We start from the raw sequence: 112,360 nt of genomic DNA, 5'->3' as shown, positions 1-112,360 counted from the left end.
GGACCGACGGGTGGCCGGCCCGGCGGGATCAGCGCGGCGAGCGCCTTCTGGAGAAGGTCGGGCCGGACCGGCTTGTGAATCAGAGGGACCCCGCTGTCCAAGGCCTCCCGCATGCGGACGGGCGCGGTGTCGCCGGTGATGAGGATCGCCGGGATCGGCCGTCCCCAATGCTGCCGCAGCGTCGCGATGGCTTCGGCGCCGGTCTGGCCCCTGCGCAGGCGGTAGTCGCAGATCAGCGCGTCCGGCGGCGGCCCCTGCGGCGGCCGTTCGGTGACGTCAGTCGGGTCCTCGAAGGCCCAGCACAGGCAACCCCAGCCGGATAGGAGCGCCACCATCGCGTCGCGGACGATGGCATCGTCGTCGACGATCAGGATGCGGGCGCCGACCAGGCCGCCGCTCTCCGCGATGGCGGCCGCGGGCGCGTCGTCGAGCCTGGCGTCCCGCCCGGCATCGAGCGTCCGGGGGACGAGGATGCGGAAGACGCTGCCGCTCCCCACCTTCGACGAGAGGGAGAGCGGGTGATCGAGCGAGGCGGCGATCCCGCGCGCGATCGCGAGTCCCAGCCCCAGACCCTTGTGACGATCGCGCTCCGGATTCCCGAGCTGGTAGAACTCCCGGAAGATGTCCTCGCGCTTGTCGACCGGGATGCCGATCCCGGTGTCGTAGACTTCGATCGACACGCCCGCGCGCCGGCGCCGGCAGCCGATGAGGACGCCGCCGCGCTCGGTGTACCGGATGGCGTTGAGGACGAGATTGCGCAGGACCAGCTCCAGCAGGGCCGGGTCCGAGACGATCGCCAGGTCCGTCTGGGGCGTCCGATAGATCAGGCGCTTGGCGTCGGCCAGCGGCGCCAGCTCGTTCTCGATCTTGTCGAGGAGCGGCTGGAGCTCGAAGGCGTGGGGCCGCGGCGTGATGACTCCGGCCTCCAGGCGCGAGAAGTCCAGAAGCGTGTTGAGCATGTCGGTCGACGCGACGTTCGCGGTCTGGGCGTTCTGCAGGATCCGCCGCTGCGGCGCGGCGAGATCCGTCTGGCTCAGCGCCTGGAGGAAGAGGCCCTGGGCGTGGACCGGCTGGCGCAGGTCGTGGCTGGCCGCCGCGAGGAACTGCGACTTCGCGGTGTTGGCGTGCTCGGCGTCGCGGCGGGCCCGGTGCGCCGCGGCGGTCTCCGCGCGCAGCTGCTCCACGAGGGCCGCGTTCTCGAAGCGGAGCTCGATCGATTCCCGCACGCGGCGGCTGGCGAGCACGACCTGACCGTACTGCCCGACCACGAAGAGGATCGAGCAGATTGCCAGGGCGCGGTAGGGCGCGCCGCCGAGCGACCAGAGGGTTCCCGCGGCCAGGACGGCGACGGGCACGACGAGGGCGAGGTAGAGGTGCCGCCGCGGCGCCAGGAGCGAGACGCCGTTGCTGCAGGTCGCGCCCAGCAGCGACATGGTCAGGATGCTCACCGCCGGGACCTGGAGCGGCAGCGCGATCCAGATCAGCGATCCCAGGATCGCGCCCTCGACGATCTTGCTCAGGAAGATGACCCGTTCGACCCGGCGGGCGCGGTCGGGCTCGCCGATCGCGGCGCGGACACGACGCGCGTAGGCGGCCGCCCCGAACCGCTCGACGAGGAACGCGCCGTACCAGCTCAGCAGGACGACGTGGGGCACCAGGCTCCACAGCACGGCCAGCATGAGCGTCGAGACGAGGAAACCGACGGCGACCGACTGCGTGACGCCGTCCAGGACGAGGCGCAACTGCTCGGCCGCGATCCGCTCCTCCTGCGACGGGCTCATCGGATCAGGCCGAACTGCTGCGCCTTGAACACCGCCTCGGCGCGCCGGGTCACCCCCAGGACCGACAGCAGACCCTGCACGTGGCCGCGGACCGTGTGTTCCGACAGACCGAGATTGCGTCCGATCATCTTGTTGGACAATCCGCGCCCGACGAGGGTCAGCACCTCGGCCTGCCGCGGCGTGAGCGTCGGGCAGAGGGCGCCCCCGACCCGCGGGACCGCGGACGACCGGGCGAGCATCTCGCGCAGGACCGTCATCATCCGCTCGGGGCGGTCGGTCTTGGACAGGAACGCGCAGGCGCCCTGCGCCAGCGCCGTGCTGACGGTATCGGGCAGATCCAGGCCGGACACGACGACGATCCGGGCGGCCGGCCAGCGTTGCTGGAGCAGGCCCATCCCCTCGAGCCCGCCGATGCCCGGCAACTGGATGTCGAGGAGGACGATCGTCGGGACGACGGCCACGATGGCGAGCGCCTCGTGCAGCGATGGGCTGTCGAGAACCGGGATCTCATCGAACGCCGTCGACAGCATCGAGACGATGCCGGACCGGAACAGCGCGTGGTCATCGATGATGAGGATTGCTTCCTGCGCCATGCGGATCCTGTCTAGAGCAACCGCACAGGCGCCGTCACGGGTCATGGACCAGTCCATGTGGACTGGTCCACGAAGCCATCCCGATCGGCTAAGCCACGGGTCGAGGAATTCGATCGCGCGCGCCCGGACATGCAGCTGGAGACCACGCGGACGGGATCGGATGCTGGGCGAGGGCGTCCGCCATCCCGCGCGGCCCGCGCTTCACACCGCTGCCGTCGCGGCGACGGTCCGGTGATCGCGGGCGGTGACGTCCGTCGGACCGCGCGCGCGGCCCTCCCAAGTCGACTCGAGGGAAGTCCATGGTTCATCGCCGTCAGAGACGAGGCATCGGCCGGACCGCGTCCGATCCGACGTTCGACGCGAAGGGTCCCCTGATCGTGCGGTGGATCGGTGCCGCGGCCCGCAAGCGCGGCCGGGCGGCCGACCGGGAAGCTCCGCCCGCTCCGGCCCCGGACAACGTGACGAGGCTGTCCTGGGCCGACACCTTCGGACGGGCGATCAGCGCCGATCCTCAGCGGCCGGAGGGACCCGCGACCGTCCTCGCGATGCGTCCCCGCGCGAGCAGGCGCGCGTGCGGGCCGTTCGTCCGCGCGAGACAGACGGTGAGCGCCGCGATCCCGACCTCGCTGCCGTAGAGCGAGACGGATCGGCTGATCTCGGTCGCTCTACCGTCGGATCTCCGGGCCGGCCGGGAATCCGCGGCCGCCCGGCGGCGCGGTGTCCGGCGCGAGAAGGCCGGAGCCGGTCCTGAGCCAGAGCCCGTCCGGCGCCGCCTCAACCGCGGACAGGCGCAGGGCCCGGAACGACCAGCCCGGCGAGACGGCACCGTCCTGGAGGTCGAACGAGGCCTGGTGCCGGGGGCAGTGCAGCCGGCCCGCGACGCAGCGGCCGAGTGCGAGGTCGGCCCCCTCGTGCGGGCAGGCGCGCTCGGCGGCCACGATCCGCGCGCCGTCCCGGACGAGGAGCAGGCGGCGGCCGCCCGCGGTGACGGGGAGCAGGTCCCGGTCGCCGAGAAGGTCGACCGGGCCGAGGCGGATCCGGCCCGGCAGATCCCGCTCAGCCACCGAGATAGGCGTCCCGCACGTGGGGATCTGCGATGAGGTCCTGCCCGCGCCCCTCGAGGACGATGCGGCCGGTCTCGAGGAGGTAGGCGTAGTCGCAGAGTTCGAGGGCCGCGAAGGCGTTCTGCTCGACGAGGAGCACGGTCGTGCCGGCGTCGCGGATCGCGCCGATCACCGCGAACATCCGCTCGACGATGTTGGGGGCGAGCCCTAGGGACGGCTCGTCGAACAGCACGAGCTTCGGGCGCCCCATCAGCGCGCGGCCGATCGCCAGCATCTGCTGCTCGCCGCCCGACAGCGTGCCGGCCGCCTGGTCGCGGCGCTCCGCGAGGCGCGGGAACTCCCCGTAGATGCGCGCCAGGTCCGCCGCGACCGCCGCCCGGTCGCGGCGCAGGTAGGCGCCCATGGCGAGGTTCTCGGCGACCGTCATCTGCGGGAAGACGCGCCGGCCCTCCGGGCAATGGGCGATACCCGCCGCCAAAATCCGGCGGGGCTCCGCCCCCGCGATGTCCCGGCCGGCGAACCGGATCGCGCCGGAGCGCGGCGGGACGAGGCCGGAGATCGCCCGGAGCGTCGTGGACTTGCCGGCGCCGTTGGCGCCGACGAGGGCGACGAGCTGGCCCTCGCGCACGTCGATCGTGAGCCCCTTCAGAGCCGTGACGTGGCCGTAGCCGCAGACGAGGTCGCGGATCTCAAGCATGGACCGCCTCCTGCGCGGCAGCTGCGGCGGCCTGCCGGGCGGCGCTGCCCTGGCCGAGATAGGCCTCGATCACCGCCGGGTCGCTGCGGATCCGGTCCGGCGGCCCCTCGGCGATCAGGCGCCCGTAGTTGAGGACGACGATGCGGTCGGAGACCTCCATCACCATCGGCATGTCGTGCTCGACGAGCAGGATGGTGACGCCGCGCTCCCGGATTTGCCGGATCAGGCGCACGAAGACCCGCGTCTCGGAGGCGTTCATCCCCGAGACCGGCTCGTCGAGGAGCAGCATGGCGGGCTCGGTGGCGAGCGCCAGCGCCACGCCGACGAGGCGCTGCTCCCCGTAGGCGAGGGCGCCGGCCTTCTCCTGCGCCCGTCCGGCGAGCCCGACCCAGTCGAGGAGCGCCGCGGCCCGGGCGCGCAGCTGTATCTCGCCGGCCCCCGCGCGGCCGAGGAGCGCGTCCAGAACGGGCGCGCGGCCCGCCGCGGCGCCCATCTGGTGCAGGCCGATCATCACGTTGTCGAACACCGTGTCGTCCGGGAAGACGCTGGTGCGCTGGAAGGTGCGGGCGAGGCCGAGCCGCGTGATCGCGTGCGGCGGCAGGCCCTTCAGGGACGTGCCGCGGAAGCGGACCGCGCCCTGGCTGGGCTTGAGGAAGCCCGTCATCACGTTGAAGGCCGTCGTCTTGCCGGCCCCGTTCGGGCCGATCAGGCTGACGATCTCGCCGGCCCGGACGTCGAAATGCAGGTCCGCGATGGCGACGAGGCCCCCGAAGCGGACGCCGACATGCTCGACGGAGAGGATCGCGCTCATCGCTGCACCGCCGGATTGGCCTCGAGGACGGACGCGGCCGGGGCCGGGCGGCGGCCCAGCAGCGCCGCCAGTCCCGGCACGATGCCCCGCGGCATCACGAACAGGATCACGATCAGCACGAGGCCGTAGACGATCCACTGCGCCTCCGGCGCCATGACCGGGCGGAGCGCCACCGGCAGCAGGCCGAAGATCAGGCCGCCGACGACCGGGCCCAGCAGGGTGCCCTTGCCGCCCGCCACCACCATGATGACCATGGTGACCGTGGTGGCGAACAGGAACACGTCGGGATCGATGATCCGCAGGTAATGGGCGTAGAGGCTGCCGGCCGCGCCGGCCATGGCGGCCGAGATCACCGCCGCCACCGTCAGCGTGCGCGTGGCGTTGATGCCGACCGAGAGCGCCAGCGGCTCGTTCTCCTTGAGGCCCCGCATCGCCCGGCCGAAGCGCCCGCCGACCAAGCGGGCGATCACGGCGTAGCAGAGCGTCCCCACGGCCAGCACGAGGTAGTAGTTCTGGAGCTTGGTCTTGAGGGTCCACATCCCGAGGCCCGGCAGGCCGAGGGTGATGGCGGGGATGTTGGTGAGCGCCAGCGGCCCCTGCGTCAGCTCCACCCAGTTGAGCGCCACGAGCCGCACGACCTCGGCGAACGAGATCGTCACGATCACGAAGTAGGCGCCCCGCACCCGGAAGGAGAGCCGCCCGATCAGGTAGCCGCAAGCGCCCGCCGCCGCCGTCGCCAGCAGGAGGCCGACCACCGCCGGCCAGGGCTCGTGGACCGCCCGGATGCCGAAGCCGAGATCCACGTCGAAGCCGAGGCTGGTCAGCGCGCTGACGTAGGCGCCGATCCCGAAGAACGCGATGTGGCCGAGGCTGAGCTGCCCGGTGAAGCCGAGGAGCAGGTTCAGGCTCATGGCGCCGATCGTCAGGATGCCGGTCACGATCAGCGCGTTGAGGAGGTAGGGGTTGGCGCCGAGCCCCAGGGGCAGGGCGACGAGGCCGGCGAGCAGGGCGAGGGGGAGGAGCCGGTTCATCCGACGCGCTCCGCCTTCGCGAACAGCCCGGTGGGCCTGCAGAGCAGGACCGCGATGATGATCAGGAAGCCCATCGCGTCCCGGTAGCCGGAGGAGACGTAGCCGGCGCCCAGCTCCTCGGCGAGCGCCAGGATGAAGCCGCCGATCGCCGCGCCGGTGACGTTGCCGAGCCCGCCCAGGATGACGATGGCGAAGGCCTTGAGCTCGGCGAGGCCGCCCATCTGCGGGAACACCACGTAGACCGGGCCGAGGAGCGCGCCGGCGGCCGCGGCGAGCGACGAGCCGAGCGCGAAGGTCGCGGTGTAGATCCGGCGGACGTCGACGCCCATCAGCGCCGCCGTGTCGGAATCCTGGAACGCGGCGCGCATGGCGAGACCGAGCTTGGTCCGGTTGATCAGCGCGTAGGTGAGGGCGATCAGCGTCAGCGCCGCCCCGAGCACGAACAGCCGCAGCCACGACACCGAGACCGGGCCGACCTGGAGCGGCGCCTCGGGAAAGGGCGCGGGGATCGCCTTGGCGACGCCGCCGAAAGTCCAGAGCGTGCCCGATTGCAGGACGATGCCGGCGCCGATCATCACCAGCATGGTGGTGTCGATGTCCGAGCCTCGGAACGGGCGCAGCAGCAGCAACTCGATCGTGGCCCCGAGCAGGAGCCCGCCGAGGATTGCCACAGGAAGCGCCAGGAAGAAGTTCAGTCCCAGCGCGGCGACCGCGAGGTACATGACGTAGGCGCCGACCGTGTAGAGCGCGCCGTGGGTGAAGTTCACGACGTTCATGATCCCGAAGATCAGCGTCAGGCCGATCCCCAGCAGCGCGTAGGTGCCGCCGAGGATGAGGGCGTTGACGAGGTGCTGGATCAGTTCGTTCACGGGCGGCCTCCGAGGGTGCGCCCCGGCCCGGGGGCCGGCGGACGGGCGAGGGGGCCGGCATCAGAGCGCCGACCCAGGGGCGCTCACAGCGCCGGCACGATCACCGTCCCGTTCTTGATCTCGATGAGGTAGACGTCGGGCTTGCTCTGGCCGCTCTCCTTCCCGGCGGGGCCGGCCTTGGCGAAGCGGATCGGCCCGTTGAGCCCGACGAAGTCGACCGACCAGAAGGCCTTGGTGATCGCGGACGGATCGGCCGAACCCGCCTTCTCGATGGCGTGGGCGATCGCGCGGATGCCGTCGTAGCCGCGGAAGCTCTCGGTGACGCCGGCGAAGTCGAAGCCGCGCTTCTTCCACGCGGCGATGAAGGCCTCGGTAGCCTTCGGGTCCGGCGTCTTGTCGGGCGACCAGGGCAGGAAGGTCGTCAGGTGCATCGTGCCGTCGGCGGCCGCGCCGGCCTGGGCGATGATCTGGTCCGGGTTCTGGGATCCGCCGGTGGTGATGACCCGCTTCTTCAGGCCGAGCGCCGCCATCTGCTTGAACAGCAGCACGAGCTGATCGACCGAGCTCGTGATCATGATCGTGTCGGAATCCGACGCCTTCAGCTTGGCGAGCTGGGCGCTCATGTCCTGCGCGCCCTGGTCCATGGTCTCGACGAGGCCGACCGTCACGCCCTTGTCCTTGAGCATCTTGCCGAAATCGGTCGCGGCGCCGCGGCCGAAATCGTTGTTGAGGACGAGGAAGTCGACCTTCTTCAGCCCGAGGCGGCCGACCATGGGCGCGAAGGTCTCGGCCTCGAGCGACGAGGGCGGCGAGATCCGGAACACGTAGGGGTTGCCGGAGGTCGTGATCTTGCCGGACGAGGAGGTCTCGACCAGCATCGGCGTCTCGTAATCCGCGAGCTTGGGCATCACAGCCAGCGTCAGGCTGGAGCCCCAGGCGCCCATCATCACCGGGGTCTTATCGCTGGTGATCAGCTTCTCGGCGACCGCGGCGGCCTCGGTCGGGTTGCTCTTGTTGTCCTCGATCACGAGTTCGAGCTTCTTCCCGAGGACGCCGCCCTTGGCGTTGATCTCGTCGGCGGCGATCTTGGCGCCGTTGACCACGTAGGTGCCCGAGGCCGCGAACGGCCCGGTCAGCGGCTCGTTGACGCCGATGCGGATCGCCTCCGCCCGTGCGCCGGTGGCCGTCAGCGCCAGCAGGATCGCGGTCGTGAGGGTGAACCTGCCTAGCATTCGCGTGTCTCCGGTGCGTTGGGGCGGGATGGGATCAGGCGCGGCCGAACCACGCGGCGAGGCGCGCGCGGGCGAGGCCGAGGAGCAGGCGGAGCGGGTTGAGGCCGGCGGGCGCCGGCGCCGCGACGCCCGAGAGCCGGGCATCGAGGTTGCCGGTGAACTCCGCGGCGATGCGGCCGGCGAGGTCGCGCACGAGGCCGGGCCGGCCGAACTGCGCGAGCGGCCCGGTCAGGGTGTAGCCGACGTCGAGTTCGACCCGGGCGGTGCCGGGCGTCGGCCCGGCCTCGACCCGGTAGCGGATCCGGCCCTCGGTGGCCGAGCGACCGCCCGCGTCGGTGCCGGCCCCGTGGACCGCGCCGGTCCGCGCGGCCTCGTCGCGTTCGAGGTGGGCGCGGCCGCGGAACGTCGCGGCGATCGGCCCGATCCGCACCTGCAGGCCGCCCTCGACCGTGTCGGGGGTGGGCCGCGCCGTCAGCACCGCGCCCGGCAGGCAGGCGGCGACCGCCGCGAGGTCGCCCAGCAGGGCGAAGACGGCCTCCGGCGGGTGGGGGAGGTCGAGCACCTGCGTGAAGCCGTGGGCCGGGGTGAACGCGTCGGACAGGTCCGCGACGCCCGCGGGCGCTGCCGGGGCGATCCGATCCGCCGGCGGTTCCAGGGGCGCGAAAGCCGCGTCGCCGATCCGGGCGCCGACCGGGCCGAGCGGCCGCGCCGCACCGGTCTCCGGGGAAATGCCGCGCCCGCGCCTTTCCGCGATCACCGCCATCACGGCCCGGACGATGCCGGCATAGCCGGTGCAGCGGCACAGGTTGCCCGACAGGCCGACGCGGATCCGCCGCTCGTCGGCCTCGGGCAGCCGCAGGACCAGGTCGCGGGCGGCCACCAGCATCCCGGGCGTGCAGTAGCCGCACTGGAGCGCGTGCTCGCGGTTGAAGGCGGCCCGCAACTCGCCCGCGATCGCGTCCGCGTCGAGGCCCTCGATCGTCGTGACCGCGGCGCCCGCGCAGGCCCCCGCGTAGGTGAGGCAGGCGCGGGCCGGCTCGCCGTCGAGCAGGACCGTGCAGGCGCCGCAGACGCCGTGCTCGCAGCCGAGATGCGTGCCGGTGAGGTCGAGCCCGTCGCGCAGCACGTCGCCGAGGTGGCTGCGCGGCTCGGCCGCGACCCGCACGGCCCGGCCGTTCACCGTCAGCGCCAGGGCCATGCGGGACGGCCCGGGTTCGACCAGCGCGGCGCTCATGCGGCCTCCGGAAGGGTGTCGGATCGGGGATCGGGCGCAGCCGCCGCGGCCACCGCGCGGCTCAGGACGGTGACGTGGATGTGCCGCTCGACCGCGTCGGCCATCCCGGCCTCCCGCAGCGCGAGGTCGGCGGCCCGAAGGTCGAAGCGCGCGGCGAAGTCGGCGCCGATGCGGCCGCCGAAGAGCGGGCGGGCATCGGCCAGGAGCACGGGCGGCCCCTCGACCGCGCCGATCACGGCCCGGCCCCGGCCCGCGCCGGGCTCGAGGCGCACGGCCCCGATGGCGTGGGCGAACTCGCCGATCTTCGCGCAGTGCTTGACGTAGCCCCAGGCCGCGCCCGCCGGCAGCGCCGGGACGCGCACCGCGACCAGGATCTCGTCCGCGCCGAGCGCCACTTCGAGGGCGGCGGTGACGAAGCGCTCCACCGGCAGGGTGCGGCGGCCGTTGCGCCCCGCGATCTCGACCTCGGCGCCGAGGGCGGTCAGGGCGCTCACCCAGTCGGCGGCCGGGTCGGCGTGGACGAGGCTGCCGCCGATCGTGCCGCGGTTGCGCACCGGCCGGTAGGCTATGGCGGCCGCGACCCGCCGCAGCGCGCCGCCGGTGAGGTCCGGGACGCGCCCGTCCTCGATATCGGCGTGGGTCACGCAGGCCCCGAGGACGAGCGTGTCGCCCTCGACCCGCGCGTCCCGGAGTTCGGGGATGCCGGTGATGTCGAGGATCAGGGTGGGCTCGACGAGGCGCAGGTTCAGCATCGGCCCGAGGGACTGGCCGCCCGCGATCAGCTTCACGCCCGCGGGGGCTTCGGCGAGGCGTGCCAGCAGCGCGGGCAGGCTGTCGGGGCGCTCCCAGGCGAAGGCGGCGGGCTTCATGCGGCCTCCCGCGCGGTCTCGGCGGGATCACGGGCGGCGAGCACCGCCTCCACGATCCGCCGGGGGGTGAGGGGCGAGTGCAGCAGCTCGACGCCCAGCGGCGCGAGGGCGTCGTTAACGGCGTTGGCGAGCGCCGCCGGCGGCGCGATCGCGCCGCCCTCGCCGATGCCCTTCTGGCCGAAGCGCGTGTAGGGCGAGGGCGTCTCCATGTGGTCGATGCGCGCCATCGGCACGTCGGCGGCGCCGGGCAGGAGGTAGTCGGCCAACGTCGAGGCCAGGGGCTGGCCGCGGGCGTCGAAGCGCATCTCCTCGAACAGGGCCGTGCCGATCCCCTGGGCGAGGCCGCCGTAGATCTGGCCGTCGACCACCAGGGGGTTCACCAGCGTGCCGCCGTCCTCGACGATGACGTAATCGAGGATCTCGACCGCCCCGAGATCGGGATCGACCGCCACCACGGCCGCGTGCGCCGCGTACGAGAAGGTGCCGGAATCGCGCACCGGCTTGTAGCCGGCGGTGACCTCGAGCCCGCCGGGATCGGTGTCGGGCGCGAGGTCCTGCGGGCGGCGGTACCAGGTGCGGGCGATCGCCTCGAGCGGGACATCGCCCGTGGGGCCGACGACGTGGCCACCTTCGAACCGGCATTCCTCGGGTCGCGCCTGAAGCAGATGGGCGCCGATCCGCACGGCCCGGGCCCGCAGTTCCTCGCAGGCCGCCGCGACCGCGCCGCCGGCCATCACCATCACGCGGGAGCCCCAGGAGCCGGTGGAGTAGGGGGTCATGGCGGTGTCGCCGTGGACGAGGCGGGTGCGCGCCACCGGGACGCCCAGGATCTCGTGGGCGACCTGGGCCAGCGTCGTCTCCAGGCCCTGGCCGTGGGAATGGGCGCCGATCCGCAATTCCAGGCCGCCGTCCGGGGTCAGGCGGGCGCTCGCCTGCTCGTGGCCGGGGACCATCGGGATGCCCCAGCCGGAATAGACCGAGGTGCCGTGCGCGGCCTGCTCGCAGTAGATCGCGAGGCCGAGGCCGATGCGGCGCCCGTCCGCCTCGCCCTCACGCTGGCGGGCGCGGACCGCCGCCACGTCGACGGCCTTCAGCGCGCGGGCGAGCGCCTCCGGGTAGTCGCCGCTGTCGAAGTGCTTCTTCGTGATGTTCTCGAACGGCATCTGCCCGGGCCGCACGAGGTTCTTCTCGCGCACGGTCTCGGGCGCGACCCCCGCCGCGCGGGCGACGGCGTCGAGCACCAGTTCCAAGGCGAAGCAGACGCCGGTGCGCGCGACGCCCCGGTAGGGCAGGATCGGGCACTTGTTGGTCGCCACCGACCACGTGCGGCAGCGATAGGCCGGGAAGTCGTAGGGGCCGGGGAGGATGCTGGCGACCTGCGCGGCCTCCAGGCAGGCCGAGAACGGGTAGGCCGAGTAGGCGCCGGAATCGACAGTGGCCTCGCAGTCGATGCCGCGCAGCGTCCCGTCCCGCTCCGCGTAGGCCGTGATGCGGTAATGGTGCTCGCGGCAATTGGCGTTGGCGGTCAGGTGCTCGCGCCGGTCCTCCAGCCAGCGGACCGGGTGGCCGCAGCGGAGCGCGAGCCACGCCAGCGCCACGTCCTCGGCAAGCAGGATCGCCTTGTAGCCGAACCCGCCGCCGACATCCGGCGACACGATGCGGATGCGCCCCTGCTCGATCCCGAGGCACTCCGAGAGGCCGTTGCGCACGATGTGCGGCATCTGGCTCGCGGTGTGGACCACGAGCTGGTCGAGGCGGTGATCGAGCTGCACCACGGTGCCGCGGCCCTCGATCGGCGCCATGCACTGGCGCCCCGTCGAGATGGTACGGCTGACCTTGACCGGCGCGTCGAGGGCGCCCTCGATGCCGACGTCGACCAGGGTCTCCAGGAAGACGTTGTCGCCCCAGTGCTCGTGGACGAGGGCGGAGCCCGGCTCGCGCGCGGCCAGCATGTCGTGGACGGCCGGCAGCTCCTCCAGGTCGAGGACGACGGCGGCGGCGATGTCCTCGGCCTCCGCGCGGGTCGGGGCGACGCACATCGCCACCAATTCGCCGACCTGCCGGACCTTGCCGGTGGCGAGCACCGGCTGCTCGGACACCTTGAAGCCGGGCAGCCCCGAGACCGCCCGGATCGGCAGCACGCCGTCGAGGTCGGCGGCGGTGAAGACGCGGTCGCGGTAGGCCTCCGGCACGTGGATGGCGCGGATCCGGGCATGGGCGAGCGGGCTGCGCACGAAGGCGACGTCCTGCATCCCCGGCAGCCGGAGGTCGCCGACATACTGGCCGCGCCCGCGCATCAGGCGCTCGTCCTCCTTGCGGGGCAGCGGAGCCCCGACGCCCTCGCGGCTCATCGGGCGCCTCCGAGAACATCCTGGGCGGCGCGGACCAGCAGGCCGTCGGGCCGGCGGAATTCATTGAGGATCGAGAAGTGGTCGGCGCCCGGAACCGGCAGCAGGGCGCCCGGCGCGTGGGCGGCGCCGCGCAGAGCGTGGAGGTTGCGCGCGTCGCGGACGAGGGCGGGCAGCTCCCGGCTGCCGTAGGCGATCGTCATGCGCTTGGGCACGACGGGCAGGCGCAGGGGCGACAGCGTCCCGATCTCGTCCTCGGTCAGCCCGAGCTTCTCGTTCAGGTAGGTCTCGCGGATCGGCGCGAGGTCGTAGACGCCGGAGATCGCCAAACCCGCGGACACGGCGGGATGCCCGAGATGGAGCGCGGCGAGCTGCGCCCCCGCGGACCAGCCGGCGAGGACGATCGGGCCGCCGATCCCGCGCGCCGCCCCGTGCGCGGCGAGCCAGTCGAGGGCGGCCCCGATCTCGGCGACGATGCCGGTGAGGCTCGCCTCGGGCGCCAGGGTGTAGCCCGGCATCGCCACCGACCAGCCGGCGGCGTTCAGACCCTCCGCGAAGCAGGCGAAGTCGGCCCGGGCGTTGCGCTGCCAGTAGCCGCCGTGGACGAAGACGAGGCACGGGGCCCGCGCGTCCGCTGCCGGGTAGAGATCGAAGGCGGTGCGGTCCCCCGCGGCATACGGGATGTCGAGCCCGGCCGGGTGCGCCGCGCGGTAGGTCGCGGAGGCCGCGTTGCGGGCCGCGACCTGCGCGGCGCTGTCGGGCACGCCCGCGTTGTTGTCGTAGCAGGCACCCCGGGCCGCGAAGTCCAGGCTGTCCCAGCGGCGGCGCGGGTCCGGCGGGGTCGGGTCGTCGAGGACGAAGGCGGGCATCGGCGCCACCTCAGGCCGCGATCGCCTGGGGCAGGATCGGCGAGTCGGCCTCGAAGCGCTTCCCCGCGCGGAGGCAGAAGGCCGGGCGCAGCAGGCGGTCGGCGATCACCCGCGTGTCCTCGTTGTCGCGCAGCAGGAAGCGGCCGCGATCGTCGTGCAGCACCGAGACGTCGGCCGCGTAGCCGACCTTGAGGGCACCGATCCGGTCGCCCATGCGCAGCATCTCGGCCGGGTGCGACGTCACCATCGGCACCACCTCCTCCAGCGGGATGCCGAGCGCCATCATCGAGCTCATCGCCTGGGTGAGGCTGAACCGGGCCTGCCCGAGGAACGGGTGGTTCTCGTCGTCGTGGTGCTCGTCCGGGGTGCCGGCTGGCTTCTTCACCTCGGGGACCTCGGTGTTGTAGCCGTGCATGTCGGCGCCGAGCGTGTAGGGGATCACGCCGGCCGGCAGGGACGCGCGGGCCACGCGGTAGGAGAAGTGGCTGCCGTGGCCGACATCGACCTTCAGCCCGGCCTCCATGGCCCGGCGGATGATGTGGTGGACCTCGCCCTGCTCGTTGATGAAGCCGCCCGGGTGGCGGGTGAAGGGATGGGCCAGCACGTCGCCGGGCCTCAGCAGCGGGATGACCCGCTCGACGATGGTGTCGGCATCCTCGCCGTTGGCGCCGGATTCCGGCAGGCCCCAGAGCTGACCGAAATGCACGTAGAGCGGCAGGTCGGCGCGGCGGCTGATCTCGGCCGCCATCTCCATCACCTTGATGCCCCAGCGGGCGAAGCCGCCGATCTCGGCGTGGCCCTTGATGCCGCGCACGAGGTCGCGGTTCTCGGTGGCCGACTTCACGGTGGCGTCGATGTCGACGCCGTCCGGGCTGTAGAGGTTCGGGTAGAAATGCCCCTCCAGGCCGCCGACGAGATAGGCCGACAGGAAGGCGAGCACCTGCGTCTCCGAGCGCTCGGCGATGAAGTGGCGGAAGCCCGGCAGGGTCATGCAGGACGGCCCGCCCTGGTCCACCACCGTGGTCACGCCCGAGCGCACGCCGACCATGTCGGGGTTCAGGCCGAACCGGCCGGTGACGTACTGGTAGACGTGGGCGTGGGTGTCGATCATGCCGGGCAGGACGAGCTTGCCCGCGACGTCGACCACCTCGGCAGCGGCCGAGGGCAGGATCGTCTCCGCCACGGCGGCGATGCGCCCGTCCCGCACCGCCACGTCGCGGATGCCGTCGATGCCGGAGGCCGGGCAGATGACCCGCCCGCCCCGCAGAACCAGATCATAGCGGCGATTGTCCATGTCGACCTCGTGGTCCCGGCCGGCGCGCGCCGGCCTCGCCCTTGCCAAAAGCGAAGCATGCTTCGTATTCCGGCGTTGCACACCGCGTGCCAAGGCTGGAACCGTTCTGCGGAGGCGGACGATGGATGAGGTCCCGGATGCCGGCTGCGCGGCGGGATTGGCGGAAGCGGGGACCGCGTCAGGGGCGGCGGACGCCCGGCACTGGCCCCTGGCCGAGCGCCCGGGCTTCCTCGCCCGCCGCATGCACCAGATCCACGTCAGCCTCTTCGCCGAACGCTGTGCCGCGTTTCGCGTCACCCCGCTCCAGTACAGCCTGCTCTCGCTGCTGCGCGATCTGGGGGAGGCCGATCAGACGACGCTCGCGAGCGCGGTCGCCCTCGACCGGACGACGACGACCGGCGCCCTGAAGCGCCTCGCGGCCCGCGGTCTGGTGAGCCGCACGACCTCGCCCCTCGACCGCCGCGCGCAGGTCTGCCGGTTGACGGACGAGGGCGCCGCGCTCCACGGCGCGATGGAGCCGGCGGCGCGGGCGGCGCACGGCCTCACCGTCGAGGCCCTCACCCCGGCGGAGCAGGACACCCTGACCCGGCTCCTGCGCCGCGTCATCGCGGGGCACGAGCACCGGCGCGGCCAGCCCGACATCCTGTAGGGCGTCGCCGTCGCGGCCCGCAGCACGCCTCACTGCTCAAAGAAAACTCAGATCGTTCTGCCTTGGAGTGCCGCGAAAAGCTCTTTCTTCCAACATCTTCGCGAAAATTGGACCCGTATTCCATTTACAGAACGTGGAGCCGTTGCGCATAAATACGGCATGGAATGCCCACAGCGCGCGCTGAGCTGATCACGCGTCGCGTCTGAGCTTCCCACCGCGCGACGAATGCCGGCACCCGACCATCGTTCCGCCCGCCGATGCGCGCGCAGGCGGGCCGGCGCGGGGTTGGCACGTGTCCTGCGTGCGGTGGGCAGCTCACAGCATGCTGTGGGAGCCTCAATGCCCGAACAGCGAGGTGCGATGACGACCCGCGATGACAGGTCCCGGCCCGCTCGCCCGACCGCGACGGTGCTCGCCGTCCCCGACGCCACGCGCAAGGGCAACCAGGCCTACGACCTGATGCGCCGCGAGATCGTCGCCTGCCGCCTCCTGCCCGGCACGCGCTTCACCGAGGCCGAGGTGATGGAGCGGTTCGAGATCGGCAAGGCGAGCTGCCGGATCGCGCTCCAGCGCCTGGCCCAGGAAGGCTTCGTCAGCTCGATGCCGCGGCACGGCTACCGGGTCAGCCCGGTGACCGTGAAGGATGTCGACGAGGTCTTCGCCCTCCGGATGGAGCTTGAGCCCCTCGCGGCGCGGGGCGCCGCCGGCCGCGTGAACCGGGCGCATCTGGAGCGCCTGGAGCAGGCCTGCCGCCGCAAGATCACGGTAGAGATGGGCAACCAGATCGACTTCTTCCTGGAGGCCAACCGGGGCTTCCACCTCGCGATCGCCGCGGCTTCGGGGAACGGGCGCCTGTACCGGACGCTGTCGGGCCTCCTCGACGAGATGACCCGCCTCGTCGCCCTCGGCTTCGGCGTGCAGGGGGTGCGGCCGAACATCGAGAACGACCACACCGCGATGATCGAGCACCTCGTGGCGGGTGACGCCGACAGCGCCGCCCTGGTGGCCCGCCGCCACGTCGAGACGTTCCGCGACATGACCCTGGAGAAGGTCATCGCCAGCCTGCGCGACACCGCGGTGGTGGCGCCGGTGCGGCCGGCCCGGGCCGACGGGGGCGAGCCGTGAACGCCGTTGAGCTCGACCACGTCAGCAAGTGGTTCGACCGGCGCGAGGGCGGGCCGCTCCACGTCCTCGACACCGTCGACATCGCGATCCCGCAGCACGCGATCGTCGCGATCCTGGGCGCGTCGGGCTGCGGAAAGAGCACCCTCCTCAACATGATCGCCGGGCTGGTCGAGCCCGACCAGGGCGCCGTCCTCCTGAACGGCATCCCGTCGCACGCCTTCCGCGACTGGCGGGCCATGACCTACATGTTCCAGGAGGACCGGCTGCTGCCCTGGCGCACGGCCGCCCAGAACGTCGCCTTCGGCCTCGAGGCCGGACGCATGGGCCGGGCGGAGCGGGCGCGGCGGGTCGACGAGACCCTGCGGCTCGTCGGGCTGGAGGCCTTCCGCGACGCCTACCCGCACGAATTGTCGGGGGGCATGCGCAGCCGGGTGGCGCTCGCGCGCAGCCTCGTGACCGAGCCCAAGATCCTGCTCCTCGACGAGCCGTTCTCGAAGCTCGATCCCGAGATCCGCGCGCAGATGCACGCGGAGCTGCTGCGCATCGCCGGCCTGCGGGCGATGACCCTGGTCTTCGTCACGCACGACGTCGAGGAGGCGGTGGTGCTGGCGAGCCGGGTGGTCGTCCTGCACCCGCGGCCGGGCCGGATCGGCACCGTCCGGGCCATCGATCTGCCGTACCCCCGCGACCCGCTCTCGACGGAGGTCGCCGAGGAGATCCGGCGCCTGCGCATCAGCCTCTCCGCCGCGAGCGCGCGATGCTCGTGAAGACCCCGCCGCGCCTGATCCGGCGGACGCGGACGTCCGGTGCCGGACGCCGGGCGGGCGTGCTGCTCCAGCGGCTCGCCCTGCTCGCCCTGGCGCTGGCCGCGTGGCAGCTCGGATCGCTGCACGCGCCGAGCTTCGTCCTGCCGAGCCCCGCGCGGGTCTGGCACACGTGGCTCGGCCTCGTCGCCACGCCGAGCTTCGCCGCCGATCTCGGCATCACGCTGGGTCGGATCGGCGCCGGCCTCGCCTTCGCGGCCCTCGTGGGGCTGCCGCTCGGCCTGCTGCTCGGCGCGAGCCCGCGCCTCGGGCGCTTCTTCGAGCCGGTGCTGACGGTGACCAACACCGTCTCCTCCGCGATCTGGGCGATCTTCGCGCTGATCTGGTTCGGCCTCTCGAACTGGACCACGATCTTCGTGGTGTTCATGACCGCGATGCCGCTGATCCTGACCAACGTCTGGCAGGGCACGCGCACGGTCAGCGCCGAGCATCTCGAGCTCGCCCGCACCTTCCGGATGCCGCGCCGCAAGGTGCTGACCAAGATCTACCTGCCGACGATCCTGCCCGCCTTCTTCGCGGGCGCGCGCCTTGCCATCGGCTTCGGGGCGCGGGTCGTCCTCGTGGCGGAATCGCTCGGGGCGAGCAGCGGCATCGGCTACCGCCTGCGGCAGGCGGCCGACCTCGTCCAGACCGACCAGGTCTTCGCCTGGACCCTCACCCTCGTCGCCCTGATGATCGGGCTCGAGACGCTCGTCCTGAAGCCGGCCGAGCAGCGCCTGTTCGCCTGGAAGAAGGTGGCGCAGCCGTGACGGCCGGCGCCAGCCGGGGACACGCCCGCCGCACGTCCTCCCATCGCAGCTCCTGGAGAACGCCTTGAAACGAATCCGCGCCTTCGCCGTCGCCGCGCTCTGCGCGGTCGGCCTGCCCGGCCTCGCGCGCGCCGAGACGGTTCGCATCGGCTACTGGAGCTCGGGCATCAGCCTCGGCTTCGGCGCCGTGCTGGAGGCCGGCAAGTTCATGGAGAAGGAGGGCCTGACGGTCGAGTACGTCAAGTTCCCGGACGTGAACGCGCCGACCAAGGCCATGGCCGCCGGGGCGATCGATTTCGCGATCGCGGCGAGCGCCGGGACGGCGCTGAGCGTCACCGCCGACGGGCTGCCGATGAGCATCGTCCTGGCGACCCAGGTGGCCGACCTCGACTTCGTCGTCCCGGAGGACTCGCCGATCAAGGCGATGGCCGACCTCAAGGGCAGGAAGATCGGCACCTCGCCGGCCGGCAGCGGCACCGCTGCCATCGCGGCGGCGATCCTGGAGACCAATCACGGCCTCAAGCCCGCCGACTATCAGGCCGTCCCCGGCAACGATTCCCGGCTGGCGCAATTCCTCGTCCAGAAGGACATCGACGCCGCGGCCCTGCGCACCGTGACCCTCGCGCTCCTGCCGGACGTGAAGCTGCGCCGGCTCGGCACCTTCCGGGAGGAGTGGAGGCGCCTCACCCAACAGGACGCGCCGCCGGTCCTCGGCGTCGGCCTGATGCGCAATGCCTGGATGACGCAGAATCCGGATGCGCCCGCCAAGGTCGTGGCCGCGATGCGCAAGGCCTACGCTTTCGGCCAGGCCGACAAGCCCGGCGTGGCCAAGATCCTGAAGGCGGCCGCGAACCTGAGCGACGCCGACGCCGCGGCCTACGCGGGCCTGTGGGACGGCATCTACACGGTCAGCCTGGAGCCCGCCGACATCGCCTCGCTGAAGCGGGAATTCGACGTGTTCAAGGCGGTCGGCGCCGTCCAGGGCAGCCTGCCGGACACGGCCCTGGTCCCCGGCCCCTACGAGCGGTCGAAGTCGATCCCGTAGCCTTTCCGACCTGCAGAAGAGGGTTTCCACGATGGCTCAGACGATGAAGGCGCTCGTGCTGGAGGCGCACGGCGACATCGACACGCTGAAGGTGGTCGACGACTATCCGAGGCCGTCCCCCGGCCCGGGCGAGGTCCTGATCCGCGTCGGCGCGTCCTCGTTCAACTACCACGACGTGTTCACCGTGAAGGGCATGCCCGGCATCAAGGTGCCGATGCCGGTGGTGATCGGCCTCGACATGGCCGGGCAGATCGTCGAGCTCGGCGAAGGCGTCGCGGAGTGGCGCGTCGGCGACCGGGTGCTGGTCAACCCGCTCAACAAGGCCAAGGGCCTGATGGGCGAGATGCTCGACGGCGGCATGGCCGAGTATTGCCGGGTCTCGACGAGCCAGCTCATCGCGATGCCGCCGGACGTGAGCTACGCGGACGCGGCGTCCCTGCCGGTGGCCTACGGCACGGCCCACCGCATGCTGATCACCCACAACACCGTGAAGGCCGGCGACAAGGTCCTGATCCTGGGCGCCAGCGGCGGCGTCGGCACCGGCTGCGTGATGCTGGCCAAGCAGCTCGGCGCCGAGGTGATCGCCTGCGCGGGCAGCGCGGAGAAGATGGCGGCGCTGACGGCCCTCGGGGCCGACCACGTCGTCAACTACCGCGAGACCGACTTCTCCAAGTGGGCGATCCAGCAGTACGGCAAGCCGCAGCGCCGGACCTACGAGGGCGGGGTCGACGTGGTGATCAACTTCACCGGCGGCGACACCTGGGTGCCCTCGCTCAAGTGCCTGAAGCGCGGCGGCACGCTGCTGGTCTGCGGGGCCACCGCGGGGCACGATCCCAAGGAGGATCTCCGCTACATCTGGAGCTTCGAGCTCAAGGTGATCGGCTCCAACAGCTTCTACGACGACAATTTGTCGGCCCTGATGGACATGATCCAGGCCGGCACGCTGAAGCCGACCATCGACAAGCTCCTGCCCCTCGAGGAGGCCGCCGAGGGCCTGCGGATGATCCGCGACCGCGAGGTCATGGGCAAGATCGTCGTCACCCCCTGACACCGCCCGAGGAGATCCCCCAAGCCATGTCCGACACCCCCCTCACCAAGGAGCAGGTCGAGGCGCTGCTGCTGCGCGGCCCGTTCCACCAGTGGCTCGGCCTCTCCGTCGTCGCCGTCGGCGATGGGACGATCGAGCTGAAGGCGACGTGGCGGCCGGAATGGGTCGTCAACGCCGAGCGCGGCTACGTGCACGGCGGCATCCTGGCGACGCTCGTGGATCTCACCGCCGACTGGGCGCTGGTCTCCAAGACCGGCCGCGGCGTCCCCACCGTTGACCTGCGGGTCGATTATCACCGGGCCGCGATGCAGGGCGATCTCACCTGCCGCGGCACGGTGGTGAAGTTCGGCAACCAGCTCTCGGTGGCCGAGGCGCAGATCCTCGACCCGGAGGGGCGCCTGCTCGCGAGCGGCCGCGGCGTCTACATGACGGCGCCGCCGAAATGACCGGACCGGCCCCCGGCGCCCCGGCGGATGGGGCCCTCGACCACGTGGTGATCAACGTGCTGCGGCGGATGGACGAGGCGGCGGAGCTGTTCGCCGCCCTCGGCTTCCGCCTGACACCGCGCGGCCACCACTCGCTGGGCTCCATCAACCACCTGATGATGACGGCCGGACCCTACCTCGAACTCGTCGGCCTGCCCGAGACGGGTCCGCAGCGGCAGGACGTTCTGGACAGCCCGTTCGGCCTGAACGGGCTCGTCGTGGCGAGCCGGGACGCCGACGCGACGCATGCCCGCCTCGCCGCGGCGGGGCTCGCGGCCGGGCCGACCGTCGCCTTCACGCGCCCCGTGACCGTCGACGGCCGCGAGGACACGGCCCGGTTCCGCACGGTGCGGGTGCCGGTCGACCGGTTCCCGGCGGGGCGCCTCTACCATTGTGAGCACCTGACCCCGGATCTCGTCTGGCGCCCCGAATGGCTCGACCATCCGAACGGCTTCACGGGGATCGACGCGCTGAAGATCGAGAGCCCGGCACCGGATGCCGACGCCCGTCTCTACGCCGCCGCGAGCGGTGCGCCGGCCGAGGCCGTGGGTGACGGCTGGACCCTCCGGCTCGGGGAGACGCGGGTCGCGATCGCGCCGGGGCCGGCCGGCCGCTTCGCCACCCTGACCCTGCGCTTCCGCAGCCTCGACGCCCTCGAAGCCCGCGCGGGCGCGCTCCCGGAGGCGGGCTGGGTTCGGCACGGGCCGGGCGCGGCCACGCTGACGCTGCCGACCTTCGACCTCAACCTCCCGTGCAGGGCGGCCCCATGACGCGCGCGGCCACGGCTCCGACCAATCTCGGCGATCTCGTCGACCGGTCCGGGCCGCCGGACAGGCCGCTGATCATCGGCGTCGCCCCCGATGGCGAGCCCGCCGTGATGACCCGCGCCGGCCTCGACGCCCGGGCCGACGCCTTCGCGCGCGGCCTGCTGCGCGGCGGGATCGCCCGCGGCGCGCGGGTCGCGATCCTCGCGGCCAACCGGCCCGACACGATCGCGGCGCTGCTCGGGGCGATGCGCGCCGGCGTGGTCCCGGTCCCGGTCAATCACAAGTTCCCGCCGGCCACGATCGCCGCCGTGCTCGCCGATTGCGGGGCGCGGCTCGTGCTCTGCGACGGCCCGCGCCGGGCGCTGCTGGCCCATCTCGGCCCCGATATCCGGATCGCCGGGTTCGACGATGACGGGCCGGAGGGCTTCGCGGCCTGGCTCGACCCCGGTCCGTTCGTGCCGGTCGTGCCCGAGCCCGACGAGGCGGCCCTGTTCCTCTACACGTCCGGCTCGACGGGCCGGCCGAAGGGCGTGCGGCTGAGCCATGCCAGCCACCTCTGGGTGGCGCGGACCCGCGCCGCGGAGACGGACCTGCGCGACGACCGGCTGCTCGTGGCGGCGCCGCTCTACCACATGAACGCGCTCGCCCTGGCGCTCCTCGTCTGCGCGGCCGGCGCCACGATGGTGCTGCTGCCGCAATTCGAGGCGCGGGCCTACATCGCGGCGATCGACCGGTACCGCTGCACGTGGCTCACCGCCGTGCCGCCGATGATCGCCATGATGCTGCGGGAGCCGGATCTCCTCGCGGAAGCCGACCTCACCGGCGTGCGGACGGTCCGGATGGGCTCGGCGCCGGTCAACGACACCCTCGCCCGGCAGATCCGCGCCCTCCTGCCGAACGCCCGCATCCTCAACGCCTACGGGACCACCGAGGGCGGCCCGGTCGTGTTCGGCGACCATCCGGACGGCCTGCCGACGCCGGTCGCGTCGGTCGGCGTGCCGCATCCCCAGGTGGCGGTGCGCCTCGTCGGACCGGACGCCCCGGAGACCGGGATCCTGCAGATGCGCAGCCCCGCGATCATGCTCGGCTACCACAACCGGCCGGACGTGCCCGTCCCGATCACCGCGGACGGGTTCTACGACACCGGCGACGTCTTCCGCCGCGACGCGGACGGGTTCTTCTACTTCCTCGGGCGGACCGACGACATGTTCGTCTCCGGCGGCGAGAACATCTTTCCGGGCGAGGTCGAGCTGGTGCTGGAGCGCCACCCCGCGGTGCTCCAGGCCTGCGTGGTGCCGGTGGACGACGCCATCAAGGGCACCAAGCCGGTCGCCTTCGTGGTCCGCCGGCCCGGCGCCACCGTCGATGAGGCCGCTCTCAAGGATTACGCGCTCGAACACGCGCCGGCCTACCAGCACCCGCGTCGGGTCTGGTTCGTCGAGGCGCTGCCGCTCGCCTCGACCGGCAAGATCGACCGCGCGGCCCTGCGCCGGCGGGCCGAAGAGGCCGTCCGCACCCCGTGACCGGCCGGGGCGGAACGGCCCTTGCAGGTTGTGCTCCCGCGGACTGCGCCCGCAGAAATTGGCCTCGCACGGAAGGCCGACCGGCGCTCCCGTCCCCGTCCGCCTGACCCGGAACGCCAGGAGTGACCCCATGCTGCGACGAACCTTCCTGGGCGGTGCCGCCGCCGCGGCCGCCGCGCCCTTCCTGCCGGCCCGCCCGGCCCTCGCCCAGGGCGGCCGGGCGAGCGTCCTGCGCTTCGTGCCGCAATCCGACCTCACCATCGTCGATCCGGTGACGACCACGGCCTACGTCACGCGCAACCACGCGTTGATGGTGTTCGACCAGCTCTACGGCCTCGACGCGCAGCTCACGCCGCAGCCGCAGATGGTCGAGGGCCACACGGTCGAGGAGGACGGGCGGCGCTGGACCTTCCGGCTGCGCGAGGGGCTGCGATTCCACGACGGCGAGCCGGTGCGGGGCCGCGACTGCGTCGCGTCGATCCGGCGGTGGGCGCAACGCGACAGCCTCGGGCAGGCCCTGATGGCGCGCACGGACGCCCTGGAGGCGTCGGACGACCGCACCTTCGTCATCCGGTTGAAGCGGCCCTACGGGCTGATGCTCGAGACGCTGGCGAAGCTCGGTCCGCCGGTCCTCGTCATCATGCCCGAGCGCCTAGCCGCCACCGACCCGGCCCAGCAGATCCCCGAGCTGATCGGCTCCGGGCCGTTCCGGTTCAACACCAAGGAGCGGCTCGTCGGCGCCCGCGTGGTCTACGACCGCAACCCGGACTACCGGCCCCGGGAGAACGGCCCGGTCTCCTGGGTGGCGGGGCCGAAGCGTGTCCATTTCGAGCGGGTCGAGTGGCAGGTCATGCCGGATCCCGGCACCGCGGCCGCCGCCCTCCAGAACGGCGAGGTCGACTGGTGGGAGAACCCGATCAGCGATCTCGTGCCGACGCTTCAGGCGCACCCGCAGATCGCCACGCAGCTCGCCTCGCCGCTCGGCAATCTCGGCACCGGCGTGATGAATCATCTCCACCCGCCCTTCGACAAGCCGGCGGTCCGGCGCGTGGTCCTCGAGGCCCTGTCCCAGGCAGACTTCATGGCGGCGGCCGCCGGCGACGATCCCAAGCTGTGGCGCAAGGATGTCGGCCTGTTCACGCCGGGGACCGCGATGGCCACCGATGCCGGGCTCGACGTGCTCACCCGGCCGCGCGATCTCGCCAAGGCCAAGCGCGACCTCGTGGCGGCCGGCTACAAGGGCGAGCGCGTCGTGCTCATGTCGACGAGCGAGAACCCCGTGCTCGGCGCCCTCGGCGAGATCATGCACGACCTGCTCCAGCGCCTCGGGATGAATGTGCAGTACGTCGTCTCCGACTGGGGCACGCTGGTCACCCGCCGCGCCAGCAAGGCGCCCCCCGACCAGGGCGGCTGGAACATCTTCACCACGACCTGGACCGGCCTCGACATGGCCAACCCGGTCGTGGAGCAGGTCCTGCGCTGCGGCGGCGAGAAGGGTTTCTTCGGCTGGCCGGACCTGCCGGAGCTGGAGAGCCTGCGGGAGGCCTGGATCGAGGCGCCGGACCAGGCGGCCCGCAAGGCGATCGCGGCCCGGATGCAAACTCTCGCGATGCGCGACGTGCCGTACCTGCCGACCGGCCAGTACTTCTACCGGACGGCCTTCCGGCGCGACCTTCGGGACGTGGTCGACGGCCAGTTCGTCTTCTGGAACGCCCGCCGCGCCTGACGGACGTCGCGTCCTGGCCGCCCGTCGCCGCTCCGGCGACGGGCGGCTTCGCGGATACGCGCCTCAGTGCGCGAAGACGCCGGCCAGATCCCGGAAACCCTTGATCTCGATCGGATTGCCGCTCGGGTCGAAGAAGAACATCGTGCGCTGCTCGCCGGGCTCGCCGGCGAAGCGGACGACGGGCGGGATGTCGAAGGCGATGCCGGCCGCCTCGACACGGCCGGCGAGCGCCTCCCAGGCGTCGAGCGGCAGCACCACGCCCAGATGCGGCATCATCACCGTGTGGTCGCCGACCTTCCCGCTCCGGGTGGTGGCGAAGGGCTCGCCCAGGTGCAGCGACAGCTGATGGCCGAAGAAGTCGAAATCGACCCAGGTCTCGGTGCTGCGGCCCTCCTGGCAGCCGAGGACGCCCCCGTAGAAGCGGCGCGCCGCGTCGAGGTCGGTGACGTGGTAGGCGAGGTGGAACGGCGTGAGCATCGACGGTCTCTTGCTGGATGGAGGAGGTGCGGCGCCGTCAGGGCGCCGGATCGGGGGCACGCGCCGAGACGACGCCGCCGACGAGGTTGCAGGACAGCAGGAACGCGCTGTCGAGATCGCCGCCGCCGGCCGGCACCAGCGCCGTCAGCCGCGCGGCCAGAGCGCTTCGCGCGGCGCGGGCGATGACCTGGGCCTCCGCGACGGCGACGGCCGCGAACCGGATCGTCTCCCCCGGCCGCACCTGCGCGAGGCGGCCGAGATCCGCCGAGATCACGGTGGCGATCTTCGGGTAGCCGCCGGTGGTGTGGCGGTCGGCCAGCAGGATCAGCGGGCGCCCGTGTCCGGGCACCTGGATCGAGCCGTTCACGATCCCGTCCGAGACGATGTTGAAACCGTCCGCGTGGGCGATCGGCGGCCCGTCGAGGTGGCAGCCCATCCGGTCCGCCCGCGCCGTGAGGGTGTAGGGCTCGGAGAGGAACGTCCGCAGGCCGTCCTCGGTGAAGCCGTCGGCCTGCGGCCCGAGCACCACCCGGATCGGGCCACCGAAGGTCGGCCGGTGGGCCGGCGGCAGGGTCAGCGGACGGTCGCGGGGCGCGGGCGCCGCGAGGGGCAGCAGGTCGCCCGCGGCCAGGGGATGACCGTCGAGGCCGCCGAGGCGGGTGCGGGTGTGCGTCGCCACGCTGCCGAGCATCGGCGCGACGGCGAAGCCCCCGGCGACCGCGAGGCAGGCGCGCAGGCCCTGCCGCGGTCCGCCCAGGACGAGCCGGTCGCCCCGCCGCAGGTCGTGGGCCGTGAACGGGTCGAGGGCGCGGCCGTTCAGGCTCATCGCGAAGGGCGCGCCGGCGAGGGCGACGCGGCAGATATCCGTCTCGCAGGCGAGGGTCGGACCGACCATCGCCATCTCGATCACCGCGGCGTCGAGCGGGTTGCCGACGAGGCCGTTGGCCAGGGCCAGCAGGTCGGGATCCATCGCGCCGGACCCCGAGATGCCGTAGCGCAGGTAGCCCGGCCGCCCGGCATCCTGCAGGGTCGAGGCCACGCCGGGGGCGATGACGCGCAGGCCCTCAGGCATCGATCCGCTCCAGGGTCGCGACGGTCTCGCCGGCGCGGGCGGCCTCGCTGAGGCCGTCGAACGCGGCGCGGTCGATCGGCTCGAACCGGATCAGGTCGCCGGCCGCGAACAGGAACGGCTCGGCCCGGCCCGGATCGTAGGAGCGCGCGGGCGTGCGGCCGATGAGCTGCCAGCCGCTCGGCAGCTCCAGGGGCGGCGAGACGCCGGTCTGGTTCCCGCCGATCGAGACGCTGCCCGCCGGGGTCCTGGGTCGGGGATCGGTGCGCCGGCTCGCGTAGAGCCGGGGATCGAGGCCGCCCAGATAGGCGAAGCCGGGGGCGAAGCCGATCATGTAGACGCGGTAGTCGCGGCCGGAATGAAGGGCGATCACCGCCTCCGGGCTGAGCCCGGCCCCGGCGGCGAGGTCGTCGAGGTCGGCGCCGTGCGCGCCGCCGTAATGGACCGGCACCCGCCAGCGGCGCAGCGAGCCCGCCGCCCCGTCCGGCGGCGGCCAGTGCGCGGCGATCAGCGCGGCGAGGTCGGCCCGGGGCAGCAGGTCCGGATCGTAGAGGACGAGGAGCGAGCGGTAGGTCGGCACGGTCTCCAAGAGGCCCGGGCGCCCGGCGCCACGGAGCGCCGCGTCGAGGGCGATGACCCGCGCGTTGATCGCGGGATCGACCGCGCGGCCGAGCTCCACCGTGAGCGCCCGGTCGCCGCTATCGAGGAGGCGGTAGCCGGGCTCAGACACCGAGCACCTCGGCCATCGGGCGCAGGGCGATCCCCTTGGCGGCGCAGTCGTCGCGCAGGCGGCGCGCCATGGCGACCGCGCCGGGCGTGTCGCCGTGGACGCAGACCGTGTCGATCCGCGTCGGGATGCGCCGCCCGGACAGGCAGGTGATCGCCCCGTCCTCCAGCATCCGCGCCACGCGCTCCGAGACGGAATCGGGATCGTGCAGCACGGCGCCGGGGAGCTTGCGCGAGACCAGGGTGCCGTCATCCGCGTAGGCGCGGTCGGCGTAGATCTCGCGCGCGATCGGCAGCCCAAGCTTCTCGCCGGCCCGCTCGGTCTCCAGGCCGGGCATCACCACGAAGATCAGGTCGCGGTCGAGGGTGCGGATCGCCCGGGCCACCGCCAGAGCGAGGTCGGCATCCTCGTTGGCCATGTTGCCCATGGCCCCGTGGGTCTTCACGTGGCGCACCGGGCAGCCGGCATCCTGCGCCAGCGCCAGCAGCGCGCCGACCTGGTAGAGCACCGCCTTCTCGATGTCGGCGGGGCGCTCGCCGTGGATCGGCCGCCGGCCGAAGCCCCAGAGGTCGAGGAAGCTCGGGTGGGCGCCCGCTTGCACGCCGTTCGCGGCGGCGCGGCTCAGGGTCTCGTGCATCACCAGCGGGTCGCCTGCGTGGAAGCCGCAGGCGATGTTGGCCGAGGTCGCCACGGTCAGCATCTCGGCGTCGTCGCCCAGACGGTAGACGCCGAAGCCCTCGCCCATGTCGCAGTTCAGATCGACGATCATCGGTGCATCCCTTCTCTCGCGCGGGGTCAGGCTTCGGCGACCAGGTGGGCCACCAGGGTGGCGGCGGCGCACAGATCCGCGATCCGCATCGCCTCGTCCGGGTTGTGGCTGCCGTTCTGGTTGCGGATGAAGATCATCGTGCTCGGCACGCCCTGGCCGGCCAGCGTCGCGGTGTCGTGCCCCGCCCCGCTCGCCATCGTGCGGAACGGCGTCCCGAGCCGGCGCGCGTGGCCGGACAGGGCCTCGACCAGCGCGGCGCTCATCCGCGCCGGCGTGCTGCCGGTCCGCTCGCCCAGCACGAAGCGTACCGAGCGGACGGCCTCGATGGCGGCGATATGCTCGGCGAGCGCCGCCTCGACCCGGTCGAGAACGGCCGGCTCGGTGCTGCGCACGTCGAGGCAGAAGCGGACTTCGCCGGGGATCTTGGCGAAGGCGTGCTGAACCGGGTCGGTGGCGACCTCGCCCAGCGTGATCGTGGCCGGGCAGCCCTCCGCCTCCAGCCTGCCCCAGAGCGCGTCCAGGCCGGTGATCAGGTCGGCGAGGGCGAAGACGGCGTCGCTGCGGTCGCCCCGCGCCACGGCGCCGGAATGGCCGTAGCGGCCGAAGCAGGCCGCCTTGCGGTAGCGGAAGCTGCCGCTGATCGCCGTGACGAAGCCCACGGGGAGCCCGGCCGCCTCCAGCGCCGGGCCCTGCTCGATGTGCATCTCGACGAAGCCGTGGATCCGCGCCGGATCGAGGAGCCGCTCGCCCCGCGCCACCGCCCCCGGCCGCAGGCCGAGTTCGGCCATGTGGTCGCGCAGGCTCCGGCCGGTATCGGCGCGGGGCAGGTCGAGCACCTCCGGCGGCAGCAGGCCGAGCGCGGCCCGGCTGCCGACGTAGGAGGCCGGGAACCACACGCTCTCCTCGGCCCGGAACACCGCCACCGTCACGGGACGCGCCGGCACGATCCCAGCCCGGCGCAGGGCCTCCACGGCCGCGAGGCCGCCGATCACGCCCGCCGCCCCGTCGAAATTGCCCCCGTGGGGCACCGTGTCGACGTGAGAGCCGACCATCCAGGGCGCCAGTGCCGGGTCGCGGCCCGCCATCGTCAGGAACAGGTTGCCGGCCGCGTCGGTCTCGGCGGCGAGCCCGAGTGCCAGCCCGGTGGCTCGCATCAGGGCGTGGGCGCGCTCCTCGCCGACGCCGTAGGCCGCCCGCGTCACGCCCGGCGCGTCCTCGCTGAAGCTCAGGAGCTCGGCGAACAGGCCCGCGCAGAGATCCGGATCGATCGCGAGCCGGGTCATGCCGGCTGCCGCGCGGGTCCGACCCGGTCCATCGGCTGAACAATGAGGCACGCGCCCGGCGCAGTCGCGAAGGGAATACCGGGATCCGGAAGTTCGATGACCATGTCGGAGGCAGCCATGCTCAAAAATACCGCTTGAATGCCGGCGGTATACCGGTTCTGCTAAGGCATCCCATCCGATTTGGCAATGTAAAACGTCGGCGGATGGAAAATTAAATCTCTATATTGAGAGATTTTATGAACGATAAAACAGCAACATAATGCGATCTGCGTGCGGATCTAAGCATCGATCCGCGAAGCGGCTGCAAAACATCAGGTTTAACGATGGCTCAGACCGAGACGGCCGCGCCCCCGCTCCTGAAGATCAGGAAGCTGCACAAGAGCTACGGCACCAACGAGGTCCTGAAGGGCATCTCCCTCGACATCCGAGAGGGCGAGGTCGTGTCGATCATCGGTGCGAGCGGCTCGGGCAAGAGCACGTTCCTGCGCTGCCTGAACCTCATGGAGACGCCGACCTCCGGCTTCATGGATTTCGAGCGCTTCGCCTTCGACTACGAGCAGGGCGCCCGCCGCCAGCCGACGCCGCAGCAGCTCTGCGAGTTGCGGGCGCGGATCGGCATGGTCTTCCAGAGCTACAATCTCTGGCCGCACATGACCGTGCTGGAGAACGTCATCGAGGCGCCGATCCGGGTACGTCGGATGCCGCGCCGGCAGGCCGTCGCGGAGGCGGAGGCGCTGCTCCAGCGCATCGGCCTCTACGAGAAGCGGCACGCCTACCCGTCGAAGCTCTCGGGCGGGCAGCAGCAGCGCGTGGCGATCGTGCGCGCCCTGGCGATGGCGCCCAAGGTGATGCTGTTCGACGAGGTGACCTCGGCCCTCGATCCGGAGCTGGTCGGCGAGGTGCTGGCGCTGATGGGCTCCCTCGCGGCGGACGGGATGACGATGCTGCTCGTCACCCACGAGATGGCCTTCGCCCGGGATGTCGGCACCCGCACCCTGTTCTTCGACGGCGGCGTGATCGCCGAGGACGGGCCGCCCGACGCCATCATCGGCGCGCCCCGGAGCGAGCGGCTGCGCCAGTTCCTCCGGCGCGTCCTGCACCAGCCCGCCGCGCCGGGACAGACGGCGTGAGCCGCCGGCCCATCACCGGGGAGAAGGGACAGCGATGAGCGTCGCGGCGTTGCAGGAGTGGTGGCTCACCCTCTCGGACGAGGTCGTCACCTACGGCCCCGGCTTCCTCTCGGCGACCCTAGTGGTGCTCGGCGTCACGGTGGCGAGCATCCTGGTGAGCTGGGCCTGCGGCCTGCTCGGGGCGCTGGGCAAGCGCTCGTCCTTCGCGCCCTTCCGGGCGCTGGCGAGCTTCTACGTCTGGTTCATCCGCGGCACGCCGACCCTCGTGCAGGTCTTCATCGTGTATTTCGGCATGCCGCAGGTCGGGGTGAAGCTCTCGCCCGTGACCGCCGGCATCATCGCGCTGGGTGTCAGCAGCGGCGCCTACGTGGCCGAGACGATCCGGGCCGGCCTCGCGGCGATCCCCCGGGGTCAGGTCGAGTCGGCGCTGGCGCTCGGCATGAACCCGCGGATCATGATGGTGCGCATCGTCCTGCCGCAGGTCTTCCGCATGATCCTGCCGTCGCTGACCAACGAGGCGATCTCGGCGGTGAAGAATACCTCGCTGCTGTCGACGATCACGGTGGTGGAGCTGACGCTCTACGCGCAGCTCATGATCGCCACGACCTTCCGGCCGTTCGATTTCTACATCGCGGCGGCGCTGATCTACCTCGGCCTCACGTCGATCCTGTCGCAGCTCTCGGCCTATTTCGAGCGGCGCTACGCCCGCCTGTCCTGAGCCCCCCGCCGCGGGACGGGCCGCGGCCGATCCTTCCCGCCCCGTCCCGAGACCGGAGATCACCATGAACCGCCGCCACGTCCTCGCCCTCGCCGCCCTCTGCGCCAGCCTCGGCGCAGGGATCCTCGCCGCCCCCGCGACCCGCGCGGCCGAGGGCAAGCTGGAGCTGATCGAGCCCGGCAAGCTGATCGTGGCGACGGACAGCACCTTCGCGCCCTTCAGCATGCGCACGCCGAGCGGCGAGCTCGACGGGCTGGAGGTCCGGGTCATGCGCGAGGTCTGCCGCCGGCTCGGGCTCGAGTACAGCCCGGTCAACATCAAGTTCGACGCCCTGCTGGTGGGCCTGATGGCCGACCAGTACGACATCACCAGCGAGTCGATGGACATCACCCCCGCCCGGCAGAAGCAGGTCGCCTTCGCGGACGGGTGGCTCGAATCCGGCGCGCGGATCGTCACCCGCAAGGATACCGGCATCAAGGGGCCGGCGGATCTCAAGGGCCGCAACGTCGGCGCCCTCTCGGCCTCGACCTTCGGCAAGCTCGCCGAGGAGAACGGCGCCACCCTGAAGAGCTACAAGACGGCCGCGGACGCCATGCAGGACCTCGTCGGCGGCAACATCGACGCGGTGATCAACGACGCGGTGGCCGGCAACTACGCCATCAAGGCGCGCAAGCTGCCCCTGGTGATGATCGAGACCCCGCTGAGCACGGTCCAGAAGGGCTTCGCCATCAAGAAGGGCAAGCCGAACCTGCACGCCGCCGTCAACAAGGCGCTCGGCGAGATGGTCGCGGACGGTACCTACGCCAAGCTCGTTACCCCGCTGATCGGCTATGATCCGGCCCCGAAGGAGCCGATCCGCACGCCCGCCATGTGAGCGGGCACGGCGGACGCGCGAGAACAAGAATGGGGAGCGGCTGAGCCGGCCGCTCCGGGAGGACACCATGAAGACCCTCGACGCCGCGTCGTACACGACGGCGCTCAGTGCACGGCGCGAGCAGAGCCTCGGCCAGATGGCCTACGACCGCCTGCTCGACATGCTCGTCAGCCGCGACCTTCCGGCCGGCACCGTGCTGCACGAGCGCCGCCTCGCCGAGATGCTCGACATCTCCAGGACCCCGACCCGCGAGGCGATGTCGCGGCTGGAGACCGAGGGGTTGATCGAGCGGCAACCCGGCGGGATGCTCGTGGTCAAGGAATTCTCCCTGCGCGAGCTGATCGAGATCCTGCATGTCCGCCGCCTGCTGGAGCGGGAGAGCGTCGCGCTGGCCACCGGCCGCATCGCCGACGCGGTGCTGGCGGACCTGCAGCGTCAGATGGAGGCACTCTTGGCGGCGGGCGACCCGGACGCGCCGGGCAACTGGGAGGTCGACCGGCGCTTCCACGACCTGATCGCGGAGCACAGCCAGAACGCGACCCTCGCCAAGACGATCAAGGACCTGCGGCTCAAGACGCAGATGTTCAACCTAAGCCGGATGCCCGAGCGGTTCGAGGCGGTCCATCGCGAGCACCTCGCGGTGGTCGCCGCCCTGCGGGCCAAGGACGCGGCGGCGGCGGCGGACGCGATCGCGGCCCATCTCGAGAATTTCAAGCAGGGCATCATCCAGCGCCTGAGCGAAGTCTGAGCGAAGTCTGAGCGAAGTCTGAGCGAAGTCTGGGACGAGGGCGGCGCGATGCACGAGTTCACGGAGCTGCGCGGCCGCGAGGCGGCCTTCCCGGAGGCGGAGTTCGCCGCCCGGCAGGCGGCGGCCCGGGCCGCCATCGCGGGTGCCGGCCACGACGCCCTCGTGGTGACCGGCCCGGAGACGATCTACTGGCTGACCGGCCGCCAGACGGCGGGCTACTTCGCCTTCCAGGCACTCCTCGTGCCCGTGGACGGCGACCCGGCCCTCCTGGTCCGGCAGCTCGAACTACCGGGCGCGGCCGCCAACACGTGGCTCGACGACATCCGGGCCTACCCGGACGGCGCCGACCCGGCCGCGGCCCTGGCGGCCCTCGTGCGCGGGCGCGGGGTCGCCCGGCCGGCCCTGGAGCGGGACGGCTGGTTCGTCGCGCCGGCGCTCGCGGCGCGGATCGACGCCGCCCTCGGAAGCGGCCCGCTGCCCGACGGATCCGGCCTCCTCGCCCCCCTGCGGGCGGTGAAGTCGGCGGCCGAACTGGCGGCGATCCGGGCCGCCGCCCGGTACGCGCAGGCCGGTCTCGCCGCGGGGCTCGACGCCTGCGCGGCCGGCACCGACGAGAACGCCGTCGCCGCCGCCATGCTGGCGGCCGCAACGGCCGCCGGATCCGAGGCCATGGCGATGGAGCCGCTGGTCGCGTCGGGACCGCGCAGCGGTCTGCCGCACATGACGTGGCGGCGCCGCCGGCTGGAGCCGAGCGACGCGGTCTTCCTTGAGCTCGCCGGCAGCCACGCCCGCTACCACGCGGCGCTGATGCGCAGCGTCTGGATCGGCCCGCCGCCGGCCGAGGCGCAGCGGATGATGGACTGCGCCCTGCGCGCCCTCGACGCGGCGCTCGGCGCGATCCGCCCCGGCCATCCCTGCGCCGCCCCGCACGCGGCGGCGCAGGCCGTGATCGACGCGGCGGGCTACGGCCCGGCCTTCCGCAAGCGGATCGGCTACTCGATGGGCGTCGCCTTCGCGCCGGACTGGGGAGAGGGTGCCCTGCTCTCGCTGTTCACCGGACAGGACCGGCCGATCGAACCCGGCATGGTCTTCCACCTACCGGCCACCCTGCGCCGCTACGGCGCCTGGACGGTCGGCGCCTCGGAGACCGTCATCGTCACCGCAGACGGGGTCGAGCCCCTGTCCGACCTGCCGCGCACCCTGTCGGTGCGGTGAGGCGTTGCTTTCACAAGCGGAGCTTGAACTGACGGGCCGCCGTACCGCTCCCGCGGTCGCGGACTGGTCGGCGACGCCGAGCGGGAGCCGGCCCCATTCCTGCAAGCGATGCCGGGCCGGGCTTCCCGCGGGGACCCGGCCCACCGGTGCGTGGTGCCGGAGCGGAGCGGGAGGTCTCGGATGAAGCGACGCACGCTGTTGCAGGGAGCCGGCGCCCTCGTCGCCGGCGCCGTCGCGGCGCCGGCCCTCGTCCGCGCGGAGGCGGCCCGGACCCTGCGCTTCATCCCGCAGCAGGATCTCGTCACCCTCGATCCCGTGACGACCTTCGCGTACATCACCCGCAACCACGGCTACATGGTCTTCGACACGCTCTACGGCATGGACGCGGCCTATCGCGCCACGCCGCAGATGGTCGAGGGCCATCGGGTCGAGGCGGACGGGCGCCGCTGGGACTTGATCCTGCGGGCGGGCCTGCGCTTCCACGACGGGACGCCGGTGCTGGCCCGCGACTGCGTCGCGTCGCTGCGGCGCTGGGCGAAGCGCGACCCGTTCGGCGGCTCCCTCATGGAGGCGACCGACGAACTCTCCGCGCCCGACGACCGGACGATCCGGTTCCGCCTGAAACACCCGTTCCCGCTGCTGCCAATCGCGCTGGGCAAGGCGTCCGTCCCGGTCTGCGCCATGATGCCGGAGCGCCTCGCCGCCATCGACCCGTTCCAGCAGGTGCCGGAGCTCATCGGCTCGGGACCGTTCCGCTTCAAGCCCGACGAGCGGGTGCCCGGCGACCGCGTCGTCTACACCCGCTTCGAGGACTACGTGCCGCGCCCGGACGGCCCGCTGACCTGGACCTCGGGTCCGAAGGTCGTCCATTTCGACCGGGTCGAGTGGCGCGTCATCGGCGACACCTCCACGGCGACCTCCGCGCTGATCGCCGGCGAGGCGGACTGGCAGGAATACGCCTCGCACGACCAGATCGCGCTCCTGCAGGCGGCCAAGGGCGTGAGCACCCGCGTCCTCGACCCGACCGGCTTCGTGACCATGCTGCGGGTCAACCACCTGCAGCCGCCCTTCAACAACCCGGCGATCCGGCGGGCTCTCTGGGGCGGGATCGACCAGACCGCGTGCATGCAGGGGGTCGTCGGCGTCGAGGATCCCGGCCTGTTCCACGTGCCCCTCGGCTTCTTCTGCCCGGGCACGCCGATGGCCTCGACGGACGGGTTGCAGCCGCTCACGGATCCGCGCGATCCGGCGCGGGTGCGCGCCGATCTCAAGGCGGCCGGCTACGGCGGCGAGACCGTGCTGCTGATGGTGCCGTCGAACTCGGCGCCGCTGCTGGCGCTCGGCCAGGTCGCGGCCGACCTGCTGCAGCGGGTCGGCATGACGGTGGAGGTCTACGCGGTCGAGTTCAACGCGATGCTGCAGCGGCGCAACCGAAAGGGGCCGGTCTCGGAGGGCGGCTGGAGCGCCTTCGTCACCAACTGGTCCGGCATGGATTGGCTGAACCCCGCGGGCTACATCGCCCTGCGCGGCACCGGCGAGAGCGGCTACGCCGGCTGGGCCACGACCCCGCGGATCGAGTCCCTGCGCGACGCGTGGCTCACCGCCCCGGACGAGGCGGCGCGTGCCGCCCTGTGCCGGGACATCCAGCTCCAGGCGATGCAGGACGTGCCCTACTACCCGCTGGGCCAGTACCTGCAGCCGACCGCCTACCGCTCCCGCCTCACCGGGATCCTCGACGGGTTCCCGACGTTCTGGAACGTCCGGCCCGCCTGAGGGGGCGAGTTCCGGGGCCTCACAGCCTCGGGAAGGTCGGCGGCGCGATGGCGTCGGGGCCGCGCCCGGCCCAGTCGAGCTGCCGGACCTGCGCGAGCGCGCGGCCCTGCGCCTCCTCCAGCGCGGCCGCGGCGGCGGCGTAGTCGATCGTCAGGGCGCGCCCGTCGCGGACGATCTCGCGGCCGCCGACGAAGACCTGCCGAACCGCGCGGTCGCCGGCCGAGTAGATCAGCGACTGCACGGGATCGCGGCACGGGCGCATGGCCGGATGCCCGCAGTCCACGAGCACGAAGTCGGCCTTGCAGCCCGGTTCGAGCCGGCCGATGTCCTCGCGCCCTAGCGCCCTGGCGCCGCCCACCGTGGCGGCGTGGAACACGTCCGCCGCGCGGGTGTCGCGGGGATTCTCGGCGACGACCCGGGCGAGGTACGAGACGAGGCGCATCTCGTCGAGCATGTTGTGCGGGTAGACGTCGGTGCCGATCCCCATGTTGACTCCGGCCTGGAGGTAGCGCCCGAAATGGTGGAGCGCGATGCCGCGCCGGGCGAAGACCGTCGGGCAGTGGGCGACCGTGGCGCCGCGCTCGGCCAGGCGGCGCAGGTCCGAGCCCCGGCTGTGCCAGTGGGTCCAGGGATGGTCATCGAGGAAGATCCCGTGGCCCACGATGGTCCGCTCGGTGAGCACGCCGAGATCGTCGAGCCACTCGATCGGCGTCATCCCGGTGCGGCGGGTGATCTCGTGGAATTCCGACAGGGACTGCGCCGCGTGGGTGTGGAAGCGCAGGTCGCGCGCGACCGCCTCGGAATGGGCGTCCCGCAGCAGCTCCGCCGTGCAGGTGTCGACCTGCGCCGGGCAGAGCATGCCGGAGAGGCGCCCGCTAGGGTGCCCCTCCGCCGCCGCGATCTCGGCGAGGGCCTGCTCCAGGCCGCGCTGGCCCGCCGCCGCGTCCCACTCGTAGTCCACGCTGTGGCCGTTGCGGGTGAGCCAGCGCCCGGATCGGAACATCGGGGCGATGCAGACCCGCAGGCCCGAGGCGCCGAGGAGATCCAGCCAGCCCGCGCTCGGCAGAGCGAGGTCGCAGACGGTGGTGACGCCCGACAGGGCGAGCTCCGCGAGCGCGACCCCGTAGGCGGCCCGCGTCCCCTCAGCGTCGGGCCGCAGGATCGGCAGGTACTCGTAGAGCGAGGTGTTGTAGAGCCGCTGGCTGCCGACCTCGTCCCACATCCCCTTGTTCATCGGCTCCGAGAACAGGTGCGTGTGGATGTCGACGAGCCCGGGCATGATCATGCAGCCGGAGGCGTCGACGGTCCGGGCCGGCTCGGGACCCGCGTAGCCCGGCCCGACATGGATGAGGGCGCCGTCCGCGAAGGCGACGTCCGCGCCGGTGCGGTAGACGTGACCGCCGCTGTCCGGATCCCAGGCGACGACCCACCGGGCCCCCTTCACCAGCGTGATTTCGGCGGTGGCGTCCGGAGCTTCGTCCTGCATCGATAACCTCTCCCTTGCGTAAGCGGGCGGGCAAGAACGGTGCCTCCCGATCGGATCGGCGGCCATGCGGCCCGGGTTTCGCTTGAGGTCTTCCGCGGTCACGATGGGTCGGTCGACGTCGCGGCATCGCGGTCGATCCCGATCGACCGGTATTCAGAGGGAAGGCGCCATGCGGCCTCGCGACACCACCGAGCCCGCGCGCATCCTGATCATCAACCCGAACGCGTCCCGGGCGGTGACGGCCGCCATCGACGCCGCCCTGGCGCCGCTGCGGCTGCCGGGCGGCCCCATCCTCGCGGTGACCGACCTGCCGGAGGGCCCGGAGAGCATCGCGACCCAGCGGGACGCGGATTCGGTGGTGATGCCGCTCGTCCGGTGCGTGGCGGACGATCCGTCCGACGCCTTCGTGATCGCCTGCTTCAGCGATCCGGGCCTGCACGCGGTCCGGGAGGCGGCGAGCGGTCGCCCGGTGATGGGCATAGCCGAGTGGGGGATCCTGCGGGCCCTGACGCTCGGGGAGCGCTTCGGCATCGTGGCCCTGTCCGAGGGCAGCGTCCGGCGCCAGCGCCGCACGGTGCGCCAGATGGGCCTCGGGGATCGCTATGCCGGGAGCCGGCCGGTGGAGGCGCGGGCCTCCGAGACGGCGGACGCCGCGATGGGCCCGCGCCTGATCGCGGCCGGTCGGACCCTGGTCGAGCGCGACGGCGCCGACGTGGTCGTGCTCGGCTGCGCCGGCATGGCGCGCCACCGGGCCGCCGCGGAGGCCGCGATCGGGTGCCCCGTCATCGAGCCCTGCCAGCAGGCGGCCGCCGCGGCCCTCGGGGCCGTGCTGCTCCGGGCCGCCCCGTGAGAAGGAACCGGCGATGCAGTACGACCTCCTGATCCGCGGCGGTACCTGCGTGACGCCGTGGGGCACCGAGACGGCGGATGTCGGGATCCGCGACGGGCGCATCGCGGCCCTCGGGGTCCCGGCTGGAGCGACGGCGGAGGCGGTGATCGACGCCGCGGGCCTGCACGTCCTGCCCGGCCTGATCGACAGTCACGTTCACCTGCGCGATCCCGGCGACCCGGCGGTGGAAACGATCGAGACCGGCACGCGGGCCGCGATCCTCGGCGGCATCGCAACCCTTTTTGACATGCCCAACACCGTCCCGCCGATCGCCGACGCCGGGCGCCTCGCCTGGAAGCGCGACTACGTCGCGGGCCGCAGCTGGTGCGACATCGGCCTCTACGTGGCCGGCACCAAGACCAACATCGACGCGCTCGCCGCCCTGGAGCGCGAGGCGGGGGTCTGCGCCGTCAAAGTCTTCGCCGGCAGCTCCACGGCGGCGCTGATGATCGAGGACGACGCGCATCTCGAGCGGGCGATGCGCGCCGGCCACCGGCGCATGGCCTTCCACAGCGAGGACGAGTACCGGCTCCAGGCGCGCAGGCCGCTGTTCAGCCGGGGCCAGCCCTACCGGACTCACATGGAGTGGCGCGACGCGGAATGCGCCTTCCTGGGCACGCGGCGCCTCATGGCCCTCGCCCGCAGGACCGGCCGGGCGACCCACATCCTGCACGTCTCGACCGCCGAGGAACTCGCCTACCTGCGCGACTTCCGCGACCTCGCCACCGTCGAAGTGCTGGTCAACCATCTCACCCAGGTGGCACCCGAGTGCTACGACACGCTCGGCGGCCTCGGCGTGATGAACCCGCCGATCCGCGATGCGCGCCACCGGACGGCCGCCTGGGCGGCCCTGCACGACGGCACCGTCGACACGGTCGGCAGCGACCACGCGCCCCACGCGCGGGCGGCCAAGGCGCAGCCCTGGCCGGACTGCCCGGCCGGCCTCACCGGGGTCCAGACCCTGGTGCCGGTGATGCTCGACCACGTCGTTGCGGGGCGATTGTCCCTCGCCCGCCTCGTCGACCTGATGGCGGCCGGGCCGGCCCGCGTCTACGGGCTCCTCGGCAAGGGCCGCATCGCGGCCGGCTACGACGCGGACTTCACCCTGGTGGACCTGAAGGCCCGCCGCAGGATCGAGGATTCCTGGATCGTCTCGCCCTGCGGCTGGACGCCGTTCGCGGGACTGACGGTCACCGGCTGGCCGGTCGCCACGATCGTGCGCGGGATCCCCGTCATGCGCGACGACGCGGTGCTGGGCGAACCCGTCGGCCGCCTCGCGCGCTTCGCCGCCTGACCGGGCGCCCGTCAGCCGCCGCAGGTCTCCGCCACGAGCCACGCGGTGAGGATCGCCACGGCGTCGAGCAGGTCGTCGATCACCATGGCCTCGCGGGGATTGTGGCTGCCGTTGGCGTTGCGCACGAGCAGCATCGCCATCGGCACGCCGGCCTTCGCGAAGGCGGCGGCGTCGTGGGAGGCCGGGCTGCCGAGGGGCCGCGTCGCGATGCCGAGGGCGTCCGCGGCCGCCGCGAACCCGTCACGGATCCGCGGCGCGACGGCGCCGACGCCCGCCTCGGCGCGCGGACCCAGCGTCACCGTCACGCCGCGGCGGTCGGACACCTCCGCCACCGCTGCCAGGAACGCCGCCTCCAGTTCCGCCAGCACCGCGGCCGCGTAGGCCCGCATGTCGAGGCTGAACCGGAACTCGCCCGGGACCGTGGTCAGGCCGTGCGCCGCGGCGTCGGTGTGGAACCGGCCGAAGGTGACGGCCATCGCGCACCCGGCCGCCTCGCGCTCCGCCCAGACCCGGTCCAGCGCCAGGGCGATCTCGGCCCCGGCCATGGCCGCGTCGCGCCGGAAGCGGCGCGGCGTCCCGACATGGTCGTAGCGGCCGGCGATGCGGACGTCGGGATAGCGGACGTTGCCGGGGATCCCGGTGCAAAGCCCGACCGGGATCCCGGCCTCCTCGAGGCTCGGCGCCTGCTCGATATGCACCTCCAGGAAAGCGTGGATCGCGGCTGCGTCGAAGGCCGCCGGGCCGCGGGCGAGCGCGTCCGGGTCGCCACCCTCCCGGGCGATGTGGTCGGCGAGGCTGAGGCCCGTGTCGATCCGGGCCGCGTCGAGCGCCCCGTCCGGCAGGGCTCCGAGCGCCGCGCGGCTCCCGATATACGAGACCTGGAACCAGACGCTCTCCTCGGCGCGGATGCCCAGGACGGAGATGTCCCGCTCCGGCTCCAGGCCGAGTTGGCGGATGGCCGCGACGGCGGCGAGCCCGGCCACCACGCCGGCGGCACCGTCGAAGTTGCCGCCCTGGGCCACGGTGTCGAGGTGGGAGCCGATCAGGATCGGAGGCAGGGTTCGGTCCCGCCCCGGCAGCGTCATGGCGGTGTTGGCGGCGGCGTCCCGGGCGATCGCGAGGCCGAGATCGGAGGCGCAGCGCGCCACCGCCGCGTGCGCCGCGGTCTCCTCCGGGCTGTAGGAGGGCCGGGTAAACCCGGGCTCCGTCCGGCCGCACCGGGCCAGCTCCGCGAACAGGGCCTCGACCCGGGCGCGCTGCGCGCGCACGGCGGCCGTGATGGCGGACACGCGATCCATCGCTACGCCTCCCCGAGCGCCGGTCCCCAGGACGGGCCCGCCGGTGCCCCTGCCACTTTCGTGCCGGCCCGCCGGATCACCGGGACCGGTCACCGAGCCCGGTCACCGGGACCGAGTCTGCCGGATCGCCGGGCGCGCGGCCAGCCGCGCGGGTCAGCACCGCGGCGCGGGATCGTTGCCCGGCCGGATTCCGGCGGCTATCGCCGGTCCCGGCAGGCGGGCGGAGGTTCTGCAAATGAAGACGATCGGGTTCCTGTCCTTCGGGCACTGGTCGCCGACCGGCGGGTCGGCGACGCGCAGTGCGGCCGACACACTCCTCCAGTCGATCGACCTCGCGGTCGCCGCGGAGGAGCTCGGGGCGGACGGCGCCTATTTCCGGGTCCACCATTTCGCGCGCCAGCTCGCCTCGCCCTTCCCGCTGCTGGCGGCAGTCGGCGCCCGGACGAAGCGCATCGAGATCGGCACCGGCGTCATCGACATGCGCTACGAGAACCCGTTCTCCATGGTCGAGAATGCCGGCGCGGCGGACCTCATCGCGGGCGGACGCCTGCAGCTCGGGCTCAGCCGCGGCTCGCCCGAGCAGGTCATCGACGGCTGGCGGCACTTCGGCTTCGCCCCGGCCGAGGGCGAGACGGACGCCGATATGGGGCGCCGGCACACCGAGGTCTTCCTCGACCTCCTGAAGGGAACGGGGTTCGCCGAGCCCAACCCGCGGCCGATGTTCGCCAACCCGCCGGGACTCCTGCGCCTGGAGCCGCATTCCGAGGGGTTGCGGGACCGCATCTGGTGGGGATCGGCCTCCGACGCGACCGCGATCTGGGCGGCGCAGCAAGGCATGAACCTGCAGAGCTCGACCCTGAAGGCGGACGAGACCGGCGAGCCGTTCCACGTCCAGCAGGCCAGGCAGATCCGCCGCTACCGGCAGGCGTGGCAGGATGCGGGGCACGCCCGCACGCCGCGGGTCTCGGTCTCGCGCTCGATCTTCGCGCTCGTGAGCGACCTCGACCGCGCCTATTTCGGGCGCGGCACGAGCAGCGACCAGGTCGGCATCATCGACAACATGCGCGCGGTGTTCGGCCGCTCCTACGCCGCGGAGCCGGACCGGCTGGTCGATGAGCTGCGCGCCGACGCGGCGATCGCGGAGGCCGACACCCTGCTGCTGACGGTCCCGAACCAGCTGGGCGTCGCCTACAACGCCCACCTCATCGAGAGCCTGCTCTCGCACGTGGCCCCCGCGCTCGGGTGGCGCTGAGCCGACCTCCGGCCGGGTTCGCCGGCGCCGAGGGCATGCAGCTCCTCGGCCGGCCCTATCTTGGGACCTGGCCCGCCGGCCTGCCCATCGCCGCGAGCGTGCGGTAGCCTCCCGTCGGCCCGTCACGCGGTGCCGCTGTGCCCGAGTCCGGCACTTGTAAGGGGATCTCCGGGATGCCGCGCCCGTTGGACTGGAACGCGTTCGCCGATGCGTGGTGCGCCGCCTGGAACGCGCACGATGTCGAGCGGGTGCTGGCCCATTTCCACGACGACGCCGTGTTCACCTCGCCGGGCGCCGCGCGGATCGTTCCCGCTTCGGGCGGAACGGTGCGGGGCAAGGATGCGCTGCGCGCCTACTGGACGGAGGCCCTGCGGCGGATCCCGGACCTCCACTTCGCGGTGGAGCAGGTCTTCGCGGGCATCGACACGCTGGTGATCCAGTATCGCAATCAGAAGGGTGTGAGCGTCAGCGAGGTGCTCGTCTTCGAGGACGGCCGCGTGCGGGCGGGGCACGGCACCTACCCGATCGGCGTCGACAACCCCGTCGGTGCCGCGGCGGGCTAGAGCGGTTCGCGATGCGGCCGCGCCGGCCTCGGCGGGGCCGCCCGCATCGCAACCGGGTCCGTGCGCGTTGGTTGGCGTCGCGTGGCGAACGGGCGCGGGCCCGCTGCCCGCAGCGGGAGACAAACCATGAGTGATGGCTACCCTTCGATGACGGCGCTCCTGGGCCTCCTCGCCCTGGCAGGCTACCAGAACCGCGACAAGCTCGCGGAACTGTTGGGCGGCGCCGGTCAGACCGCGCCGGCGGGGCCCGGCGGCCCGGCCGACGGCTCCAACAGCGCCTCCAACAGCGGCTCCAGTGCCGGCCTGGGCGGTCTCCTCGGCGGCCTGCTGGGCGACAGGCGCGGCGAGGCTCCCGGCGGGTTCCTGCACAGCGGCCTCGGCGAGATGCTGGACCGCTTCCAGCAGGCCGGTCACGGGACGGCCGCCCAGTCCTGGGTCAAGACGGGACCGAACCAGGAAATCGCGCCGCACCACCTGGAACAGGCGATCGGACCCGACGTCCTAACGGCTCTCACCCAGCGGACGGGACTGTCCCGCGATGAGCTGCTCTCCCGGCTGTCCCGCGAGCTCCCCCGGGCCGTCGACCGCTACACGCCCGACGGACGGATCCCGGCATGAGGTCTGGCCGGCGGACGGATCCCGGCCCGACCTTGGGGGTCGGGACCGTCACGGTCGGCGGGGCGTGCGCGGCTTCGGCGCGGCGAGCCGGTGGGCCGCCGTCAGGGCCGACATCAGGGTCGCCTCGTCGACGATCGCGAGGTCGCACCGCGTCGCGCCCATCCGCCCCCAGCCGCCCGGAACGGGGCTGAAAGCCGCCGGCACCTGCTCGCAGAAGAAGTCGCGCAGGTCCGGGTCGAACATCAGGTTGATGTCGTGGCCCACCTCGTCCAGCGTCGCCAAGGTCTTGCGCGGCGTCCGGAAGGCCGTCCTGTGGAAGTGGGGGGCGGAGGTCACAGCCTCCAACTTCGCGATGAGCGCCTTCACGCGCGCGATATCGACGCCCATCGCGGCCCTCCTCCCCTGGTTCGGGCACTCATACAACGATCTGCGTCCGCTCGCGTCCTCTTCCTGATTGTGGAGTTCTCCGCGCGAGAGGATCGCGATGGCGCGGTTGTTCCAGCTCTCGGACGACGCCTGAGCGCGGATCGAGCCGCTTCTGCCGCATGGCCAACCGGGCAAACCTCGGATCGACGACAGGCGGGTGATCAGCGGCATCCGGCACGTCCCGAAGGTCGGCTGCCGCTGGCAGGACCCGCCCTCCGCCCACGGCACCCACACGACGATCCACAACCGCTACAACAGGTGGCTCATCGCGGGCTCTGACGGCCGACAGAGCCTGCGACGCGCAGAGCCTGGGGGATTGGCTCAAGAGCCACCGAACTGATCGCCACCATCCCGTCCACGGCCACGCGGACGGCGCCCTACAAGCACAGCCGGATCCCCGACCGGCGGCGCAATCGAGTCGCGCGCCTTTGCGGACACTTCAGAAACTGGCGGCCCGTCACGACCCACCACGATCGCTTGACCCATGATCATCTCGCCGCCGTCGCGCTCGTCTCCCGTGTCATCGCATGGGCCTGAATGAGCCCCCAGCTAGGATGCCGATCGCTCGGTTGAGCCTGTTTCATGATTGAACATTTTCCGGATCTTTCTGTAGCTCCTGGTCAGAGGCGCGACATAGGACCCGTACAGAGAGTTGTATTTCATCAACGTTTCGTCTTTGAGGCCAGAGATGCCGAATACCGGCATCTCGTTCCGACTCGGTCTGTAGGCAGTCCCGAACATCCAATCGAATATAGACAAATTTGTACCGAAATTTTTGTCCCAATGCGCCTGCACCTTGCTGTGATGTATCTGGTGCATATGCGGGCTGATCAGGAATTTATCGAAGAACCCCAAGCTTATCGGAAGATGCGAATGCTTCAGCGGATCGAGAGTGAGAAGAATAAAAACTTTCGATGCGACCCAAGATAGTGACGTTGCCTCAACGACGCTGAGACCGAACAGGAACATGAACAAGCCACCGGGCACGGCAGTCAGAAGCCCTCGAACGATGGCTTCGAGCGCCATCCCCACGGGATGGCCTCGCTTCGATGTCAGAGGGTTCAGAGTTTGCGCCGAATGATGGACTTTATGAAGCTCCCACAGGAACGGCACTTTATGCTCAACATAATGGCAGATAAAATCCGAGAATTCTACGACAACGAACACGACGATCGTGCAAATACTGGCATAAAAAATACTAAACTCGAGGTTCTTGAAATCCGGGAAAATTAGATGCGCGAGAGAACTATATGCATTGCAGCAAACAGCAGTGAGAAATATGGCAGGTATCACGATGAAACTGCCTGTCAATTTTCCAATGATGTATATTTTTACATCTGCGTGGAAGCTTTTTTCCGTGAGGACATTGAACGGCACGCAGTGCTTCGCAAGTCCACGGAGTGAGAATTTCGCGCGATTCTTTGCAATATAAGCTACATAAAATGCCAGTCCGAACCCGAAAAACATTGTCCAGGTAATAAGCAACTGTGGCGCATGAATGATTTGCTTGAAAAAATCAGTCATCGCTCCCTCCAACGCAATTCAATCGATTCCAGAAAGGCAGGCGCGCACCAAAGCGATGTGGCCGGCTCTCTCAATATTGATCTAAAAATTGTCAGATATTAGACCTAGCGTCTATGTTCAATAAGTTTTTTGAGATCGCCCCTATTAACCCACGTCAAGGTCGTTATGGGAGCACCCATACGAGCGTGCGGCTCCGTCGCGGTGAGAGCGCTGCAGCACGGGCTCCGGGCCGGCACCTACGATCCGCTTTCGGACTGGAGGCGGGCCCAGCACGCCGGCGGCATCGGGACCCGGCCGGCGATGGGGATGCGCCCGGGATCGGCCTTTCCCCACAGGCCGCCTTCGCGATCGAGGGCAACACCACGCCTCGGGCGTCGCTCTGAACGCCGTCGTCGCCGTCAGGTGCCGATCGAGTCCAGATGCTGGGTCGGCGGCGGATCGGACCGCCCGCCCGACCGGTCACCCGGTTCGGCGCTCGCAGAATCGCAACCGGTTCCCGAACGGATCCGCCACCTCCAGCACCTCGCCCCAGGGCGCCTGCTCGATGCCGGGCCGGGCATAGCCGTAGCGCTGTTCGGTGAGCGCCCGGTGATAGGCCCGGATGCCGCGCATCGGCACGAACACGGTCGAGCCCGGGGTGGCGTCGCCGTGGTGCTCGGTCAGGTGCAACCGCAAACCCGCGCGGGCGACCTCCATGTAGAGCGGCAGACCCGGCTCGAACCGGTGCTCGAACCCGGGCGTGAAGCCGAGAAAGCCGCAGTAGAACGCGCGCGCCTTGGCCTCGTCGAAGATGCGCAGAACCGGCACCGCTTCCAGGAAACGGGGGCCGTCATCCGCGTCCCGGTCCAGGACGGCGCAGGCGGTGTTCCAGTCGTCGTAGCCCAGCCCGGCGGCGACGAGTTCGAGGGCGGCCGCGTGCGGGACGGCGAGGTCGCGGGCTGCCAGCGCGGCGCGCAGCCGCTTGGCCATGGTCTTGGCCTGATCGACGGTCGTCATGGTCCTCTCCCCGGGCCGGCGTCGGTCCGTCGGTGCCCGCATTGCCGACCCGGCGCCGGTCAGGGACGCGGTGGGGGTGGTCGTCCGCGATGCTTTCACCATCCCGGTTCCGGGGCGAGCGGCAGGCCGCATCGGCCTGGCGGCAGGCTACCCCGGCCGCGGCGCGGCCGCCAAGAGGGGTGAAGGGAGGGGAGGGCTGACACGGGACCTGCCGGCTTCCGACGGGTCACGACCCCGTGCCGCGCGCACGGCCGGCCGGTCGCTGCCGCAGGCGGCGGTCTACCAGCGACCCGCCGCCTGGCGCTCGCGGAGCGCGATCTCGTCCGCGCTGGGTGGTTTGCTGGCGAAACTGCCGGTCTGGACCGCCCCGTCCCGCGCCAACACCGCGACTTGGACGCCCTTCGGCGAGTGGCTCTGCTCGACCAGCATCCAGGTGCGGGCCGCCGCCGGGTCGTCCGCGTACCAGCGCTTGCCGCGGCCGAGCATGACCGGGAAGGTGATCAGGACGAGCCGGTCGATGAGGCCCGCCGGAAGCAGCGCCGGATAGAGCCTGCTGCTGCCCTGGATGAGGAGGTCGGGGCCCTCGCTCTCCTTGAGGCGGGTGACCGCCGCGACGGGGTCGCCGGCGAGGCGCCGGCTGTTGTTCCAGCCGAGCGCGGCGTCGCTTCCGGTGACGACATGCTTGCGGATCGCGTTGAAGGTCGCGCCGATCGGCTGCTCGGCGTTGTGCGGCCAGTAGGCGGCGAAGATCTCGTAGGTGCGCCGGCCGAGCAGCAGCTCGTAATCGCCGCCGAGCAGCTTGCCCATCGGCCCGGCGAGCGACGCGTCGAAGTACGGGAAGGTCCAGCCGCCGTGCGCGAAGCCGGTCTGATCCTCCTCCGGACCGCCCGGTGCCTGGATCACGCCGTCGAGGGACTGGAAGAGGGAGCCGGTGATCTTACGCATGGGCGGAGTCCCCGCGGAGGGCAGCCTCGATCCGGGCGATGTCGATCTTGCGCATGGTCATCATGGCCTCGAACGCGCGCCGGGCCGCAGCCCGGTCGGGGTGGCTGTTGGCGTGCAGGAGCGCGCGCGGCGTGATCTGCCAGGAGAAGCCCCAGCGGTCCGTGCACCAGCCGCACGCGCTCTCCGCGCCGCCGTGGCCCACGACGGCGTCCCAGTAGCGGTCGGTCTCCGCCTGATCGTCGGTCAGCACCATGAAGCTGACCGCCTGGTTGGCCCGGAAGGCCGGGCCGCCATTCAGGCCGACGAACGGCCGGCCGAGGACGGTGAACGCGACCGTGAGTTCGTCGCCCGCGGACCCGCCGGGGAAATCCGAGGGGGCGTTCATGGGCGCGCCGACATGGCTGTCGGGGAAGGTCGCGGCGTAGAAGTCCGCGGCCTTGCGGGCCTCGCCGCGATCGAACCACAGGCAGGTCGCCAGCTTGTCGCTCGTCATGGCCGGACGCTCCTCACGTGGCTTGCCGCGGGCCGGCGAGGCCGAGCTGGTGGCCCGCCGGATCGGCGATGTTGGCCGCGTAGCTGCCGCCGGGGATCGGGTCGGGTCCCTGGAGGACCGCGCCGCCCGCCGCCCGGACGGTCGCGAGCGCGGCGTCGATGTCGGCGACGTGGATGTACCAGTTCCAGCGGGCCGGCGCGCCGGTGGCCGCGCTCGACATCACCGCGCCGGGGCGCAGGTCGCCCCGCCCGATGAAGGCGTACTCGCCCGCGTCGCCCATCGGCATGGCACCGAGCTTCTCCCAGCCGAACAGCGCCCCGTAGAAGGCGAGGGCCGCCGCGGGATCGGGGGTGGCGAGCTCGATCCAGACGCCGTGGCCGCGCGTCCGCTCCGTCACGAGCGGCACCGGCCCGAAGGCCCGGCTCGCGCCGGGACGGGCCGGATTTATCGCGGCGAAGACCACGCCCTGCGGGTCGCTCACCATGGCGAAGCGGCCGACATGGGGGATGTCGACGGGCCCGAACCGGACCGCGCCGCCGAGATCGACCGCGCGGGAAGCCAGGGCGTCGACGTCCGAGGTCGCGAGGTAGACCGCCCAGCCGGGGAGGCCGGGGGCCTCGGGCATCGGCCGCCGGATCCCGGCCACGGGCGCCCCGTCGGCCTCCGCGATCCGGTAGCCGCCGTGCTCGGGCATCGGCGACGGCGCGACGCGCCAGCCGGCGACCGCCTCGTAGAAGGCCTGCGCGGCGTCCGGGTCGGACGCGTTCAGCTCGAACCAGATGGGTGTCCCCTCGGCGGGTGGCATCGGGCGCTCCTCCGTGACAATCGGCTCTGCGGCCGCTGCGCGGCGCCCCCTCCGGCCCCGCTTTGCCCAGGCTCGCATTCTCGGTTACTCAAAGCAACCATGAAGTCAGAAAAAATAACTGATTTAGCATCCCGGCCTCGCGAGCGCCTGTACGACGACGCCTGCGGCACGGCCCTCGCGCTGGAGTTCATCGGCGAGCGCTGGTCGCTGCTGATCATGCGCGAACTGGTCTACGGCCCCCGGCGGTTCAGCGAGATCCGGGCGAACCTCCCGGGGATCAGCGCGAACGTGCTGACGCAGCGGCTGGAGAGCCTGGGGGCGGCGGGCATCGCCCTGCGGTACCGGCTGCCGTCGCCGGCCAACGTGCAGGTCTACGATCTCACCGACTGGGGCCGCGAGGCCGCGCCCCTGATGCGCGACCTGGGCCGCTGGGCCGCCCGCTCGCCGCGGCACGATCCGAGCCTGTTCATGTCGGGGGCGTCGGCCATGATGTCGCTCGAGGCCCTGGTCGACCGCGGGCGGGCGGCGGCGCTGTCGGCGACGGTCGCCTTCCACTTCCCCGGCGAGGACTTCGTCGCGACGGTGGCCGGCGGCGGGATCCGCGTGCGGCGAGGCGTCGCCGAGGCGCCCGACCTCGCCTTCACCGGCGACACGATGGCGATGCGCCGCACGGTCTACGGCAAGGCGCCGCTGGACCGGGACGGCGCCGGCGGGACGCTCGCCGTCGCGGGCCCCGCCGACCTGGCGCGGTCCTTCATCGACCTCTTCACCCTGCCGGCCAAGGCGGGCTGAGGTGCCCGTCCCGCGGCTCGCGCGGGGAGGGCGCGCCGCCCGCGAGCGCGCCGACAACGCCGGCGAGCACGTCGAGGCCGACCGCGACGTCGGCCGGGTCGACGGTCCCCGCCGCCCCCCAGCCGACTCCGCCTCGACAGCGGATCAGCGCGAGGCCGATCGGTCCGAGCAAGGCCATGTGGGACGCGTCGGTGGTCACGCCCTGCGCCAGCCGCACGGCGCGGTGTCCCGCGGCCGCGACGGCCTCCTCGAACAGGCGGACCAGACCGGGATCGCACCGGGTGGCATCGGGATCGACGCTGCGCTCGACGGCGATCCCCAGCCGGCGCCGCGCCGCGACCGCCTCGAGCGCCGCGGCGAGTTCCGCCACGGCCGCGCGCCGCGCGCCGTCGTCGGCGGAATCGAGGCGGACGCCCAGTGTCGCCGACCCCGCGACCACGAAGGTCGGCACCGGCGCGACGTCGAGGCGCATGACCGTCACGGTGACCCCCTCCCGCGCCAGGCCGACGCGCTCGGCGGCGAGGACGCATTCGGCCGCCCCGGCGAGGGCGTCCCGCCGGCCCGGCATCGGGTTCGCCGCCGCGTCGACGGCGGCGCCTGTCAGCGTGACCCGGAGCATCGTCGATTCCGACAGGGCCGGCACGATCCCGACCGGCGCTCCCGATCGCTCCAGCACGGGGCCGGCCTCGGCGGCGACCTCGAGATAGGCCAGGATCGCGTCCGAGGCCCGGCGCGCGCTCGCGAGGCGCGCCGGGTCGAGCCCGTGCGCCTCCAGGGCGCGACGCAGGGTGACGCCGTAGGCGTCGTCCCAGTCCAGGGCGTCCGGGGCGAGCCGCCCGACCACGGCCCGGCTGCCGAGCTGCCGGGGACCGAACCGGCCGGCCGCGTCCGCGACGAAGGCGACGACCTCGACCGCGTGGCGCGGCGGCGGTCCGTGCCGGATCAGGCGCTCGACGGCGGCGATGCCGATCAGCACGCCGAGCGTCCCGTCGTAGCGGCCGGCATCCTCGCGCGTGTCGACGTGGCCCCCGACGACGACGGCCGGGCCGCCCGGAACCGCGCCCTCAATCCGGCCGACGAGGTTGCCGGCGGGATCGCGCCGGGCCGACAGGCCGGCCTCCGCCATCCAGCCGAGGACGAGCGCCTCGGCCTCGGCCTGCTGCGGGCTGAAGACGCGCCGCGTCAGGGTCCACGGGTAGGCGCTGATCCCGGCGAGCCGGTCGACGCGCGTTAGGACGATCCCGGCGGCGCTCTCGGGCGCCGCCGTCACGGCGCCCTCGGCGTCACCGCGATCCCGGCCCCCCAGTAGCGGTTGGCGATCAGCTGCTGATTCCGGATGAGGCCGATCGCCGTCCTGGCGTCGCCGCCCGCGAACGTGCCGACCGCCGCCCCGCAGAGCGTCAGGTACATCCGCTGGTGCACCACGGACTCGAAATAGGCCCGGGGCGGCGGGGCGAGGTCGAGGCCGGCATCGAGGTTCTGCTGGCGCACCCGCGCGGCGGCCTCCGCCACCGCCGCCTGCACCGTCTCCATCATGGCGCGCTGCGCGGCGTCCAGGATCTCGGACGCCTTGCGCTCTTTGGGCGTCAGAACAGGGCAGGCGACAGCCATCGCGACCTCCGTGTCGATCGCCGGTGAGGCTGACCGGCCGGCCGCGCGGCAATATGGCCGGCGCGTATCAATTCGTTACGGCGCGCCGGACCCGTCACGAACCGTCACTTGCGCAGCGGCACGCCCTTCGTGGTGAAGCGCTGGCCGCCGCCCGTGTAGCGGGGTCGCGGCTGGCCGCCCGTCCGGCCCGCACCGGCGCCGGTCCCCGGCGGCTGCGAGAACGGCACCAGTTGGTCCGGCCGCGGCCCGATGAGGTCGGCGCGGCCCATCTCCCGCAGCGCCTCGCGCAGCAGGGGCCAGTTCTCGGGGTCGTGGTAGCGCAGGAACGCCTTGTGCAGCCGGCGCTGGCGCAGCCCCTTGATCGCCTCGACCGACTCGCTGCCGCCGCGTTTCACGCCCCGCAGCGTGTTGATCTCGGTGTGGTACATCGCGGTTGCGGTCGCCATCGGCGAGGGCAGGAACGTCTGGACTTGGTCGGCGCGGTAGTTGTTCTTCTTGAGCCAGAGCGCGAGGTGCATCATGTCCTCGTCGGTCGTGCCCGGATGCGCCGCGATGAAGTACGGGATCAGGTAGTACTTCTTACCCGCCTCCTTGGCGGCGGCGTCGAACATCTCCTTGAACCGGTCGTAGGTGCCGATCCCTGGCTTCATCATCTTGTCGAGGGGGCCGCGCTCGGTGTGCTCGGGCGCGATCTTCAGGCGCCCGCCGACGTGGTGGGTGACGAGCTCCTTGATGTATTCGGGGCTCTTCACCGCGAGGTCGTAGCGCACGCCCGAGGCGACCATCACCTTCTTGACGCCCTTCACCTCGCGGACCTTCCGGTAGAGCCGGATCAGGTCGTCGTGCGAGGTGTTCAGGTTCGGGCAGACGTCCGGGAAGACGCAGGAGGGCAGCCGGCACGCCGCCTCGATCTTCGGGTCCTTGCAGGCCATCCGGTACATGTTCGCCGTCGGCCCGCCGACATCCGAGATCACGCCCGTGAAGCCCGGGGTCTTGTCGCGGATCCGCTCGATCTCCCGCAGGATCGAGCCCTCCGAGCGGTTCTGGATGACGCGGCCCTCGTGCTCGGTGATCGAGCAGAAGGTGCAGCCGCCGAAGCAGCCGCGCATGATCGTCACCGAGAACTTGATCATGTCCCAGGCGGGGATCTTCGCGTCGCCGTAGGACGGGTGCGGGGCGCGGGCGTAGGGCAGGTCGTAGACCGCGTCCATCTCGTCGCTGGTCAGCGGGATCGGCGGCGGGTTGAGCCACAGGTCGCGGTCGCCGTGGCGCTGGACGAGGGGGCGCGCGTTGCCGGGATTGGCCTCCCGGTGCAGCACGCGCGAGGCGCGGGCGTAGGCCTCCTTGTCGTCCTTGACCTCGTCGTAGGCGGGCAGCCGGATCACGGTCTCGCCGGGCCGGCGGGTGGCGGCCTCGTCCGTCGAGTCGAGGTCGTCGGCGGGCAGCTCGGTGTAGTGGGCAGGCACGCGGCGGAACAGGGCGACGCCCCGGATCGCGTCGAGCTGGTGCGGCGCCTCGCCGGCCGCGAGGCGGTTCGCCACCTCGACCACGGCGCGCTCGGCGTTGCCGTAGATCAGCAGGTCCGCCTTGGCGTCGGCCAGGATCGAGCGGCGCACCTTGTCGGACCAGTAATCGTAGTGCGCGATCCGGCGCAGCGACGCCTCGATGCCGCCGAGCACGACCGGGACGTCCTTGAAGGCCTCGCGGCAGCGCTGCGTGTAGACGATGGTGCAGCGGTCCGGGCGCCGGCCGCCCTCGCCGCCGGCCGTGTAGGCGTCGTCGTGGCGCAACCGCCGGTCCGCCGTGTAGCGGTTCACCATCGAATCGAGGTTGCCGCCGGTGACGCCGAAGAACAGGTTCGGCTTGCCGAGCGCCTTGAACGGCTCCGCCGAGTGCCAGTCGGGCTGGGCGATGATGCCGACCCGGAAGCCCTGCGATTCGAGCAGCCGGCCGATGATGGCCATGCCGAAGCTCGGGTGGTCCACGTAGGCGTCACCGGTCACCAGCACGATGTCGCAGGACTCCCATCCCAGGGCCGCCATCTCGGCTCGGCTCATGGGCAGGAACGGCGCAGCGGGCCCGCGCGGCGACGGCGTGCGGACGGGGGGCGCCAGGGGACGGGCGGTGGACGCTTGGAGTTCCATGGTGTCCCTGCATAAGCCTCCGGGGCCGCGATCTCAACGAATGGCAGGGCGGCGGTGGCCGCGGCCGTGCCGCCCGAGTGCGCCCTGCGCCGATCCGGCGCACCTCGAGACAGGCGATGCGCCGCCGTCGCGGCCGGCCCGGCTCAGCGCGCGATCAGCTCGCGGATGCGGGCGGCCAGGGCCTCCACGGCGAAGGGCTTGGTCAGCACCGCCATGCCGGGCTCGAGACGCCCGTCGCCCGGCAGCGCGGTCTCGGAGAAGCCGGTGATGAACAGCACCTTCAGCTCCGGTCGGCCGACCCGGGCGGCGTCGGCCATCTGGCGCCCGTTCATGCCGCCGGGCAGGCCGACATCCGTGACGAGCAGGTCGATCCGCGCGCCCGATTGCAGCACGCTGAGCCCGCCCGCGCCGTCCGCGGCCTCGATCGCCGTGTAGCCGAGGTCGCTCAGCACGTCCGTCACCAGCATGCGCACCGTCGGCTCGTCGTCCACGATCAGCACGGTCTCGCCCGCCTCGGCCTGCGCCATCAGGCCCCTGCCCGGGTCGGGCCCGTCCGCGTCCGCCTCGCCGAAGTGCCGCGGCAGGTAGATGCACACGTTCGTGCCCTGGCCGACCGTCGAGGTGATCCGGACCTGCCCGCCGGATTGCTTGGCGAAGCCGTAGATCATCGACAGGCCGAGGCCGGTGCCCTCGCCCATCGGCTTGGTGGTGAAGAACGGGTCGAAGGCCCGGGCAACGACCTCCGGGGGCATGCCGGTGCCGGTATCGGACACGCACAGCGACAGGTACGGCCCCTCCGGCATGTCCTGGGCGTCGGCCTGCTGCCGGTCGATCCAGCGGTTGTCGGTCTCGATGGTGATCCGGCCGCCCCCGGGCATCGCGTCCCGCGCGTTGATGCAGAGGTTCAGGAGCGCGTTCTCCAGCTGGGACGGGTCCGCGAGCGCGGCCCAGAGCCCGTCTGCCCCGACGTGCCGCACCTCGACGCTCGGCCCGACCGTGCGCTGGATCAGGTCGAGCATCCCGCGGACCAGCCGATCGGCGTCGATCGCCCTGGGCGCCAGCGTCTGGCGGCGCGAGAAGGCGAGCAGGCGGTGGGTCAGCGCCGCGGCCCGCCGGGCGGCGCCCTGGGCGGCGGCGATGTACTTGCCGACATCCTTCGACCGCCCCTGGGCGATGCGGGCCTCGATGAGCTCCAGCGAGCCCGAGATGCCCGCCAGAAGGTTGTTGAAGTCGTGCGCCAGGCCGCCGGTGAGCTGGCCCACCGCCTCCATCTTCTGCGACTGGCGCAGCGCCTCCTCCATGCGCGCCCGCTCCTCCCCGGCCTGCCGCAGACGGTCGGCCGCCGCCCGGAGATCGCGCGTCCGCTCCTCGACGCGGGCCTCCAGCGACGCGTTGAGCTGGCGGATCTCGTCCTGCGTGCGGCGCTGCCGGTAGGCCGCGAAGGCCAGCAGGGCGGTGGCGAACAGGCCGCCGCCGCAGACGAGCCAGATCTCCGGCAGCGCCGAGCCGCGCCGGGGCGAGACGCGCTGCGCGAACGCGACGGTCCAGGTGCGGCCGCCGAGCTCGAGATGCGCCTCGCGGGTGAGGCGCCCCGCCCCGGCGGCGGAGGCCCGCGCGGACCGGTGCAGCAGGTTCGCCTCGCTCGGCGCGCCGTCGTAGATGGCGAAGGCCGCGTCCTCCTCGGCCTCCGCCGCCACGATGCTGTTGAACAGGTCGTCGGCCCGGAAGGCGCCGAACACGAAGCCCAGGAAGCGCCGCCGCCGGTCCTCGAGGTCCGGCGGCACGGCGCCGCCGGCATAGACCGGCATGGCGACGAGGAAGCCCGCCTGCTTGTTCGCGTCGATCTCCTGCACGAGCTGGATCCGCGCCGAGGCGGCCGGCTGGCCGGTGTCGCGGGCCCGCTCGACCATGTCGCGCCGCACCGGGTCCGACATCACGTCGTAGCCGATGGCGGCGAGGTTGCGCGGGTTCGGCGGCTCGGCGAACAGGACCGGGCTGATCATCGGGTTGTCGGTCGGCGGCCGGACCCGGGCATTCTCGACGCCCAGGGCCGCGGCGCGCGCGGCGAACGTCTCCCGCGCGGAGGCGGGCAGGGTCGGCGTGAAGCCGATGCCGAGGAACCCGGGATAGAGGCGCTGCAGCTCGATCCGCTGCACGTAGGCCCGGAACTGGGCCAGCGTGACGGTGGCGCCTTCGGCGGCGAACAGGCCGGCGGCGCCGCGCAGGAGGGCGGTGTAGGTGCGGAACTGGTCCTCGACCGTGCGCAGCTCGATCTCGGTGGCGTGCTCGAAGGTCATGCGGTCGCGCAGCGCCGCCGCCTGCCAGGTGAGGGCCGTGCTCAGCCCGGTCGCGAGGAGGCCGGCGGCCAGGATCGCGGGCGGGATCCAGCGCGCCGCGCCCGCCCCGCGGCGGGCGGCGGGCGCGACAGGACCCTGCGATGCGGTGCGGTGGGACAAGGGGCGAGACCGGACTTCGACTGCGGCCCGTGAAAGCAGGCATGCGCCGGGATGCAAGTCCATGGTGGCGTCACCGGGGCGAGATCCCCGCATCGCGGCGGGCGCTCAGGGCGCGCGGCACGCCATCGCGGCGGTAGCCTCGATCACGCTCAGCGCCCGGCGCCGCACCTCCAGCGCCGCGTCCGGGCTGTCCGACACGGTGGAAGCCTCGCGCCTCAGCGTCGCGTCGCAGGCGCACGAACGGTAGCCCGCCGCGTCGTAGCAGGCGTCGTGGCGCATGCACGCGGCATCGAGGGCGTCGGTCGGCGGCAGCCCCTCGCCGCGCTGACCCGTGCCGCAGTAATTGCCGTGGAACAGCTCCTTGCCGGCGATGACCCGGCCCAGGTCGCCCTTCGGCGGTGCCGGCGCCTCTGCCTGCCCGCTCGGGTTGAGATCGTTGGCCGGCCCGCCCGCCTTCGATCCGGAGGAGCGCAGGGCCTTCGGGATGCCGGAGCGCTCGCCGGGCTCGTTCAGGGCCTCGCCGGCCCGGCCGTTCGGGTCCGAGATGTCCGGGAGCGGCGGGGGCGGTCCCGGGCGAGGCTCGCCCGGCTCGACGGTCGCGGCCGGCAGGTCTCGGACATCCTGCACGTCTTGGACGCTCTGGACGCCTCGCGAGTCTGGAACGCCCTGCGCCCAGGACGCGTGCGGGTAGGCGACGAGCAGAAGCCCGAGCGTGGCGAGGAGAGACGGTCTCACGGATGGCCCCTGATTCAGCGGCCCCTCAACTCGAAGCTCGGCTTCTCCGTTCCGGACTTTCGCCCGCCACGGTCACGGAGCCCTGCGGGGCGGACGCGGGCCGCGGGGCGGCACCGCCCGGGCGGCGCGGCACGCGGCGCAGTGCGCGGGCGCACGGGGGCTCATCCCGCGTGTTGGACCCCGGGGTCGCGGATCCCACATCGAGGCGTAACGCGGCCGGGATGATCCCGGCGACAGACCTGAGCTGGACCTCCGCCATGACCTCTCGTCTTCTGATCGGCGCCGTGATCGGGATCGGCCTGTCCGGGCCCGCCCTGGCGCAGAGCTTCACCGCCCCCGCCGGCATCCCGGCCGTCACCGCCCCCGGCGGCCTCCAGGGCCGCGCGACGCTCGCGGATCCGCGGACGGCGCCGGACGGGCGCGCCGGTATCCTCGACGGCGACGGCAGGCCCCCGTCGGCGGTCGGCACCGTCGATCCGCGCCGCCCGCATCCCGGGCGCTAGGGCGCGCCTCGCCGCACCGCTGGTCAGTCCTGGTCAGGCTCGCCCGGCGCGTCGGGCGTCGCGGTCATCGTCGCGGCGGGCGCGCCGAGGGCGCGCGAGACCGCGGCGGCGCCTCTCCGCACCCGCTCGCCGATCGCGCGCAGCTTCTCGTCGGACAGCCGGTGCGTCGGCCCCGACACCGAGATCCCCGCGATAGCCTCGCCGTGGACGTTGAGGATCGGGGCGGCGACGCAGCGCATCCCGATGCTCCGCTCCTCGTCGTCGATCGCGTAGCCCCGGCGGCGGGTCGCCTCGACGTCGTCGCGCAGCTGGTCCAGTGAGCCGATGGTCTTGTCGGTGAACCGCGCGAAGGTCTTTCCCCGGAACAGGCGCTCGGTCCGGGCCGGCGCGTAGGTGCTCAGCAGAGCCTTCCCGATGCCCGACGCGTGCAGCGGCGACAGGGAGCCCGGCGGGAAGAAGGCGCGGATCGTCTCGTGGGTCTCCACCTGGCTGACGAACAGGACGTTGCCGTCCTTCTCGACGCCGAGATTGGAGGTCTCGCCCGTCTCCTGCATCAGCGTCCACATCATCGACCGGCTCCGCTCGACGACGTTGTGGCGGCGCAGGAACGCCGATCCGAGCCGGTAGGCCTCCGCACCGACGTGCCACTCCTGCTTGTCGGCGCTGATCTCGACGAGGCCGCGGCGCTCGAGCGTCGCGAGGACCCGGTGCATGGTCGCCACGGATTGCTCGAGCCTGCCGGCTAGTTCCGAGAGCGTCAGCCCGTCGCCGCCCGCCAGGACGTCGAGGACATCGAGGGCGCGGTCAAGCGCCTGGATGGTCGCCGCCGGCTTGGCGCCTCCGAACCCCTTCGGCCGCCCGCGCCGCCGGTTTCCCGAATCCATGGCGTCCTCGCCTTCGCCGATCCCGCGCGATTCCTAGGATGGAAAAATTTTTCTCACAACGGAAAAAGGTAAGACGTTGCCACAGCGTGTCTTTTTGCGCTTCACTCGTCGATGAAAAAGTTTTTCAAGAAAATATCAATACGGTGTCGGCGGTGCTATCGTTCCCGTATTGGAGGAGAGCGCCGCCGATGTTCGCACAGAATCCCGTCTTCATTCCCGGCCCGACCAATATGCCGGAAGTGCTTCGCCGCGCGGCCGACATGCCGACGCTGGATCACCGGTCGCCGCTGTTCGCGCAGATCCTTCATCCGGCGCTCGCCGGCGTGAAGAAGGTCCTGAAGAGCGAGGACGCCGAGGTGTTCATCTTCCCGTCGACGGCGACGGGCGGCTGGGAGACCGCGCTCTCCAACACGCTCAGCGCCGGCGACACGGTGCTGGCGGCGCGCCACGGCATGTTCAGCCACCGCTGGATCGACATGACGCGCCGCCACGGCCTTGATGTCCGGATGATCGAAGCCCCGTGGGGCGAGGGGCTTCCGGCAGATCGCTTCGCCGAGGCCCTCGCGGCCGACAAGGCGCACCGCATCCGGGCCGTGCTCGTCACGCACAACGAGACGGCGACCGGCGTCCGCTCGGACGTCGCCGCCGTGCGCCGCGCGCTGGATGCCAGCAACCACCCGGCTCTGCTGCTGGTCGACGGCGTCAGCTCGATCGCGTCCATGGATTTCCGCATGGACGAGTGGGGCGTCGATGTCGCCGTGACGGGCTCGCAGAAGGGCTTCATGCTGCCCGCGGGCCTCGCCATCGTGGCGTTCTCGCCCAAGGCCATGGCCGCCACGGCGACGGCGACGCTGCCGCGGACCTATTTCGACATCCGCGACATGGCGAAGGGCTACCCCAATGGCGCCTATCCCTACACGCCGGCGGTCGGGCTCCTGAACGGCCTGAAGCTGTCGACGGAGCTGCTCCTGGCCGAGGGGCTCGAGACCGTCTTCGCCCGGCACCGCCGCATCGCGGACGGGATCCGCGCCGCCGTCGCCGCCTGGGGCCTGGAACTCTGCGCCGCGCGCCCGGACCTCTACTCGGACACGGTGAGCGCGATCCGCACCCCGGAGGGCTTCGACGCCACGCGGATCGTCACCCACGCGGCGCGCCACTACGACGTCGCCTTCGGGGTGGGCCTCGGCGAGGTCGCCGGGAAGGTCTTCCGCATCGGCCACCTCGGCAGCCTCACGGATGTGATGGCGCTGTCGGGGATCGCCGCCGCCGAGATGGCGATGGCCGATCTCGGCCTGCGCATCGCGCTGGGATCGGGGGTCGCGGCCGCGCAGGCGGTGTACCGCCGCGCCCCGGCCGCCGCCCTGCGCGCCGCCGCCTGAGGGGGCGCGCCATGGAAAGCGCCCTGATCACGCCCACCCTCGACGACGTCCTGGCCGCCCACGAGCGCATCCGGCCCTACATCCACGAGACGCCGGTCCTGACCTCGCGGATCATCGACGAAGCGGCCGGCGCGCAGCTGTTCTTCAAGTGCGAGAACCTGCAGAAGGCCGGCGCCTTCAAGGCGCGGGGCGCCTCGAACGCCGTCTTCAGCCTCACCGACGCGCAGGCTGCCCGGGGCGTGGCGACCCACTCGTCGGGCAACCACGGCACCTGCCTGTCCTACGCGGCGGGCCGGCGCGGCATCCCCTGCACGGTGGTGATGCCGCGCACCGCGCCCCAGGCGAAGAAGGACGCCGTGCGCGGCTACGGCGGCCGGGTGGTGGAGTGCGAGCCGTCCACCTCATCGCGCGAGGCCGTGTTCGCCGAGGTCGTCGCCGAGACCGGCGCGGAGTTCGTGCATCCCTACAACGATCCCCGCGTCATCGCCGGGCAGGCGACCTGCGCCCGCGAGCTGATCGCGCAGGTCCCGGATCTCGACGCGGTGATCGCCCCGATCGGCGGCGGCGGCATGGTGTCGGGCACCTGCCTGACGCTGGCCGGGCTCGCCCCGCACATCGCCGTCTACGCGGCGGAGCCCGAGCAGGCCGACGACGCCCATCGCAGCCTGAAGGCCGGGCGGATCATCGCCGACGACGCGCCGGTGACGGTCGCGGACGGGCTCAAGGTGCCGCTGAAGGACCTCACCTGGCACTTCGTCCGCCACCACGTCGCGGATATCCTCACGGTCTCCGAGGCCGAGATCGTCGCGGCGATGCAGCTGATCTGGAAGCGGCTGAAGATCGTCATGGAGCCGTCCAGCGCCGTCGCCCTGGCGGCAGTGCTGAAGAATCGCCCCGTCTTCGCGAACAAGCGGGTGGGCGTGATCATCACGGGCGGGAACGTCGATCTCGACGCGCTGCCCTGGCAATAACGGGAGGCCCACGATGCACATGAACGCCCGATCCGCCGATCTCGAAGTCGGCTTCGACGTCCCCGCGCTGCCCGGTATGCGCGAGGACGAGATCCAGACGCCCTGCCTGATCGTCGATCTCGACGCGCTGGAAGGCAACATCCGCAAGATGGGCGACTACGCCAAGGCGCACGGGATGCGCCACCGCGCCCACGGCAAGATGCACAAGTCCGTCGATATCCTGAAGCTTCAGCAGAGCCTCGGCGGCGCCTGCGGCGTCTGCTGCCAGAAGGTCTCGGAGGCGGAAGTCTTCGCCCGAGCGGGCATCAAGGATATCCTGGTCTCGAACCAAGTGCGCGACCCCGGCAAGATCGACCGGCTGGCGCGGCTGCCGCTGCACGGCGCCCGCATCATCGTCTGCCTCGACGACGTGGCGAACGTCGCCGACCTCTCGGCGGCGGCGCAGCGGCACGGCACGCAGCTCGACTGCTTCGTCGAGATCGATTGCGGCGCCGGCCGCTGCGGCGTGCGGACGACCCCCGAGGTGGTGGCGATCGCCCAGGCCGTCGCGGCCGCGCCGAACCTGCGCTTCGCGGGCCTCCAGGCCTACCAGGGCGCCATGCAGCACATCGACGGCTACGAGGAGCGGCGGGCCAAGCTCGACGCGGCCATCGCCCAGGTGCGCGACGCCGTCGCGGCGCTGAACCGGGAGGGCCTCGAGCCGGAGCTCGTCAGCGGCGGCGGCACCGGCAGCTACTATTTCGAGGCGGGATCCGGCGTCTACAACGAGCTGCAATGCGGCAGCTACGCGTTCATGGACGCCGATTACGGGCGTATCCGCGACCGGGACGGCAACCGCATCGATGCGGGCGAGTGGAGGAACGCCCTGTTCATCCTCACCAGCGTGATGAGCCACGCCAAGGCCGACAAGGCGATCTGCGACGCGGGCCTGAAGGTGCAGTCGGTCGATTCCGGCCTGCCCTTCGTCTTCGGCCGCGACGACGTGAAATACATCAAGTGCTCGGACGAGCACGGGGTGATCGAGGATCCCGAGGGCCGGCTGAAGGTCAACGACCGTCTACGCCTCGTCCCCGGCCACTGCGATCCGACCTGCAACGTCCACGACTGGTATGTCGGCGTCCGCAACGGCCGGGTCGAGACGCTCTGGCCGGTCTCGGCCCGCGGCAAGGCCTACTGAGGCACCCTGCACGCCGTCCGTCATCGCGAGCGCGGCGCAGCGATCCGAGGACGCGCCTCGACGGGGCCCGCTGCCCTGGGTCGCTTCGCGACGCCCGCGATGACGGGGACGACATGCCGGCTCACGAATTGAGGACACATCCGCGATGATCATCGTTCCCGAGCACGCGATCGACGGGCTGTTGACCGAGGCGGAGTGCTTTACCGCCGTCGAACAGGTCTTCGCCTCCATGGCGCGGCGGCGAGCCGGCAACTTCCCGGTCGTCCGGGAAGCCATCGGCCACGCCGACGCGCTCTACGGCTTCAAGTCGGGCTTCGACCGGGACAGCCTCGCGCTCGGCCTCAAGGCCGGCGGCTTCTGGCCCGGCAACGCCGCGAAGGGCCTGACCAACCACCAGTCGACGGTGTTCCTGTTCGACGCCGATACCGGCCGCTGCCGGGCCGTCGTCGGAGGGAACCTCCTCACCGCGCTGCGCACGGCCGCGGCCTGCGCCATCTCCGTCCGGCACCTCGCCCGCAAAGATGCGCGGGTGCTGGGCATGATCGGCGCGGGCCACCAGTCGGCGTTCCAGCTGCGCGCCGCGCTGGCGCAGCGGCCGTTCGAGCGGGTCCTCGCGTGGAACCTGCATCCCGGCATGTTCGGCCGGATGGAGGCGGTGGCGCGGGAGCACGGCGTGCCGTTCGAGGCGGTCGACCTCGACCGGCTCGGGTCCGAGGCCGACGTCGTCGTGACGATCACGTCCTCGTTCGCGCCGATCCTGAAGGCCGTGCAGGTCCGGCCGGGCACGCACCTCGCCTGCATGGGGACGGACACGCGCGGCAAGCAGGAGGTGGAGGCCGAACTGCTCGCCGCCGCCACGGTGTTCACCGACGAGGTCGCGCAGTCGGTCAGCATCGGCGAGGCGCAGCACGCTGTCGCGCGGGGGCTCCTCGCCGCGGATTCCATCGTGGAGATCGGGGCGGTGATCAACGGCGATCACCCCGGCCGCGTCTCGGAGTCCGAGATCACCCTGTTCGACGGCACCGGGGTCGGGCTGCAGGACCTCGCGGTCGCCGCGGTGGCGGTCGACCGCGCGGTGGCCAAGGGGCTGGCGACGGAGGTGGAAGTCTGACGGGCTCGACGGGCGCGGCCCGAGGGCAATACAGTTTCCGTCCGAATGCTGCGGTCGACGCATTCCTCGCCGTCATCACGAGCAAAGCGAAGTGACCCAGGGTCGCGCGACCTTTACAGACGTTGCGCGGCTGGCTTGCTTCGCTTCGCTCGCAAAGACAGCCGCGCATGAATTATCAATCGAAGGGATTATAAGAGGGCATTACTCAAGCCTCCATCTCTGGGTGCCAGGATCTTCTCAAATCTCCAGCGGACATCGACGTTCGCCCGATCCTGGAGCCGCGCCGCCGAACCCGATGTCTGGATCCGCGAGCCCCTCTGCGGAGGATGAGTAGGCCGGCCTACGCCTCGTCCCGCACGAGGGCCGCCGCGAGGGCGTTGTGGCGGGCGGTCAGCGCCCCGGCGTCGAGGGTCGTCAGGCGGCCCTCGCGGACCACGATCCGCCCGTTGATGACGCTCCAGGCCACCGTCTGCGGCGCGCAGAAGGTGAGGGCGGCGACGGGGTCGTGCAGCGCCCCCGCCATGCCGAGGCCGCGCAGGTCGAAGGCGACGATGTCGGCCGCCATGCCGGGGGCCAGCGCGCCGATATCGTCCCGGTTCAGCACCTTCGCGCCGCCCAGCGTCGCGATCTCCAGCGCCTCCCGCGCATTCATGGCCGCCGGCCCGAAGCCGACGCGGGCGAGCAGCATGGCCTGCCGCGCCTCGCCCAGCATGTGCGACCCGTCGTTGGAGGCCGAGCCGTCGACGCCGAGCCCGACCGGCACGCCCGCGCACCGCATCTGCCGGACGGGCGCGATGCCCGAGGCGAGGCGCATGTTGGAGCAGGGACAGTGGGCCACCCCGGTCCCGGTCCGGCCGAACAGCGCGATGCCGGCGCGGTCGAGCTTGACGCAGTGGGCGTGCCACACGTCGGGGCCCGTCCAGCCCAGGTCGGCGGCGTACTCCGCCGGCGTCATCCCGAATTTTTCCAGGCTGTAGCGGACGTCGTCGTCGTTCTCCGCGAGGTGGGTGTGGAGCGAGACGCCGTAGTGCCGGGCCAGCTCGGCGGCATCGCGCATCAGGCCGCGGCTCACCGAGAACGGTGAGCAGGGCGCCACCACGATCCGGCGCATGGCGAAGCGCTCCGGATCGTGCCAGCGCTCGATCACACGGCGCGTGTCTTCGAGGATCGCCGTCTCGTCCTCGACGACCGAGTCCGGCGGGAGTCCGCCCGCGCTCTCCCCGACGCTCATCGCGCCGCGGGCGGCGTGGAAGCGCATGCCGATCTCCTCGGCGCCCTCGATGGAATCGTCGAGCCGGCAGCCGTTCGGGTAGATGTAGAGGTGATCGCTCGACGTGGTGCAGCCCGAGAGGATCAGCTCCGCCATCGCGGTCTGCGTCGAGACGCGGACCATCTCGGGCGTGAGCCGGGCCCAGATCGGGTAGAGCGCCTTCAGCCAGCCGAACAGCTCGGCGTCCTGCGCGGCCGGCACCGCGCGGGTGAGCGTCTGGTACATGTGGTGGTGGGTGTTCACGAGGCCCGGCATCACCGCGTGGCCGCGCATGTCGAGGACGGTGTCGGCCCGCTGCGGCACCTCGGCGGCGGGGCCGACGGCGACGATGCGGTTGTCCTCCACGTAGACCGCGCCGCCGGGGATCTCCCGGCGCTGCGCGTCCATCGTCACCAGGATGTCGGCGTTCGTCAGCAGCAGGGAGGTCATCGCGTCTCTCCGGGTGCGCCCTGGAGGCCGCGCCGGACGGGCCGCGACGCCTCCCCACGGCCAGATGCCGCCCTCTGGCAGCAGGAACGCCGTGCCGGGCGCACCGTCTCGGGGCCGTCAGCGGGCCGCAGCATACGGCAGCCGCCACCGGTCACCTTGGCGATTTTTCGCAAACTGCTTCCGAAATCCCGGCATGGCATTCGCGGCCAGCCATGCAAGGTTTGAGAGCCAGCCAAGTCGGCAGCGCATGACCCCGGAGCGGCCGCCGAGAGCCCGCTCCCCCGCCCCCGGGTGGGCCGCCACGGCCCGCCCTGCGACTGGCCCCACACCCGCTCCTGGCGGCCCGGACCCGGAAGAGGTCCGGCCACCGCTGCCGGGTCCCCGACGACACCATCACGGGACGACGCCTCGACAGGTCCCGGCTGGCGGAGGACACGCCCATGACGTCTCACGACAGGACAACGCGCGAGGTGGACGCGGTCGACGCGATCCCGCCCCTTCCCAAGCTCCTCGCCTACGGCATGCAGCACGTGCTCGTGATGAGCGCGGGGGCTGTCGCGCCGCCGCTCATCCTCGGCGCGGCGATGAACCTGCCGACCGAGACGGTCGCCTACCTGATCAACTGCGACCTGCTGGTGACGGGCATCGCGATCCTGATCCAGTCCCTCGGCCTGGGGGTCTTCGGCATCCGCCTGCCGGTCATCATGGGCGTCAGCTTCGCGGCGGTCGGCCCGATGGTGGCGATGGCGCAGGACCCGACGATCGGCCTGCCGGGCATCTTCGGCGCGACCATCGGGGCGGGGGTGTTCGGCCTGCTGCTCCGGCCGTTCTTCTCCAGGCTCGCGAGCTTCTTCCCGCCGCTGGTCACCGGCACGGTCATCCTGATCATCGGCGTCACGCTGCTGCCGGTCGGGATCAACTGGGCGGGCGGCGGCTTCGGGGCCGCCGATTTCGGCGCCCCGGTCCATCTCGGCGTCGCGGCCTTCGTGCTGGCGGTGATCCTGGTGGTCAGCCGCTTCGCCACCGGCTTCGTCGCCAACGTCGCCGTGCTGATCGGCCTCGTCGCGGGCCTGTGCCTCGCCTGGCCGCTCGGCCTGTTCCGCCTCGACGGGCTGGCCGAGCGCCCGCTCATCGCCCTCGTCACGCCGTTCCACTTCGGCTGGCCGACCTTCCACCTGACGGCCGTGGCGGCGATGTGCATCGTCATGATGGTCACGCTGGTCGAGTCGACCGGCATGTTCCTGGCGGTGGGCGACATCGTCGGGCGCCCGGTGGACAAGCGGACCCTGACCCGCGGCCTGATGGCGGACTCGCTCTCGACGCTGATCGCGGGCTGCCTCAACACCTTCCCGCACACCTCGTTCTCCCAGAACGTCGGCCTCGTGAACATGACGCGGGTGCGCAGCCGCTACGTCACGGTCGCGGCGGGCTTCATCATCCTGGGCGTCAGCCTCCTGCCCAAGGTCGCCTTCGCGGTGGCGTCGATCCCGCCGGCCGTGCTCGGCGGCGCCGGCATCGTGATCTTCGGCATGGTCGCGGCGGCGGGGCTCAAGATCGTGGGCGGCGCCGATCTCGGGGATCGCCGGAACCAGATCGTCGTCGCGGTCAGCATCGGCCTGAGCCTGATCCCGATGGCGGCGCCGAAGCTCTTCGCCGCCACGGCGCCGGACTGGGCCGGGCCGATCCTGCACAGCGGGATCACCCTCGGCGCCATCGGGGCGATCGTCCTCAACCTGCTGCTGAACTCGGACCGTCTCGGTGCCGGGGCCGAGCACCGCGTCGCCGACGCGGAGCCCGCCTTCCCGCACGCGGCCGTCCTGGACCGGGCCTGAGGGGAGAAGCCATGTCGGCCGAGACCATCAAGGCGCTCTCGCGGCGCCACTTCCTGAAGGCCGGCGCGGCGGCGGGCGTCGCCGTGAAGGTCTCCTTCCTGGCACCCCCGGCCCGGGCGCAGCTCGCCGAGACCGGCCTGTCCGCCGGCTCCCCGTGGGCCGCGCCGGGCCGGCCCCGCTACCGCCTCGACGCCGTCGCCAAGGTCACGGGCGCCAAGACCTTCTCCCGCGACTACCGGGCCCGCGACCTCGCCGGCTGGCCCGACGGCCAAGCCCACGCCTTCCTCGTCGCGGCGACCCGCGCCGACCGCCGCTTCACCGGCCTCGACCTGTCGCGGCTCCCGGCCGCCCTGCGGCCGGACCGGATCGTCCGGCACGAGGACCTGGTGGCGGACGGGGTCTCGGTCCCGCACGCCGACTTCTTCGGCGACTGGTTCCTCGTGCCGCAGGGCGAGACGCCGCGCCTGCTCGGGCAGCCGGTGGCGATCCTGATCTACGCCGACTTCCCGCGCTTCGCCGCGGCCAAGCGCGCCCTGCGCTTCGCCGACGACGTCGTGCAGTACGGCGCCGAGACCGGTCCCAGGCCGCCGGCCCATTACGGCGCCTCGCGCTGGGTGCGGATCGAGGGCGACGCGCCGGACGCGCCCGACCGGTTCTCGCCGTTCGCGCAGTCCCCGATCTTCGCCGGCTTCTCCGGCGACGAGCCCGCCTGGCCGAAGGCCGGCGACGACGGCCCCTTCGCCCGGGGCATGGCGGCGGCGGCCGCCGTCGCCGCCGAGATCGACGGCGCCGGCGCGGACGCCCTGGTGATGCGGCGGACCTACCGGTCGCAGTCGACGGACGCCTCGGCCATGGAGGCCGACAACGGCAACGTCTGGTACGATCCGGCCACCGGCACGCTGCGCCTGATGATGGCGACGCAGTCGCCCTACGACGTGGCCGAGGCCGCCGCCGCGCTGATCTCGAAATCCCGGTTCCCGCTCAGGGAGGTCGATCTCAAGGTCGGCTACACGGTCGGGTACGGGACGAAGGACCACCACATCTTCCCGTTCCTCTGCGTCGTGGCCGCGCTCTACGCGGGCGGCCGGCCGGTGCGCCTCGCCAACGACCGGTTCGAGCAGTTCCAGAACGGGCTGAAGCGCCACGCCTTCCGCATGGACAACGTCCTGCTGGTGGACCGGGCCAGCGGCCGGTTCCGGGCCATGACCGGGCGCTTCGCCTGCGACGGCGGCGGGCGCCCCAACTACTCCGTCGCGGTCTCCTTCGTCGGCGCCACCGCGGCGCAGTCGATCTACTACCTGCCGAAGAGCGACTTCCAGGCGATCGCCCTGGCTTCGCGGGCCGTGGAGGCCGGATCGACCCGGGGCTTCGGCACGCTCCAGACCATGTCGGCCACCGAGATGATGGTCGACGAGGCGGCGGCGCTCCTGGACATCGACGCGATCGACCTGCGCCTGCGCAACGTGCTCCGCTCGGGCCAGCGCAACAGCCAGGGCGCGGTCCCGGCCGGGGCGCTGCGCAACGCGGAGATCCTGACGAAGGCCGCCGCGCACCCGCTCTGGCGGGACCGGGCGGCGCGCAAGGCCGCCTACGAGGCCGCCCATCCCGGCCGCCGCTACGGCGTCGGCTTCGCGCAGGTGCACAAGGATTACGGCACGGGCGCCGAGGCGGCGATCGCCTCGCTGGAGCTCGACCCGCGGGGCCGCCTGAGCCTGCGCCACGTCGCCCACGAGATGGGCCCGGGCGTCACCACCTCGCAGGCGGTCATGGTGGCCGAGATCCTCGGCCGAGTGCCTTCGGAGACCGCGTTCGGCGTGGTGCGCTGGCCCGAGATGCCGCTGGAGACCTCCGACCAGCCCTACACGACGCCCCAGGAAGAGGAGGACCGCCGGGCGCAGAACCCCCGCTGGACCCCGCGCTTCACCTCGCCGATGAGCGCGACCAACTCCGCCTACTACCTCGGCCACGCCACCCGGACGGCCGCGCGGTTCCTCGTCGACCACGCCGTCTGGCCCGCCGCCCGCGCGCTCTGGGCGCGGGGCGGCGGCGGCGGGGCGCTGGCCTCCTACCACGTGGTCGCCCGCGACGAGCTGCGGCTGGTGGACGGCCGGGTGCTCGGTGGTGGTCTGCCGCCGCTGTCCCTGGAGGCGGTGGCCGCCGAGGCGCACCGGCTCGGGCTGCCGGTGGGCGTGACCCTCCACACCTTCAACCGCTGGCAATGGGCCGAGGCCGAGTTCGACCTGCCCGGAACGGGCCGGACGCGCCTGCCGATCGACGCCCTGGCGGTGCGCTACGGCGCCGGGGCACCGCCCGAGCGCCGCGCCCTGATGGCGGATGCGGGCTGGCACTTCGTGCCCCGGGCGGCGGTCTTCTACCCGCCGACCCAGCGCAACAATGTCGGCACGACCTACTACGCGCCGATGGCCACCCTGGCGGAGGTCGCGGTCGACACCGCCAGCGGCGACGTGACGATCCTGTCCCACCACTCGATCCTCGAGTGCGGCCGCCAGATCGTGCCCGAGCTGGTCTCCGGCCAGGTGCAGGGCGGCCTCGCCATGGGGATCGGTCACGCCCTCAAGGAGGTGCTGCCCCTCTACGAGGACGGCCCCGGCGACGGCACGTGGAACTGGAACCGCTACGAGCTCCCCCGCGCCCGCGACGTGGCCCCGTGGAACCAGACGGTGGAGATCCTGCCGCCGCTCTCCGAGACCGACCCGCCCAAGGGCATCGCCGAGGTCGTGATGATCGCCGTCGTCCCGGCGCTGGCCAACGCCGTCGCGCACGCGATCGGCCACCGCTTCCACGAACTCCCCATCCGGCCCGAGCGCATCCGCGAGGCACTGGCATGAGCGCCGCCATCGAGATCAAGGACCTCTCGCTCCGCGTGAACGGCGCGGCGGTCGGTCCGATCCCCGTCCCCGTCGGCACGAGCCTGCTCGACGTCCTGCACGAGTGGCTGGGCCTCACCGGCAGCCGCATGGGCTGCGGGCAGGGCATCTGCCACGCCTGCACGGTGATGCTGGAGGAGGCGGCCGGCCCGCGGGAGATGCGCGCCTGCATCACCGGCGCCCACTGGTTCGAGGGGCGCAGCATCCGCACCGTCGAGGGCCATGCCCGCACCGCGCCGGACGGCACCGTCGTGCTCTCGCCGGTCCAGCAGGCCTTCATCGAGACCTTCGCCTTCCAGTGCGGCTACTGCACGCCGGGCTTCGTCACCGGGGCGAGCGTGCTCATCGAGCGCCTGCGCCGCGAGCCGATCCGCCGCGACGAGGTCGAGCGGGTCGTCACCGAGGCCCTCGACCGCCACATCTGCCGCTGCACGGGCTACGTCCGCTACCATCAGGCGGTGCGCGACCTCGTGCTGGCGACCCCCGGTCTGGTGACCGCGTGAGGCGCGCCGTGCGGATCCCGTCCCTCACCACCCCCGCGCGGCGCGCCGGCGCCGGGCTCGCCGCCGCCCTCGCGGTGGCCGTCTCGGCGGCCGGCCTCGTCGCCTCCGGCGCCCTGGAGCGCAGCGTCGTCGCGCGCGACGTCGAGACCCCGCTGAGCGCGGAGGCCGTGCGCGGCCTCGCCCCCCGCGGCGCCAAGGTCGCCGCCGCGGCCGACTGCTTCGCCTGCCACACCGCCCGGGGCGGCGCCCCCTGGGCGGGGGGACTGCCCCTGGAGACGCCCTTCGGCACGATCCACGCCACCAACATCTCGCCGAGCCCGCAGGGCATCGGCGGCTGGAGCCGCGCCGACTTCCACCGGGCCCTGCGCGACGGGATCGCGCCGGGCGGCCGCCACCTCTACCCGGCGATGCCCTACACGTCGTATCGCGGCCTGACGCCGGAGGATGTCGACGCCCTCTACGCCTACCTGATGACCCGCGCGCCGGTCGCGGTGGAGAACAGGGCCAACACCCTCGCCTTCCCGTTCGACCAGCGCTGGACCCTGGCGGCCTGGAACCTCCTGAGCCTGCCGGCCACGGTCGCCGCGCCCGATCCGGGCCGCTCCCCCCTGTGGAACCGGGGCCGCTACGTCGCCGACGCCCTCGGCCATTGCGGCGAGTGCCACACGCCGCGCAACGCGCTCCAGGCCATGCGACCGGACGCCGTCTATCGCGGCGCCACGATCGAGGGCGTCGAGGCGCCCGACATCACGCCGGCGGGCCTCGCGCGGATGGGCTTCACCCCGCACGGGCTCGTCGGGTTCATGCGCACGGGCCTCTCGGCCCAGGGCGGCGCGACGCACCAGATGTTCGACGTCGTGCATTTCTCGACGCAGCACATGGACGCGGCCGACCTCACGGCGCTCTCCGCCTACCTGTTCGACCGCGACGCCCTGCCGGCCGAGCCCGAGACGCCGGTCGCCGCCACCCCCGCGGCGATCCCCGCGGCGGTCGCGGCCCGGGGACGGTCCAGCTACGCCGGCCTCTGCGCCGGCTGCCACGGCGGGGCGGGGGAGGGGATCCCCCACGTCTCCGTGCCGCTGCGGACGAACACCGCGATGCGGGTCGCGGGCGCGGGCGGTCTCCTGCGGGCGATCCTCGTCGGGCTCCCGGCGCAGCGCTTCCCGGGCAACGAGCGGATGGAGGCCATGCCGCCCTTCGCCGCCCTGATCGACGACGCGGCGCTCGCCGACCTCGCGACCTGGATGCGGGCCGAGTGGGGCGGGCAGGGTCAGGCGGTCACGCCGGACGAGGTCGCGCGCCAGCGCGCGGGTTTGCGGGCCGACGCTTCGCACTGAAGGCGGCCGGGAGGAGGGGGCGGACATGACCATGGCTTGTCGGATCGCGGCCGCGCTGCTGCCGCTCGGGATGACGTGCGCGGCGGGGGCGCAGGACCTCGGGACGGCCTCCTCGGCGCCGGTGGCGCCCGAGGCCACGACGGTGGTGGAGGACGGCCCGTTCTTCCTCTTCGCCGACACCCAGATCAGCTACCGCTACCAGTTCCCCACCGTCTCGCCAGGCGTCCAGATCCAGCGCCCCGACGGCAGCTTCGTCTCCCGCGCGGCGCCCAAGCACATCCTGAACATCTCCCACGCCGATGCCTGGGCCTACGGGACGAACTTCTTCTCCCTCGACATCCTCAAGTCCGGGTCCCAGTTCCCGGCCGGCACCACCAACGCGCCGGGCTCCGTCGCCGCCCCGTTCTTCGCCGATTACGGCAACACCGAAGCCTACGGGCTGTATCGCGGCACGCTGAGCCTCAACGCGCTGACCGGCACGAAGGCTTTCACCGTCCCCGGCCTCGTCAAGGAGGTGTCGCTCGCCTTCGGCTTCGACGCCAACGCCCAGAACGACGCCTTCGGCTCGAAGAAGCGCGACATCGTCGGCGGCCTGAACTTCGCCTTCGACGTGCCGGCGGGCTTTCTCAACCTCTCCGTGCAAGCCTACAAGGAGTGGAACCGGAACGGGTTCAATCTCCAGCCGGACCGCGACCAGAGCTTCGACACGGTCCCGGAATTCGAGCTGGTCTACAACTTTCCCCTGACCTTCACGGGGCTGCCGCTCAGCCTCGTCGGCTTCAACAACATCGTGCTGCCGAAGGGGCGGGGCGTGAGCAACCCGGCCGCCTACGCCTTCAACCCGCCCCGCGGGCTCGAATTCCTGTCGCGCACCAACCTCGTGCTCGATCTCGGCAAGCTCGTCTACGATCAGCCCAACCGGGTCGATGTCTTCGTCGGGTTCCAGTACTGGCACAACAAGTTCGGGAACGTCGAGACCGCGACCTTCAAGGGCACGGAGGAGAAGAGCTTCCTCGCCGGCGTCGCGTTCCACGTCTTCTGATGCCGTTTCGGTTGATCAGATCGATTCCGCCGTCGTTGCGAGCGGAGCGAAGCAATCCAGCCGGCACCACGTTCCCCGATGTCCTGCAGCCCTGGGTTGCTTCGCTGCGCTCGCAATGACGGAGCGGGCTGCACCGACCGAAGCGTCACGCCGCGGAGGATGATCGGGTCGGACGCCGAGTTCACATTGTCGGGACAGTCCGTTGACAGGTCCGAACTGCTCCTGACGATCCCCGCTCATGATTTCTCTGGAGAGCATCCGCATCTTCCTGCGCTCGGCGGAGACGGGGAGCTTCTCGGCCGCCGGCCGCTCGCTGCGGCTGTCACCGTCGGTGGTGAGCTACCGGATCCAGACCCTGGAGGAGCATCTCGGCTGCCTCCTGCTCACCCGGACGACGCGGCGCATGAGCCTCACGGAGGCCGGCCGGATCTTCTACGACCGCTGCCTCGACATCACCGCGGCGGTCGAGCAGGCGGAGAAGAGCGTCGAGACCGCGGGCGCGGTGCCCCGCGGGGTGCTGAAGGTGACGGCGCCGCTCGGTCTCGGCCGCCGGGTCGTCGCGCCGCTCGTGCCGCGCTTCCGCGACCGCCACGGCGAGACCGATGTCCGGCTGCGCCTGTCGGAGCACCTCCTCGACCTCGTGCAGGAGGCGGTCGACGTCGCGGTCCGCCTGTCGCAGATGCGCGATTCCACCTTCACCCTGCGCAAGGTCGCGGAGATCGAGCGGGTCCTGTGCGCGGCGCCGGCCTACCTGGCCGGGCACCCCGCGCCCGCCGAGCCGGCGGACCTGCTGCAGCACGATTGCCTGCTGCTGCGCTATCCCGGCGCCGAGCAGTTCCGCTGGACCCTGGTCGACGGCCAGGAGACCGTGACCCTGCCGGTCTCGGGGCACATCGACGCCGACGACGGCGACACGCTCACCGCCTGGGCGCTGGCCGGCGAGGGCATCGTCCTGAAGCCACTGTTCGAGGTCGCGGCGCACATCGCCGAGGGCCGGCTCGTCCCGGTCCTCGAGCACACCCCGCCGACCAGCGTGACGCTCGGCCTGCTCTACCCGTCCCGCAAGATGCTGTCGGCCCGGACCAAGACCTTCGTCGACATGACGCACGAGGCCCTGCGCCAGCACGTGAGCGAGCAGCTCGCCCTGGTCGGCCGCCGGGCGGTCTGAGGCGGGCGCGTCAGGCCGCGACGAGGGCCTCCAGGCGCAGGGCGGCGATCCGTCCGACCTGCCGCAGGGCCTCGGCCCGCTCGGTCTCCGGCGGGTTGCCGAGCCGCTGCTCCAGGCGGGCGAGGATCGCGTCGCGGTCGAGGCCCCGGACCGCGATGATGAACGGGAAGCCGAAGCGCTCGGCGTAGGCCCGGTTGAGGTCCTGCAGCCGCGCCACCGCGGGGGAGGGGCCGCCCAGCAATCCGCTTCCCGCCTGCTCGCGGCTGGAATGCGCGGTGAGCTCGCCGCGCTGGGCGGCCCGCCCGGCGAGTTCGGGATGCGCCCGCAGCAGGGCGAGCTGGCGGACCCGGTCGGCGCCGGCCACCGTCGCCTCCATCGCCGCGTGCAAATCCGCGCGCCCCGCGAAGGGCCCGCGGTCGAAGGCCGCCTCGGGGACCCAGGGGGAATGCTCGTAGACCTCGGCGAGGAGGTCCACGAAGGCGTCGCGCGCGAGCGCGTTGAGCGCGGCGATGGTGATCACGGACCTGTCCTCTCCGGGGTCGGTCCCGCCGCCGGGGCGCCGGGAGGATGGTGGGCCGCCCAGTGCCGGGCGATGTCGATCCGCCGGGTCACCCAGACGTCGGGACGGGCCAGGACGTGGTCGAGGAACCGGGCGAGGGCCGGCAGGCGCGCCGGGCGCCCGACGAGGCGGCAATGCAGGCCGATCGACAGCATCTTCGGGGCGCTCGCCCCCTCCTCGTAGAGGCAGTCGAAGGCGTCGCGCAGGTGCGCGAAGAACTGCTCGCCCGACGGGAAGCCGCCGGGGATCGAGAAGCGCATGTCGTTGGTGTCGAGGGTGTAGGGCACCACGAGGTGGTCCCGGCCGGCGACGCGGACCCAGTAGGGCAGGTCGTCGGCGTAGCTGTCCGAATCGTAGAGGAAGCCGCCCTGCTCGACCACGAGCCGCCGGGTGTTCGGGCTGTCGCGGCCGGTGTACCAGCCGAGCGGCGTCTCGCCGGTCAGGCTCCGGATCGTCTCGACCGCGCGGGCGAGGTGCTCCCGCTCGATCGCCTCCGGGACGTCCTGGTAGGGCAGCCAGCGCCAGCCGTGGCCGGCGATCTCGTGGCCGTCGCGGAGAAACGCCTCCACGGCGGCCGGATTGCGGGCGAGCGCCTGCGCGACGCCGAAGACCGTGAGGGGCACGCCGCGCTCGCGGAACAGGCGCAGGATCCGCCAGACGCCCGCGCGCGCGCCGTACTCGTAGAGGCTCTCCATGCTCATGTGCCGCGCGGGGAAGGGCGTGGCCCCGGCGATCTCGGAGAGGAAGATCTCGGCGTGGGGGTCGCCGTCGAGGACGGAGCGCTCGCCGCCCTCCTCGTAGTTCAGCACGAACTGGACGGCGACGCGGGCGCCGCCGGGCCAGCGGGCGTCGGGGGGCGCCTCGCCGTAGCCGACGAAGTCGCGCGGGGGGCCGTCTGTATCCGGTGCGGTCACGGGCGGGATCCTGCGTTGGCGCGAATAGACGGGGTCCGACGGTTATCGCGCGGCGAGCCAGCGGGCGAGCGCCGCGCGCTCCTCGGGCTGCATGTCGGTGATGTTGTTCGGCGGCATCGCGTGCGTCAGGACGGCCTGCAGGCGGATGGCCGGCGCGAAGCGCGCGACGTGCTCGGGGCTGTCGAGGAGCACGCCCTTGGGCGGGCTCGTCAGGCCCGGCCACAGGGGCTCGGCGGCGTGGCACATGGCGCAGCGCGTCCCGACCACGGCCATCACGGCGTCGTCGACCGCGGGGCCCTCGAGCGCGCCCGCCCCGGCCGCCGCGAGGCTGATCGCCGGGGCCGGAGCCGGGGCCGCCTCGGCGGCGGTCGACAGGCCGATTTGCTCGCGGGCGCCCGGCGACGAGGCGACGCTGATCGCGACCGCCACCGCCACACAGGCCGTCGCGACGCCCCAGGTCCACCAGCGGTCGCCCCCACCGGCGTTGCGCACGTTGAAGTAGTGGCGGACGACGCCGCCCGCGATCACCACGAGGCCGACGATGGTCCAGCTGTAGGGCGAGGACCACGCCATCGGGTAGTGGCCGGACAGCATGAAGAACAGTACCGGCAGCGTCAGGTAGTTGTTGTGGGACGAGCGGTTCTTCGCCTGCTTGCCCCAGGCGGGGTTCGGGACCCGGCCCGCGACCAGCTCGGCGATCGCCTTGCGCTGGTTGGGCATGATGACGAAGAACACGTTGCCGGTCATCCAGGTCGCGATCACCGCGCCCGTGTGCAGCATCGCGGCCCGGCCGGAGAAGACCTGCTGGAAGCCGTACGCGAAGGCGACGACCGTGAGGAACACGGCGGCCGCGAGCAGCGGCGGCCGGTTGGCCAGGGGCGAGCGGTTGAGCCCGTCATAGATCAGCCAGCCGAGGGCGAGGGCGCCGAGGCCGATGGCCGCCCCGGTCATCGGCGTGATCACGCGGACCGCCGGATCGATCAGGTAGAGGTCGGCCTGACCGTAATAGACCCAGCACAGCAGCGAGAAGCCCGACAGCCAGGTCGCGTAGGATTGCCATTTGTGCCAGATCAGGTGCTCCGGCATCCGGTCGGGCGCGACGAGATACTTGCGCACCTGGTAGAAGCCGCCGCCGTGCACCTCCCAGGCCTCGCCGCCCTTGCCGGTCGGGATTGCCGGAATGGCGCGCAAGCTGGCGTCGAGATGCATGAAGTAGAACGACGCGCCGATCCAGGCGATCGCGGCGACGACGTGGGTCCATCGAATGAGGAACCCGCCCCATTCGTGCAGGATCGGATACATGGGACGGATCCTCCGCGATCTGTCGTGGGGCCGGGTTCGGCCTCGATGTCGGCTCGTGGTTCGGCCCGAGCCGCGACCCCGGGTTTGCCCCGAACCGCGGCCGGCAGCGACCCGCCGCGGCGCCAAGGACCTTCAAAATCATTCGGGAAATGCCGGACGCTTTTCGGGTTGTCCGAGCCCCCCGCCCCGTGCTCGTCTCCACCGTCTCCTTCGGCCCGACAGACCTTCGCCCGCCTCGGGCCGCGGGCGCGGGCCTTTCCGTCCGGGAGGACGCCGATGGGCCATCTTTCGACACACGTCCTCGACACGGCCGCCGGCAAGCCGGCGGCCGGGGTCACCGTCGAGCTCCGGCGTCTGGTCGGGGACGGCAGCGGGGACGGCACCGGGGAGACCGTCGCGTCGGCCACGACCAACGGCGACGGACGGACCGACGCCCCCCTGCTCGCGGGCGACGCCCTGACGCCCGGGACCTACGAGCTCGTCTTCGCCGTCGGCGCCTATTTCGCCGGGACGGGTGCCGGCGCCGAGCGGCCGTTCCTCGACCGCGTGCCGGTGCGCTTCTGCGTCTCGGACCCGGACGCCAAGTATCACGTCCCGCTGCTCATCACGCCGTGGAGCTACTCCACCTATCGCGGGAGCTGACACGGGATCGGCCGGCATCGGCCCGGGCGGAGCCTGCCGGAGCGCCGGAACTCAGCTTTCCGGCCGCGCCCCGGCGGCGCGACCGGTCGCCTCCCGGGGCGAGTGGCCGAACAGCGCCTTGTAGGCCCGGCTGAACGCCGCCTCCGACTCGTATCCGACGCGCAGGCCGATCTCGCCGACGCGGGCGTCGCCCGCGGCGAGCATGTCCCGCGCGAGGTTCAGGCGCCACTCGTTCTGGTAGCGCAGGGGTGAGCGACCGACGAGCGCGTTGAACCGCTCGCAGAAGCTCGACCGCGACATGCCGGCGACGTCCGACAGGGCCTCCACGCTCCAGCGCTGCAGCGGCCTCTCGTGCATGACCTTGAGGGCGCGGGCGATGCGGGGATCGGCCAGGCCGGCCAGCCACCCCGACGTCCGGCCGAGATGAACCCAGGTCCGCAGCGTGCGTATGACCGCGAGGTCGATGATGCGCGAGATCATCAGGGCCGCGCCGGGTTCGGCGTCGGTCGTCTCGACCAGCAGGAAGTGCACGAGGCCGTCGAGCCATCCGGCGCCCTCCTCGCGCCGGATGCAGATCTGCTTCGGCAGGAGCGCGATCATGCTGCGGAGCGTGTAGGGATCGAACCAGAACCGGCAGGCGACGACGTCCGCGCCCTCGGCGGCGACCAACCGCCCGGTTCCGAGGCCGCGAGGCAGGAACAGCAGGTCGCCGGCGCCGACCGCGAGGGACTCGCCGTCGCCTTCGAGGATGAGGGCGCCCGCGATCACCACGAGGACGTGGCCTGCGCCGGCATCCAGATCCAGGCGCTCGCCCGGCGCGACCGGCCGGGACTCGACGCGGTCCCCGGTGAGGCGGATCTGCGCGAGCACGTGGGACAGCAGGTCGCCGGAGGCGGCGCTGCGCGGCCCGCCCTCCGGAAGATCGGTCAAGTTTTCCAGCGTTTCCGACATGGCTGGCCCCGGCTCCCGATCCTAAACGTGGGCCCATCGAAGCGCGTATTCGCTCGGCGCGTCCGGATCTACGAAGCTATAAATCGGCATCTATCGTGTCCATCTACCTTGTTCACGAATAGATCCGGTCCGTCGAGCCGCGCTCAGTACACGAAGGAGCCGACGATGAGAACCGACCCGCAGCGCGATCGCGGTCCTGCCTTGCCCTGGCTCACCGCCTACTACTTCGTGCGTGCCGGCGTCGCCGCCGCCTGGGTGGCCGCCGCGCTCGGCCTCGGGCGAGGCATGCCGGCGGTCGCCGCGACGCTCCTGGTCGCCTATCCCGCCTGGGACGCGTTCGCCAACCTGGCCGACGCCCGGCGCAACGGCGGCCTCGCGGGCAGTCCCAGCCAGGCCCTCAACGCGGCGATCAGCGCCGCGACCGCGCTCGCGGTCGCGGTCGCCCTCGGACGGGGCCCGAACGCGGTGCTCGCGGTGTTCGGCGCCTGGGCCATCCTTTCGGGACTGCTCCAGCTTCTCACCGGCGCGCGCCGCTGGCGGGCCGGCGCCCAGTGGGCCATGGTCCTGAGCGGCGCGCAATCGGCGCTCGCCGGCGGCCTCTTCATCCGGCAGGCGGCCGGCGCCGCGGTCCCCGGGATCGTGGATGTCGCGCCCTACGCGGCGTTCGGCGCCTTCTACTTCCTCGTCTCCGCGGCCTGGCTGACGGCGACGCGCCTGCGGGACGCGTCGCGGGCGCGCGCCGCCTAGGCGCCGGTGCGGCCGGGCGGATCCGACCTCGATCATCGCCCCGGCCCCTCCGGACATCCGCATCGTCGTCCCCTCCCGACCGCCGTCGGACAGCAGAGGCCATGCTCCATGGGCGCGCGAACGAGCGTGAAGCCGCGGAGGAACGCGGTCGAGGCCTACCTCCACGTCCTGCACGCGCTGATGCTGCGCGACATGCGCACCCGCTTCGGCGCGTCGATGTGGGGCTACGGGGTCGTCGTTCTCTGGCCGTGCGTGCACGTCTTCGTGCTGATCACGATCTACACGGTTCAGAAGCTGCCCGCGCCGCTCGGCGACGACAGGGCCCTGTTCTTCGCGACGGGCGCCGTGCCCGTGCTCGTCTTCCAGTACATCTCGCGTGAAGTCATGAAGTCCGTGATCGTCAACCGGCCGCTGACCTACTACCCGCAGGTCAGGCTGTTCGACCTGGTGTTCTCCCGCGTGCTCGTCGAGATCGTCACCGGCTTCCTGGCCCTGCTGGTCGTGAGCGGTGTCCTGGTCGCGCTCGGCACGAACCCGGTCCCGGCGGACCCGCTGACGGCGGTGGGCGGCTATCTCGCCGCGATCGCGCTCGGGATCGGGATCGGCACGATCAACGTCGCAATCATCGGCTTCTTCCCCGGATGGCTGATCGGCTACGCCCTGTTCAGCATCATCCTCTACGTGTCCAGCGGCGTCCTCTTCCTGCCGAGCTACTTGCCGGAACGGCTGTACTACTGGGCCAAGTTCAATCCGGCCCTGCAGCTGGCGGAATGGATGAGGTCGGCCTACTACCCGGCTGCCGGACTGCAGGTCGACCATCTCTACGTCGTCGTGTTCGGCCTGACCGCGGCGTGTGTCGGCCTGGGCCTGGTCGTGCGCGGCGGCGGCCAGCTGCGAGGCTGAGCGCGGACGCGTCCGATCGGCCCGGGCGCGGAGGACGCGGCTCAGCCCGATCGCACGTCCGACGACGGCGACGTCGCGCCGCCGCGGTGGGCGATCAGGTCGATCTCGACCAGGGCGTCGTAGGCGAGCCCGGTCGTGCCCACGCAGGTGCGGGCCGGCAGCCGGTCGGGCGGGAAGAAGGATCTGTAGGTGGCGTTGAAGGCGGCGTAGTCGCGCTTGAACTCGGTCAGGAACGCGCGCGCGACGACGACGTTCTCGAGGCCGAGGCCGAGGCCGGCCAGGACCGTCGCGAGATTGGCCATCACGTTGCGGGTCTGCGCCTCGATCCCGTCGGGCAGGACGCCGGGCCTGTCCGGCGTGTCGGGCATCTGACCCGTGACGAAGACGAAGCCGTCGACCTCGACCGCGTGGCTGAAGGGGGCGACCGGCTGCGGCCCTCCGGAGACCATGTGGAACAGCATGGCCGACGAGGCGGACTGGGGTTGCGGCACCGCGATCTCCCTTGCGACGGGCGCGACCCGCCCGATCTCCGTGATCCAGGTCCGCGACCGTAGGGTCACGATCAGGCCGGGGATAGTGTCGGATGCGGCGGTCCGATCCGGTCCGCGCCATGCCCGGTGGAGAGGGTCAGAAGAAGCGCCGAATCTCCTCCGCGATCGCGTCGCCGTCCGTCTCCAGGGCGAAGTGCCCGGTGTCGAGGAAGGTGACGCGCGCCTCCGGGATGTCGCGCCGGAACGCCTCGGCGCCGGGCGGGATGAAGAACGCGTCGTTGCGCCCCCAGACGGCGAGGAGCTTCGGGCGGCGCGCGCGGAAGAAGGCCTGGATCAGCGGGTAACGCTCGAGATTGCGCTTGTAGTCGAGCTTGAGCGTGACCTGCCGGTCGGCATTGCCCGGCCGCGCCAGGATGGCCGCGTCGAGCGTGTAGGCCTCGGGCTCGATGCGGGACGGGTCGGGCACACCCTGGACGTAGGCGGCCCTGACGCCGTCGAGGGTCATGCGGGCGCGGATCGCCGCGACGGCGGCCGCGTTCGGCGCGGCCCAGTAGGCCCGCAGCGGCGCCCAGGCCGCGTCGCCGAGCCCGTCGAGATAGGCGTTGCCGTTCTGGGACACGATGCCGGCGACGCGGTCGGGATGGGCGAGCGCCAGATCCCATCCGACCGGCGCCCCGTAATCGAACGTGTAGAGGATGTAGCGGTCGAGGCCGAGCGCGCCGACGAACGCCTCCGTCGTGCGCGACAGCGACGCGAAGTCGTAGACGTAGGCGCGATCCTCCGGGACGTGCGTGAACCCGAAGGCGGGCAGGTCCGGCGCGATCAGGCGGAAGCGATCGGCCAGCCTCGGCATGAGGTGCCGGAAGTAGAAGGACGAGTTGGCGAAGCCGTGCAGCAGCAGGATGACCGGGGCGTCGGGGCGACCGGCCTCCCGGTAGAAGACGTCCACGCCGTCGGCCCGGACCGTGCCGTGGCGGACCTCTCCGGCCCGCGCGGGGTGGACCTCCGCCCGCACGGTGCCCGACGCCGCCGCGCCCGTCGCCAGCACGCCGCCGGCGAGCACACGCCGCCGCGTCGCGCGGGCCGGTCCGCGCCCCGTCATCTCGTCTCCGTGCGTGTGTCGCGTCATGGCGCGCCTCATCCTGGCGGGACGGCATGCGTCGGGATCGTCACCGCCGGGTCGGACGGCGCGACCGTCGTGCGGGACGGCGATCGGCCTGACCGGGCCGCGGCCCGGACGCGCGAACCCGACGGCGCGACCATGATGCAGGGACGCGGCGCGCTCCGGAACAGCGAGTCGTCGCAATTCACCATTCCCTGCCGTGAAACGGTCGACGGCCGCCGCGGCGATCGCGGGCCTCCCGACGGTCTGACGCGCCGCCCCGGCGCTAGAGGCCGAGGTTGCGGCCCGGATGCGCGTCGGCGAGCTTGGCCCGGCGGACGTAGCCCCGCATCGTCTTGAGATCCCGGTGGCGGGAATGCGCCATGATCTCCTCGTCGCGCGATCCGCGCCTGTACGCCTCGGTGATGAAGCCCGCGCGGAACCCGTGGGCGGAGATGCGCTCGCGCGGTCCGGCGACGAGGCCGGCTTCCGCCGCGCGCTTCTGAACGATGCGGCCCACCGAGTCCGGATGCAGCCCGTCGTCCATCACGGTGCCGTCCGCCCGGACGGCCCGGAAGACGTAGCCGTCGGCCGGCGCCGCCTGCAGCCAGCGCCGGAGCGCGGCAACCGGACAGGTCGCGGGGCTCCCGCCCGCCAGGACGGTCACGACCGTGCCCTCGCCGTCCTGATCACCTTTCGAATGCGGCAGGAAGACATCGACGGCGCCGTCCCGGAACGCGAGATCTTCGCGGCGGATCCGCGCGACCTCGGAGCGCCGGAACGCGCCGGCGAAGCTCAACAGGAACAGGGCGCGGTCCCGGAGCGCGGCCACCGTCCCTTCGCAGGCGGCGACGATCCGGAGCGTTTCGGGCACGCCGAGCGCGGCGGCCTGCTTCTTCGGCCTGCCGTAGCGCCGGAACATCCCGCGCAGCGCCGCCCGGACGGCCGGATGGGCCGGGATCCACGGCAACCCCTGGAGCTTGTGCGCCTGACCGATCGTGACGAGCCGACGCTCGATCGTCGCGCGCTTGTGGGTCTCGGCCATGGAGGTGAGGTAGCTCGCCACCTGCTCTGGACCCGCGGGGAGGGGCGCGAGATCGTGGCCGCTGCACCAGCGCGCGTAGTGCTGCCAGTCGGCGCGGTAGGCCCGACGGGAATTCTCCGAGAGCGCCTCGTCGGCGAAGGCGCGGGCGCGGGCGGCAAGCGTGGCGGGCAGCGTCATGGCTCTCTCCCTCGGTCGCGCCTGAGCGTGACGCTACGTCTGATAAGAAAGGGTTATCAGACGCTGGCCGATGCGGCGCGGCTTTAGCCTCCCCGCTACGTGGAGGAGGGTGGGCTGCGTGCCTCGCGAACGGTCCACGCGCGGACGGGACGTTCCCGCTCCGCGACAGGTCGGGAACGGCGCGCGATCGCGCGGCTCTGCGGCCCGGCATCACCCGCCGCGGCGAGTCGGAGCGTCCAGCGGAACCGTGTGATCGGGTCGGGGGTGGCGCCCCCTCGCCTCCGCATCCGGGCAGACGGTCCGCCAACGGTCCGAGCCAGCCGCCCGGCCCGCCGGCAGTGCTTCTCCGGTTCGTCCGGATGGTCACCCTCCGGCAGCGTCGCTGCGCCCGGGTCGCGACGTTGGAACACCGCCGCGGGAGGTGTCCGTGCGTGCGGTCACGCGCTCCACGGTAGTTCATCCAGTGGTTGTGAAGCACGCCGCGGAACTTTAATCCCGGACGATCGCGGTTTTTATTGATCACGCTCTGACGCCGAGCGCGCAACCTCAAATCACTATTGGATATCCCGGGAAAGAAGACCGCGATCATTAACCTGCATTTAGTTTCGCACCCGCATCTTGGCTCAACGCCTTCCGCATTGAGCAAGCTGCGGAGCTCTCTGCGATCCTGAACACTGGAGGGGATGTCATGGGTCGGTTTCGCAATTTGCGATTGGGCACCAAGATCGCGATACCGGCCGCCCTACTGCTCGCGACCGCCGTCGGCATCGTCTTCTTCGCGCGGTCGGCGATCGACGAGCTCGAGAAGAACACCCAGCAGATCGTCGACGTGGCCGCCGTTCGCGCCGTCACAGCGCTGCAGATGGCGCTGGCCATGAGCAACGCGACGATCTCCGAGAAGAACATCATCATACAGACCGATCCGGCCACGATGGCTGCCGAGCGTCAGCACTTCCAGCGCGAGCGGACGCTCGCCTACGAGGCGATCGACCGCCTCATCGCCCTCGCGGACACCCCGGCTCGGCATTCGGCGAACGAAGCCATCAAGGTCGATATGGGCGCGTATTTCGCGGCGGCCGACCGCGCCATCGCCCTGGGCATGAAGAACGATGCCGAAGGGGCCCGGACGATCTCGGTCGACGAGGGCCGCCCCGCGCGGGCCAAAGTGCTGGAAGGCGTCCAGATGCGGACCGAGACGAACGCCAGGGAGCTCAGAGCCTCCAGGGACCACGCCGTCGCCGTCGCCGAGCAGATCAAGCTGACGCTCACGGTCATCGCCGCGTCGGGCCTTCTCGTCGCATTCGGGATTCTCGGCGGGATCGTGCTGTTCGGGATCAACCGGCCGCTGGCCAGCCTCGTCGGCGTGCTGCAGCGGATGGCCAGGGGCGAGGTCGACGCAGAGATCAAGGAGGCCGCCCGCGGCGACGAGATCGGTGCCGTCGGCAAGGCGGTCGAGGGCATCAAGGCCATGGTGGCCCAGAAGGCCGCCGAGCAGGCCGAAATCCGGCGCATTGCCGACGCGGCGGCGGCCGTCGAACGCAAGCGGACGATGGTCGAGCTCGCCGACGGTTTCGAGCGCGCGGTCGGCGGGATCATCGGCATGGTCTCGTCCTCGGCCACCGAGCTCCAGGCCACGGCGCAGACGATGACGGCGACGGCCACCGAGACGGCTGGCCGGTCGACCACCGTGGCGGCCGCGGCCGAGGAGGCCGCCAGCAACGTCAACACGGTCGCCGCCGCCGCCGAGGAACTCGGCTCCTCGGTTCAGGAGATCGGCCGGCAGGTCGACGGCTCGGCCGACATGGCGCGGGTGGCGGTCAACGAGGCCGACCAGACCGGCGCGCTGGTGCAGGAACTGAGCGCGTCGGTCGCGCGCATCGGCGACGTCGTCGGCATGATCTCGACCATCGCGGGACAGACCAACCTGCTCGCCCTGAATGCCACCATCGAGGCGGCCCGCGCGGGTGCCGCCGGCCGCGGCTTCGCGGTCGTGGCAACGGAGGTGAAGGCTCTGGCCGAGCAGACCGCCAAGGCCACCGAGGAGATCACCGGGCAGATCGCCCGGGTTCAGGCCTCCACCGGTCAGGCCGTATCGGCCATCGGGTCGATCACCGTGCGGATCCAGGAGATCAGCCACGTGGCCACCTCGATCGCCGCGGCCGTGGAGCAGCAGGGCGCGGCGACGCAGGAGATCGTCCGGAACGTCAGCCAGGCCGCGATGGGCACCGGCGAAGTGACCAGCAACATCGCCGGCGTGGCCGGCGCGGCCGAGGAGACGGGCGCCGCGGCGAGCCAGGTTCTGGGAGCGGCTTCCGAGCTGTCGCGCCAATCCGAGCATCTCGCTGCCGAGGTGGGGCGCTTCATGGCCACCGTCCGAGCCGCCTGATTCGGGGGCGACCCGCGACCCCCCGTCCGGCTCATCGCCGGACGGGGCCGTTTCAGGACCGAGATCCGCGAAGGCGGCTCTCGTCCGCCCTGAACCTTCTTCCCGCATCCGGCGTTGAAGACTTCAATCCATGATTGAGGTCCCGATGAAACACCGTACTCTCTTGCGTACTCTCTCGGCCGCTGCGCCGCTCGCGGCCGTCCTCGCCGGGACGGCCTACGCGCAGGCGCCGGCCACCGCGCCGGGCGCGCCGCCGACCTCCTCGGGCGTCGTCACGCCTCAATCGGGCGCGACCGGCGCGCCGGGCGCGGTGACGGGGTCGCCGACCGGGCAAGCCGCCGACACGCGTTCCAACAGCTCCTCAGCCGCGGGCAACGCCAACCAGCCGGAGCGCCCGTCGCCGCAGGGCGGCAGCGGTGGCAGCAGCCGATAGCCGTCGACGATCCGCCGGCACGGCCCCGGTCACGGCCCCGTTGCCGGCGGCCTCTCCCTGAACCGCTCGCGCCGCGCGGCGGCTGCGACACCGGCCATCGCGCTCGGGTCGCGCCGTCGCCGCGCGTCAGGCCTCGTCCTCGGCCGAGCCGGGCCAGGCCGGACCGTGACGCTCCTCGAGTTCGGCTCGGCCGGCTTCAGTGATGCGGTACTCGACGGTCTTCGTGTCCGGATCCGTCCGACCCGTCGCGAGAACCAGTCCCAGGACCTCCATGCGCCGCATGTAGCCGCTGACCTGATAGAAGCGGGCGCCGGTCTGCGCGAGGGTGCGGAGCCGGTAGAGGCTGCCGGGCGGGAGCTTGTACATCGCCCGCCACCGTATCGATTGTCGGCCCGGACGTCAGTGGGGACAGGTCGGTTCGGCCGGCAGCCCCGCGGGTGCTGGACCGCCGCGCGATGCGCGCGGGTCGTTCACGCGAGGCGGGACGACGCGGCGGATCGGGCCGCGAGCGCCGTCAGGACCGTCCGCCCGTAAGCGGTGGTCGCGAGGCTCGCGCGGAGCTCGCGGTAGAGGTCGTCCCTCCCGAGGCGACAGTCGAGATCGGGGCGCGCCGCGAACCCGTCGAGTTCCTCGAGGATGAGCGCGGCGAAGTCGGCGGGCTCCAGCAGGCCCTCGGCGGCATCGAGGACGCCGTACTCCTCCAGGAATCCGCCACTCAGGGTGATCAGGCCATCCCTGTACCGGATCAGCGCGAAATAGACGCCGAACCGGATCATGGCCCGGTCGCGCCAGCCCGCCTCGGCGATGTAGGTCCTCATCATCACGTCGGTGGAGTAGACCTCGTGCTCCCCGTCGCGCTGGGCGAGGTAGTCGCGGAAGACGTCGTGGGCCGTCGGATCGAGGTGGAGCAGCGCCTGCATGGCCGGTGCCAGCGCACCCTGATCGTCCTCGGGCCCCCAGAGCTGGCGATACAGCTTCCTGGCCTCCACCACCCCCGGCTGGACCGCGAGATAAGTCGTGAGGAGTGCGCGCAGCGCCGGGACCACGGCAACGCGCTCGCGGGCGATGCGCGCGAAGAAGGCCGATTCCGTCATCGCCCGCCCGCCGACCTCGAAGGTCAACGCGAGCACGTCGCCCCGCAGGAGGCCCCCCAGATCCGCTCGGATCCGGCCGGTGAGCGCGTCCAGGGCTTCGGCGATGGCGGCGGCCGAGAACGCCGCGACGGTGACCACCGGCTGCGAGCGCGCCAGGAAGCGCCGGACCGCCGACGCGCTCGGGCCTGCCGACGGCCGGGGCCGATAGCCGTCCTCCTCCGGGGTGATCGTCCGGGCGGGCGCCGCGTCGGCGCACCGAGCGCGCGGGATGTAGACGGAGTCGCTGAAGAAGCGGATCTCGACCCGCTCCGCATCCGCCACGTCGGCGAAGGCGGAGACGGCCTTCGCGCCGTCGTAGCGCGCGAAGGAGAAGACGGGCGAGCGCGTGCCGTCCAGGCCGATGCGCTGGAAGTCCGTGGTCCGATCCCAGAAATACCCCGACTTGATCCAGAACGCCCGCTCGTCGGGCTCCCAGGCCACCTCCGTGATCGCGCGCGGAGGCTCGGAGCCGGGCCGCGCGACGAGCGTCGCCGCGCGGGCGACGGGCCCGGTCGTCCAGAGTTCGACGGCCTGTCTGAGGCGGGGAGGGCCGGCGTCCCCCGTATCGGCCGCTGCCTCCGGTGGGGCCCCGCGCGCGGGATCGGAGTGCGGCGTGACGGCGTAGCGGCCGCTGGGGCTGAACCAGTAGGGCTTCACCGCGTCCGGCAGCGGGTCGTAGCGCAGCGTCGCGCCGGCCCGTTCGAGCCGACACAGCCCGTAGGCCGACCCGCCCGGCCCGCACCGGAAGCCGATGAAGGCCAGTCGCCCTCCGGGATCCTCGAACAGGTCGCCGTGAATGGTCAGGATGGTCGGCCCGTCCGGGCGCGGCGGATAAGCCTCCTCGGGCGACAGGGACCCGACAGGGCCATCGGCATGCCAGACGAGTCCGCGCCCGTGCTGCAGGATCTCGAGATCCGACGCCCGCAGGACGACGATGTTGTCGAAGTACTGCTCGTCGTTCTTCGGACCATGGCTCCGATAGACCGCGATCCGGTCGGCATCGCGGGTGACGAACAGCTTGTGATTGAAGGGTCCCTCGCCCGGCAGGCGGCGCCGCACGCGATCCCGGCCCGCCCGCCAGTCGATCAGGCAGAGTTCCCCGTCATCGGACAGGCAGACCAGCCCCGCGGCGCCGACCAGGGCGGCGGCCCGGATCGAGTCCTGCGGAAAAGGCAGGATCATGCGCCACCGCCCGCCGTCTTCGACGGCCGCGACCGTGTTGTATCGCTGCTCAGTGCCGGTGATCGCCAAACGGGGCATGCACGATCCTCGTCAGCGCCGGAACGTTCGGTCGACGGACACGCCGCCCTCCGGAGACGCCCGATGGCCGCGGAGAGGGGAGGGCGCTGTGACCCGTATCTCCCCGTGCCTCGCACGGATCGAGGGGCGGGCGGTCGAGCCGGTCCTGCACCGTTGTCGAGATCCCGCCGACGCGTCCCGGACGCTTCCCAAAGACTTCATCCATCTCGCGCAGCGCGCCGGCAGCATCCGTGCCGTCGGCTCCGGGTCCGGCCGGTGTTGCGCCGGAAGAGCACGGGGCTTGTCCATGTCTAGCGCCCTCGTATGGTACCCCGCGCTGCAGCGAACGTCACGGCGCGGCGATGAGCTAGTCCTCTGGACAGGGCCACCGGCTCCGACGATGCCATCGGACAGGTTTGGGCACCGTGGCTCTGTTCTGCTGGCTGCGGTTCGCATGACAGAGGGAGCGCCACCGTGAGGCAACGCCGGCGCGCAGCCGTACGGCCGCAGGGCGCGTGTGACAGGAATGAGGACGGGTTCGGCGCATTCCCGGACGCGATCGTGACGGCTCTGGCGCTCCGCGCGACCGACGGCGGCCCCCGGATCGCCCGAGGCACACGCCTTCGACCATGCGGACAAGGGCTGGCGCTCGACCCGGCGTCGACGAAGACGGTCACATGTCGGGCGACGACAGGCCGCTCGACAGCGCCGGGGGCTTCCACGGCCTTCCGGCCTGGCACGCAGCATCATCGAGCACGCGCCACCGGCCGGATACACGCACGGAACAGAATCCACCCATCATGCAGCAACTCCATGGACGAAGCGTGAGGACATCGAAGGCCATGCGCCGTGAGATCACTTTTCTTACCGTGGCAATTCTAGGGTCTTGTCTTGGAGTCCCTGCGATGGCGCAGGAGATGCGCTGGCAGAAGCGGGAAGGGGACGGTCGCGTCCATCTTGCCTACGAGATTCCGGACAGCGGCGCGCAGAGCCTCGCGCTCACCTGCGACACGCGGGGCGGACAGCTGAGTGTCGACTACTACGACGACAGAGACCGCGCTCGGGACGGCACCCGGGCCGAGGTCGAGTTCGCCTCGGAGGGCGGCACGCTCTCGCTGCCGATGCGGGCGAAACAGCTGGAACTCGACGACCAGATCGTGCTCCAGACCACGACAACGTTGACGCAAGACTGGGTGCGGATCCTGTCCGGCAAGACCCTTCGCGTGACGCTCTCTGGCGACACGCAGCGGATCCCTCTGGCCGGCGCCCGGACCGGTCTCGCTGCCCTGGTCGCGGGCTGCAGCCGTCCTTCGCGATGATTCGCGATGACCCCGGGGGTCAGATCGTAGTATAAGTGCCGATCATGCGGAATTCGTCACCGCATTCCATAATGTTTGTTATGCGAATTACATTATCGCAAATCAATTGACTCGTCTCACCTGACCGGTATTTTGGGCCAAGCTGACTGAGCGACTGTCTTGCCGGTTAAGCGGTTTGCCATGGCGCTCCGTCCCTGACGATCGCGTCGAGGAGGGACTGTCAGGAATTTCGTGTGGGGGCGGCCATAGTGGACCGGAAGGAGATTCCCGATGGCACGACGTAAAGCACCCTGCATCCCTGACGCGATCCTGGACCAGTTCCTGGCCGCAGCCGATCCGAAGACAGCCTTCGAGGCCGATGCCTGCTAAGGCGTGTCATCGCTTGAGCCAGTCGAGGGCTGCGGCGAGGGACAGGACGCCCATGAAGCTGGCGGCGGTTTTCTCGTAGCGGGTTGCGATGGCACGCCATTCCTTGAGCCTCGCCCAGAGGCGCACGACCTGATTGCGGTTGTTGTAGATCCAGTCCGGGCAGGCGACGGGGGTCTCGTGGCGCTGCGGCGGGATCGCGGGGCGCGCACCCATGTTCCAGATGTGCTCGCGGAAGGCGTGACTGGTGTAGCCGCGGTCTCCGACGACCCACTTGGGCACGGCTGGCAGTTGGTCGAGCAGCGAAACCGCATGGGGCAGTTCGTGCGCCTGCCCCGGTGCCAGCCGAAAGGCGATGGCGCGGCCCTGCCCGTCAGCGATCACGCAAGCCTTGGTGCCATAGCCGCCACGCGAGCGGCCAACAGCTTCACGAGTGTCTCGCTCGGCCTCAGATCCCCCCTTTATGGATGGCCCGCCCCTCACCGGGCTACGCTGCTAGGCTTGCAGGGTAGCCGAGATGAGGAAGGGAGCAGGACGATGACGATCGCGGTTCTTGGGATCGATCTGGGCAAGAACAGCTGCAGCCTCGTCGGGCTGGACGCGGCGGGGCGGGTCGTGCTGCGCCGACGCATGCAGCGCGAGGGGGTGATCGCCTTCGGCGCGAAGCTGCCGGGGTGCGTCGTTGCGATGGAGGCCTGCTGTGGCGCCCATCACATGGGCCGCGCCCTGGCCAAGCAAGGCCACACCATCCGATTGATGTCGCCGGAGTACGTGCGCCCCTACGTCAAGGCGCAGAAGAACGACGACCGCGACGCCGAGGCCATCGCCGAAGCGGCCACACGCCCGACGATGCGCTTCGTGGCACTCAAGTCCGAGTCGCAGCTCGACGTGCAGACCCTGCACCGGGTGCGCGACCAGCTCGTGGGCGAGCGCACGGCGCTGACCAACCAGATCCGCTCCGTCCTGCTGGAGCGTGGCCACGTCGTGGCGCAGGGGCGCGCCAAGCTCACCGCTTGCCTGGCCGCGTTGCTGGACACGGACGCGGGCGCATCGCTCACACCGCGCATGCGAACCCTCATGGCCGAGGTGCGCGAACGCTGGCAGGATCTCGACCGGCGCATCGCCGCGCTCGACGCCGAGTTCGCCGAGCAGGCCCGCATCAACGAGGACGCTCGTCGGCTGACCACGATCCCGGGCATCGGCGCACTCAACGCGACCGCGCTGGTGGCGGCCATCGGCGACGTGGCCAGCTTCGCCCGCGGGCGCGATCTGGCGGCTTGGCTCGGCCTTGTACCGCGGCAGGTGACGACCGGCGGGAAGCCTCGGCTCGTCGGCATCACCAAGCGCGGCAGCAAGTACCTGCGCAAGACGCTGGTCCAGGGTGCCCGCGCCGCGCTGCCCTCGCTGCGCCAGAGCGATACCCATCTCGGGCAGTGGCTGCGCGGGCTGCTGGCGCGGTCGCACGTCAATACGGCGGTGGTCGCCCTGGCGGCCAAGATGGCGCGCATCGTCTGAGCGCTGCTGCGCCACGGGCGCGTCTACGAGCCGGCGGCCGTGACTGCCTGATCCGAGTTCGGCCGACGCGGACGCGCCGGCCTTCCGATGTCTGCGGGCGGTGAGAGGAAGATGGCCTGACAGTCGACCGGTGTTCTGCAAGCCTCTCCGCAAAAATGGCGCTCGACGCCGACCCCTTTATGAGGCCCAGGACGCGCGGATCTCCATCTTGGCTAACGGCTCGCCGGAAGGCCGGATACGTTTATGCAGACTGCACAGACCAGCGGATCCAAGCCACTTGCGGACGGGGCGGGCCATACGTTTGGCGGCACCAGCCGCCTTCTGGTGCGCGCGTATGTTCGTGCCGTCGAGGAACACCATCCCGAGTTGAACCCCACGCTCCTGCACGAGGCCGAGGAGCCGTTCCCAGACGCCAGCACGGGACCAGCGGATGAAGATCTGTGCGGCCCGCCACCACGGGCCCAGATCCTCTGGAATGGCCCGCCATTTCGTCCCGTTCTGATGTCGCCAGAGAATGGCCGAGAGCGTGCGTTGCAGGTCCTGCGGTGGCGTCTTGGCCTTCGGACGGCACGCCTCGACCAGCGGTTCCAGCTCAGACCATTGCGCGTCGCTCAGCATCAACCCTCCTGCCTCGAAGAGAGGAAAACGCAAGCCACGCCAGTCCGTTCAAGCGATGACAGGCTCTAGACGAGTTGAGGAAGGCCCTGGCCGAGCGGGCGCTCAACGCCGAGATGGACCACCATCTGGCGGGCGAGGACGCCTGACCCTGCACTAACTTTGACCTTGGACCACCTCGTGGGGGCCGATCAAGGTGCCGCGCTTGCAGGGCTGCGGGCGCGATGACATTGGCGTCGACCTCGGGCTCAAGTCCGTCGCCAAGTGCTCGGACGGCCAGGAACTCGAACAGGCCCGGTTCTACCGCGACCTCGAACCGAAGCTGGCCGAGGCGCAGCGCAGGAAGCGCAAGCGGCAGGTTCGGACCATCCACGCCAAGATAGCCAGCCGGCGAAAGGATAGACTCCACAAATTCTCCCGGGCGCTGGTGGATCGCGCCCGCAAGATCACGCTCGGCGACGTATCGGCCTCGGCGATGGCGAGGACCCGGATGGCGAAGAGCGTGCTCGATGCCGGATGGGCGACGTTGCGCGGCTTCCTCCGGTACAAACGCGATCACGCAGGGGCAGCCTACGCCGAGGTCGATGAAGCCTATACGACCCGGACCTGCTCATCCCGAGGAAGCCTCAGCGGCCCCACCGGACTGGCCGGTCTCAGCGTCAGGCGGTGGACGTGCGGCGAGTGCGGGGCGGAACACGACCGCGACCGGAACGCCGCGCTCAACATAGCCCGTCTCGGATGTGCGACGCCGTGCCCGTCCGGGCATTGTAGCCCCGCCTTTCAAGGCGGGGAGACATCACGAAGCCGGCGCTTTCCTTCGTCGGCCAACCGCTCATCAACGCTGTCGTTTCAGTCCGCTCAGAAAACGCTTCAGAAGCACCGATCGGCGAATAATGCTACTTAAAAGCTGTCGCCATAAAAGCTGCATCATGGCCCTTTTGCGGCGTGAAACGCACCGACAGGAGCCCGCTACGCGACGTTCTGGCCAAGAACATGCGTCGCCTAAGGGCTGACAGATCTTTGAGCCAGGAAGCGCTCGCCGATGCCTCCGGGATCCATCGGACGTACATCGGTGGCGTTGAGCGAGCGGAACGCAACGTATCAATCAACAACATCGCACCTATTGCAGGCGGCCTCCGCATAGACGCTTGGCGGCTTCTGAAGGATGACAATCAATTGTCCGTCGTCAGATGATGTGAGACGACTTGAGGCGCTCAGGAACGGAGGCTCTGGTCCTTCTGGGTTGAGAGGTTAGGCAGCCTGCGCGTGGTGGCGCAAGCGGCGATCGATGAGGGTCTGGCGCTTGATCCGCGCCCGCTCCTACAGGACGGCCTCGCCGCGGCCGAAGTAGACGTCGGCGGGAGTAAGGTTGCCCAGGCTCTCGTGAGCCCGAGCTTGGTTGTAATGTTCGACGAAGGCGGCAACCCGCGCCTCCAGTTCGCCGGGCAGGTCGGCGTGTTCGAACAGGATGCGGTTCTTGAGCGTCTGGTGCCAGCGCTCGATCTTGCCCTGCGTTTGAGGATGGCGGGGCGCGCCGCGGATATGGGTCATGCCCCGGCTGCCGAGCCAGTCGGCCAGATCACCCGCGACGTAGCTCGGCCCGTTGTCGGAGAGCCGCCGCGGCCGATGCGCCACCTGCACATGATCGAGCCCGGCCGTCGCCAGCGCGAGGTCGAGCGTGGCGGTGACGTCGCCGACCTGCATCGTCGCGCACAGCTTCCACGCCACGATGAAGCGCGAGAAGTCATCCAGCACGGTCGAGAGGTAGTACCAACCCCAGCCGATCACCTTCAGATAGGTGGAGTCCGTCTGCCAGAAGTGGTTGGGTGCGGTGGTCTTGTCCCGGAACTCGTTGGCGGCTTTGATCACGATGTAGGCCGGGCTGGTGATCAGATCCTGGGCCTTGAGCAGGCGGTAGACGGTCGCCTCCGAGACGAAGTAGCGCCGCTCGTCGGTGAAGCGCACCGCCAACTCGCGTGGGCTGAGCTCTGGCTCCTCCAGTGCGAGAGCGACGATCTGATCGCGAACCTCGGCGGGCAACCGGTTCCAGACCCGGCTGGGTCGGGACGGGCGATCCGCCAATGCCTCGAGGCCGCCACGCTGGACAGCGTCGTACCACCGGTAGAACGTCGCCCGGGTGACGCCGAGCTTGTCCAGGGTGGCGCGCACCGGCAGATGGGATTGCTCGACCAGCCGGATGATCTCCAGCTTCTTGGAGGCCGGGTACCTCATGCCTCGTCGCCCCCAGCCCCGGTCATACTTTTTTCAGCAGGCGGTTTTCCAGGACGAGATCGGCTAAGACCTCCTTCAGCGCACCCGCCTCGCGACGCAGGTCCTGGACCTCGTCGGCGGTCGCGGCACGGGCCGTGTCGCCGGCCAGCCGCTTCTTGCCGGCCTCCAAGAACTCCTTGGACCAGCCATAGTACATCGAGCTGGCGATGCCTTCGCGCCGGCACAGCTCGGCGATGCTGTCCTCACCGCGCAGCCCTTCCAGCACGATGCGGATCTTCTCCTTGGCCGAGAACTGCCGGCGCGTGGCGCGTCGGATGTCCTTGATCACGGCTTCTGCCGGCTTCCGCGCCGGCCCGGACGTCTGGTTCATCTTCGCTCCTGGGGGCTACGATGAACCAGCCATCCTACGGTCGTGAAGACCCTCAATCTGTCTCAGGAGTGCTGACGGCGGACAATCCCGACACGCGATCAAGGTGTGTTCCGACTTGATGGTCAGCTGAACGGGCATACAGCCTCGCAACCTTCACGAAGTATTTGTTAGGCTCATATGCCTACCGACAGTCATGTAGTTCGGACGCGATGGCTGTTAGGTCAATGGGGGGTTTTGCAAAAAGTTGGACGCCCTCCCCTCCGCGTACTTCGTCGTCCCGAGGTCCGGCAACGGCGCGACCTGCTCAACAATGTCCGCCGTCAGCACTCCTGAGACAGATTGAGGGCCTTCACGAACGGAGGATGGCTGGTTCATCGTAGCCCCCAGGAGCGAAGATGAAACAGACGTCCGGGCCGGCACGAAGGCCGGCAGAAGCCGTGATCAAGGATATCCGTCGAGCCACACGCCGGCAGTTCTCGGCCGAAGAGAAGATCCGCATCGTGCTGGAAGGCCTGCGTGGTGAGGACAGCATCGCCGAGCTGTGCCGGCGCGAGGGCATCGCCAGTTCGATGTACTACGGCTGGTCCAAGGAGTTCTTGGAAGCCGGCAAGAAGCGGCTGGCCGGTGACACGGCTCGGGCCGCGACCACCGACGAGGTCAAGGACCTGCGCCGTGAGGCAGGCGCGCTGAAGGAGGTCGTGGCCGACCTCGTCCTGGAGAACCGCCTGCTCAAAAAAAGCATGAGCGAGGCTGGGGGCGACGAGGCATGAGGTACCCGGCCTCCGAGAAGCTGGAGATCATCCGGCTGGTCGAGCAGTCCCACCTGCCGGTGCGCGCCACCCTGGACAAGCTCGACATCACCCGCTCGACGTTCTACCGCTGGTACGACGCCTACAGCCGCGGCGGCCCAGAAGCTCTGGCCGACCGCCCCTCGCGGCCCAGCCGGGTGTGGAACCGTCTGCCGACCGAGGTCCGCGATCAGATCGTCGCTCTCGCGCTGGAGGAGCCGGAACTCAGCCCGCGCGAGCTGGCGGTGCGCTTCACCGACGAGCGGCGCTACTTCGTCTCCGAGGCGACCGTCTACCGTCTGCTCAAAGCTCATGACCTGATCACCAGCCCGGCCTACATCGTCGTCAAGGCCGCCGACGAGTTCTGCGACAAGACCACCGCGCCAAACCAGCTTTGGCAGACGGACTTCACCTACCTGAAGGTGGTGGGCTGGGGCTGGTACTACCTGTCGACGGTGCTCGATGACTTCTCGCGCTACATCGTGGCGTGGAAGCTGTGCACGACGATGCAGGCCAGTGACGTCATCGCCACGCTCGACTTGGCGCTGACCGCCGCTGGCCTCGATCAGGTGCAGGTCGTGCATCGCCCGAGGCTGCTGACCGACAACGGGTCGAGCTACGTCGCGACCGATCTGGCCGACTGGCTCGGCAGCCGCGGGATGACACACATCCGCGGCGTGCCTCGTCATCCTCAGACCCAGGGCAAGATCGAGCGCTGGCACCAGACGCTCAAGAACCGCATCCTGCTCGAACACGCCTACCAGCCCGGCGAACTGGAGGCGCGTGTGACCGCCTTCGTCGAGCACTACAACCATCTCCGGGCTCACGAGAGCATCGACAACCTCATCCCTGCCGACGTCTACTTCGGCCGCGGCGAGGACATCTTGCGCGAGCGCGCACGGATCAAGCGTCAGACCCTCGCCGATCGCCGCTTGCGCCATCACGCACAGGCTGCCTAACCTCTCCCAGATGGACCAGAGCCTCCGTTCCTGAGCGCCCCAAACCGTCTCAAATCATTTGACGACAGACAAACGGCATCATGCTGATCGACGTCGCGCTGGAAGGGCAGCGCGCGCGCGGGCTGACGGCCGAGCAGGCCGCCCACGAGGCCTGCCTGCTGCGGTTCCGGCCGATCCTGATGACGACCTTGTGCGCGCTGTTCGGCGGCCTCCCGCTGATGCTCGGCACCGGCACAGGCTCGGAACTCCGGCAGCCGCTGGGCTACGCCATCGTCGGCGGGCTGCTCGTGTCGCAGGTGCTGACGCTGTTCACGACGCCGGTGGTCTACATCTACATGGACAAGCTCTCACAAGTCTTCTCGGGACAATCCGCGGGCCACGCGTCCCGGAGGCCACCGGCCGCGCAAGAGCCGGCCTGAGATGGCGGATCGCTCCGACGGACGCGATGCGCGCAGGTCGCCCGCGCGGCCAGGCGGCAGGCCCAGTGCGACCGTGTCGGGTCCTGCGCGACAGATGTCCGCTCCTCAGACCGGCCCATTTACGGCTGAACGACCGGGATGGGCGCGAAGCCGAACGGCCGGTTTTGCACGCATTATCGACTCGGCATGACGTCGTCTGGCCGTGAGCGGAATGGCTACTTCGGAGAAAAACTGACAGGAAAGCAGCCCGCCGATGCGCCTAAATGCAATCCGCAGGCGGCATGATTGACACGTGAGCTGACACCACCTTCCAACCGCTGTCGGGTAGGCGCATCCAAGTCTGACTTTGACGCCCGATGCCGGCCTTGCCGCGCGGCTTGAATTCCAGATTGACCGTTGCGAAGTCGTTCCCAAGCGTGAGAATCTCTAGCCGGATTCGCGTCTCCTTGGCCCCGCCCGGCGGCGGATCGGCTGCAACGCGTGCGGCGTGGACTTCGGCAAAGCCGTAGCAGTTCTCATGGAGGGCGTAGCGGATCGTATGAGGACTGTCCCAGAAGGTCGCGTCGAGCACGGCGACGTCCTTCTCGACGAGCGCCCGCTCGTAGCGCTCGAACAGGGCGGTAATCTCGGCCACGACCTCGGGGCGGTTCACAGTCACATCCATTCAGGCCTCCAGGGCGACCGCGATGCGGATCAGGTCGAGGTCGGCTCCTCGCGCACCGAGGATCGACAGGCCGATCGGAGCGCCGTCGACTTGTGCGCCCGGCAGATTGACCTGCGGGACGCCGGTGAGGCCGCCGTGGCTCGTCAGGCAGGCGATGCGCTCGCGCAGGGGATGCAGCGCGCCGAGCGGCAGCCCGCGCAGGGGTGCCGGGAACGGGGTGGTCGGGAGGCACAGGATGGTGCCGGGCAGCAGAAGCTGGGCGAGACGTGCCCGAGCCTCGATCCGCATCAGGCCCGCGGCGCTGCGCTCGGCGTCCATCATTATCGAGCCCTGGATCAGCGATCGGGCGACCGAGAAGGCCATTCGTGGATTGCAGGCATCGAGCCAGGGTTCGAAGGTCTGCCACGCCTCGCTGCTCTGGAGGACGCGCTGCGCCCGCTGCCAGACGGACAAGCCCTGCGGCGCCATGGTCACGTCGCGCCGGTTGCCGATCAGGGCGGCCAAGCGGTCGATCTGCGGAGCCAGCGCCTCCTGCACGGCGGCATCGGCGAAGCCGAGCGCGTCTGCGGCCACGAGCAGCGTGTGGGGCGGGCGGTCCGGCATGGCTTGGCCAAACAGGACCTCGCCGACCCGCGCGAAGGTCGCCGCATCCCGGGCGAACCAGCCGCAGGTATCCGAGCTCGGCGCCTGGACGCAGATCCCGGAAAAGTCGATGCGGCCGTGCGTCGGCCGGATGCCGTAGAGGCCGCAGAAGCTCGCCGGCACGCGCACGGACCCGCCGGTATCCGTGCCAAGGGCGAAGTCGCAGGTGCCCGCGGCCACCGCGGAGGCCGAGCCGCTGGACGAGCCGCCGGGCACCCGATCGGGCGCTGCGGGATTGAGCGGCGTGCCGTCGTGGGCGTTCTCGCCGAGAATTCCCAGTGAGACTTCGTCGGTGACCGTCTTGCCGACGACCGAGGCGCCCGCATCGAGCAGCGTCTGCACCACGCCGGCATGGCGGGCCGGCGTCGGGTAGATGCGCGGCCAGTCCGGGTTTCCGCCCCCCGTGGGAGTGTCCGCGACGTCGATCAGGTCCTTGACGGCGAAGGTGAGGCCGGCGAGCGGCCCCGTCGCGGATCCGGCGACGCGCACGCGCGGCCCGGGCAGGAACGGGTCCGTCGAGAGGGGCTGTGCGGCTGTCATGCGGGGATCGGTTCCTGCCATTGGGCGCCGGGCACGGCGGCGAATAGCGCCTTCGTGTAGGGATGCTTCGGCGCGAAGAAGATCTCGGAGGTCGGCGCGACCTCAACCACCTGCCCGGACCGCATCACGGCGATGCGGTCGCAGACCTGCAGCGCGACCCGGAGATCGTGGGTCACGAACAGCATGCTGAGGTGCAGCCGCGCCTTGATGTCGGCGAGCAGCGCCAGGACCTGCGCCTGCACGGAGACGTCCAGGGCCGAGACCGGCTCGTCGGCCACCAGGATCTCGGGCTTCATGGCGAGAGCCCGGGCGATGCCGATCCGCTGGCGCTGGCCGCCGCTGAATTCGTGCGGGTAGCGCTGCGCCGCCGCGGGATCGAGGCCGACCAGCGCCAGCATCTCGCAGGCCTGGACCCGCGCGATCCCGGGTTCGGTGCCGTGGATGATCGGCCCCTCGGCGACGATGTCGACCACGCGCTGGCGCGGATCGAGGGAGCCGTAGGGATCCTGGAACACCATCTGCACGCGCCGGCGGTGCGGGCGCATCTGACGGCGCGTCAGTTCGGCGACGCTGTGTCCGGCCAGCAGGATCTCGCCGCCATCGACGGGCATCAACCGAGTGATCGCCCGTGCGAGCGTGCTCTTGCCCGAGCCACTCTCGCCGACGAGGCCCAGGGTCTCGCCCCGCCTCAGCAAAACGTCCACGCCGTCGAGGGCTCGGGTGATGCGGCCGCCGAACAGGCCGCGGGCACCGTAGGTCTTCTCGACCTGTCTCGCCTCCACCACCAGGGGGGCGGTGCTGGCGGCACGCCGCGGCGGCGGCACGAGCTTCGGCACGGCGGCGATGAGGGCGCGCGTGTAGGGGTGCTTCGGCGCCCCAAGGACCGAAGCTGCGGGCCCCTGCTCGACCAGGACGCCCTTCTGCAAGACCGCGACCGTGTCGGCGATATCGGCCACGACGCCGAAATCGTGCGTGATGAACAGGACGCTCGTGCCGTGCTCGCGCTGCAGCTCGCGGATCAGGTGGAGGATTTGCGCCTGCGTGGTGACGTCGAGCGCCGTGCTCGGCTCGTCGGCGATGAGCAGCCGCGGATTCAGCGCCAGCGCCATGGCGATCATCGCCCGCTGGCGCTGGCCGCCCGAGAGCTGGTGCGGGTAGGAGCGCAGCAGCCGGCCCGGATCCGGGAGGTGGACGCTCGCGAGGAGCGCGAGGATGCGCGCCCGGCGGTCGGCGCGCCCGAGCGGGGTGTGGATGCGCAGGACCTCGTCGATCTGCCGCCCGATCGTGTGGAGCGGGTTCAAGGCCGTCATCGGCTCCTGGAAGATCATCGCGATCCGCGCACCCCGGACCTTGCGCATCTGACGCGGGGTGATCGCCGCGAGATCCGCGCCCTCGAACTGGATGCGTCCGCCCGCGACGCGCACGCGCGGTCCCGGGAGCAGCCCGAGGATCGCGCGCGCCACCATCGACTTGCCCGATCCGCTCTCGCCGATCAGGCATGTGACCGCGCCGGGCCGCAGGACGAGATCCAGATCGGCGACGGCATTGGGCCGATCCGCGCCGGGCGGCAGCGTGATCGTGAGCTTCTCGATCTCGAGGACGGCGTCGCTCATCGCTCTCGGAGCCTCGGGTTCAGGACCTCGTTCAGGCCGTCCCCGACGAGGTTGATCGCGAGGACGGTCAGCAGGATCGCCAGCCCGGGGAAGGTGCAGATCCACCATGCCGACCGGAGGACCGCGCGGCCCGAGCTGATGATCAGGCCCCAGCTCATCACGTTGGGATCGCTCAAGCTCAGGAAGGCGAGCCCCGCCTCGATCAGGACCGCGGTGCCGATCAGGAGTGTGCCGACCGCGATGATCGCCGCGGTGCAGTTCGGCAGCATGTGGCGGAAGATGATCCGCGTGTCGCCCGCCCCCAGGCCGTCGCAGGCCAACACGAATTCGCGGCCGCCGAGCGCCACGAACTCGCCCCGCACGAGCCGGGCGATGCCCGGCCAGGAGACGGCCACGATGGCCACGACCTCGCTGAACAGCGACGGCGACAGGATGGCCACGATCAGGATCGCCAGCACGAAGGCGGGGATCGTCTGAAAGAACTCCGTGAGCCGCATCAGCGCGATCTCGACGCCGCCCCGGTAGTAGCCGGCGAGACCGCCGATCAGGGTCCCGAGCAGGATCGCCGCCCCGGTGGCGCTGAGGCCGATGATCAGGGAGGTGCGGGCGCCGTACGCGATCTCGGCGGCCACGTCCCGGCCCAGCGTGTCGGTGCCGAGCAGAAACTGTCCGCCTGGCGGCTGGAGGGCCGGGCCGACGAGCGCGAACGGATCGCCGGGATAGAGGAGCGGCGTGAGCGCCACGAGGACGACCAGCCCGAAGAGTACCGCCGCCCCCGCGAGGGCGAGGCGGTTGCGCGCGAACCGCGCCAGGGCCGTACGCATCGCTAGAGCTCCAGCCGCGGATCGAGGCAGACGTAGACGAGGTCGACGGCGAGGTTGATCACGACCACGAGGCAGGCCGAGACGAAGAAGATGCCGAGGAGCAGGTTGAGGTCGCGCGACTGGAGCGCGTTGAAGGCCAGCGTGCCGACCCCCGGCCAGCCGAACACCGTCTCGACCACGATCGAGCCGCCGATCAGGTTGCCGGCCTGCACGCCCGCCATGGTGACCACCGGCAGCAGCGCGTTCCGCAGGACGTGCCCGGTCATCACCCGCGCCTCGGTCTGGCCCTTGGCGCGGGCGGTCGTGACGTAGTCCATGCCGACCTGTTCCAGCACGGAGGCGCGCATCACCCGGGCGTAGACCGCTAGGTAGAACAGGGCGAGCGCCACCGCCGGCATGACGAGGTGACGGCCGACATCCCAGACCTCGTCCCAGCCATCGTTGTCGGCGCCGACCGTGTCGTAGCCGCTGGTCGGCAGCCAGCCGAGCCGGATGGCGAAGACCACGATCATCATCAGCCCGAGCCAGAAGCCCGGGGTCGCATAGGCCACGAGGCTGACAAGGGAGATGACCGCGTCGCGCCAAGAATTGCGCCCGGTCGCCGCCACGAGGCCCAGCAGCGTGCCGATCAGCAACGCGGCCGCGAAGGCGGTGAGCATCAGCAGCCCGGTGGGCCAGAGCCGGTCAACGATCAGGCTCCCCACCGGGCTGTCGTTGCGGAACGAGTAGCCGAGATCGAGGTGGAGCATGTTCAGCAGGTAGACGCCGAACTGCGTGGCGAGCGGCTGATCGAGGCCGAACTTGTGGCGCAGCTGCTCCATGTATTCGGGACTCGCCGCGCCGCTCTCGCCCGCCAGCACCGAGGCCGCATCGCCGGGGGCGAGGTGGATCAGGAAGAAGTTGAGCACGACGATGCCGAGCACCACCGGGATCGCCAGCAGCAGCCGGTAACCGAGGAAACGGGCGAGCCGCACGGGACTACGTGTCCATCCAGGCCCGCTCGAAGGCTTGCTGGGTTCCGAGGGGGCCGGTCGTGTGATCCTTGAGGCGCCGGTTGAAGACGCTGACGTATTGCACGTCGATGAGCCAGATCATCGGGCTGTCCTCCGCCAGGATCTGCTGGACCTTCTTGTAGAGCGCGGCGCGCTTCTCCGGATCCGGCTCGCGCGCGCCCTCGCCGAGCATGCGGTCGACCTCGGGATTGCTGTAGAAGGTGTCGTTGACGAAGGTCACGCCCTTGCGGATCTGGCTGGTGAGGAACTGCTTGTTCAGCCCGTAGACCGGGTCGACGCCCTGGCTGAGGAACGGCTCGTTCAGGTCGTAATCGTAGTTCGTATAGACGCGCCGCAGCCAGGTCGCGGTGTCCTCCGAGCGGAGCGTCACGGCGATGCCGACGACGGCGAGCGCCTGCTTCAGGTACTCGGCCTGCCGCAGCCACTGCTCGCCGAAGGAATTGACCTCCAGGTGCAGGGCGAAGCGGGTCCCGTCCGCGCCGCGCAGGGCGCCGGCCTCGTCGAGCAGCTTGTTGGCGATGTCCAGCCGGTCCGGCACATCGTACTGGCGGACGTCGTCGGTGTAGAGGCCGGCGGTCTTGAACTTGCGGCTGAGCGGGCCTGTGGCGGGCAGGCCGTAGCCGAACATCACGTCCTTGAGGATGACCTTGCGGTCGATGGCGTAGGCGATCGCCTGGCGCACGTCCTTTTTCTGGAGATGCGGGTGACGGCCGTTCAGCTCCAGAACGCTCTGGGCCGGCGTCATCTCGTAGCCCTTGGTCGTCAGATCGAGGATCGGGTTGGTCTTCATCCGCGCGAGGTCGGCGTAGTTCACCGCACTGTACCCGGCGAAATGCGCCTCCCCCGCCTCCATGGCGGCCGAGCGGGTGGCGGCGTCCGGGATGAATCGGGCGACGATCCGGTTGAGGTACGGCAGGCCCGGCTTCCAGTACTTTTCGTTGCGATCGAGGCGCACGAACTGGCCGCGCTCCCAGCTCGTGAACTTGAACGGACCGGTGCCGATCGGCTTGTTGGCGCTGGGGTTTTGGAGGACGTCCGTGCCCTCGAACACCGAGCGGCACAGGATCGGCAGGTCCCGCCCGGAGAGCGCCTTCATGATGTAGGGCGCCGGATTAGCCAGCCGCAGCACCGCGGTCATCGGGTCCGGCGTGTCGACGGCCACCAGCTCGGCCAGCATGACCGGCGCGATCGGATTGTACTTCTTCAGGATCTCCATGAAGGAATACTGCACGTCGGCGCTGGTGAACGGCTTGCCGTTGTGGAAGGTCACGCCGTCCTGGAGCTTGAACGTGATGGTCTTGCCGTCGGGCGCGACCTCCCACGACTTCGCGAGGTTCGGCTGCGGGTTCTGATCCCAATCGTAGGTGCACAGCCCCTCATAGACCTGCGTGGCGATCGGCGGGATGTTGCCCGCCGACACCGCGTAATGGGCCAGGGTCGAGGGCTCCGGATGGACGATCATCACCATCGTGCCCCCGCGTTTCGGCTCGGCGGCGCGCGCGCTGCTCGCCGCGACCGCGAGGCCGAGAGGAAGCGCGAGAACTGTGCGGCGGGAGAGATCAGTCGCGTCGAACGTTCGGGACAAGCTGGAGGACTCCTGAAGCATCCCCTCGATGAGCAACATGCATGCCATGCAGAGTTCTGACGGGCGGGTCATGACCTCATCAGATCACGGAGATATTTTGATAAATGCGACCGGTCGCCTTCGAGGGGTGGATAAATATTCTGCACATCTTTGCCATGGCCGGACGCGCTGCCGCGCGACCTTCGGGCCGAGCGGCGGGCCCGACGAACCGCGCGGCTCAGCCGGCTCGTCGGGCCCGCCATCGGTCGGCAGAGCGGCGGCTCAGGTCACTGGAAGGCCGCGAGGATCGCCTTCGGCACTTTGCATATGTACGTGTATTTCGGATTGACCATCTGCGTGCAGCGCGCCTCGGCGATCTGTGCGAGCAGCAGGTAGCCCTCCGGCTCGGGGATGTTCCACTCGTCCGCGAGCCAGTAGATCATGTCGGCGAAGGCGATGCGCATCGCGTCCTCGAGCGGGCGGGCGCAGCCGAGCGTGCAGATATGCGTGGGCGTCTCGATCCGTGGGTGGCCGAGCCGCGCCGGAGCGGGCACGAGGCTCACCCGCAGGGTGACGTTCGCGCCGATCTCGATCGCCCCCATCCCGACCGCTTCGCCGTCGCCCTGGAGCGCGTGACAATCGCCGATGAAGAAGTGCGCGCCGGGCTTCTCCACCCGCAGCATCACCGTGTTGCCGGTGGTGACCTCCTGAACGTCGAGATTGCCGCCGTGCGTGCCGTTGTCGACCGTCAGGACCGCACCGTGGACCGGCGCGACGCCGATGACGCCGGCCATCGGCTTCACCGGCAGCCGCAGCCGGTCGTTCCAGACCACATGACCGTCCTGCACATCGACGACCTTGGTGCGGATGCCCCATTCCTTGCGGCGCACCCAATCCGGGAACATGCCATGCCCGGGCCAGAGGGAGCTGTAGCCGCGCGGACCGAGTTCCATGTCGAGAATCTCGACCTTCAGCATGTCGCCCGGTTGCGCGCCCGCGACCTCGATCGGACCCGTCGCCCCATTCACGAACGGGAAGGTGACGTCGGCCTCGGTCAGGTTCTGCCCGAGCTCCTTGATGACCCCGTCGCCGATGTTGATCACGCACTCGACCGAGACGATCTCGCCCGGTGCGATCGTCGCGACGAAGGGCTCGTCGCCCGAGAGGGCGTACTTGATCGTTCCCTGCTTGCTGATGCGCTGTGTCACACGGGGCTCCTGGTGGCGTTGGTTGCGAGGGATGGCGTGGGTCAGAGATGATCCCGCCAGGGCATGAGGATCCGTTCAGCCCGACCGACCAGGAAGGTCAGGACGAGGGCCAGCGCGATCGTGCCGACCAGCGCGGCGAACACCTTCGGGATCGCGTAGAGGGAGCCCGCCTGGAAGATGGCGTGGCCCAGCCCCACGGACGACGACATGAACTCGCCGACGATGGCGCCGATCAGCGCGAAGCCGACGGTCAGCTTCAGGCCGGCGAAGATGTCGGCGAGGCTCGACGGCACGACGAGCTTGGCGAAGATCTGCGGCTTCCGCGCGCCGAGGGTCCGCAGGAGGTTGATCTGGTCCGGATCGACGCCGAGCGCGCCCTTGTAGGAGGTCACGAGGGCGACCACGACGACCGACAGCGTCGACATCGCGACCTTCGAGGCGAGGCCCGTCCCGAACCAGATGATGATGATCGGGGCGAGCGCGATGATCGGGATCGAGCCGATCGCGACGATGAAGGGCTGGACGACCCGCGAGACGAAGGTCGAGTACCAGAGCGACAGGCCAGCGAGCGTCCCCACGACGTTGCCGATCAGGAATCCAAGCCCCGTCTCAAGGGCCGTGACGCCCGCGTCGCGCAGGAGCGTGCCGTCGGCGAGACCCTGCCAGAGGAAGCGGCCGATCGCGGAGGGCGAACCGAACAGGAACGACGCTTGCGGGTTCAGGCGCGTCTGCCATTCCCAGGCCGACAGCAGGGCCGCAAGAAGCGCGATCTGCACGAGCAGGACGAGGACGCCCGCGCGCAGGCGCTCCTTGTCGCGCGGCGGGGCCTCGTGGCTCTCTCCGGCGATGGCTGCCGGTCCGGTCACGGCGTCCGACATGTCACGACCTCGCGGCAGCGCGGCGGATGCCACGCCCGGCACCGCCGAGCGTGGAGCGTGGGATATCGAGATCGGCCCAGATCTGGCGGACGTAATCGCCGAAACCAGCGCTCTCCCGGGCGCCGATCATGTCGTCGGGCGCGCAGTCGAGGTCGATCGTGTAGCTGGCTTTGACGGCGGTCGGCCGCCCGCTCAGCACGAGGACGCGGTCGGCGATCGAGACGGCCTCCTCGATGTCGTGCGTGATCAGGAGGGCGGACTTGGCCCCCTCGCGCACGAGCCGCACCGTGTCGGCCTCGATCAGCAGCTTCGTCTGGAAGTCGAGCGCCGCGAAGGGCTCGTCGAACAGCAGGACGTCCGGATCGTTGATCAGGGTGCGGGCGAGCGCCACGCGCTGGCGCATGCCGCCCGACAGGGTCGCGGGATAGGCCCCGGCGAACCCGTGCAGGCCGAGCTGGTCGAGGAGCGCCCGCGCCCGCTCGTCGGCCTGCCCGCGCGGCATCCCGCGCAGTTCGGTCCCGAGCTTCACGTTGTCGAGGGCCGTGCGCCAGGGCAGCAGCAGATCCTTCTGCAGCATGTAGCCGATCCCGCTCGGCGGCCGTCCGCGCCGGTCGAGGGGCACGCCGTTCCAGAGGATGCGGCCCGAATCCACCGGCGTCAGACCGCAGACGGCGTTGAGCAGCGTGGTCTTCCCGCAGCCCGAAGGCCCGACGATCGCCACGATCTCTCCGCGGGCGAGCGCGAAGGTGAGGTCGCCGACGACCGGCAGGAGGCGACCGCCCGTCCGATACGCCTTGGCGAGGTGCTCGACGGCAAGCGGAGGCGCGGGGTGGGTCGCGGCGTGCGGGGGGCCTTCGGACATGGGGGCGCCGGTCAACCGGCGCGCTTCGCGGCCTTGTCGGCAAAGGTATTGTCGACGACCTGATCGAAGGTGAGCGTGCCCTTGATGTTGCCGAGGTACTTCTGCATGCCCATCAGGCTTTCCCAGGCGTCCTTCTCGGTCACGACGGTTGAAGCCGGAATCTTGTATTTCAGCTCGGCCTCGATCGCCGCGTCCACGACCTCGCCCGGCAGATCCGGGAATTCCAGCCGCGCGACCTTCTTGGCGTAGTCGGGATCGCCGTAGGTCCTGCGCCCGGCCTCCTCGAAGGCCGTCACCAGAGCCTGCACGGTCTCGGGATCCTTCTGGATCGTGCCGGGCAGCACCATGATCCCGGTGTTGCAGAAGGGTCCGACGTAGTTCGAGAAATCGAACACGATCCTGGCGCCCTGCGCCACCGCCTGCGCCACGCCCGGCTGATAGGCGACCGCGATGTCGGCCGCACCCGCGAGCATGGCGGCGATCTCGGTTCCGGGGCTCACCGGCACGATCGTCGTGTCGGCGCCGAGCTTCATGCCGTTGCTCTCGAGGAGCCGCTTGGTGACGCTGAAGTTGGTGTTGGGCTCCGGCGAGGTGGCGATCCGCTTGCCCTTGAAGCCTTTCGGGTCGGTGAAGGGCTCGACAGTCTTCGAGACCGCGAAGTAGTGGGCCCGCTGAACGACGGTGCCGACGACCATCCCGGGGCCGCCGTTCTCGCGCGAGATCACCACCATCGTGGGATCGCCGATGGCGAAATCCGCCGAGCCGCCCAGCACGGCCGCGAAGGTCTGCGTGTCGCCGCCGGCGGCGCTCACCTGCATGGCGAGGCCGTTCTTCTCGAAGATCCCGGCGTGAATCCCGACATAGAGGTTGATGTAGCCGAGGTTATGCACGGCCTCGCTGAAGCGGACGGTCTTGAGGCCCGCGGCCCGTGCGACCAGCGGCGCACCGACCGCCAGACCAGCCATACCTTGCAGGAGCGAGCGCCGATGGAGCAGGGGCGACCTTGATGAGGGCATGCGAACTCCGCGAGCAGCGAGGAGGCGATCGGTCGAGGGCCGAACACGCGCAATCGCGCACGGACGAGATCGCACGATTTCAACCGCCGGCAACTATTCGAAGCAAGTTGGCTGCCAGACCGCGCGGTTGTTCGCCGATAAAGCGATCTTCGAGCTTAGATCTGCTCGGCATGCGCGGGATGCATCACGTCTGTCCGAGCGATGACGCAGATGAGGCGCCCGGCACGCCGCTCCGGCGCGTTCAACGTGCATGCGTGACGCGATCAGCGGTCGACGATGATGGGGTTCGACGCCGCCTCTCTGCGGATCGGGCTGCGCCCGGCGTTCGGCATGCGGCGGACGTGCCGATGTCGAGCGCCCATGGGTCGTTCGTAATCTGCGCGCGCACTCACGGGTGACGCGATCCGCCCGTCAACATGCGCCGCGCAAGATTTTCGCCGATCATCACGCAGGTGAAGTGTAGGTTTGCGCGGCAATCGCTGGGCATGATGGAGGCGTCGCAAACCCGCAGCCCATCCATTCCGCGAACCTTGAGATCGGGGTCGACGACCCCGGACGCGTCCTGCCAGCCGGTCATGCGGCACGTGCCGGCGGCGTGCTGGATGTCCCCGGCCTCGGCGAGCATCAGGGCATCGAGTTCGTCATCCGGGAGGCGCGCGGCGTCGCCGATCGGAAGCGGGCTCTCGCCGAACCGGATCGCCGTTGCGAGATCGGCCAGGGCCGGATGCGCCGCCAAGCCCGCGAGGCGGCGCACCGCGTCGCGCATCCGCAGGCGATCCCGCGGGTCATCGAGCATATTCTCGTCGATGACCGGGTTGGCCTCCGGATCGGCCGCGGTGAGGTGCAGCGTCCCGCGCGAGAACGCGTCGTAGAGGCCGACGCCGACGGCGCCCTGCGGCGTCGGTTCCGGCCCGGTCAGGGTCCGGTGGTTGTAGGCGACGAAGATCATGTCGCGCTCCCCGCCGCCCGAGAGGCCGCTCGAATAGGTGACGCAGCAATTGGTGTGGCGCGCATCCGGACCGAGGGCTCGGTGTTCCGGCTTCAGATCCATCGTCGCCCGCAGGATCGGATGGTCCATGAAGTTGCGGCCGACCGCCTCGTGCGCCTGCCGGACGGGGATGCCGAGGGCGCGCAGCGGCTCGGCCGGGCCGATCCCGGAGCGCATCAGGATCGCCGGGCTGTGGACGGCGCCGGCGCACAGAACGATCTCGCGGCCCTGGATCTCGGTCCAGGGTTCCGCACCGAAGCGCACGCGCAGGCCGGTTGCCCGTCGTCCCGCGAACAGGACGCGATCGACCAGGGCCTCGCAGCGGATCTCAAGATTCGGCCGGTCGCGCGCCGGTTCCAGGTAGCCGTCATTGGTGGTGACGCGGTGACCGTCGCGGCTGTTGATCGGGTTGCACGAGACTCCCTCGCCCGTCGGCGCATTGAGGTCCGCCTTCCAGGGATGGCCGGCCGCGAGGGCGGCCGCGCGAAGCCCCAGATCCACCGCGCCCCAGGCCTCCGGCTTCGCGCGGTGGACCGGGAGCGGACCGCCGCGCCGGGCGCCGTCTTCGGTGCCGAAATCGGCATCGTCCTCGATCCGGTCGAAGAGCGGCAGCACATCCGAGGCCGACCAGCCGGTGCAGCCCTGCTCCGCCCAGGCGTCGAAGGCGGCGGGCACGCCGCGGATCGCGATCTGCGCGTTGACCGTCGAACTGCCGCCGAGCGCGCGACCGCGCCAGTAGAAGCGGGGCTCCTGCACGCGGGTCCGCCGGCTCATCAGCCCCGGCCACTGCCAGTCCGCCTGATGGGCCAGGTCATACATGAACGGGATGATGTTGGCCGAGCGCAGCGCCGGCGGCGCATCGGCGGAGCGCCAGTCGCGCCCGGCTTCCAGCAGGAGCACCCGACGGTGCGGATCCTCCGAAAGGCGGGCCGCCAAAGCTGCTCCGGCGGAGCCGGCACCGACCACGATGACGTCGTACGGGGCTGCGCTCATGGCTTCGCGACGTTCCAGAACAGCGGGATGGCGGAGGGGATCAGACCGGTGAGCGACCTCCGATAGGCCGCGGGCTGCGCGAACTGGCCGAACGGGACGACCAGCCCTTCGCCGTAGACGATGGTCTGGATCTCGCCGGCGATGACGCGCCGTTTGTCCGGATCCGGCTCACGGGCGAAGCGGTCGAACAGGGCGACCATGCGCGGGTCGCACATGAAGCCGGAACTCGCCGCGTCCTTGCAGTTGAAGTTGATTGCGGAATTCGTCAGCGGCGAGCTGAGATCGAGACCAAGTGCGTGGATGCCGAAGAGGCTCCAGCCGGCCTTCTTGGTGCGCCGGGCGAGCAGGGCTGCCCAATCCATGACCTGCAGGTCGACGGTGAAGCCGGCCTGCTTCAGCCGGTCGGCCAGGATGGTCGAGGACACGCGCGCCGCCTCGAGATCGTTAGCCACCATCACGGTCACCGGTTCGCCCTTGTAGGCGGTCGCCTTCAGAGCAGCCCGGGCCGCCGCCACCGAGGGGTCGTGCAGGAGGTCCGTCCCGACATGCGTCTCGTAGGGCGAGCCGCAGATGAAGAAGGCGTCGCAGGTCTGCGAGAAGCGCGGATCGAGGCCGAACCCGTCCAGAACCTCGCGCTGATCGACGAGGCGCAGCAGCACGCGCCGGATCGCCGGGTCGTCGAAGGGCTTGGACGCCGTGTTAATGCGATAGTGGCCCGTGAACCTGTGCGGGCCGGTGAAGTTCATCACCGCCAAGCTCGTGTTGGCCTCGATCTGACCGATCAGGTCGAAGGGCGCGTACTGCATGTAGTCGATCTCGCCCGTGCCGAGGGCGCCCGTCGCCGTCGCACCGTCGGGGATAACGCGGATGTCGAGGGCGTCGACCTTCACGACCTTGCCGCCGGCCAGGAAGTCGGCCGGCTCGGGACGCGGCCGGTAATCGGGATTCCGGCGCAGCAGCATGTGGTCGCCGGGGATGTGGGCGGTGCGGTCGTAGACGAACGGACCGGATCCCACGACCTCCGTGAGCTGCGTCGTGGGTGGGGTGGCGGCGAGGCGGGCCGGCATGATGAACGGTGTGGGGCTCGACGTGGTGCCGAGCGTGTCGAGGACGAGACCGTAGGGCTCCCGCAGCGTCAGCACGAAGGTCCGGTCGTCCACAGGCTCCAGGGAGGAGGTCACATCCATGAGCCGGCCGCCCAGCGCACTGCGCGCCGCCCAACGCCGCAGCGAGGCGACGCAATCGGCGGCCCGGACCGGCGCGCCATCGTGGAAGCGCAGCCCTTCGCGCAGGGTGAAGCGCCAGGTCAGCCGGTCGTCCGACACCGACCACGTGTCGACCATCTGCGGCCGGAACACGCCCGTCGCGTCCGGCGCGAACAGCGTGTCGTAGATCATGTAGCCGAAGGTCCGCGTGATGTAGGCCGTGGTGAAGTAGGGATCGAGGGTGACGATCTCGGCCTCCAGCACCGCCTTCACCGTCGTTTCCGCGCGGCCGGAAGCCGGCGCAAGCAGCGCCGCGGCCATGAGTAGGCCGGAAAACCAAGATCGTCGCATTTTGCATTCACCCTTTGCCGGAGCGGCATAGGCAAGCTGGATACCAAGCCGGGCGCGCGTAACGGCCCATCATCGGCGGCTTCGGCATGGACGATGCAGAGTCCGTGCGCCTTCGAAGTGCTCACACGGGTTCAGAAACGCATGGCCTCCGCGAGCGGACGGGTTCTTACAGGTGCCGAGGTGAAGGCGCTGTCGCAGCGCTCGGACTGGCGCGGCGCCATCCGCCTCGGCGCACATCTCCTGATGCTGGCCGGGGCCGGCTGGCTGGTCTGGCGCTCGGGGCCCTGGACGCTGCTGCCCGCCATGCTGCTGCTGGGCATCGTGCAATCGGCCCTGTTCGCGCCCATCCACGAGACCGTCCACCTGACCGCCTTCCGCGCGCGCCGGGCCAACGCGGTCGTCGGCTGGCTGGCCGCCTGCCCGTCGCTGCTGAACTGGCACTTCTACACGGCGTTCCACCTCGCCCATCACCGTCACACCCAGGATCCCGAGCGGGATCCGGAACTCGCGCTGATGCCGCCCTCGACCCTGGACGCCTATCTCTGGCGCGTCCTGGCCCTGCCCTACTGGCGCACCCGCCTCCAGGTGGCCTGGGCGGGCCTGCGTGGCGATCTGTCGGCCTACCCGTTCATCACCGATCGCGCGGCGCCCCGCATCATCCGCTCGATCCGCTTGATGTGCGCGGTCCTGCTCGCCGGCGCGGCCCTCGCCATCGGTCTGATCGGCTGGTGGGCGCCCCTGGTCTACTGGATCGGGCCGCAGCTCCTCGGGCAACCGTTTCAAGGCTTTATCTGCTCACGGAGCACACGCTCTGCACGATGGACGACAACGGCCTGACCAACACGCGCACGACCTTGACCAACGGCCTCATGCGGCTCCTCATGTGGAACATGCCTTTCCACACCGAGCACCACCTCTACCCATCGATCCCGTTCCACCTCCTGCCGGATGCCCACGCGGCGCTGCGCGCGCGGCTCGGCGTGCTGCAGCGGGGCTATGCCCGCTGGCATGTCGGCTTCGTGCGGACGTTGCGCCCGTGAGCGGCTGGGCGACGGCCACCGGAATCTTCGAACTCGGCGACCTGACGCTTCAGTCGGGCGCGGTGCTGCCGGGCGCGCAGCTGCGCTGGAAGACGCACGGCACCCTGTCGCCCGGGCGCGACAATGTCGTGCTCTACCCGACGAGTTACGGGGCGCAGCATCCGGATCTCGAATGGCTGATCGGCCCCGACGGGGTGCTCGATCCCGGCCGCTGGTTCATCGTCATCCCGGACATGTTCGGCAACGGCCTGTCGTCGAGCCCATCGAACACACCGGTCTGGCCCGGCCTCGTCACCGCTTGGGACAACGTCCACGCGCAGCGCCGTCTGCTCGCCGAGGTGTGGGGGATCGAGCGCCTGCACGCCGTCTACGGCTGGTCCATGGGGGCGCAGCAGGCCTATCACTGGGCGGCCCTGTTTCCCGGGCAGGTCGGCCGCGCGGTGATCAATTGTGGCAGCGCGCGGACCGCCACCCACAACCGCGTGTTCCTGAAAGGCCTCATGGCGGTGCTGGAGGCGGCGCCGGAGCATCGCGGCGCGGGCCGCTTCTCGGCCGAGCCGATTGCCGCCCTCCAGGCCTTCGGGCGCATCTATGCGGGCTGGGCGCTCAGCCAGGACTTCTACCGGGCGGATCTGCACCGGACCGCGCTGGGCGCCCCGGATCTCGACACCTTCCTGCGCACCGACTGGGAGGAGCGCTTCGCCCGCCGTCCCGCGGCCGATCTCTATGCGCAGCTCTGCACCTGGGAGGCGGGCGACATCAGCCGCGACCCGCGCTACGGTGGTGACCTCACCCGGGCGCTCAACGCGATCACGGCCCGGCTGCTGCTGATGCCGGGGGAGACCGATCTCTACTTCCGCGTCGCCGACAACGCCGCCGAGCTGCCGCACCTGCACGACGTCGTCCTGCAGCCGATCCCGAGCATCTGGGGCCATCGCGCCGGCAACCCGTCGACCAACCCGGCCGATGCCGCCTTCCTGCGCGATACCGTGCGGGCGTTCCTCGCCTCGGCTGAAACCGGCGCGCCCTGAGCATCGCGCCTTCGCCTTTGCGGAAAACCCAGCCGGGGCGTGCGCGTTGAGCGGGCAGGCGCCCCGCGCGCCGTGCGATCGTACAGAGGACCCAATGGAATACAGGCAATTCGGACGCTCAGGCCTCACCGTGCCGGTGCTGAGCTTCGGCACCGGCACGTTCGGGGGGACGAACGAATTCTTCCAGCGCTGGGGGCACCGGGCGGGATAAAGCAGCGCGTCGCCAGCGCCCGGGTGATCGCTGGCGAGGCTGAGGTGGTGCTGACGGACGAGATCTTCGGGGCGCTCGACCCCAAGACGCGAGCGCCCGCAAGACGAGCCGCTCCATCGCTGGTCTCGCACCGGGCTGACGATCCTGTCGGCAGCCACGCCGTCGAGGAGGCGATCTTCTTGGCCGGCCGCGGCGTGATGATGTCGCCCGGCCCCGGCCGGACCGAGGCGATCCATCCGCTGGACCAGCCCCAGTGGCGCGATGTGGCGAGCTTGGCCGTCAGCGACTTGCGCCGGATGGGCACGACCTCCGACGCGTCCCGCCGACCCGACCGGACGACTGCCCCTACGCCCTGGCGGAGGCCCGCATCGTCCCGGACTGCTCCGGGTGGCCGGTGACGACGGGCGCGTGATCGAGAGGGAGGTCCAGGCTCTGCCGCCGGCCGCCATTCCAGAACCGCTCGCGATCGGCACTCTCTGGCTCTTCGACGGAGCTGCGCCGAAGGTCTTCGCGGTGGAGGTGCCCGTCGCCGGGGCGGTCGACATCACGCGATGCCGCGGCTGGCGCCGCAACATAGCCAGCCGTGCCGCGACATCACTGATTTGGCGATGTCGAAACACATGACTTCCAGGGTCGACAATGTCCGTCCGTGAGGCGTCCGCACGTATCCGGTAACGTCCGCTTACGAGGCGTTGTCACGGCCGGCTCGATGACCGCAATGGGCGCGAAGCCGAACGTCCGGTTCTGCGCGCGTTGACGATCCGGCATGATGCAGTCTGGCCGAAACCGGTCCGTCTGCTTCGGAGCAGCTCCACCGCAAAAGCTAACGGCCACTTACCCACCCAAACCGAGCAGGACACTCGGTAGGGTACC

General features: G+C 71.2%; 99 protein-coding genes and 6 pseudogenes (1 of these 105 only partly in view). 48 read left to right on the top strand and 57 right to left on the bottom strand.

Features of this window, described 5'->3' with window-relative positions:
• The 13 genes from ACX9MN_RS33145 to ACX9MN_RS33085 all read right to left on the bottom strand — a co-directional run.
• Window positions 1-1,781: the 5' portion of an ATP-binding response regulator gene (locus ACX9MN_RS33145; protein ID WP_489726513.1), read on the bottom strand. 61 nt of this gene lie to the left of the window's left edge; only the first 1,781 of its 1,842 coding nucleotides appear in the window; the start codon lies at window positions 1,779-1,781; its stop codon lies off the left edge, out of view.
• Complete coding sequence (locus ACX9MN_RS33140) at window positions 1,778-2,374, bottom strand: response regulator (protein WP_056527077.1); 597 nt, start codon at window positions 2,372-2,374, stop codon at window positions 1,778-1,780. Before ACX9MN_RS33140 ends, ACX9MN_RS33145 begins: the two co-directional genes overlap by 4 nt.
• Window positions 2,375-3,039: 665 nt before the next feature.
• Complete coding sequence (locus ACX9MN_RS33135) at window positions 3,040-3,438, bottom strand: Rieske (2Fe-2S) protein (protein ID WP_489726512.1); 399 nt, start codon at window positions 3,436-3,438, stop codon at window positions 3,040-3,042.
• The gene (locus tag ACX9MN_RS33130) at window positions 3,431-4,135 is read right to left on the bottom strand and encodes an ABC transporter ATP-binding protein (RefSeq protein ID WP_020094464.1); all 705 of its coding nucleotides are present in this window, start codon (window positions 4,133-4,135) and stop codon (window positions 3,431-3,433) included. Before ACX9MN_RS33130 ends, ACX9MN_RS33135 begins: the two co-directional genes overlap by 8 nt.
• A complete protein-coding gene (locus tag ACX9MN_RS33125) occupies window positions 4,128-4,946 on the bottom strand; it encodes an ABC transporter ATP-binding protein (protein WP_489726511.1) in 819 nt (272 codons plus the stop codon). The genes ACX9MN_RS33130 and ACX9MN_RS33125 overlap by 8 nt, the downstream gene beginning before the upstream one ends.
• A complete protein-coding gene (locus ACX9MN_RS33120; protein ID WP_489726510.1) occupies window positions 4,943-5,977 on the bottom strand; it encodes a branched-chain amino acid ABC transporter permease in 1,035 nt (344 codons plus the stop codon). The genes ACX9MN_RS33125 and ACX9MN_RS33120 overlap by 4 nt, the downstream gene beginning before the upstream one ends.
• Window positions 5,974-6,846, bottom strand: coding sequence for a branched-chain amino acid ABC transporter permease (locus ACX9MN_RS33115; protein WP_489726509.1), 873 nt, complete (start codon window positions 6,844-6,846; stop codon window positions 5,974-5,976). The genes ACX9MN_RS33120 and ACX9MN_RS33115 overlap by 4 nt, the downstream gene beginning before the upstream one ends.
• An 83-nt stretch (window positions 6,847-6,929) precedes the next feature.
• Entirely contained in the window at window positions 6,930-8,078 is a 1,149-nt protein-coding gene (locus tag ACX9MN_RS33110) for an ABC transporter substrate-binding protein (protein ID WP_489726508.1), read from the bottom strand.
• Between the two features lie 34 nt (window positions 8,079-8,112).
• Entirely contained in the window at window positions 8,113-9,312 is a 1,200-nt protein-coding gene (locus ACX9MN_RS33105) for a xanthine dehydrogenase family Fe-S subunit (RefSeq protein WP_489726507.1), read from the bottom strand.
• Window positions 9,309-10,181: an FAD binding domain-containing protein gene (locus ACX9MN_RS33100; protein ID WP_489726506.1), complete on the bottom strand. Its 873-nt coding sequence runs from the start codon at window positions 10,179-10,181 to the stop codon at window positions 9,309-9,311. Before ACX9MN_RS33100 ends, ACX9MN_RS33105 begins: the two co-directional genes overlap by 4 nt.
• Entirely contained in the window at window positions 10,178-12,532 is a 2,355-nt protein-coding gene (locus ACX9MN_RS33095) for a xanthine dehydrogenase family protein molybdopterin-binding subunit (RefSeq protein ID WP_489726505.1), read from the bottom strand. Before ACX9MN_RS33095 ends, ACX9MN_RS33100 begins: the two co-directional genes overlap by 4 nt.
• Window positions 12,529-13,398, bottom strand: coding sequence for an alpha/beta hydrolase (locus ACX9MN_RS33090; protein WP_489726504.1), 870 nt, complete (start codon window positions 13,396-13,398; stop codon window positions 12,529-12,531). Before ACX9MN_RS33090 ends, ACX9MN_RS33095 begins: the two co-directional genes overlap by 4 nt.
• Before the next feature lie 10 nt (window positions 13,399-13,408).
• Window positions 13,409-14,692 (bottom strand): amidohydrolase/deacetylase family metallohydrolase, encoded by a 1,284-nt coding sequence (locus ACX9MN_RS33085; RefSeq protein ID WP_447694599.1) that lies wholly within the window; start codon window positions 14,690-14,692, stop codon window positions 13,409-13,411.
• Window positions 14,693-14,813: 121 nt separating this feature from the next.
• Between ACX9MN_RS33085 and ACX9MN_RS33080 the strand changes: the two genes are divergently transcribed.
• The 10 genes from ACX9MN_RS33080 to ACX9MN_RS33035 all read left to right on the top strand — a co-directional run bounded on the left by ACX9MN_RS33080 (window position 14,814) and on the right by ACX9MN_RS33035 (window position 24,633).
• Window positions 14,814-15,341 carry a MarR family winged helix-turn-helix transcriptional regulator gene (locus tag ACX9MN_RS33080; RefSeq protein WP_244539941.1) on the top strand — a complete coding sequence of 176 codons (528 nt, stop codon included), beginning with the start codon at window positions 14,814-14,816 and terminating at the stop codon, window positions 15,339-15,341.
• A gap of 360 nt (window positions 15,342-15,701) precedes the next feature.
• Complete coding sequence (locus ACX9MN_RS33075) at window positions 15,702-16,466, top strand: GntR family transcriptional regulator (protein WP_489726503.1); 765 nt, start codon at window positions 15,702-15,704, stop codon at window positions 16,464-16,466.
• Entirely contained in the window at window positions 16,463-17,233 is a 771-nt protein-coding gene (locus tag ACX9MN_RS33070) for an ABC transporter ATP-binding protein (RefSeq protein WP_489726502.1), read from the top strand. Before ACX9MN_RS33075 ends, ACX9MN_RS33070 begins: the two co-directional genes overlap by 4 nt.
• Window positions 17,224-18,039 (top strand): ABC transporter permease, encoded by an 816-nt coding sequence (locus ACX9MN_RS33065; RefSeq protein ID WP_020094477.1) that lies wholly within the window; start codon window positions 17,224-17,226, stop codon window positions 18,037-18,039. Before ACX9MN_RS33070 ends, ACX9MN_RS33065 begins: the two co-directional genes overlap by 10 nt.
• A 64-nt stretch (window positions 18,040-18,103) precedes the next feature.
• Window positions 18,104-19,084, top strand: coding sequence for an ABC transporter substrate-binding protein (locus ACX9MN_RS33060; RefSeq protein WP_489726501.1), 981 nt, complete (start codon window positions 18,104-18,106; stop codon window positions 19,082-19,084).
• Between the two features lie 43 nt (window positions 19,085-19,127).
• Window positions 19,128-20,132 carry a zinc-binding dehydrogenase gene (locus ACX9MN_RS33055; RefSeq protein WP_489726653.1) on the top strand — a complete coding sequence of 335 codons (1,005 nt, stop codon included), beginning with the start codon at window positions 19,128-19,130 and terminating at the stop codon, window positions 20,130-20,132.
• A 26-nt stretch (window positions 20,133-20,158) separates the two neighbouring features.
• Window positions 20,159-20,578 (top strand): PaaI family thioesterase, encoded by a 420-nt coding sequence (locus ACX9MN_RS33050; protein WP_020094480.1) that lies wholly within the window; start codon window positions 20,159-20,161, stop codon window positions 20,576-20,578.
• Window positions 20,575-21,387, top strand: a complete 813-nt coding sequence (locus ACX9MN_RS33045) for a VOC family protein (protein WP_020094481.1) — start codon at window positions 20,575-20,577, stop codon at window positions 21,385-21,387. The genes ACX9MN_RS33050 and ACX9MN_RS33045 overlap by 4 nt, the downstream gene beginning before the upstream one ends.
• A complete protein-coding gene (locus ACX9MN_RS33040) occupies window positions 21,384-22,907 on the top strand; it encodes a class I adenylate-forming enzyme family protein (RefSeq protein ID WP_489726500.1) in 1,524 nt (507 codons plus the stop codon). Before ACX9MN_RS33045 ends, ACX9MN_RS33040 begins: the two co-directional genes overlap by 4 nt.
• A 130-nt stretch (window positions 22,908-23,037) precedes the next feature.
• Window positions 23,038-24,633: an ABC transporter substrate-binding protein gene (locus ACX9MN_RS33035; protein WP_489726499.1), complete on the top strand. Its 1,596-nt coding sequence runs from the start codon at window positions 23,038-23,040 to the stop codon at window positions 24,631-24,633.
• Between the two features lie 63 nt (window positions 24,634-24,696).
• On the opposite strand, the gene ACX9MN_RS33030 is transcribed toward ACX9MN_RS33035, so the two are convergent.
• From ACX9MN_RS33030 to ACX9MN_RS33010, 5 genes are read right to left on the bottom strand one after another with little or no spacing between them, the layout of a single operon-like run.
• Window positions 24,697-25,110, bottom strand: a complete 414-nt coding sequence (locus tag ACX9MN_RS33030; protein WP_012329553.1) for a VOC family protein — start codon at window positions 25,108-25,110, stop codon at window positions 24,697-24,699.
• Between the two features lie 37 nt (window positions 25,111-25,147).
• Window positions 25,148-26,182, bottom strand: a complete 1,035-nt coding sequence (locus ACX9MN_RS33025) for a 5-oxoprolinase subunit C family protein (RefSeq protein WP_056527025.1) — start codon at window positions 26,180-26,182, stop codon at window positions 25,148-25,150.
• Window positions 26,175-26,909: a 5-oxoprolinase subunit PxpB gene (pxpB, locus tag ACX9MN_RS33020; protein ID WP_056527022.1), complete on the bottom strand. Its 735-nt coding sequence runs from the start codon at window positions 26,907-26,909 to the stop codon at window positions 26,175-26,177. The genes ACX9MN_RS33025 and pxpB overlap by 8 nt, the downstream gene beginning before the upstream one ends.
• Window positions 26,902-27,675: a LamB/YcsF family protein gene (locus ACX9MN_RS33015; protein ID WP_056527019.1), complete on the bottom strand. Its 774-nt coding sequence runs from the start codon at window positions 27,673-27,675 to the stop codon at window positions 26,902-26,904. The genes pxpB and ACX9MN_RS33015 overlap by 8 nt, the downstream gene beginning before the upstream one ends.
• Window positions 27,676-27,701: 26 nt before the next feature.
• Window positions 27,702-28,958, bottom strand: coding sequence for a Zn-dependent hydrolase (locus ACX9MN_RS33010; protein WP_103985112.1), 1,257 nt, complete (start codon window positions 28,956-28,958; stop codon window positions 27,702-27,704).
• Between the two features lie 323 nt (window positions 28,959-29,281).
• Between ACX9MN_RS33010 and ACX9MN_RS33005 the strand changes: the two genes are divergently transcribed.
• The 6 genes from ACX9MN_RS33005 (at window position 29,282) to ACX9MN_RS32980 (ending at window position 35,416) form a co-directional block, all read left to right on the top strand.
• Entirely contained in the window at window positions 29,282-30,088 is an 807-nt protein-coding gene (locus tag ACX9MN_RS33005) for an amino acid ABC transporter ATP-binding protein (protein ID WP_056527014.1), read from the top strand.
• Window positions 30,089-30,122: 34 nt separating this feature from the next.
• The gene (locus tag ACX9MN_RS33000; RefSeq protein ID WP_020094490.1) at window positions 30,123-30,806 is read left to right on the top strand and encodes an amino acid ABC transporter permease; all 684 of its coding nucleotides are present in this window, start codon (window positions 30,123-30,125) and stop codon (window positions 30,804-30,806) included.
• 64 nt (window positions 30,807-30,870) lie between these two features.
• Window positions 30,871-31,680: a transporter substrate-binding domain-containing protein gene (locus ACX9MN_RS32995; protein WP_020094491.1), complete on the top strand. Its 810-nt coding sequence runs from the start codon at window positions 30,871-30,873 to the stop codon at window positions 31,678-31,680.
• Between the two features lie 67 nt (window positions 31,681-31,747).
• Window positions 31,748-32,428 (top strand): GntR family transcriptional regulator, encoded by a 681-nt coding sequence (locus ACX9MN_RS32990; protein WP_489726498.1) that lies wholly within the window; start codon window positions 31,748-31,750, stop codon window positions 32,426-32,428.
• A 48-nt stretch (window positions 32,429-32,476) separates the two neighbouring features.
• Window positions 32,477-33,643 carry a M24 family metallopeptidase gene (locus ACX9MN_RS32985; RefSeq protein WP_020094493.1) on the top strand — a complete coding sequence of 389 codons (1,167 nt, stop codon included), beginning with the start codon at window positions 32,477-32,479 and terminating at the stop codon, window positions 33,641-33,643.
• Between the two features lie 180 nt (window positions 33,644-33,823).
• The gene (locus ACX9MN_RS32980) at window positions 33,824-35,416 is read left to right on the top strand and encodes an ABC transporter substrate-binding protein (protein WP_091682415.1); all 1,593 of its coding nucleotides are present in this window, start codon (window positions 33,824-33,826) and stop codon (window positions 35,414-35,416) included.
• Window positions 35,417-35,435: 19 nt separating this feature from the next.
• On the opposite strand, the gene ACX9MN_RS32975 is transcribed toward ACX9MN_RS32980, so the two are convergent.
• A complete protein-coding gene (locus tag ACX9MN_RS32975; RefSeq protein WP_056527005.1) occupies window positions 35,436-36,902 on the bottom strand; it encodes an amidohydrolase family protein in 1,467 nt (488 codons plus the stop codon).
• A gap of 169 nt (window positions 36,903-37,071) precedes the next feature.
• On the opposite strand from ACX9MN_RS32975, the gene ACX9MN_RS32970 reads away from it, so the two are divergent.
• Both ACX9MN_RS32970 and ACX9MN_RS32965 read left to right on the top strand, forming a co-directional pair.
• Window positions 37,072-37,752, top strand: a complete 681-nt coding sequence (locus ACX9MN_RS32970) for an aspartate/glutamate racemase family protein (RefSeq protein WP_020094496.1) — start codon at window positions 37,072-37,074, stop codon at window positions 37,750-37,752.
• Between the two features lie 13 nt (window positions 37,753-37,765).
• The gene (locus ACX9MN_RS32965; RefSeq protein WP_091682413.1) at window positions 37,766-39,085 is read left to right on the top strand and encodes a dihydroorotase; all 1,320 of its coding nucleotides are present in this window, start codon (window positions 37,766-37,768) and stop codon (window positions 39,083-39,085) included.
• A gap of 11 nt (window positions 39,086-39,096) precedes the next feature.
• On the opposite strand, the gene ACX9MN_RS32960 is transcribed toward ACX9MN_RS32965, so the two are convergent.
• Window positions 39,097-40,383: a hydantoinase/carbamoylase family amidase gene (locus ACX9MN_RS32960; protein WP_056527000.1), complete on the bottom strand. Its 1,287-nt coding sequence runs from the start codon at window positions 40,381-40,383 to the stop codon at window positions 39,097-39,099.
• A gap of 235 nt (window positions 40,384-40,618) precedes the next feature.
• Here ACX9MN_RS32960 and ACX9MN_RS32955 point away from each other — a divergent pair, with 235 nt between their 5' ends.
• From ACX9MN_RS32955 to ACX9MN_RS32945, 3 genes are all read left to right on the top strand, one after another.
• A complete protein-coding gene (locus ACX9MN_RS32955) occupies window positions 40,619-41,635 on the top strand; it encodes an LLM class flavin-dependent oxidoreductase (protein ID WP_489726497.1) in 1,017 nt (338 codons plus the stop codon).
• 173 nt (window positions 41,636-41,808) lie between these two features.
• The gene (locus ACX9MN_RS32950) at window positions 41,809-42,198 is read left to right on the top strand and encodes a nuclear transport factor 2 family protein (RefSeq protein WP_020094500.1); all 390 of its coding nucleotides are present in this window, start codon (window positions 41,809-41,811) and stop codon (window positions 42,196-42,198) included.
• 126 nt (window positions 42,199-42,324) lie between these two features.
• Complete coding sequence (locus ACX9MN_RS32945; RefSeq protein ID WP_489726496.1) at window positions 42,325-42,816, top strand: YidB family protein; 492 nt, start codon at window positions 42,325-42,327, stop codon at window positions 42,814-42,816.
• Between the two features lie 48 nt (window positions 42,817-42,864).
• Here ACX9MN_RS32945 and ACX9MN_RS32940 read toward each other — a convergent pair whose 3' ends face one another.
• Complete coding sequence (locus ACX9MN_RS32940) at window positions 42,865-43,413, bottom strand: MmcQ/YjbR family DNA-binding protein (protein WP_489726495.1); 549 nt, start codon at window positions 43,411-43,413, stop codon at window positions 42,865-42,867.
• Between ACX9MN_RS32940 and ACX9MN_RS32935 the strand changes: the two are divergent.
• Window positions 43,343-43,504 (top strand): annotated as a pseudogene (locus ACX9MN_RS32935) (transposase); the annotation flags it as partial. The gene ACX9MN_RS32940 and the pseudogene ACX9MN_RS32935 sit on opposite strands and share 71 nt — an antisense overlap.
• 287 nt (window positions 43,505-43,791) lie before the next feature.
• On the opposite strand, the gene ACX9MN_RS32930 reads toward ACX9MN_RS32935, so the two are convergent.
• The 5 genes from ACX9MN_RS32930 to ACX9MN_RS32910 form a co-directional block, all read right to left on the bottom strand.
• Window positions 43,792-44,766: a sterol desaturase family protein gene (locus ACX9MN_RS32930; protein ID WP_489726494.1), complete on the bottom strand. Its 975-nt coding sequence runs from the start codon at window positions 44,764-44,766 to the stop codon at window positions 43,792-43,794.
• A gap of 459 nt (window positions 44,767-45,225) precedes the next feature.
• On the bottom strand, window positions 45,226-45,762 hold the full coding sequence (locus tag ACX9MN_RS32925) for a glyoxalase superfamily protein (protein ID WP_489726493.1): 537 nt from the start codon (window positions 45,760-45,762) through the stop codon (window positions 45,226-45,228).
• 279 nt (window positions 45,763-46,041) lie between these two features.
• A complete protein-coding gene (locus ACX9MN_RS32920) occupies window positions 46,042-46,707 on the bottom strand; it encodes a dihydrofolate reductase family protein (protein ID WP_489726492.1) in 666 nt (221 codons plus the stop codon).
• On the bottom strand, window positions 46,700-47,200 hold the full coding sequence (locus ACX9MN_RS32915; RefSeq protein WP_489726491.1) for a VOC family protein: 501 nt from the start codon (window positions 47,198-47,200) through the stop codon (window positions 46,700-46,702). The genes ACX9MN_RS32920 and ACX9MN_RS32915 overlap by 8 nt, the downstream gene beginning before the upstream one ends.
• A gap of 13 nt (window positions 47,201-47,213) precedes the next feature.
• Window positions 47,214-48,005: a VOC family protein gene (locus tag ACX9MN_RS32910; RefSeq protein ID WP_489726490.1), complete on the bottom strand. Its 792-nt coding sequence runs from the start codon at window positions 48,003-48,005 to the stop codon at window positions 47,214-47,216.
• Window positions 48,006-48,104: 99 nt separating this feature from the next.
• On the opposite strand from ACX9MN_RS32910, the gene ACX9MN_RS32905 reads away from it, so the two are divergent.
• A complete protein-coding gene (locus tag ACX9MN_RS32905; RefSeq protein WP_489726489.1) occupies window positions 48,105-48,797 on the top strand; it encodes a winged helix-turn-helix transcriptional regulator in 693 nt (230 codons plus the stop codon).
• Here ACX9MN_RS32905 and ACX9MN_RS32900 read toward each other — a convergent pair.
• The 5 genes from ACX9MN_RS32900 to ACX9MN_RS32880 form a co-directional block, all read right to left on the bottom strand.
• Window positions 48,772-50,067: a hydantoinase/carbamoylase family amidase gene (locus tag ACX9MN_RS32900; RefSeq protein ID WP_489726488.1), complete on the bottom strand. Its 1,296-nt coding sequence runs from the start codon at window positions 50,065-50,067 to the stop codon at window positions 48,772-48,774. The genes ACX9MN_RS32905 and ACX9MN_RS32900 overlap by 26 nt on opposite strands.
• Window positions 50,064-50,408 carry a hypothetical protein gene (locus tag ACX9MN_RS32895; protein WP_489726487.1) on the bottom strand — a complete coding sequence of 115 codons (345 nt, stop codon included), beginning with the start codon at window positions 50,406-50,408 and terminating at the stop codon, window positions 50,064-50,066. Before ACX9MN_RS32895 ends, ACX9MN_RS32900 begins: the two co-directional genes overlap by 4 nt.
• A gap of 104 nt (window positions 50,409-50,512) precedes the next feature.
• A complete protein-coding gene (locus tag ACX9MN_RS32890; protein ID WP_100251719.1) occupies window positions 50,513-52,552 on the bottom strand; it encodes a YgiQ family radical SAM protein in 2,040 nt (679 codons plus the stop codon).
• A 143-nt stretch (window positions 52,553-52,695) separates the two neighbouring features.
• Window positions 52,696-55,008, bottom strand: a complete 2,313-nt coding sequence (locus ACX9MN_RS32885; protein WP_489726486.1) for a CHASE domain-containing protein — start codon at window positions 55,006-55,008, stop codon at window positions 52,696-52,698.
• Between the two features lie 105 nt (window positions 55,009-55,113).
• Window positions 55,114-55,743 (bottom strand): phospholipase A2 family protein, encoded by a 630-nt coding sequence (locus tag ACX9MN_RS32880; RefSeq protein WP_489726485.1) that lies wholly within the window; start codon window positions 55,741-55,743, stop codon window positions 55,114-55,116.
• A gap of 257 nt (window positions 55,744-56,000) precedes the next feature.
• Between ACX9MN_RS32880 and ACX9MN_RS32875 the strand changes: the two genes are divergently transcribed.
• Entirely contained in the window at window positions 56,001-56,246 is a 246-nt protein-coding gene (locus tag ACX9MN_RS32875) for a hypothetical protein (protein WP_056530886.1), read from the top strand.
• Between the two features lie 23 nt (window positions 56,247-56,269).
• On the opposite strand, the gene bhcR is transcribed toward ACX9MN_RS32875, so the two are convergent.
• Window positions 56,270-57,130 (bottom strand): HTH-type transcriptional regulator BhcR, encoded by an 861-nt coding sequence (bhcR, locus tag ACX9MN_RS32870; protein WP_020094515.1) that lies wholly within the window; start codon window positions 57,128-57,130, stop codon window positions 56,270-56,272.
• A 188-nt stretch (window positions 57,131-57,318) separates the two neighbouring features.
• On the opposite strand from bhcR, the gene bhcA reads away from it, so the two are divergent.
• From bhcA to bhcD, 4 genes are all read left to right on the top strand, one after another.
• Window positions 57,319-58,509, top strand: coding sequence for an L-aspartate--glyoxylate aminotransferase BhcA (bhcA, locus tag ACX9MN_RS32865; protein ID WP_056530226.1), 1,191 nt, complete (start codon window positions 57,319-57,321; stop codon window positions 58,507-58,509).
• A gap of 11 nt (window positions 58,510-58,520) precedes the next feature.
• Complete coding sequence (bhcB, locus tag ACX9MN_RS32860; RefSeq protein WP_056530229.1) at window positions 58,521-59,480, top strand: beta-hydroxyaspartate dehydratase BhcB; 960 nt, start codon at window positions 58,521-58,523, stop codon at window positions 59,478-59,480.
• A gap of 19 nt (window positions 59,481-59,499) precedes the next feature.
• Window positions 59,500-60,657: a 3-hydroxy-D-aspartate aldolase BhcC gene (bhcC, locus tag ACX9MN_RS32855; RefSeq protein WP_489726484.1), complete on the top strand. Its 1,158-nt coding sequence runs from the start codon at window positions 59,500-59,502 to the stop codon at window positions 60,655-60,657.
• Between the two features lie 145 nt (window positions 60,658-60,802).
• A complete protein-coding gene (bhcD, locus tag ACX9MN_RS32850; protein ID WP_427509986.1) occupies window positions 60,803-61,768 on the top strand; it encodes an iminosuccinate reductase BhcD in 966 nt (321 codons plus the stop codon).
• Between the two features lie 340 nt (window positions 61,769-62,108).
• Here the strand turns inward: bhcD and ACX9MN_RS32845 are convergent, their stop codons facing one another.
• Entirely contained in the window at window positions 62,109-63,467 is a 1,359-nt protein-coding gene (locus ACX9MN_RS32845) for an 8-oxoguanine deaminase (RefSeq protein ID WP_489726483.1), read from the bottom strand.
• 440 nt (window positions 63,468-63,907) lie between these two features.
• Here ACX9MN_RS32845 and ACX9MN_RS32840 point away from each other — a divergent pair, with 440 nt between their 5' ends.
• From ACX9MN_RS32840 to ACX9MN_RS32815, 6 genes are all read left to right on the top strand, one after another.
• Entirely contained in the window at window positions 63,908-65,299 is a 1,392-nt protein-coding gene (locus tag ACX9MN_RS32840) for a nucleobase:cation symporter-2 family protein (protein WP_010686656.1), read from the top strand.
• Between the two features lie 11 nt (window positions 65,300-65,310).
• Entirely contained in the window at window positions 65,311-68,148 is a 2,838-nt protein-coding gene (locus tag ACX9MN_RS32835) for a xanthine dehydrogenase family protein molybdopterin-binding subunit (RefSeq protein ID WP_489726482.1), read from the top strand.
• A complete protein-coding gene (locus ACX9MN_RS32830) occupies window positions 68,145-68,690 on the top strand; it encodes a (2Fe-2S)-binding protein (protein WP_447715097.1) in 546 nt (181 codons plus the stop codon). The genes ACX9MN_RS32835 and ACX9MN_RS32830 overlap by 4 nt, the downstream gene beginning before the upstream one ends.
• An 8-nt stretch (window positions 68,691-68,698) precedes the next feature.
• Window positions 68,699-70,027 carry a c-type cytochrome gene (locus ACX9MN_RS32825; RefSeq protein ID WP_489726481.1) on the top strand — a complete coding sequence of 443 codons (1,329 nt, stop codon included), beginning with the start codon at window positions 68,699-68,701 and terminating at the stop codon, window positions 70,025-70,027.
• 25 nt (window positions 70,028-70,052) lie between these two features.
• Window positions 70,053-71,069 carry a hypothetical protein gene (locus ACX9MN_RS32820; RefSeq protein ID WP_489726480.1) on the top strand — a complete coding sequence of 339 codons (1,017 nt, stop codon included), beginning with the start codon at window positions 70,053-70,055 and terminating at the stop codon, window positions 71,067-71,069.
• Window positions 71,070-71,307: 238 nt separating this feature from the next.
• Complete coding sequence (locus ACX9MN_RS32815) at window positions 71,308-72,237, top strand: LysR family transcriptional regulator (RefSeq protein WP_489726479.1); 930 nt, start codon at window positions 71,308-71,310, stop codon at window positions 72,235-72,237.
• 10 nt (window positions 72,238-72,247) lie between these two features.
• On the opposite strand, the gene uraD is transcribed toward ACX9MN_RS32815, so the two are convergent.
• The 3 genes from uraD to ACX9MN_RS32800 are packed head-to-tail and all read right to left on the bottom strand — an operon-like array spanning window position 72,248 to window position 75,012.
• Window positions 72,248-72,757 carry a 2-oxo-4-hydroxy-4-carboxy-5-ureidoimidazoline decarboxylase gene (uraD, locus tag ACX9MN_RS32810; protein ID WP_489726478.1) on the bottom strand — a complete coding sequence of 170 codons (510 nt, stop codon included), beginning with the start codon at window positions 72,755-72,757 and terminating at the stop codon, window positions 72,248-72,250.
• Window positions 72,754-73,710, bottom strand: a complete 957-nt coding sequence (gene puuE, locus ACX9MN_RS32805) for an allantoinase PuuE (RefSeq protein WP_489726477.1) — start codon at window positions 73,708-73,710, stop codon at window positions 72,754-72,756. Before puuE ends, uraD begins: the two co-directional genes overlap by 4 nt.
• Before the next feature lie 42 nt (window positions 73,711-73,752).
• Window positions 73,753-75,012 carry a urate hydroxylase PuuD gene (locus ACX9MN_RS32800; RefSeq protein ID WP_020094529.1) on the bottom strand — a complete coding sequence of 420 codons (1,260 nt, stop codon included), beginning with the start codon at window positions 75,010-75,012 and terminating at the stop codon, window positions 73,753-73,755.
• A 276-nt stretch (window positions 75,013-75,288) separates the two neighbouring features.
• On the opposite strand from ACX9MN_RS32800, the gene uraH reads away from it, so the two are divergent.
• The gene (gene uraH / locus ACX9MN_RS32795; RefSeq protein WP_489726476.1) at window positions 75,289-75,654 is read left to right on the top strand and encodes a hydroxyisourate hydrolase; all 366 of its coding nucleotides are present in this window, start codon (window positions 75,289-75,291) and stop codon (window positions 75,652-75,654) included.
• Window positions 75,655-75,705: 51 nt separating this feature from the next.
• Here the strand turns inward: uraH and ACX9MN_RS32790 are convergent, their stop codons facing one another.
• Window positions 75,706-76,605, bottom strand: a complete 900-nt coding sequence (locus tag ACX9MN_RS32790; protein WP_056530262.1) for a helix-turn-helix transcriptional regulator — start codon at window positions 76,603-76,605, stop codon at window positions 75,706-75,708.
• 165 nt (window positions 76,606-76,770) lie between these two features.
• On the opposite strand from ACX9MN_RS32790, the gene ACX9MN_RS32785 reads away from it, so the two are divergent.
• A complete protein-coding gene (locus tag ACX9MN_RS32785; RefSeq protein ID WP_489726475.1) occupies window positions 76,771-77,352 on the top strand; it encodes a DUF308 domain-containing protein in 582 nt (193 codons plus the stop codon).
• A 108-nt stretch (window positions 77,353-77,460) separates the two neighbouring features.
• Window positions 77,461-78,255 (top strand): ABC transporter permease, encoded by a 795-nt coding sequence (locus ACX9MN_RS32780; RefSeq protein WP_489726474.1) that lies wholly within the window; start codon window positions 77,461-77,463, stop codon window positions 78,253-78,255.
• A 41-nt stretch (window positions 78,256-78,296) separates the two neighbouring features.
• Here ACX9MN_RS32780 and ACX9MN_RS32775 read toward each other — a convergent pair whose 3' ends face one another.
• The 3 genes from ACX9MN_RS32775 to ACX9MN_RS32765 all read right to left on the bottom strand — a co-directional run bounded on the left by ACX9MN_RS32775 (window position 78,297) and on the right by ACX9MN_RS32765 (window position 81,070).
• The gene (locus ACX9MN_RS32775) at window positions 78,297-78,716 is read right to left on the bottom strand and encodes a RidA family protein (protein ID WP_489726652.1); all 420 of its coding nucleotides are present in this window, start codon (window positions 78,714-78,716) and stop codon (window positions 78,297-78,299) included.
• 166 nt (window positions 78,717-78,882) lie between these two features.
• A complete protein-coding gene (locus ACX9MN_RS32770; protein WP_489726473.1) occupies window positions 78,883-79,875 on the bottom strand; it encodes an alpha/beta fold hydrolase in 993 nt (330 codons plus the stop codon).
• Window positions 79,876-80,134: 259 nt separating this feature from the next.
• Entirely contained in the window at window positions 80,135-81,070 is a 936-nt protein-coding gene (locus ACX9MN_RS32765; RefSeq protein WP_447682300.1) for a site-specific integrase, read from the bottom strand.
• A gap of 688 nt (window positions 81,071-81,758) precedes the next feature.
• On the opposite strand from ACX9MN_RS32765, the gene ACX9MN_RS32760 reads away from it, so the two are divergent.
• Together ACX9MN_RS32760 and ACX9MN_RS32755 are read left to right on the top strand one after the other, a co-directional pair.
• Window positions 81,759-83,456: a methyl-accepting chemotaxis protein gene (locus ACX9MN_RS32760; RefSeq protein WP_489726472.1), complete on the top strand. Its 1,698-nt coding sequence runs from the start codon at window positions 81,759-81,761 to the stop codon at window positions 83,454-83,456.
• A gap of 130 nt (window positions 83,457-83,586) precedes the next feature.
• Window positions 83,587-83,889 carry a hypothetical protein gene (locus ACX9MN_RS32755; protein WP_234083300.1) on the top strand — a complete coding sequence of 101 codons (303 nt, stop codon included), beginning with the start codon at window positions 83,587-83,589 and terminating at the stop codon, window positions 83,887-83,889.
• A 126-nt stretch (window positions 83,890-84,015) separates the two neighbouring features.
• Here ACX9MN_RS32755 and ACX9MN_RS32750 read toward each other — a convergent pair whose 3' ends face one another.
• Window positions 84,016-84,255 (bottom strand): hypothetical protein, encoded by a 240-nt coding sequence (locus ACX9MN_RS32750; protein WP_042674370.1) that lies wholly within the window; start codon window positions 84,253-84,255, stop codon window positions 84,016-84,018.
• Window positions 84,256-84,359: 104 nt separating this feature from the next.
• Window positions 84,360-86,282, bottom strand: coding sequence for a hypothetical protein (locus tag ACX9MN_RS32745; RefSeq protein WP_489726471.1), 1,923 nt, complete (start codon window positions 86,280-86,282; stop codon window positions 84,360-84,362).
• Window positions 86,283-87,166: 884 nt separating this feature from the next.
• On the opposite strand from ACX9MN_RS32745, the gene ACX9MN_RS32740 reads away from it, so the two are divergent.
• Window positions 87,167-87,580 (top strand): hypothetical protein, encoded by a 414-nt coding sequence (locus tag ACX9MN_RS32740; protein WP_091978554.1) that lies wholly within the window; start codon window positions 87,167-87,169, stop codon window positions 87,578-87,580.
• A 375-nt stretch (window positions 87,581-87,955) separates the two neighbouring features.
• Here the strand turns inward: ACX9MN_RS32740 and ACX9MN_RS32735 are convergent.
• Window positions 87,956-88,420 (bottom strand): annotated as a pseudogene (locus ACX9MN_RS32735) (IS5 family transposase); the annotation flags it as partial.
• A 63-nt stretch (window positions 88,421-88,483) separates the two neighbouring features.
• On the opposite strand from ACX9MN_RS32735, the gene ACX9MN_RS32730 reads away from it, so the two are divergent.
• On the top strand, window positions 88,484-89,461 hold the full coding sequence (locus tag ACX9MN_RS32730; RefSeq protein ID WP_489726470.1) for an IS110 family RNA-guided transposase: 978 nt from the start codon (window positions 88,484-88,486) through the stop codon (window positions 89,459-89,461).
• 258 nt (window positions 89,462-89,719) lie between these two features.
• Here ACX9MN_RS32730 and ACX9MN_RS32725 read toward each other — a convergent pair.
• Window positions 89,720-90,079, bottom strand: a pseudogene (locus ACX9MN_RS32725) (transposase); the annotation flags it as partial.
• 193 nt (window positions 90,080-90,272) lie between these two features.
• Here ACX9MN_RS32725 and ACX9MN_RS32720 point away from each other — a divergent pair.
• Both ACX9MN_RS32720 and ACX9MN_RS32715 read left to right on the top strand, forming a co-directional pair.
• On the top strand, window positions 90,273-90,980 hold the full coding sequence (locus ACX9MN_RS32720) for an RNA-guided endonuclease InsQ/TnpB family protein (protein WP_489726469.1): 708 nt from the start codon (window positions 90,273-90,275) through the stop codon (window positions 90,978-90,980).
• A gap of 89 nt (window positions 90,981-91,069) precedes the next feature.
• A complete protein-coding gene (locus ACX9MN_RS32715; protein WP_489726651.1) occupies window positions 91,070-91,270 on the top strand; it encodes a helix-turn-helix domain-containing protein in 201 nt (66 codons plus the stop codon).
• Between the two features lie 57 nt (window positions 91,271-91,327).
• On the opposite strand, the pseudogene ACX9MN_RS32710 reads toward ACX9MN_RS32715, so the two are convergent.
• Window positions 91,328-92,678, bottom strand: a pseudogene (locus tag ACX9MN_RS32710) (IS3 family transposase).
• 395 nt (window positions 92,679-93,073) lie between these two features.
• On the opposite strand from ACX9MN_RS32710, the gene ACX9MN_RS32705 reads away from it, so the two are divergent.
• A protein-coding gene (locus ACX9MN_RS32705; protein ID WP_489726468.1) for an IS3 family transposase occupies window positions 93,074-94,425 on the top strand; the annotation gives its coding sequence in 2 pieces (ribosomal slippage) (window positions 93,074-93,409 and window positions 93,412-94,425; 1,350 coding nt in all).
• A 71-nt stretch (window positions 94,426-94,496) separates the two neighbouring features.
• A pseudogene (locus ACX9MN_RS32700) lies at window positions 94,497-94,844 on the top strand (efflux RND transporter permease subunit); the annotation flags it as partial.
• A 259-nt stretch (window positions 94,845-95,103) separates the two neighbouring features.
• On the opposite strand, the gene hpxZ reads toward ACX9MN_RS32700, so the two are convergent.
• From hpxZ to ACX9MN_RS32640, 12 genes are all read right to left on the bottom strand, one after another.
• A complete protein-coding gene (hpxZ, locus tag ACX9MN_RS32695) occupies window positions 95,104-95,508 on the bottom strand; it encodes an oxalurate catabolism protein HpxZ (protein WP_489726467.1) in 405 nt (134 codons plus the stop codon).
• Complete coding sequence (locus ACX9MN_RS32690) at window positions 95,509-96,690, bottom strand: amidase (protein ID WP_489726466.1); 1,182 nt, start codon at window positions 96,688-96,690, stop codon at window positions 95,509-95,511.
• Complete coding sequence (locus ACX9MN_RS32685; RefSeq protein WP_489726465.1) at window positions 96,687-98,303, bottom strand: ABC transporter ATP-binding protein; 1,617 nt, start codon at window positions 98,301-98,303, stop codon at window positions 96,687-96,689. The genes ACX9MN_RS32690 and ACX9MN_RS32685 overlap by 4 nt, the downstream gene beginning before the upstream one ends.
• Window positions 98,300-99,127, bottom strand: coding sequence for an ABC transporter permease (locus ACX9MN_RS32680; protein WP_091683468.1), 828 nt, complete (start codon window positions 99,125-99,127; stop codon window positions 98,300-98,302). Before ACX9MN_RS32680 ends, ACX9MN_RS32685 begins: the two co-directional genes overlap by 4 nt.
• Before the next feature lie 2 nt (window positions 99,128-99,129).
• A complete protein-coding gene (locus ACX9MN_RS32675; protein ID WP_091683466.1) occupies window positions 99,130-100,101 on the bottom strand; it encodes an ABC transporter permease in 972 nt (323 codons plus the stop codon).
• Window positions 100,102-100,105: 4 nt separating this feature from the next.
• Complete coding sequence (locus ACX9MN_RS32670) at window positions 100,106-101,725, bottom strand: ABC transporter substrate-binding protein (protein ID WP_165923228.1); 1,620 nt, start codon at window positions 101,723-101,725, stop codon at window positions 100,106-100,108.
• A 266-nt stretch (window positions 101,726-101,991) separates the two neighbouring features.
• Complete coding sequence (locus ACX9MN_RS32665) at window positions 101,992-102,912, bottom strand: acetamidase/formamidase family protein (protein WP_091683462.1); 921 nt, start codon at window positions 102,910-102,912, stop codon at window positions 101,992-101,994.
• Window positions 102,913-102,953: 41 nt separating this feature from the next.
• On the bottom strand, window positions 102,954-103,790 hold the full coding sequence (locus ACX9MN_RS32660) for an ABC transporter permease (protein ID WP_091683460.1): 837 nt from the start codon (window positions 103,788-103,790) through the stop codon (window positions 102,954-102,956).
• A 1-nt stretch (window position 103,791) separates the two neighbouring features.
• Window positions 103,792-104,652, bottom strand: a complete 861-nt coding sequence (locus ACX9MN_RS32655) for an ABC transporter ATP-binding protein (protein ID WP_091683458.1) — start codon at window positions 104,650-104,652, stop codon at window positions 103,792-103,794.
• 11 nt (window positions 104,653-104,663) lie between these two features.
• The gene (locus ACX9MN_RS32650) at window positions 104,664-105,668 is read right to left on the bottom strand and encodes an ABC transporter substrate-binding protein (protein ID WP_091683456.1); all 1,005 of its coding nucleotides are present in this window, start codon (window positions 105,666-105,668) and stop codon (window positions 104,664-104,666) included.
• A 388-nt stretch (window positions 105,669-106,056) separates the two neighbouring features.
• Complete coding sequence (locus ACX9MN_RS32645; protein ID WP_091683454.1) at window positions 106,057-107,649, bottom strand: GMC family oxidoreductase; 1,593 nt, start codon at window positions 107,647-107,649, stop codon at window positions 106,057-106,059.
• On the bottom strand, window positions 107,646-109,127 hold the full coding sequence (locus ACX9MN_RS32640) for an ABC transporter substrate-binding protein (RefSeq protein WP_244527091.1): 1,482 nt from the start codon (window positions 109,125-109,127) through the stop codon (window positions 107,646-107,648). The genes ACX9MN_RS32645 and ACX9MN_RS32640 overlap by 4 nt, the downstream gene beginning before the upstream one ends.
• Window positions 109,128-109,298: 171 nt before the next feature.
• Here ACX9MN_RS32640 and ACX9MN_RS32635 point away from each other — a divergent pair.
• The 3 genes and pseudogenes from ACX9MN_RS32635 to ACX9MN_RS32625 all read left to right on the top strand — a co-directional run bounded on the left by ACX9MN_RS32635 (window position 109,299) and on the right by ACX9MN_RS32625 (window position 112,111).
• A pseudogene (locus tag ACX9MN_RS32635) lies at window positions 109,299-110,245 on the top strand (fatty acid desaturase).
• A complete protein-coding gene (locus ACX9MN_RS32630) occupies window positions 110,242-111,276 on the top strand; it encodes an alpha/beta fold hydrolase (protein ID WP_132369222.1) in 1,035 nt (344 codons plus the stop codon). Before ACX9MN_RS32635 ends, ACX9MN_RS32630 begins: the two are co-directional and overlap by 4 nt.
• Before the next feature lie 472 nt (window positions 111,277-111,748).
• A complete protein-coding gene (locus ACX9MN_RS32625) occupies window positions 111,749-112,111 on the top strand; it encodes an allophanate hydrolase-related protein (protein ID WP_489726464.1) in 363 nt (120 codons plus the stop codon).
• Window positions 112,112-112,360: the final 249 nt, after the last annotated feature.

This window comes from Methylobacterium sp. 1A (genome assembly GCF_058072805.1).
Note: the sequence above shows the minus strand (reverse complement) of the source record. Positions and strands in the feature narration are given on the sequence as shown.

Excerpts from the sequence above, each read along its gene's own strand:
- ACX9MN_RS32730 (WP_489726470.1), top strand. The coding sequence starts at position 88,484 with ATGACGATCGCGGTTCTTGGGATCGATCTGGGCAAGAACAGCTGCAGC.
- ACX9MN_RS32750 (WP_042674370.1), bottom strand. The coding sequence starts at position 84,255 with ATGTACAAGCTCCCGCCCGGCAGCCTCTACCGGCTCCGCACCCTCGCG.
- ACX9MN_RS32745 (WP_489726471.1), bottom strand. The coding sequence starts at position 86,282 with ATGCCCCGTTTGGCGATCACCGGCACTGAGCAGCGATACAACACGGTC.
- ACX9MN_RS32840 (WP_010686656.1), top strand. The coding sequence starts at position 63,908 with ATGACGTCTCACGACAGGACAACGCGCGAGGTGGACGCGGTCGACGCG.
- ACX9MN_RS32655 (WP_091683458.1), bottom strand. The coding sequence starts at position 104,652 with ATGTCCGAAGGCCCCCCGCACGCCGCGACCCACCCCGCGCCTCCGCTT.
- ACX9MN_RS32780 (WP_489726474.1), top strand. The coding sequence starts at position 77,461 with ATGGGCGCGCGAACGAGCGTGAAGCCGCGGAGGAACGCGGTCGAGGCC.
- ACX9MN_RS32980 (WP_091682415.1), top strand. The coding sequence starts at position 33,824 with ATGAAGCGACGCACGCTGTTGCAGGGAGCCGGCGCCCTCGTCGCCGGC.
- bhcA (WP_056530226.1), top strand. The coding sequence starts at position 57,319 with ATGTTCGCACAGAATCCCGTCTTCATTCCCGGCCCGACCAATATGCCG.
- ACX9MN_RS33090 (WP_489726504.1), bottom strand. The coding sequence starts at position 13,398 with ATGCCCGCCTTCGTCCTCGACGACCCGACCCCGCCGGACCCGCGCCGC.
- ACX9MN_RS32920 (WP_489726492.1), bottom strand. The coding sequence starts at position 46,707 with ATGCGTAAGATCACCGGCTCCCTCTTCCAGTCCCTCGACGGCGTGATC.
- ACX9MN_RS33075 (WP_489726503.1), top strand. The coding sequence starts at position 15,702 with ATGACGACCCGCGATGACAGGTCCCGGCCCGCTCGCCCGACCGCGACG.
- ACX9MN_RS32910 (WP_489726490.1), bottom strand. The coding sequence starts at position 48,005 with ATGCCACCCGCCGAGGGGACACCCATCTGGTTCGAGCTGAACGCGTCC.
- ACX9MN_RS32845 (WP_489726483.1), bottom strand. The coding sequence starts at position 63,467 with ATGACCTCCCTGCTGCTGACGAACGCCGACATCCTGGTGACGATGGAC.
- ACX9MN_RS32950 (WP_020094500.1), top strand. The coding sequence starts at position 41,809 with ATGCCGCGCCCGTTGGACTGGAACGCGTTCGCCGATGCGTGGTGCGCC.
- ACX9MN_RS33105 (WP_489726507.1), bottom strand. The coding sequence starts at position 9,312 with ATGAGCGCCGCGCTGGTCGAACCCGGGCCGTCCCGCATGGCCCTGGCG.
- ACX9MN_RS33000 (WP_020094490.1), top strand. The coding sequence starts at position 30,123 with ATGAGCGTCGCGGCGTTGCAGGAGTGGTGGCTCACCCTCTCGGACGAG.
- ACX9MN_RS32960 (WP_056527000.1), bottom strand. The coding sequence starts at position 40,383 with ATGGATCGCGTGTCCGCCATCACGGCCGCCGTGCGCGCGCAGCGCGCC.
- ACX9MN_RS32785 (WP_489726475.1), top strand. The coding sequence starts at position 76,771 with ATGAGAACCGACCCGCAGCGCGATCGCGGTCCTGCCTTGCCCTGGCTC.
- ACX9MN_RS32685 (WP_489726465.1), bottom strand. The coding sequence starts at position 98,303 with ATGAGCGACGCCGTCCTCGAGATCGAGAAGCTCACGATCACGCTGCCG.
- ACX9MN_RS32660 (WP_091683460.1), bottom strand. The coding sequence starts at position 103,790 with ATGTCGGACGCCGTGACCGGACCGGCAGCCATCGCCGGAGAGAGCCAC.
- bhcD (WP_427509986.1), top strand. The coding sequence starts at position 60,803 with ATGATCATCGTTCCCGAGCACGCGATCGACGGGCTGTTGACCGAGGCG.
- ACX9MN_RS33140 (WP_056527077.1), bottom strand. The coding sequence starts at position 2,374 with ATGGCGCAGGAAGCAATCCTCATCATCGATGACCACGCGCTGTTCCGG.
- ACX9MN_RS32890 (WP_100251719.1), bottom strand. The coding sequence starts at position 52,552 with ATGGAACTCCAAGCGTCCACCGCCCGTCCCCTGGCGCCCCCCGTCCGC.
- ACX9MN_RS33120 (WP_489726510.1), bottom strand. The coding sequence starts at position 5,977 with ATGAACCGGCTCCTCCCCCTCGCCCTGCTCGCCGGCCTCGTCGCCCTG.
- ACX9MN_RS32775 (WP_489726652.1), bottom strand. The coding sequence starts at position 78,716 with ATGCTGTTCCACATGGTCTCCGGAGGGCCGCAGCCGGTCGCCCCCTTC.
- ACX9MN_RS32715 (WP_489726651.1), top strand. The coding sequence starts at position 91,070 with ATGCGTCGCCTAAGGGCTGACAGATCTTTGAGCCAGGAAGCGCTCGCC.
- ACX9MN_RS32740 (WP_091978554.1), top strand. The coding sequence starts at position 87,167 with ATGGCGCAGGAGATGCGCTGGCAGAAGCGGGAAGGGGACGGTCGCGTC.
- ACX9MN_RS33125 (WP_489726511.1), bottom strand. The coding sequence starts at position 4,946 with ATGAGCGCGATCCTCTCCGTCGAGCATGTCGGCGTCCGCTTCGGGGGC.
- ACX9MN_RS33010 (WP_103985112.1), bottom strand. The coding sequence starts at position 28,958 with ATGACCCGGCTCGCGATCGATCCGGATCTCTGCGCGGGCCTGTTCGCC.
- ACX9MN_RS32830 (WP_447715097.1), top strand. The coding sequence starts at position 68,145 with ATGAGCGCCGCCATCGAGATCAAGGACCTCTCGCTCCGCGTGAACGGC.
- bhcC (WP_489726484.1), top strand. The coding sequence starts at position 59,500 with ATGAACGCCCGATCCGCCGATCTCGAAGTCGGCTTCGACGTCCCCGCG.
- ACX9MN_RS33065 (WP_020094477.1), top strand. The coding sequence starts at position 17,224 with ATGCTCGTGAAGACCCCGCCGCGCCTGATCCGGCGGACGCGGACGTCC.
- ACX9MN_RS32765 (WP_447682300.1), bottom strand. The coding sequence starts at position 81,070 with ATGACGCTGCCCGCCACGCTTGCCGCCCGCGCCCGCGCCTTCGCCGAC.
- ACX9MN_RS32820 (WP_489726480.1), top strand. The coding sequence starts at position 70,053 with ATGACCATGGCTTGTCGGATCGCGGCCGCGCTGCTGCCGCTCGGGATG.
- ACX9MN_RS32755 (WP_234083300.1), top strand. The coding sequence starts at position 83,587 with ATGATTGAGGTCCCGATGAAACACCGTACTCTCTTGCGTACTCTCTCG.
- ACX9MN_RS33095 (WP_489726505.1), bottom strand. The coding sequence starts at position 12,532 with ATGAGCCGCGAGGGCGTCGGGGCTCCGCTGCCCCGCAAGGAGGACGAG.
- ACX9MN_RS33085 (WP_447694599.1), bottom strand. The coding sequence starts at position 14,692 with ATGGACAATCGCCGCTATGATCTGGTTCTGCGGGGCGGGCGGGTCATC.
- ACX9MN_RS33005 (WP_056527014.1), top strand. The coding sequence starts at position 29,282 with ATGGCTCAGACCGAGACGGCCGCGCCCCCGCTCCTGAAGATCAGGAAG.
- ACX9MN_RS33050 (WP_020094480.1), top strand. The coding sequence starts at position 20,159 with ATGTCCGACACCCCCCTCACCAAGGAGCAGGTCGAGGCGCTGCTGCTG.
- ACX9MN_RS33035 (WP_489726499.1), top strand. The coding sequence starts at position 23,038 with ATGCTGCGACGAACCTTCCTGGGCGGTGCCGCCGCCGCGGCCGCCGCG.
- ACX9MN_RS32815 (WP_489726479.1), top strand. The coding sequence starts at position 71,308 with ATGATTTCTCTGGAGAGCATCCGCATCTTCCTGCGCTCGGCGGAGACG.
- ACX9MN_RS33055 (WP_489726653.1), top strand. The coding sequence starts at position 19,128 with ATGAAGGCGCTCGTGCTGGAGGCGCACGGCGACATCGACACGCTGAAG.
- bhcR (WP_020094515.1), bottom strand. The coding sequence starts at position 57,130 with ATGGATTCGGGAAACCGGCGGCGCGGGCGGCCGAAGGGGTTCGGAGGC.
- ACX9MN_RS32915 (WP_489726491.1), bottom strand. The coding sequence starts at position 47,200 with ATGACGAGCGACAAGCTGGCGACCTGCCTGTGGTTCGATCGCGGCGAG.
- ACX9MN_RS32625 (WP_489726464.1), top strand. The coding sequence starts at position 111,749 with ATGTGGCGAGCTTGGCCGTCAGCGACTTGCGCCGGATGGGCACGACCT.
- ACX9MN_RS33045 (WP_020094481.1), top strand. The coding sequence starts at position 20,575 with ATGACCGGACCGGCCCCCGGCGCCCCGGCGGATGGGGCCCTCGACCAC.
- ACX9MN_RS32895 (WP_489726487.1), bottom strand. The coding sequence starts at position 50,408 with ATGGCTGTCGCCTGCCCTGTTCTGACGCCCAAAGAGCGCAAGGCGTCC.
- ACX9MN_RS32955 (WP_489726497.1), top strand. The coding sequence starts at position 40,619 with ATGAAGACGATCGGGTTCCTGTCCTTCGGGCACTGGTCGCCGACCGGC.
- ACX9MN_RS32965 (WP_091682413.1), top strand. The coding sequence starts at position 37,766 with ATGCAGTACGACCTCCTGATCCGCGGCGGTACCTGCGTGACGCCGTGG.
- ACX9MN_RS32690 (WP_489726466.1), bottom strand. The coding sequence starts at position 96,690 with ATGACAGCCGCACAGCCCCTCTCGACGGACCCGTTCCTGCCCGGGCCG.
- ACX9MN_RS33030 (WP_012329553.1), bottom strand. The coding sequence starts at position 25,110 with ATGCTCACGCCGTTCCACCTCGCCTACCACGTCACCGACCTCGACGCG.
- ACX9MN_RS32680 (WP_091683468.1), bottom strand. The coding sequence starts at position 99,127 with ATGCGTACGGCCCTGGCGCGGTTCGCGCGCAACCGCCTCGCCCTCGCG.
- bhcB (WP_056530229.1), top strand. The coding sequence starts at position 58,521 with ATGGAAAGCGCCCTGATCACGCCCACCCTCGACGACGTCCTGGCCGCC.
- ACX9MN_RS32835 (WP_489726482.1), top strand. The coding sequence starts at position 65,311 with ATGTCGGCCGAGACCATCAAGGCGCTCTCGCGGCGCCACTTCCTGAAG.
- ACX9MN_RS32930 (WP_489726494.1), bottom strand. The coding sequence starts at position 44,766 with ATGACTGATTTTTTCAAGCAAATCATTCATGCGCCACAGTTGCTTATT.
- ACX9MN_RS33130 (WP_020094464.1), bottom strand. The coding sequence starts at position 4,135 with ATGCTTGAGATCCGCGACCTCGTCTGCGGCTACGGCCACGTCACGGCT.
- ACX9MN_RS33080 (WP_244539941.1), top strand. The coding sequence starts at position 14,814 with ATGGATGAGGTCCCGGATGCCGGCTGCGCGGCGGGATTGGCGGAAGCG.
- ACX9MN_RS32940 (WP_489726495.1), bottom strand. The coding sequence starts at position 43,413 with ATGCCGCTGATCACCCGCCTGTCGTCGATCCGAGGTTTGCCCGGTTGG.
- ACX9MN_RS32760 (WP_489726472.1), top strand. The coding sequence starts at position 81,759 with ATGGGTCGGTTTCGCAATTTGCGATTGGGCACCAAGATCGCGATACCG.
- ACX9MN_RS32645 (WP_091683454.1), bottom strand. The coding sequence starts at position 107,649 with ATGAGCGCAGCCCCGTACGACGTCATCGTGGTCGGTGCCGGCTCCGCC.
- ACX9MN_RS33110 (WP_489726508.1), bottom strand. The coding sequence starts at position 8,078 with ATGCTAGGCAGGTTCACCCTCACGACCGCGATCCTGCTGGCGCTGACG.
- ACX9MN_RS32990 (WP_489726498.1), top strand. The coding sequence starts at position 31,748 with ATGAAGACCCTCGACGCCGCGTCGTACACGACGGCGCTCAGTGCACGG.
- ACX9MN_RS32975 (WP_056527005.1), bottom strand. The coding sequence starts at position 36,902 with ATGCAGGACGAAGCTCCGGACGCCACCGCCGAAATCACGCTGGTGAAG.
- ACX9MN_RS32790 (WP_056530262.1), bottom strand. The coding sequence starts at position 76,605 with ATGTCGGAAACGCTGGAAAACTTGACCGATCTTCCGGAGGGCGGGCCG.
- ACX9MN_RS32650 (WP_091683456.1), bottom strand. The coding sequence starts at position 105,668 with ATGCCCTCATCAAGGTCGCCCCTGCTCCATCGGCGCTCGCTCCTGCAA.
- ACX9MN_RS32995 (WP_020094491.1), top strand. The coding sequence starts at position 30,871 with ATGAACCGCCGCCACGTCCTCGCCCTCGCCGCCCTCTGCGCCAGCCTC.
- ACX9MN_RS32875 (WP_056530886.1), top strand. The coding sequence starts at position 56,001 with ATGACCTCTCGTCTTCTGATCGGCGCCGTGATCGGGATCGGCCTGTCC.
- ACX9MN_RS32905 (WP_489726489.1), top strand. The coding sequence starts at position 48,105 with ATGAAGTCAGAAAAAATAACTGATTTAGCATCCCGGCCTCGCGAGCGC.
- ACX9MN_RS32800 (WP_020094529.1), bottom strand. The coding sequence starts at position 75,012 with ATGTATCCGATCCTGCACGAATGGGGCGGGTTCCTCATTCGATGGACC.
- hpxZ (WP_489726467.1), bottom strand. The coding sequence starts at position 95,508 with ATGGATGTGACTGTGAACCGCCCCGAGGTCGTGGCCGAGATTACCGCC.
- ACX9MN_RS33015 (WP_056527019.1), bottom strand. The coding sequence starts at position 27,675 with ATGATCGTCGATCTGAACTGCGACATGGGCGAGGGCTTCGGCGTCTAC.
- uraH (WP_489726476.1), top strand. The coding sequence starts at position 75,289 with ATGGGCCATCTTTCGACACACGTCCTCGACACGGCCGCCGGCAAGCCG.
- ACX9MN_RS32945 (WP_489726496.1), top strand. The coding sequence starts at position 42,325 with ATGAGTGATGGCTACCCTTCGATGACGGCGCTCCTGGGCCTCCTCGCC.
- ACX9MN_RS32770 (WP_489726473.1), bottom strand. The coding sequence starts at position 79,875 with ATGACGCGACACACGCACGGAGACGAGATGACGGGGCGCGGACCGGCC.
- ACX9MN_RS32985 (WP_020094493.1), top strand. The coding sequence starts at position 32,477 with ATGCACGAGTTCACGGAGCTGCGCGGCCGCGAGGCGGCCTTCCCGGAG.
- ACX9MN_RS32925 (WP_489726493.1), bottom strand. The coding sequence starts at position 45,762 with ATGACGACCGTCGATCAGGCCAAGACCATGGCCAAGCGGCTGCGCGCC.
- ACX9MN_RS32970 (WP_020094496.1), top strand. The coding sequence starts at position 37,072 with ATGCGGCCTCGCGACACCACCGAGCCCGCGCGCATCCTGATCATCAAC.
- ACX9MN_RS33040 (WP_489726500.1), top strand. The coding sequence starts at position 21,384 with ATGACGCGCGCGGCCACGGCTCCGACCAATCTCGGCGATCTCGTCGAC.
- ACX9MN_RS33100 (WP_489726506.1), bottom strand. The coding sequence starts at position 10,181 with ATGAAGCCCGCCGCCTTCGCCTGGGAGCGCCCCGACAGCCTGCCCGCG.
- ACX9MN_RS33025 (WP_056527025.1), bottom strand. The coding sequence starts at position 26,182 with ATGCCTGAGGGCCTGCGCGTCATCGCCCCCGGCGTGGCCTCGACCCTG.